This window comes from Mucilaginibacter sp. P19, from assembly GCF_050632265.1.
Classification (GTDB): Bacteria; Bacteroidota; Bacteroidia; order Sphingobacteriales; family Sphingobacteriaceae; genus Mucilaginibacter; species Mucilaginibacter gossypii.
Genome location: NZ_CP192586.1, coordinates 4900074 through 5015416 on the forward strand (window position 1 = coordinate 4900074; position 115343 = coordinate 5015416).

The window sequence follows — 115343 nt, forward strand, 5'->3', positions numbered from 1 at the left end:
CGCCCGGAATGGTGGATATAGCCAATTGGAATAAACATAACCGCCGGGAGCCTGATTTTACCCCAAATATAGGGCATCTTAAACAAGGCTGATCACTTAAAATAACGGGTTACCACGTAGCCGATGGCTTCCTTTATATAGGTCCCCCAACCTGCTAAAGCACCTGCATTAGGTAGGAAATCATCGGCAGATGCCGAAAACCTGCGGCTGGAAAAATTGCAGGGGTATGCAACCACGTCAACTCCCTGTTTTTTAAATATCATCAGGGAACGCCGCATATGAAATGCTGAGGTAACCAGTAAATATGGCGCTTTAAGTTTATGCTGCTGCAATAGCTCTTTTGAAAAAGCAGCATTTTCAATGGTATTGCGGGATTTCGGTTCGCTTAGTACGCAACTGTCCGGAACCTGCATTTCCCTAAGTTGCTCCCTTACCCAATCGGCCTCCCTAAAACCCGATGGCCTCAAAAGCCCGTTTCCTCCTGTGATAAGAAGATGGCTAACTTTACCTGTTTTTTGCAAACGAACACCCTGGATAAACCTATCAGCAGCAGAGTTAAAGAAACCGCCGCCATTGCCATCATCCGAGCTAAAACCACCCAGCACTATAGCACAAGCATACTTTTTATCGGCTGGTACAGCAATATCCCTGATATCCCAGCACCAGCTAACCAGGTTAAGTAACAATGAATTAGAGAAAATATAAAGCACAATAATACCTGCAAGCAAAAATTTCCGTTTACGTTTTACGTTCTTTGAAAAAGAGCGATCAATAAAATTGCGAATACCCATAGAAGCAAATTCATTAAAAACGAAAGAACTTTTGAAAAAATAAAAAACATATGGCGGTTATGGTGTTTAAGTACTTCAAATATAGAAGCTTTTATCAGGTGAAGTAACAAACTGGCATTATCATTGTCATATATCAGAAAAGAAAAATAAATTATGGGCTTTATCAAAACTCTTGCTATAGGTGCTGCAGTTGCTTACGGAATAAATTACGTAACCAAAAAAGGACCCGACGGTAAATCAATTATCGATAACCTGGTTGACAACGCCCCCGAATGGGCAGATCGCGCTAAAAAATACGGCGAACTTACTTTAGAACAAATTGCCGTACGTACTCAAAACTTCAGGGATAACAGCAGGCGTTAATAAAATTTGCTTTATATTTTATCCATAATATATTATTAGTCAGCTTTATCTCCCGCTTTAAAAAACCGTCATAGAATAGAGAAAATATAGCATTGCGAGCGTAGCGTGGGAATCGCATAGAGGTATAGTTGCTCTGTATAGTATGCGATTGCTATGCCATGCTTATAATGATACATTTATAGATCATTGATTATTAAGCATATTTTGGAGATCGGTTTTATAAATATGTACGTATCCTTTAATCCTCCAGTCCTATAAATCAAGGTTCCTTACCAGCCACTGTTCACGATACTGTTTTGGTGTAATTCCCTCAAAACGCTTAAAAAACTTGGTAAAGTTTGATGGATCAAAAGTAAGCCGGTTAGCTATTTCGGCTACACTGACCTTGTTTTCCTGCAGCATGGTTTTGGCAATCCCCATGATTTTTTCCTCGAAAAAGAAACAGGGATGTTTGCCTGTGGTGAGTTTAATAGTATTGCTCAAATGGGTAGGATGGATATGCATTTCATCAGCAAAATCACGGATCTCGTACATGTCCAATACGCGGTTGTTCAGCACATCCTCAAGGTGTTTGTCAATGGCCTTCAGATAGTCGGCGGTAATTTCATGCTGACGGGCCAGTATCTTTTTCGGAACAGTAAACGTTGCTTCCATCATACAAAATTAAGCAAACAGATCGGGCTTAAACAGCGGTGCTACCCGCTTTTTAGATGCCTGCTCATAAGCATATCCCAATTTTATGATGTCGCCCTCTTTATAGGCTGTGCTAAAAAACGATAACCCAACCGGCAGGCCATGGGCCAACCCCATGGGCACTGTAATATGCGGATACCCCGCCATAGCGGCAGGGCCTGAAAAACTGAAACCATTATCATAGTCGCCATTTACCAGGTCGATACATACAGCCGGGCCATTAGTAGTGCCTATGATGGCATCAAGTTTATATTTGGTAAGCATACCATCAATAACTTTACGGGTACCCATATTGGTTTGCTTAACCGCGTCAAGATATTCTTTACTGTTCAAATCGCCTTTGGCCTGAGCCTGCTCCAGTATCTCCTGCTTAAAAAAAGGCATTGCTTTAGTTTCATTCTGCTTGTTGAAAGCAATAACATCTGCCAGCGTTTTTATTTTGCTGTTGGCATTGTTGAAGTATTGGTTAAGGCTATCTTTAAATTCGTAAAGCAGCACTGTAAATTCGTTGCTGTTGATAGTCTTCAGCTCTTTGTTCAGTTCTATCTCAACCACCTCAGCACCTTTACTTTTCAGGGTTTTGATGGCATCCTGTAATAATGCAACAACGTCCGGCTTATCGTCAAACGCTGTTTTTTCAATGCCCAGGCGCTTACCTTGTAAACCATTAACATCTAAAAATTTGGTATAATCCGCCTCAATCCTGCCTTTACTACCAAGCGTTGCCAGGTCGATCGTATCAATACCGGTCAGCGCACCAAGCAGTATGGCGGCGTCCTTAACCGTACGAGCCATCGGCCCGGCAGTATCCTGTGTTTTGGAGATCGGAATAATGCCCGACCGGCTCCATAAGCCCACAGTTGGCTTAATGCCCACCAAACCGTTAACCGATGCCGGCGACACTATCGAGCCATTGGTTTCTGTACCAATGCCAATAACGCAAAGATTGGCTGCTACAGCCGTTCCGGTACCGGCGCTTGAACCGCTGGGGTTCCTATCTAAAATATAAGGGCACTTAGTTTGCCCTCCCCTGCTGCTCCAGGCACTGGTTGAATGTGTGGAGCGAAAGTTTGCCCACTCACTTAAATTGGTTTTGCCCAATATCACAGCACCTGCTTCACGAAGCTTATGCACTATAAAAGCATCCTGCTTGGCAAAATTATCGGCCAAAGCCAATGAGCCCGCCGTGGTGTGCATGTTATCGCCGGTATTAATATTATCCTTTATCAGCACCGGTATACCGTGCAGCGGACCACGCACTTTACCCTTTTCACGTTCCCGGTCCATCGCATCGGCCATGTTCAAGGCATCTTTATTAAGCTCGATAACCGAGTTAAGCATGATGCCTTTTTTATCTATTTGATCAATGCGTTTCAGGTACAGCTCGGTAATCAGCCTTGCAGTAAACTGCTTGCTCTGCATTTTTTGCTGCAGATCGGCAATGGTTATTTCGCTCAATTCAAATATATCGTCCTTACTGATATCGGCAGCGGCAGTTTCATCGGCTTTATTTTCGGCAGATGGCTGATTGCAGGATGCTGCTACTAAAGTGGAGATCGCTAACCCAGCTAATGAACCGGTTTTGAGGAAATTTCTTCTGTGCATAAATGTTTAAAATAAAAGGCATTACAAGTAACAAAATATTTAACTACTTTGAAAGGTGTGGAGTGGGTAGATAGTTAAATGTTACAATGGGGTGGTATATTATCATATACGGAGAAAGCCCCGTCACCCTGAGCTTGTCGAAGGGGCGCGCGCAGAGGCCCCATCCGCCATGCTTCGACAAGCTACCCATGACACCCTATTTTTATTTATTTACCCTTACTTCGATACCATCCCCGAGATCACATTAATACTCAACGCCACAATAGCTGTATTAAATGCGAAAGAAATCAGCCCATGCAGCCAGGCCAGCCTGCGGATAGAGCGGGCAGAGATCTCCACATCAGATACCTGGAAAGTCATCCCTACTACAAACGAAAAATATACAAAATCGAGATAATCCGGCTCCTTTTCATCGCCCGGAAATTCGAGACCGCCAAGGTGCTTCAATTTTTTATCATCATCGGGGTCTGTAGTATAATACATATGGGCATAACGCAGCGTAAATATGGTATGCACCAGCCACCACGAAACAATTACCGAAGCCATGGCCAGTAAAACCCGTGCTGTAACTATCGCATCCGATTGGTTTTTTGCGGATAACAACAGGAACCCTATCGCCAGTAAACTCATCAGCGATGATACTATCACAAACAAAAATATCAGCGTACGACTTGAGTCTTCGATACTGGCTATTTTACGGATCTCGGCGGGGTTAGCCGTTAGGATAATGATCCAATCCATAATAATGATGCATAAACCAAATGCTATCCAGGTTACTAATGCCACCGTTGGCGCAGAAAAATGGGCCCAGGAGAAAAATAATGTTATTGCTGCGGCTCCTAACGAGATTAGGAGGCGGTGATGAGCATCAAGACTAAAAAAGACTTTGGTTTTTGTTTTGGCTTTTTGAGGCATATAATTTAAGCTACACCATAAATATGATAATGTTTGATGTAGATTAAATGAAGATACTAAAAATCGTCTTCCTCAACAATCCAGGCAACACGGCCTACCTGCCCGTCATCCAACTGCACTTTTATTCCGCGCGAATGGTAAGCTGCGCTGGTGAGCAACCGTTTTACAAAGCCGCGGGTTAGCGCACCTGTGCGCTGATCTTTTTTAGGATGATGTCAACCTCAAGGCCCGGGTATATATCGCTTCTGTTTTGTCCATTCATGACCGTTGATTTGTTTGATTAAGTTGATTTTGCTGATTTTATTTTCTTGGTTTTGTCTGATTGATTTGATTTCACCGATTGATTAGATCGACAATAGTCTTATCGAAAAAACCAGGCAAATATCAATTTTTCGCAAGATAATCGGCTATAAAAGTTTTAACACGTTCTTCGTTGCCATTGTCAAAACCATCAATTTTTTTCACTACTATATTTTTATTATTAACCAGGTATACCTGTGGTATGAACCCCAAATTGTACTGTGCCTGTGCTTTAGAAAACACCTGCTGAGGTATGATGAGTTGCTGCCAGGGCATATCTTCAGCTTTCATAACCGGTAACCAGTTCTCTTTCTTTGCATCTATTGATACGCTAACAAATCTGATATCATCTTTATTAAACTGGGCTGCTATCCGCTTTAACGAAGGGATTTCCTGGCGACATGGACTGCACCAGCTTGCCCAGAATATCACCATATTTAACTTTTTTGTATTATCCACCAGGTTCACCGGCTTTTCATCAGCATCATTGAAAACGCTATTAGCAAACTGATTTTTATCTGCAGGTTGTTCCTCTATAAACTGTTTCAGTTTTTTCCCATAGTACGATGCTTTTGCTTCATCGCCAAAAGAGTTGAATAATTCTTTCAATTGGGCGTGATCTACGTAAAATCTAAAACCATGCAACGCAAGTAAACTCCAATAAGAGTCGGGATTCTCACTGATAATTTTTTTATCCTTTCTGCCTGCGCGGTTCTCCTAATACCATCTTTACTTATACGGATATAAGGCGGCGTTATATTCTTCAAAAACGACTCGGATTGTGGCCCACCTTTTAAGATCGCCCCTTCAGTTTTTGAGAGGTCTCCGGTTATTGTGGTCGTTCCCGAACTTATAACAAAAAAAGTATACCTGGAATGATTTTTTGAAGGCTCATACGGATTGGCAACATCTATAAATTGCTGTTTTCCTTTTTCGTCGAGATAATTTAACTGAACAAGATCGGCAAAAAAAGGGGTATCCCGTTTAAATCTAATTTCGAACTTTCCATCAGTAACTTTGGCAGAGTCTGTGGCTTTACTAAAAAATGAATAAGCGGGTTTATAATACACCCATTTACTTTTAAGGCCTTTTATATCGCCTTTAATAATTACGGTATTATCATGTTTACAGGAAAACAGGCTGATAAGCATCAGCAGGATGGTGTAATAAGGTTTTTTCATTGGTTTAGTATCAGGCTGCTAAAATTCCTGATACCATTATAACTATTCAACCAATCCTTTTATTGCCTGCTCTACTTTTCCGAAATCAAAATTATTGATCAGCCCATCAAATGAGGCAGCTATCTGCTCATTACCCAGATTACCGATGCTGCCTTCATGAGTATGGTTCACCGTTTTATAAGGATTAAAATTACCGGCCTCAATAGCTAAACCAACTTGTTTGTAAGCATCGCGAAAGGGTGTGCCGCTTAATGTTAAACGGTTTACTTCTTCAACACTAAACAGGTAAGCATATTTGGCATCGTCCAGAATATCTGTCTTTACCATGATATTTTGCAGCATGAAGGTTGCCATTTGAAGGCAGTGTTTCAAATCGGAAAAAGCCGGGAACAGTAGCTCTTTTAACAATTGCAACTCACGGTGATAGCCCGATGGCAGGTTAGTGGTCATCATTGCCACATCGGTTGGCAGGGCCTGCAGGCGGTTACATTTACCACGCATAATTTCCCAAACATCGGGGTTCTTTTTGTGAGGCATGATGCTGCTGCCGGTAGTCAATGCATCAGGATAGCTTACAAATGAAAAATTCTGGCTCAAATACAGCGTTTGATCCATTGCCATTTTAGCCAGTGTAGCCGCAATGGTTGAGATAGCCTGTGCAATGATACGCTCGGTTTTACCACGGCCCATTTGCGCGTAAACAACATTATAATTCAGGTTATCGAAACCCAAAAGCTGCGTAGTTAAAGTACGGTTAAGCGGGAACGACGAGCCATAACCGGCAGCCGAACCCAGCGGATTTTTATTGGTAATGCGGTAAGCAGCCAAAACCAGTTCAAGATCATCAACCAGGCTTTCGGCATAGGCGCCAAACCATAAGCCAAATGATGAAGGCATGGCCACCTGCAAATGGGTATAACCCGGCAATAAAACATCTTTGTGTTTTTCGCTCAATTCAATAAGCTGGCGGAACAAGGTTTCGGTGCTTTCAACAACTTCCTGCAACTGATGACGAAAGAAAAGCTTAAGGTCGACCAAAACCTGGTCGTTACGTGAACGGCCGCTGTGGATCTTTTTGCCGGCATCGCCAATACGCTGGATAAGCAGCAACTCAACCTGTGAGTGTACATCTTCCACATGCTCGTCAATACGGAAACCGCCTTTGGCAATATCGGCGTAAATATTTTTTAACTCGCGTTGAACAAGCTCAAGGTCGGTGCTGTCCATCAGCCCAACGCTTTGCAGCATGCGGGTATGGGCCAGTGACCCCAAAACATCAAACGCAGCCATTTGCTCATCAAATTCGCGGTCGCGACCAACAGTAAAGTTTTCAACCAGCTCGTTAACGTTGGTAGTTTTTTGCCATAGCTTGCTCATGGTGCAAATGTATAAATTATCTGAACCATGATTTATGGGATTTAAGGATTAGTAGGATTTTTTGTCTGAACCTGGATTAGGGGAATTTGTGGATACAAGCGCAACGCAGATTGTCTGAACTCGAATTTATTGAATTAATGATTTTTTTGAATTTGCTAATCATTCTGTTAATACCTTAATTCAATAAATTCGAGTTCAGACAAAAAATCAGCGAAATCAATGTAATCAAAAAAATCAACGGTCAGAATCCCGGTTCAGACAGTTCAGGATGCCAATCCCAATCTATCCGGTTAATATTGTTGATTGTGACAATATATCATAGTCATTTGCCAATAACGTACAAACCGCTATCTTAACCACATGAAACACCCTTTATGTAAGCCATTGCTTAGCATTGCCTTATCATTTTGCTTTTATTCGGTAACACATGCCCAAACGCCTGGGGCTGCAGGTCTTAAATCGGAATATCTTGTAAACCCGATCGGGATCGACAATGCCCATCCCCGTTTAACCTGGTTGATGAATGATAAAGCCCAGGGGGCAGCTCAGAGTGCCTACCAGCTTTATGTAGGTACTGATTCGGCTGCTGTTTCAGCAAGCAACGGCAGCGCATGGGCTACATCCAAAATTGCTTCATCAAATAATCTTATTATTTATAGTGGTCAACAACTAAAACCTTTTACTAAGTATTTCTGGAAGGTCCAGCTTTGGGACCGGGCAGGTAAAAAACTTGCCCCATCAGCTATAAATAGTTTTGAAACCGGCATGATGGGCATGCAAAACTGGAAAGGCTCATGGATCAGCGATAATAAAGGGATAGCAGTAAACCCTGCCCCTTATTTTCGCAATACGTTTAAGATAATCAAGCAAATCCGCTCGGCAAGGGCTTATATTGCAGTTGCCGGTTTGTATGAACTTTATATCAACGGCAAAAAGATAGGCAATCACAGGCTCGACCCGATGTATACCCGGTTCGACAGGCGTACGCTTTATGTTTCTTATGACGTTACAACTCAATTGCAAAACGGTAAAAATGCAGTTGGTGTGTTACTGGGCAATGGCTGGTATAACCATCAAAGTACGGCTGTTTGGTTTTTTCACCAGGCACCATGGCGCGGTCACCCGACGTTTTGTATGGATTTGCGCATCACGTATACCGATGGTACGGTTGAAACCATAAAATCCGGCACCGACTGGAAAACTTCACTTAGCCCCATCGTTTTCAACAGCATTTATACCGCCGAACACTACGATGGGCGGTTAGAGCAGCCGGGCTGGAACACTGCCAACTTTGACGACAGCAAATGGAAGCCAGTCATTAACCGTTCGGCTCCATCTATGAACATAGTATCTCAGGCTATGCAGCCTATCCGTGCGGTTGATACTATCAGCACCAAAAGCATCACAAAACTCGACAGCGATGTTTGGGTTTTTGATATGGGTCGAAATATTTCGGGCATAAGCCAGATCACTGTTAAAGGTGATTCGGGCACGGTGATCCGTCTTAAACATGCAGAAAGATTGAACAAAAACGGACATGTTGATCAATCAAACATCGATCTGCATTACCGCCCTACTGATGATAAAGATCCATTCCAGACCGATATTTTCATTTTAGGCGGCAAGGGCGAAGAAACATTTTCGCCGCGTTTTAACTACAAAGGGTTTCAATATATCGAAGTAAGTAGCAACAAACCTATCCAAATTGGCAAAGAGAACATCAAAGCATTTTTTATGCACAGCGATGTAGAACCTATCGGTAGCGTTAAAGCATCCAATCAAACTATTAACCAAATCTGGACTGCTACCAACAATAGCTATTTGAGCAACCTTTTCGGCTACCCTACCGATTGCCCTCAGCGCGAAAAGAATGGCTGGACCGGCGATGCCCACATTGCCAGCGAAACCGGCCTCTATAATTTTGACGGCATCACTGTTTACGAAAAATGGCTGGCCGACCACCGCGATGAGCAGCAGCCCAACGGCGTACTCCCTTCAATTATCCCAACCGGCGGCTGGGGCTACGAGTGGGGTAACGGGCCCGACTGGACCAGCACCATCGCCATTATTCCGTACAATATTTATTTGTTCTATGGCGATAGCAAACTCCTCGCCGATAACTATACAGCCATTGAAAAATACGTGAACCATATTGATGAGCTTTATCCAACCGGTCTCACCACCTGGGGCCTGGGCGATTGGGTTCCGGTGAAATCAGTCTCGCCTGTTGAGCTTACCTCGTCTGTTTACTACTATACCGATGCCAGCATATTGGCCAAAGCAGCTAAAATATTAGGCAAACAAGGCGATTACGTAAAATATTCGGCACTGGCCAATAAGATCAAGAACGCTATTAACGCTAAATATTTGGATGCTACAACCGGCATTTACGGCAAAGGCTTACAAACAGAGCTAAGTGTACCGCTTTATTGGGGTGTTGTGCCCGAAAACATGAAAACTAAAGTAGCAGCTAACCTGGCCAAACGTGTTGAGGCAGATAATTTCCATTTAGATGTAGGAATCCTTGGGGCCAAAGCCATTTTAAGCGCTTTGAGCGATAATGGCTACCCGGATGTTGCTTACAAAATAGCATCGCAGGAAACCTTCCCTTCATGGGGCTGGTGGATGGTGAACGGCGCTACTACCCTGTATGAAAACTGGCAGATAGATGCCAAATCCGATATCTCCCTTAACCATATCATGTTTGGCGAAATTGGTGCATGGCTGTACAAAGGCATTGCGGGCCTCCACCCTGATCCTGAGCATCCGGGTTTTAAAAACGTGCTGCTTCAACCACACTTTGTACCAAACCTAAATGAGTTTACGGCTACTCATAAAGGGCCTTTTGGCAACATTGTTTCCTCATGGCAGCGTACTGGTAATGGTGTAACCTATAAAGTTACTGTGCCGGCTAATTCAACTGCTACAATCACCTTCCCTGCGGGTAAAGTTTATCTTGGCGGCAAAACAATTAACAACCCAGCGTTGTACAAGGTAAATGCAGGCAGCTATGTATTCGAGGTGAAATAATAAGCTGGAAATGCCATAGCACTTTCATATTTTAATATCTACGCATATCAAATGACCTTTAATTGACAGGCCGGGGCAACCCCGGCCTGTTTTTGTATATAAATTTGCCTCACCTTATTTACAGTCACTGATTATCATGCGCAGGATATTATCTATCGTATTCTTATTATTTGTTGCCAAGTTTGCCGTAGCTGGCCCGGAAGAGCCATGGTCATTAAGCACCGACAAGGAAGGCATCAGGGTTTACACCCGCCATATTGCAGATTCAAAAATCAAAGCCATAAAAGTTGAATGTACATTTAATGCTTCAGCAGCACAGTTGGTAGCTGTGCTAATGGATATCAAAACCTGCAGCGAGTGGGTTTACCATACCAAATCGGCTACTATTATTAAGCAGGTGTCTCCGTCAGATATTTATTATTACTCGGAGGTAAACATACCATGGCCGGTACACAACCGCGATTTTGTGGCTCATTTAAAAGTTACGCAAGATCCCAAAACCAAAATTGTTACCATCGACGCGCCGGTTATCTCAAATATGGTACCCGCGAAAGATGGCATCGTAAGAGTTGAAAACTCAACCGGCAGGTGGGTTATCACTCCCGTTGATAGCAATCATGTAAGTATCGTTTACACCCTGCACCTTGATCCGGGGGCTCTGTACCTGCCTGGCTTATCAATATGTTTGCCGCACAAGGCCCTACCGAAAGTTTTAAAGGTTTAAAAAAACAATTGCAGAAACCGGCTTATAGGGATGTGAAGCTGGCATATGTGCAGTAGCCCCCCAGCCCCCTAAAGGGGGAGCGTTTAGCAACGAATTTATAATTGAAAACAAATTTCGCGTTAAGGATTGCAGCGGATACCCGCCTGTGACTAAAGCCTGCGCAGTATGAGCGGAAAGCCTGGCCGAATGCAACGCCCTAAATTCTGAACCGGGATTTTTAGGATTAAGAGATTTATTGGATTTTAATTGCGCCCTTTCAATTCACTCCACATTCAAAAATCCTGTCTTCCAAAAAATCCCCCAAATCCAGGTTCAGACAACTTGCAAATAAACGTCAGCATTTTGCAAATAAAATTGAAAACTCGTATCACACTTAGCTGTACTTTCGATGTTAGTATATAACCGTTTAATTTGCCGGCAGGATACCAAAGGATAGTTGTGCAAATTATAAACGTTAATATTGCTTTAACCAATAAAGTAAACGTGTAAACGATGAGAGTTGCCTTGTTTGTTCCTTGCTATGTTGACCAGTTTTACCCCAAAGCGGCTATTGCCACGCTGGAGTTACTGGAGAAACTTGGCTGTGAAGTCCACTACCCTAAAAATCAAACCTGCTGCGGACAGCCTATGGCCAATTCGGGCTATGAGCATTTAACCAGTGGCTGCAATAATTTATTTGTCGATAATTTTTCGGGATACGATTATATCGTTTGCCCTTCGGGGAGTTGCACCCTGCATATCAAAGAGCATTTATATGCCGATGGGAAAGAAGAACAGGCTACCGAGATCCGCAAAAAAGTTTATGAGCTTACTGAGTTTTTGGTTGATGTTTTAAAAGTAAAACAACTTTCGGCCAGTTTCCCTTACAAGGTTGGTTTACACCAGAGCTGCCATGGTTTGCGTGGTTTACGCATAGCCCAAATGAGTGAGCTTGTTGCCGAACCATTCAGCAAACCGGCCCAGTTACTGGATCTGGTGAATGGACTGGAACTGGTACCACTTAGCCGCCAGGATGATTGCTGCGGTTTTGGAGGAACGTTTTGTGTAGTCGAGGAGGCAGTGTCGGCCAAAATGGGGAAAGACCGTGTGGCCGATCACATATCGCACGGGGCACAGTACATCACCTCGGCCGATCTTTCGTGCCTGATGCACCTCGAAGGCATCCTGCGCCGTCAAAACAGCGATGTTAAAGTAATTCACGTAGCCGAAATTTTAAACCACAGCATGTAATGAGCACCGCAACTACCAAAGATCACCCGCATTTAGCTGCCGAATTTAACCGCGACGAGCCACGTGTAAACTGGCACGACGAAACCCTGTGGTGGGTACGTGCCAAACGGGACATTGCCGCTCATAAACTCCCCGAATGGGAACTGCTGCGCGAAACGGCATCACAAATAAAATTTAACGTACTCTCAAACCTGAGCACCTACCTGGAACAGTTTGAGGCTAACGCCATTAAAAATGGCATCATAGTACACTGGGCTGCAGACGCGGCTGAACATAACCAGATTGTACACAACCTGCTCGAGCAAAGGGGCATTACTAAAATGGTTAAAAGCAAGTCGATGCTTACCGAGGAATGCCATTTAAATGAATACCTGAAAGAACAGGGCATCGACGTAATTGACTCCGATCTCGGAGAGCGCATCGTACAGTTGGCCAATGAACCGCCAAGTCATATCGTACTGCCATGTATCCATAAAAAGAAAGAAGAAATAGGCGATATTTTCCACGAGCATTTAGGTTCGGCCAAAGGTGAATCAGACCCTAAAATATTGACTGAAACTGCCCGTCAACATTTACGCGAGGTGTTTTTAACCCGTCGCGCGGCGCTTACGGGGGTTAATTTTGCCGTGGCAGAAACCGGCGAGTTTGTGATTTGTACCAACGAGGGTAACGCCGACATGGGGGCGCACCTGGCTGAGATCCATATTGCGTCGATGGGTATTGAAAAGATCATCCCCGAAAGGAAGCATCTTGGTGTGTTTCTGCGCCTGCTTACCCGCAGCGCTACCGGCCAGCCAATTACTACTTACTCAAGCCATTTCAGCAAACCACAGGATGGTACCGAAATTCATATTGTTATTGTTGATAACGGGCGCAGCATTCAGTTGGGTCGCGAGGAGTTTCGCAATTCATTAAAATGTATCCGGTGCGGGGCTTGTATGAACACTTGTCCCGTTTACCGCAAAAGCGGCGGGCACAGCTACCATACTGCTGTCGCAGGGCCGATAGGCTCAATCCTCGCCCCTAACCTCGACATGAAAAAATATGCCGACCTGCCCTTTGCTTCTACTCTTTGCGGTTCGTGCAGCAATGTGTGCCCGGTTAAAATAGATATTCATGACCAGCTGTATAAATGGCGGCAGGTAATTGTTAAGGAAGGCTATTCGCCCAAAGCCAAAACTATGGCTATGAAGGCTATGGCTTTAACATTGGCCTCACCAACTTTATACCGTATGGGGGAAAAACCGGTCGACTGGTGTTTAAATATGCCCCATTTGCGGTAAATAATAAATTAAATCCCTGGTACAACCAACGCGAAATGCCAAAAGCACCCGATGAATCGTTTGGCGAATGGTATGCCAAAAGGAAAGGAGCAAAAAACTAATGAGTCGCGAAAAGATATTAGCCGCTGTAAAATTTAATCAGCCGGCAGCAAACCCGCTGCCTGATATGGAAGTGCTGAATACCTTAACCGATGTTAGAACAGACCTTGTGTCAAAATACAAAACCATAGCTACAGCAGGCGGCAGCTTTGTTTATGAGGTTAGCGGCTTTGATGAGATCAAAACCATCATCAACAATGAATTTAAACCCGGTGTAAAAATCATATCTGCCCTTAACGAACTGAGCGATTACATTTATGCAGAAAACGTGAAACACGAAGACGGCCACAACTTTGCCGATGTGGAGCTAACCGTACTTAGTACTAAACTTGGTGTTGCCGAAAACGGGGCCCTCTGGCTTACTGAAAAGGATATGGGTAGCCGGGTGTTGCCATTTATTGCCCAGCATCTGGCGGTAGTGATCGGTAAAGATGATTTTGTACCTACCATGGCGCAAGCTTACAAGGTAATTGTCGATGCTGATTATGGCTATGGCTCGTTTATCTCCGGCCCTTCAAAAACAGCGGATATTGAGCAGTCATTAGTGATTGGTGCGCATGGGCCAAGGAGTTTATCGGTTTTTATACTTTCGTAAAAACCACTTAAAAGTTCATGCCATTGCGAGCGCAGCGCGGCAATCGCACGAAAGCATATCCGCCCTGTATAGCATGCGATTGCTTCGTCGTTCCTCCTCGCTATGACATTTTTTCTGCTCGTTACAAATGAGTGCAAATTTCTTCTATTCCTAAAAATCAACAATTTACAACAATGACAAATGAATGATACAAAAATATACCGATTGGTATATTTTTGTACTGTCAAAACTAAATGACACTCAACAACATGAAAATTTCACAAAATACAGTATTGATAACCGGCGGCAGCGCCGGAATAGGTTTTGAAATAGCTAAACAACTATCAGCTAAAAATAACCACGTAATTATTATAGGCCGCAACCAGGATCGCTTGGACAAAGCAGCCGCCCAATTACAAAATGTAACCGCTATTAAGGCCGATATCTCAAATGCAGATGATGTAGAGGCACTAACCGCAAAAGTGAAAAAAGATTTCCCTCAGCTAAATGTGGTGATCAATAACGCCGGTGCAGCTTCAATTAACGATCTGCTTACTACGCCCAACGTTTTTGAAAACGCACAAACTGAAATGTTTACCAACTATATTTCAGTAATCCGCCTTAACGAAAAACTGCTTCCGGTTTTACAGCAGCAAAGCGAAGCGGCTATCGTAAACGTATCATCAATAGTTGCCTTTTTGCCTGGCAAACAAACTGCTACCTACTCAGCAACTAAAGCCGCTCTGCACTCTTACACCATTTCATTGAGAGCTGCTTTAGAAGACACTAACATTAAAGTATTTGAGCTAATGCCTCCATTGGTCGATACCGAATTTTCGGCAGAAATTGGCGGACATAACGGTATCCCGGCGTCGCAGGTTGCTGATGAATTTGTAGCAGGCTTTGAAACCGACAACTTTGAGATCCGCGTTGGTGGTACCGAACCATTCTACCGTCTGTTCCTGTCAAACCCAGCCGAAGCTTTAAAAGCTCTGCACCAGAGATAATTTCTGGTTTAGTTTTTTTGTCATAAAAAATACCGATTGGTATTTTTTATGACAATTATTAGTTTCTAACTCATACTTCAATGAAAAAAGCATCCTAATCATTACCGTTATAGCAGCCGCTATTATGGAACTGATAGATACCTCAATAGTAAATGTTGCCCTTTCGCATATGAGCGGTAACCTTGGCGCCACGCTCGAAGATACTTCCTGGGTGATAACCGCCTACGCTATAGCGAATATCATCGTAATCCCGATGACCAGCTTTTTAACCACCAAGCTTGGCCGTCGTAATTATTATATCGGTTCAATCATCGCGTTTACTTTCTTTTCGGCCATGTGTGGACTATCGTCAAACATATGGACACTGGTTGCTTTTCGCTTTTTACAGGGCATTGGCGGTGGCGCGCTGTTATCAGTATCTCAAGCCATTGTGTTTGAAGTTTATGGTAAAGACCGCGTAGGTATAGCCAGCGCGCTATTTGGCGTAGGTGTATTTCTAGGTCCAACCATCGGCCCTACCCTGGGTGGGTTCATTACCGAAAATTATAGCTGGCCATGGATCTTTTACATCAACATCCCAATCGGTATTGCTGTAACCATATCAAGTTTATTGCTGGTTACCGAACCGGAGATCAAAGCCAAAGTAAAAAGTGTGGACTGGTGGGGCATCCTTCTGCTGATTATAGGCATCGGCTCGCTTCAAACTGTATTAGAACGCGGTGAAACTGACGACTGGTTTGCCGCCGGTTACATTATAGTGCTTACTATAATAGCCATTATAAGTCTTAGTACTTTCATTTGGTGGGAGCTTACAACCCCTAACCCGGTTATTGATCTACGGGTACTGAGAAGCAAGTCGCTCGCTGTAGCGGCTATACTGACATTTGTAACCGGGTTTGGCTTGTTTACGTCTGTATTCCTCACACCTGTGCTTGCCCAAAGAGTGCTCCTGTTCCCGCCAACTATTACGGGGCTTATTCTGTTGCCAGGCGCGGTACTGGCCATTGTGGGCTTGTTATTTTCGGCCACATTGTTAAAAAAAGGTGTATCTCCGTTGATCATCATTACTGCGGGGTTCGTTATCTTCATCAGCTTTACCTGGCAAATGTCGCACATGAATCTGGAGGCAGCGCCTGGTGATTTGGTTGGCCCACTAATTTACCGTGCCATGGGTATTGCCTTATTAACCGTACCCCTTACCGCTTTAGCAGTATCGGGGCTCGAACCTAAAGACATTCCACAGGGAACTGCTTTAAATAATATGATGCGGCAGTTAGGTGGTTCATTTGGTATCGCCGTAATTAATACATATGTAGCCCAACGTTTCGGATTACACCGCAATGACCTGTTATCCAATATCAATATTTTCAATGATCAAACTACAGCAAGGATCGCCAAGCTTAGCAACTATTTCAGCAGCCGGGGTTTTTCATCATTTGACGCTCATAAAAAGGCCATTGCGGTTATTGATAATACCATTAACAGGCAATCATTTTTATTAAGTTACCTGGATGCCTACCTACTTTCGGGTTTGATATTTTTACTGGCTATGCCGCTCTTATTCCTTGTTATCAACCGTAAAAAACAAGCCCGGGCTGTTGTTATCATAAATGACCACTAATTAAATACCAATTGGTATATTTGTAATATGGAAAACGAATTGTCAAAAGCCGAACGTACACGTCAATTCATTATTGAGCGTACCTCACCCGTGTTCAATAAAAGGGGGTATGCCGGCACATCCCTTTCCGACCTTACCGAAGCTACCGGACTAACCAAAGGCAGTATTTACGGTAATTTTAAAAACAAGGAAGAAGTAGCTGCCGAAGTATTTGAATACAACTCGGGCAAGGTGCGCAAGCAGATCCAGGAACGGATTCAGCGGGCCACCAGCTATCATGATAAATTATTGGTTTATGCCCAGGTATACCACAGTTTTACCCGGGGTGATTTTATTCCCGGTGGTTGCCCTATCCTGAATACCGCTGTTGATGCCGACGATACTAACCCATTATTGAAAGATAAAGCTGCCAGGGCAGTGATCCGCTGGAAAACGGGTATTGAAAACCTCATTAAGGCAGGCATTGAAGCAGGGGAACTGAAGCCTGATATTAATACTACAGAAACGGCCTTAAGCATGATAGCGCTTATTGAGGGCGGTATCATGATCTCAAAAGTGACAGATTCTCCTGCAAATTTGGATATCATTTTGGCATCTGTTCATAACCTCGTAGATAACCTGAAGCTGTAAATAATAACTATATCTTAGAGCTACAGGTTGTTACTTGATTGTTACAATAATTGGATATAACTTTGAAAACAAAAGAAACGCTCCCCGTGTTATCTTCTTTACCAATTATTAATTATGTCGAAAAAGATCTTGATCCTTGATGATAGCGAGGATATTTTGGAAGTGATGAAAGATGCTCTGGAAATGGAGCACTATGAAGTTGAGGTACTGAATTATACTGATGACATATGCAAGGCGGCGCTATCAGCCAATGCCGACCTTGTGATTTTGGATTACATTTTATTCGGTATAAACGGTGGTGAACTTTGCCATATGCTAAAAACCAACCCTGCGACTGCGCACATCCCGGTGGTGATGGTATCGGCTTATCCGCGTGTGCTGGAATCCTTAGGCAATTATGGCTCCGATGCTTTTATTGCCAAGCCTTTTAACCTGAGCGACGTTATTGACACGGTTAACCATTGCTTTTTAACGGCCGGCGATGATGTGGCTCATATGGCCTGAGATTTTCTGCTTGAGGATTTTAAACTTACGAAGTTTTGAAAACTTCGTAAGTTTTCCTCTCCGCTCTATTTCATACTTTATCTAAACAAATCAAAACTATACTGCGCTACGCTCCAAAACTCATCAAGCGCAATGATGCGGGGTTTAAAAAAGAAATCAATGCAGGCCAGTCTTCCTGCTTAAATACGCTTACATGGGGTAGGGTTTTAATAACGCGGCTCACTGTTTTACCATACTCATCGGTAGTATGCAAATCCCAGTCCCATTCCTCCTCAAGCTGGCTGCTCAGGACATTCTTTAGCTCAACAAACTGATCAAACATCAATTGCTGGATATCAGCATCGGGATGGTTCATTTCAATGGCTATAAAAGCAGATTTTTTATCAGCCTCCATTTTAAAATACAGATACTTGATACCTGTTTTATAGTTAACCCAGTTAGTGCGCAGGCCATCGGCCGAAAGCTGGGGCTTGAGGTATTGCCCAAACGCTGTCCAGAACGCCTGTTTTAGTTGAGTTGCCTGTTCTTTTGAGTACAATTTACCGGGATTGGTGAGGGGCAAAAGTAAGGTTTTTAAAATAAACCGTCATCCTGAGTTTGAAACAGGGTGAACGTTGAAGGCGATATAACAAAGGAAGGGCTGTCAGTCTGAGCCTGTCGAAGACTCGTGCGCAGAGGCCTTGCCCACCATGCTTCGACAGGCTACCCATGACACCCAATTTTAATCTTTTCGCATGTGACCTTCGAAAGACGCACGCTGACACCCCAAGCATAACGCTTTTAATGACTTTCTTCTAACCTTCTTATTACTTATTAAACCCTATCTTTACCCATACCACACTAATATTTTATGGCAAGCTACCAGGTAAACTGTATTGACAAACCCAAAGCATCAAGCACACACGAGCAAATAACCCACATCGGTTATTATGAATCATTAGACCGGCCAAGGGTAGTGATTTCCGTTGCCGAAGCCATAGCCCGTATCGAAGTCAACAGCCAGGCTTTTTATGTAAGCACCGAAAGAGGCAAAACCTATCTTACCGTAGTAAAACCCGAAAACGGTGGCAAAAAACATCTCCAATCTCTAATTGACAGGGCCGGTATCGATAACCTGCTGACGCTCGAAGAAGTTTAGATAGCAACGGTTAAAACCTTTCTCCTTTAACCTTTTCCCTTTCGCCTCAAAAAAATCTATTCCTTTTTATCAACAATGTACGAAGTAACCCTTTTCACCTTATCATTTTCCAGCTCATAAAAATCGGCATAGTACATAGCCATGTCTTTGCCATCTTTGTCTTTGCATTGAACAAGACCGTCAACAGCAGCTGTATTACCCTCTACTACAATATGATCTTTGGTTGATGAAACCATTTTTACATCTTCCATTCCGCCTAAAAATTGCTCCACTTCATTCTTCCCGTTCATAATAGTTACGGATGAGCCTTTCATAGTCCATTTTACGTCATCGGCAAAAAAACTTAGGATCTTTTCAACGTCATTATTATCAAACGCGTCGATAACATGCTGTACAATTTCTTTAGTTGCCATGATAGTTTGATTTTGTTTAAGATAAAGTTAAGCCTAATATGGCCTGGCGAAGAGGGGCAAAAATGCCATTATCGGGGTGCTATATGACTTATATGATTCAAAAAGTACAATTCTTCAATTGATATTATTCCATTGCAAATAACCTTCAAATCATTTCTATTATTTATATTGCCTCAAGATAACCAACCTTAACATGATCAATAAACAGCCGGTAGTTCAAAGCCCCAATACCTTCCTGAAAACTATATCAATAATCCACCTCGCTCTGATAGCCGGACAAATTATGTTTGCCGCAGTAACTTTCATGATAACTAACAAAACCACTACTGGGCAGCGCGATAACGTGTTTATTTATGTTGTACCCATAATGGCCTTTACTGGTCTTGCCGTAAGCAACATATTATTTAAAACAATGGTGAGCAAAATTGACGGCCAAAGTCCGTTGAAGACTAAACTCGCTGCTTATCAATCTGCATTGATCGTGAGGTTTGCTTTATTAGAGGGGCCTTCCCTTTTTGCTATTGTGAGCTTCATGCTAACCGGCAACCTGATTTTTTTGGGCATATCCGGAGCTATCATAGCCTACTTTATTTATCTGCGCCCGACAAAGCAAAAAATTGAAGATGATTTAAATTTAGGGTATGAGGAAAAGGCAGAACTTGATGGTACAGGTAAAGTTTATTGATGATGTATTAGACAAATGAGATCCAAGTTCAAATTTTGGCCTAAATTCCTTATACTGATGTGCCTGTTTTTGAGCTGCCTGATGTTTATTTATGTTTTCATTAATTTCGATATTCTTTTTGCTCACGGTAAGCCCCTTCATTTCCTAATATTTCCTTATATGATATTTAACTGGACTATCTGTAGTTTGATAGGGCATCAACTAAATCATAAAGCACATAAAATCATTATTAATGGTGACACGGTAATCAGGGTCCGCAACTTTGGATTTGGTTTGAAGAAAGTTTATAAAACAAGTGATATTGAAGGATTTTTGACCTATTCGATATCTGGCAAGAAAAATGCGAACGAATATCTATACCTGATTGCAGGCGATGAAAAGGTAGCGAAACTATCAACCTATTACCACCAAAACTATCAAGAACTAAAGCTGTCTATAGTTCAGCATCAGATCGAAAATTTGGCGAACGAACGTTGGACGATTTGGAAACATCTCACTGCATAATCAATTGGGGCTTTAATATAAATAACATTTATTTTGCCGGAGATATAACTCTAATTGGCCAATTCAATCTAATTCGAGAGATTTGTGTCGATCAACTCAAGCCTGATATATGTATCCCGAACTCATCAACCACATTAAAAGATACGTCCAGTTATCTGAGGCCGATGAGACAACCATTTGCCGGCATTTTGAGCCTAAGAACTTTAAAAAGAAGGAATTCATCTTAGAACCCGGCAAACTTTGTGCTGGTAACTATTTTGTAACCAAAGGCCTGGTGAGGCAATACTTTGTTAATAACAAGCTCAATGAGCAGATCATCCAGTTCGGTTTGGAAAACTGGTGGATAGCCGATCAAGACAGTCTTCTTAATCACCAGCCCGCCACAACCTATATCCAAGCCATTGAGGCTTCAGAAATGCTGTTGCTTACCGAAAAGAACCGTATAGCATTATTTGAAGCGGTTCCACAGATGGAAAGCTATTTCCGCGTCATGATGCAAAAAGCCTTTGTTGCATCGCAACGGCGTATTGGATACATTTTTAATCAAAACGACGAGGAGCGTTACCGGCATTTCACCAGCCTTTTTCCGGCCTTTGTACAGCGGGTACCCCAATATATGCTTGCTTCCTATTTAGGCTTCACCCCACAATTTTTGAGCAGGTTAAGGGCTAAAAAATCTGATTTTCTTAAACTCAGTTCATTTTTTTAGGGCGTGTTTATCCCCAACTTTGTATTAACAAAAAAGAAAAAACATGAACCGCTTAAAAATAAACACCGCCGAACCAGCTGGATACAGGGCCATGATTGCCCTTGAAAAATACATTGAAAGCACCGAGTTAACCACCCGTCATAAAGACCTGATCAAGATCCGCGCTTCACAAATTAATGGCTGTGCTTACTGCGTGGATATGCACACTACAGATGCACGCAAAGCCGGCGAAACCGAACGCCGCATCTATAACATCAACGTTTGGCACGAATCACCTTTTTTGATGAGCAGGAACGCGCTATCCTGGCCCTTACCGAAGAAGTAACACTGATCACTGGCCGCGTATCTGACGAAACCTATAAAAAAGCTGTTGAGTTGTTTGACGAAAAATATTTAGCGCAAGTAATTATGGCTATCATCACCATTAATGCCTGGAACCGCATTGGTGTAACTACCCAACTTCAGCCACCGCTTAATTAATCCTTTTAATTTTGTTGTTTTGATTTTAAGTCGCCTGCGTAGTACCGGGCGGCTTTGTTGTTAAATTAATAACTAATCTGCGCCCGAGGCCATCATTAACGCCACTTCATAAGTGCCTAAAACATTGGCCGGGTCGTTAGCTATAATTTCGCCGACCTGGGCTTCTGTCATCAACAGCCAAAATCCCGAGACCATAAACGCCTTTCGGATCGAAAACCGGGCCAAAGATAAGCACCAGGCCTTCTTTCATTTTCCCTTTCAGATATTCGGAATGAGCTTGCATAATAACGCGTTCTGTCATCGGTCATATCGTTAGGAAACGTTGGGCGGTTACCCACCAGCTTTATTACGAAATGCTTTTTCATCCTAATAAATTTAATAATTATTACTGAATGATGCAGCTGCGGGTGGTATCATGTGGTTGATAGTAAGATAAACTCCATCAGGGTAATATTTGATCCGAGGCCATTGTTATAACTGACAGAGCGGTTGAAGACTTACGAAGCTTTAAAAGCTTCGTAAGTCTGGATTTTAGAAGATGGTTACGTTGTATTATGTTAATTACTTCCTTTCCCAATTATCCGTACGGAAAGGCGAAGCTGGTAATCCAACGCCATTGTACAACGTACTTACCGGGTTATTGGCCCAGGCGTACCTTACGGCAACGGGGTTTGTAACATCCGGGCTGCCCACAATAACCTTATCACCTTTTATAACTGCGGTAGCCCAATGAAACTTCATATCCTCACCGGCTATGGCAAAACCCTGCATATTGTCGCCTCCCTGCGCTTTTAAACCGCCATCGGTATAATTAAAGCTTAATTCAATTTTATCACCATCAATTTTTTGTGATTTGTACATCGGCCCGGAATAGGGCTGTTTTTTATGATAGGTTTTATCAAGCGCGACCAATGCCAGCCTGCGGCCCACTTCCTGCTTATTTTTAGGATGGATATTATCGGCCTCACCAAGATCAATAGCTACGACCATGCCGGTGTTAGGCAGTTCAAGTGTTTGGGTTTGAGCTTCTCGTAATTCGGCCCAGCCGGAAGGAACAGGTTCGGTATCACGTTTTTGCCAGTTAGCTAATTGTACAAAGTAAAACGGAAAATTGCCTTCGTTCCAAATGTTACGCCAGCCGTTTATCATGCCCTCAAACAATTCTTTATACTGGCCCGACCTGCCTGTATTGGCTTCGCCCTGGTACCAGATAGCGCCACGGATAGCCATAGGTGTAAGCGGATTAATCATCGCATTATACAACACAGCCAAACGGTTCGGGTTATTGGCAACAGGCATTGGCGGCAGGCTTTTTATATTAAAACCTACTTTATAATCCCAGTTACCGGCTAAGGAGATCTTTTCGCCCGATGCTGATACCAACTGCATTCTGTCGGCGCCATACAGGCCGCCACCACCACCGCTGTCAAAAACCCGCACGGTGATCACCGACTCCCCGGCCTTAACCTTTGGAGCAGGAATAATGTAATTACGCGACTGTGTGTAACCATCCGTAGCGCCTATCTTTTCACCGTTAAAAAATGTTATTTCATTATCATCTATCTTACCCAGGCTAATCTTTACATCCTGCCCGGCCCAGGCTGCAGGAATGGTGATCTTTTTCGGAACCAAACAACGCCATCGAAATCTCCTAAAGCGCCTTTTTCAAAAAACTGGGGCAGCAGCATGCTCCGCCAGCCGGCGGTATCAGGATTAAACGCATTATTATTGGTATACCCCAAATCGGCAGCGGCGGCAAGTTTGTTCCAAGCATCCATTTTTTGTGCAAAGGTTAATGGCGTTTCTGTTTTAGCAGATTCCTGCTGCTGCTTGATCTGTGCGCTGAAAACCGGGTTATTAGTAAGCGTGTTTTCATCGCTCCAGGCTTCGATCATAGTACCACCCCAATTTGAACTGATGAGGCCGATAGGAATTTTAACCCGTTTATTGATCTCCCTGGCAAAAAAATATGCTACCGACGAAAATTCGCCGATAGTTTGAGGCGAGCATACCATCCAGCCGTTATTGGCAACTTTTATATTAGTTTGCTGGGTAAGGCTCGTTGCCTGCGATACCTGTAACAAACGGATCTCCGGATAATTTGCGTTGGCTATTTCTTCTTTATAATTATTTACCTGGCCCCAACCGGCCACGGGCATTTCCATGTTCGACTGGCCGGAGCAAATCCACACCTCCCCTATCAATACATTATTTAAAACTACGGGCTCGCTACCATCAGTTATAGTAACCTGGTACGGCCCTCCGTACGACGGCGTCTTGATCTTCGTTTTCCAGTTACCATCAGCATCGGCAATGGTTGTGTAGGTTTTGTTGTTCCATGACGAGGTAATGGATACCGTTTTACCGGCATCGGCCGTGCCCCATATACCAGCCATGGTTTTTTGCTGCAAAACCATGTTATCACTAAAAACACCCGGCATGATCACTTTGGCAAATGCACCGGCATTAAGCAATAAGCTTCCGATTAGTATGGATAAACACTTTTTGAGGTTCATTAATTTAGATTTAATACTATAGTTTTTGATGAATTGACTGGCCCTAAAGTTAAGTGCTGTAATTGACAAATTAAAAACCGTCCTGGCAACATTTAACAAACAATTCAATTCTGTAAGGCTATGAACGCAGCATATAAAATACCTAAAAAGCGATTTGCATTTATAAGTTTCGAAGAATAATGTGAGAAAGCGCCTGGATAAAATAAGTTGGCCCGGAAGGGGAATAAACAATGTGCTATCCCTGGCTAACACATTGTTTTTTAACTAAAACTGTATTTTACAATGAAAATACCCATTAAAGAACTATCGGGAATATCGTTAGGCAGCATTAAACGCTGCCTGCTATGTTTAAATTATACCGTAAATTTTTCAGCAAAAAACATCGTTAAACCAATCAACCGGACACAGCCGTTAACATCTTCATATTTCAAGAAGACGAATTTGATAGGGTTATTGTTACAGGATGGGATATTTTTTTCAATACTGATAAGTTTAGGGTTGATGCAAAACTAAACATTTCGTTAATAAAAAGATTAAGAAGGATGTAAAAAAGGTGTTTTTTACCTATTAATTAATATAAAGGTTATAAATTACTGTTACCGGCCCATGCAATTTGGCGGATATAACCGCATCTTTTTACCTCTTTAAAAGCCCGGCCATCATTAACCACGTTATAGCTTTTAGCTATCCGCTTATAGAATTAATTGATTGTGATTGTTGCTATTAACATCCTACTTTTATAAAACTTAATACCCAACGACGGTTTAAGCAGTCTATTCAATTTATAACTATAATTATGGAAAACGGATCAAATGACATCAGTAAATGCCCGTTTCACAACGGTACAATGAAGCACAACGTTGGCGGCGGCGGTACACGCAACCAAAATTGGTGGCCTAATCAGTTAAAGCTTAATATCCTTCGGCAGAATTCTTCATTATCAAACCCTATGGATGAAGATTTCAATTATGCTGAAGCCTTTAAAAGCCTCGGCCTTGAAGCTGTAAAAAAAGACCTACACGCGCTTATGACCGATTCGCAGGATTGGTGGCCGGCAGATTTTGGCCATTATGGCGGCTTGTTTATCCGCATGGCCTGGCACAGTGCCGGCACCTATCGCGTAGGTGATGGCCGCGGAGGTGCCGGAGCAGGTTTACAACGTTTTGCCCCGCTCAACAGCTGGCCCGATAATGTGAGCCTTGATAAAGCCCGCAGGCTGCTTTGGCCCATTAAACAAAAATATGGCCGCAAAATTTCGTGGGCCGATCTGATGATCCTTGCCGGAAATATAGCGCTTGAATCAATGGGGTTTAAAACTTTTGGCTTTGCCGGTGGCCGTGAAGATGCCTGGGAAGCAGATGAATCTGTTTACTGGGGTTCAGAAACTACCTGGCTTGGCGGCGATGTGCGTTATGCACATGGCTCACCGGGTGTGAAGGAAGGTGATGGTGTACTGGTATCAGACGATGATGCTGATGGCGATGTTCATACACGGAACCTCGAAAAACCGCTTGCAGCCGTGCAAATGGGCCTAATTTATGTAAACCCCGAAGGCCCCGATGGCAATCCCGATCCTATCATGGCAGCTAAAGATATCCGGGATACCTTCGGCCGGATGGCGATGAATGACGAAGAAACCGTTGCGCTAATTGCAGGCGGCCACACTTTTGGCAAAACCCATGGTGCTGCATCTGCAGATAACGTAGGTAAAGAGCCTGAAGCTTCTGACATTGAATCGCAGGGCTTTGGCTGGCAGAATCGTTACGGCTCTGGGAAAGGAGCAGATACTATTACCAGTGGCCTGGAAGTAATCTGGACCACAACCCCTACCAAATGGAGCAATAACTTTTTCGAAAACCTGTTTGGCTTTGAGTGGGAACTAACTAAAAGCCCTGCAGGTGCTCACCAATGGGTAGCTAAAAACGCAGAAGCTATCATCCCCGATGCTTATGATGCTTCGAAAAAGCATTTACCAACCATGCTCACCACCGATCTTTCTTTAAGATTTGATCCTGCATATGAAAAGATATCAAGGCGATTCCTGGAAAACCCCGATCAGTTTGCTGATGCTTTTGCACGCGCATGGTATAAATTAACACACCGCGATATGGGCCCAAGAGCGCGTTACCTTGGTGCCGATGTGCCTGAAGAGGTACTACTTTGGCAAGACCCTATCCCCGCTGCTGATTATGCACCGATAGTTGAAAGTGACATTGTTGCTTTAAAGGGAAAGATCTTGGCATCAGGCTTAAGTGTACCTGAGTTGGTTTCAACAGCATGGGCTTCTGCTTCTACCTTCCGCGGTACTGATAAACGCGGTGGTATAAACGGTGGCCGCATTCGGCTGGCCCCGCAAAGGTACTGGCAGGTAAACAACCCTACCCAGTTGCAAAAAGTATTGAGCGTGCTTGAAGGCATCCAAAAAGAGTTTAACGGTGCTCAAACCGATGGTAAGAAAGTCTCACTGGCCGATCTGATTGCGCTGGCAGGAAGTGCTGCCGTTGAAAAAGCAGCGAAAGATGGGGGTCATAACATCACCGTTCCGTTCACTCCGGGCCGAACCGATGCTTCGCAGGAAGAAACCGATGTAGAATCATTTGGCTATCTTGAACCGGCAGCCGATGGCTTCCGCAACTACCGCAGGTCAAAATTTGCCGTATCAACCGAAGAATTGCTGATTGATAAAGCGCACCTACTCACCCTGACCGCTCCTGAGTTAACCGTATTGTTAGGTGGTCTGCGTGTATTGAACATTAATTTTGACGGATCGAAACATGGTGTATTCACCGCGCGCGAAGGTGTGCTTAGCAACGATTTTTTTGTAAACCTACTTGATATGGGCACTGCATGGAAAGCTACGGCTGCCGATAGAGAACTTTACGAAGGCAGCGACCGTACTACCGGTACAGTAAAATGGACAGCAACCCGTGCCGATCTGGTGCTGGGCTCCAACGCTGAATTAAGAGCTATTGCCGAAGTATACGGAAGTGCCGACGGACAAGACAAATTTGTAAAAGATTTTGTAGCTGCCTGGACCAAGGTGATGAACCTTGACAGGTTTGATCTGGCTTAATATCAAAGTGATGCTGTAAACAAATACAGTGTTGGAAAAAAATGGGTGTCATGTTAAGCCTGTCGAAGCATGGCGGGTAGGGCCTCTGCGCACGTCCTTCGACAAGCTCAGGATGGCAGTCCCTCTACACCTAATGTCATTTATGAATACACTGTTGGGCTATTATTCACATGTAATACATGTAAATAATAGCCCACAGTTTTTTAATTAAAAATCCGGGTAAACTTAAATAGCGCCCCCGGTTTGTCTTTAAATCAATTTATCGCTTTTAGCGTTGTGCTTTCTGCTTTGAGCTTCATTATATTAATTCCATATAACTATAGTCAACATTGGTTGTAATTGGCGAAAAGCGTCTCATCATCTCTTCTGCTTTAGTCACCATATTTTTTGAGCCGATGAAGATGCCTGTACGCTGATGCAGCTCGGTAACATCAAGATCTAAAATGCGTTGATACCCGTTACTGGCTTTTCCCCCAGCTTGTTCAATGATGAAAGCCATAGGGTTGCACTCATAAATTAAACGCAGTTTCCCTTTTGGATCGCTTGCATTTGCCGGGTAAATAAAAATCCCGCCTTTTATCATATTCCGGTGCAGGTCGGCCACCATCGATCCGATATACCTTGCCTTAAACGGCCTGTTTGTTGTTACATCCTCTACCTGGCAGTATTTGATATACTTTTTTACTCCGTCAGGGAAATGAGAATAATAGCCTTCATTTATAGAGTAAATTACCCCATCATCAGGGATTTGCATTTTGGGATGCGAGAGGCAAAATTCACCGAGTGAGGGGTCTAAGGTGAAACCATTCACCCCTTTCCCGGTAGTGTAAACCAACATGGTTGATGAACCATAGATTACGTACCCCGCTGCCACCTGCTCCGAGCCCCTTTGCAAAATATCCTTAATCGACGCCCGCCCGTCTGCTGTTTTTCTGCGGTAAATGGAAAAAATAGTGCCTACGCTCACATTTACATCAATGTTAGACGAGCCATCCAGGGGATCTATCGCAACGATATATTTAGCATTTTTTGAGATCTCACTGTCGATATCAATATATTCATCACTTTCTTCGGATACTACCACACAACATTCACCGCCGTGCTGTAGGGCCGAAATAAACTGTTCATTGGCAAAAACATCCAGCTTTTTCTGGCTTTCTCCCTGTATATTTACCGAACCGTTATCATGGGTCAGGTCAGCTAATCCAGCCCTGTTAACTTCCCTGTTAACAATTTTTGCCGCAATACCTATATCTCTCAGCAGCCTGGAAAGTTCGCCTTTGGCGTATGGAAATTCTGCTTGTTTTTCGATGATAAATTGGCCTAAAGTTTTTACCGCTTTCATATAAATAAAGTTTTAAGATTAGTACCGCTACCCGGATTGAGTAGCGGCTTTAGCGTTAGTTAATAAATCGTTCGTATCAGGCAGATAGGCACAGCCGTTTCGCCTCTTCAATTTCATCTTCTATCTTCTTGATAGCCATCACGGTTTTAAAAAACGAATCGGGAGTAACGGAGATGCTGTCAATCCCTTCTTCTACCAGGAACTGGGCAAAATCAGGATAATCGGATGGCCCCTGCCCGCAGATTCCCACTTTCACGCCTTTTTCTTTGCAGTTTTTATTAACGATGAGATCATGAACTTTACCGCATCATTACGCTCGTTGTATAAGCCCGCCACTAAAGACGAATCACGGTCGAGCCCCAGTACAAGCTGGGTTAGGTCGTTAGAGCCAATTGAAAAACCATCTACATGATCGGCAAATTGTTCGGCCAGGATCACGTTCGACGGAACTTCGGCCATCAGATAAACTTCAAGCCCGTTTTCACCGCGTTTCAGGCCATACTCGTTCATGGTTTCGTATACCAATGAAAGTTCATTCACTGTGCGGCAAAAAGGGATCATCACCACCACATTATCAAGGCCCATCATTTCGCGTACCTTCTTAATAGCTTTACATTCCATCCCAAAAGCATCTTTATATACTTTAGAATAGTACCTGGATGCTCCCCTCCAACCGATCATTGGATTTTCCTCATTCGGTTCGAAATACTTACCGCCGGGCATATTATAGTATTCATTGGTTTTAAAATCCGAGAAACGTACAATTACTTTATTGGGATAAAATGCAGCGGCTATCTTAGCTATTCCGTAGGATAACTTTTCAATAAAATAAGCTTCTTCACTCTCATAACCCAGCATAGCTTCCTCAATATGAGCGGTCAACGAAGCATCATTCAGGTTTCGGTGTTCGAGCAGGGCCAACGGGTGAATTTTTATATAATTATTGATAATAAATTCCTCCCTGGCAAGGCCTACACCCTTTCCTGGATAATGCGCATAATTAAATGCTATTTCAGGCGATCCGATATTCATCATCAGCGGGGTTTCAATTTCAGGCAGGTCATTAAGATCATGTTCCCGCTTAGTAAATGCTACTATGCCGCTGTAAATAATTCCGGCATCTCCTTCGGCGCATGAAGCGGTTATTTCATCACCGGTTTTTAGGATAGTGGTAGCGCATTCGCAGCCAACTATAGCCGGAACGCCTAACTCCCGGGCAACAATGGCAGCATGGCAGGTTCGCCCTCCTTTATTGGTGATGATAGCTGATGCTTTTTTCATTACCGGTTCCCAGTCAGGGTCGGTCATGTCGGTTACCATGATATCGCCGGGTAAAAAGTTGATTTCGTGGATATTTTGCTTCCCGATACCGGTGAGATTATGCACTTTACCTGTCGCTATTTTATCGCCAACAGCAATACCTTTCAGCAAGATCCTATCCGTTCTGTCCGGGTCATTAATACGAAATTCGGTAAGCAGGTTTACCTGCTTGCGTGAGTGAATAGTTTCGGGCCTTGCCTGCACTATAAACAGCCGGCCGGTGATCCCGTCTACAGCCCATTCAATGTCCATCGGGCACCATTTACCCTTCAATTTAGTGTAATAGGCCTCAATGATAATTACCCAATTACTCAATTGGATGATCTGATCGTCCGACAGGCAAAATCTTGAGCTTTCATCAACAGGAGTATCAACGACTCTTACAGCCTCTTCTACGGAATTGCCGTAAATCATCTTTATGTGCTTTTTGCCTAATTTCTTTTCAAGGATGGGCCTGAAACCGCTTTCAAGCAGCGGCTTATAAACGATAAACTCATCGGGATTAACCGATCCCTGTACCAGCATTTCGCCTAAGCCGTACGATCCGTTAATGATTACGGCATCTTTGAAACCACTTTCTGTATCTAACGAAAATGCAACCCCCGAAACGCCTTTATCTGAGCGCACCATTTTTTGAACACAAACAGAAAGGCCGACATTAAAGTGATCATAATTAAATGATTCCCGGTAGCTGATTGCCCTGTCGGTAAATAATGAGGCGAAACAATTTTTTATCGCTGTTAATAAGCTCTCTTCCCCTCTTATGTTTAAATAGGTATCCTGCTGGCCGGCAAATGATGCATCGGGCAGGTCTTCAGCAGTAGCCGATGAGCGGACTGCAACGTCGGCTGCGTTATCTGCATATTGGATCAGCAGATCCTTATAAGCTTCAAGGATCTCATTCTCCATAACAACAGAAAACCGGCCGTTTTGGATAAGCTTTCGTATTTTACTGCCACAGGATAACAGAACCTGCAAGTTGGACAGGTCTTTATCCTCAAGGATATCCCTGATCATTTTATCAAGCTGATTGTCTGCAATGAACTGGTAATAAGCCTTACTTGTTATGATAAATCCATCAGGAATATCAATACCAAACTGCGATATGTTCTGCATCATTTCTCCAAGCGATGCATTTTTACCTCCTACTAACTCAATGTCACTTATCGAAGCTTCAATAAGTTTCATAGTAAACTTCTTTTCCTTCATGGCTTAAATTTTATAAAACGAAGTTAGGCGCTTAACAAACTGCCCAATGCCTAAATATTCACAACAAGTAATACTATATTCATAACATATTGACTATTTTTAGCTTTTTATATCACTATAGTATAAAAATGAAAGATTTCTTTGAGCAGGTCCTGAAAGTCGACAATTCAGCTTTTACAATAGCCGAAGCAAAAACCTACCATGCTATCAATAACTTCCACAACCATCCCGAGCTGGAACTTATTTATATTATAAGTGGTGAAGGCACTTTTTCGATAGGAAATACTTCAAAAAGAATTTCAGGGGATACCATGATCATCATAGGCTGTAACGTGCCCCATATGTTTAAGTTTGAAACTAACCGCTACTATGATTACTCCATGAAAAGCGGTAAAATACCCAAACCGCTACAGTTGCTTACCCTTCATTTTGATCCCAATAAATTGGGAAGTACTTTCATGACGCTGCCAGAAAACAACCTGATAAACAATCTTTTAAATGGCACCAAGAATGGATTACTGATCAATGAAAATTCTAAAGCTGTTGCGGTCGACTTTATCCACCGAATAGAAAATTCGGCCAGGTATGAACAGCTTCCGTTATTGCTTCAACTGTTAAATAAAATTGCCGAGGGGGAACAGGTCTCAAACCTTGCCGGTGAAACGGAGAAGAAGATCTTTAACAGGATAGATGAAGTGCGGCTAACGAAGATCTATCTGTATACCATGGACAATTTTTACAAAGACATTAAGCTTAAGGAAATAGCAAACATCATACACATGGTACCGAAAGCATTTTGCCATTATTTTAAATTGCGTACCGGCCAAACCTATTTTGATTTTTTACTGACCGTAAGAATAGAAAACTCGTGTAAACTGATCAGGGAGACCAATGAAAATATAAATTCAATCAGCCGCGATTCGGGGTTTAACAACCTTTCAAACTTTAACAGGTATTTTAAATTAGCTACCGGGAGCACACCAATGGAATACCGGAGAAAATTCAGGGAGTTTTAGGATCATTAAAGCCCTTCTAAAAAACAAATGCAGGCTTTTTAGGGCCTGCGTTTGTTAAATAAATAATAGAACTAAATTAATAACCCGGATTTTGTACCAGTTTCGGGTTCAACTGCATTTCCGGTCTTGGGATCGGGAAAATGCGTTTATTAGGATCGGCATCTGTTTTTATACCCCATTTTTTCTCAAACTGACCAAAGCGGATCAGGTCATTACGACGCCACGTTTCCATAGAAAATTCGCGGCCCCGTTCATCTAAAATATCAGACAGTGTTACCGAAGTTAAAGGCGAAGCTTTTGCACGCGCCCTCACCTGGTTAACCAATGATAAAGGCGAATCGCCATTGGTTGCTGATGCGCCGCGTAAAATAGCCTCGGCTTTTTCAAGCAAAATATCAGCATACCTGAACATAGGCACATCATTGCCCTGGTTACGGTCATTACTTAAGCTATCCGGATAAAACTTATTGTTCCTGTAACCTTCTTCATTAGCAAGCTCATCATTACCGATGTCAAAAGTTGCCGGGTTTTTCCACACAATATCAGGTGTAAACTCTAACTGGTGGATCACTATATCATTTGGCTTAGGGCCGGAATAACTTGCATCCAGTCCGATATTAGTTGTTGTAATTAATATTGGAGAGCCATCATTGTTGTACTGCTTGCCAACTAAAAATTGTTTTTTACGGATATCGTTCGCGTCATTGAACAAGGCATAGTATTCTTTGTAAGTGTACACCGGCCCATCTGGCGTGTACGGCATTTTATACTTACTTTTCAGGTTAGGGTTCAGCGTCCAGCGTGCGTAGTACTGCCCCTGTGCCAAAATGCCGTCATAAGGTATGGCAAAAATAAAGTCTTTAACACCCGGGCCGTTATTAGGCTTAAACATGCCTAAATAATCTGCATCTAAACCATATTGACCGCTTTTTATAACGTTATCGCACATAGTAACAGCATCCTGATATCTTGGAGTGCCGATATAGTACTGCGCGTTCAAATACATTTTGGCAAGTATTGCATAAGCCAAACCTTTGGTCGGCCTGCCATAAGTAGTTACCCCTGCTGTCCCGCTCAGATCAGGAATTTGGGCAAGCAATTCACTTTCAATAAATGCAAACACTGCCGCCCTTGGCTGGGTGCCCAGGTTGGTGGTATCGCCAAAGGTTTTGCTGATAGGCACGTTACCAAACAGGTCCATCAGGTAAAAATATGACAGGGCGCGCATGGTTTTAATTTCGGCAATGGTTTGTTTTTTTGAATCGCTTTCGGGCGTAGGTGCCAATAACGACAATACCTGGTTACATAAACTGATGGTTCCGTAACCTCCCGACCAGCAAGTTTCGGTCATGCCGTTATCAGGCGTAACAGTGTGCAGGTTTACGGTTGAATAGGTACCGCCGTCAAGCCAGTTACCACCACGTGCAACAAGTACGCATTCATCGGTACTTAAATTTTGCAACAACCAGTATTGCCTGCCCGGCGCCCCGCGAAACGAGGTATAGATAGGCCCGGTAGCAGCTACATACTGCGCTGGTGTAGTAGGAAAGTTAGCCGTTGTAAGCGCCGATTTTGGCGTGATATCCAATTTAGTACAACCTGAAAGGTAAATTGCTCCTATAAACATGGCAATGAGGCCAGGTTTTATATATCTTTTTAAATTATTCATGTCTGTTAGGTTAAAATCTATTATAAATCAACTTGTACGCCGGCAAGGAAACTCCTTGTTTTTGGATAAAAATTATTGCTGTCTACCCCGATAAACTGGCCGCTTGCCTGGTTATCGATGTTTAAGTTCAATTCAGGGTCCACGCCTTTGTATTTGGTGATGATGAATAAATTGGTACCGGTAACATACAACCGGATGCCATGTACATAATTACCCGCAACATTTATTTTATAAGCCAGTGTAGCATTACTTAACCTGATAAATGCACCGCTTTCGAGATAACGTGTTGAATAATAATAGGCATTAACATCGGTACCCGGCTCGCTTAATGTTAAAGCAGGTACCCCATGTACCGAAGCCTGGGTAGGCTGGTTAAAGCTGGCTAATGATGCATTCATGATCTTGTTCCCACCCTGTCCCCTGAAAAAGAAGTTAAGGCTGAAGTTTTTATAGGTAAGATCATTACCAAAACCAAATGTGTATGTAGGTTGGGCATTGCCTGCATAAGTTTGATCGGTACTTTGAGGTGTTGTTGTTGGCTGGCCATTAGCACCCATGAAGGTAGATACACCATTGGTGCGACCAAGGTATTTCAGGGTGTAAAATTCGCCAAGCGGATAACCGGCCTCAATGATTGATGTTTTGATACCGCTTTGTCCGGGACCTTCCGGATCGCCTGCATATATTTTTGAAAGGTTTGGCGCCAGTGCAGTGATCTTATTTTTATTAAATGAGATATTGCCATAGCTGCTCCAGGTAAAATCTTTTGTTTTTATTGGCGTTCCGTTAAGGGCTATCTCAACACCTTTATTGGTCATACTACCTACGTTTTCAACTTTTGTATTTACAAAGTTGTTAATAAGCGACACCGGTACCGTGGTGATCATATCGGTTGTTTTTTTATTGTAGATATCAACCGAGCCGCCCAAACGTCCTTTAAATAAGGAAAAATCAACGCCGCCGTTTAACGTAGCCGTACTTTCCCATTTCAAATCAGGGTTTGGGTTTTGAGTTACACCAATTGCACCAATATAAGCGTTATTGTAATAAAAGCTACCGGTAGTGCCATAAAGCGTGAGGGGCGTATAAGGCGAGAAGCCTAATGAGTTACCGGTTTTACCATAGCCAACGCGCAATTTCAAATCATCAAATAAGGATTGAGATTTCATAAAGCCCTCGTCGATAACCCGCCATGCGGCCGAAGCAGCCGGGAAATACCCCCAGCGTTTATTAGTACCAAAGGCGTTTGAACCGTCACGTCGTAAAGATGCCTGTAAAAGGTATTTACCCCTGTAGCTATAATTAAGACGAGAGTAAAAGGATATCAAACGTAAAGTTTCGACGTTAACGTTACCATAATCAACCCGGTAGTTCCCGGAAGGCGTACCTAAACTAAGATTGTCTGAACCCGTAGCATCCGAAATAAATCCTTGATTGGTTGATTGAAAGCCATTCCCGGTGGTAGTTTGATCTATTGAATAGCCAAACAGGGCTTTAAAATCATGTTTATCGCCCCATTTATGAGCATAGGTCAAATAGTTTTCAAACAACTTTTTGTTATCCTCATAAGTTGAACGGATGGCTTTGCCGTTGAGGCCAGGTGCCAGCTCTGATGCAGAGTTGTAATAAGTATTATTGTCGGTATTTGTTTCCTGGTAAGCTAAGTTAAAATTGTAAAGCAGGCCGGCAGGCAGTATCAACTCACCGCGTATATTACCCAGCAACAAGTTAACTTTTTGTTTGTAGCTATCGTTAGTAATAAGCCCTACCGGGTTATAACCTAATTTTAAAGTAGGATCGTTGTAAAAAGTACCATCAGGATTATAAATAGTACGTGTTGGTAAATATTGAACTATTGATTTAAACAAGCCGGGGCTTTGTCCGTTTGCAGATGACAGCGGGATATCATTAACTAACAAATTGGCGTTAGTTACCGAATTGCTTAATGAAAAGTCCAGTTTCAGTTTATCATTCAACGCTTTTTGGGTGATATTAAGCCTACCTATAACACGCTTCATATCGCTGCTTTTAACGATACCCTGATTTTGCAGGTAGTTTATGCTTCCGTTATAAGTAGTTTTATCGGTACCGCCGCCAAAAGACAGGTTATGGTTTTGAGAGAAACCTGTACCACGTTCAACAGCTTTTTGCCAGTCGGTATTGCCACCGTTGTCATTCGCAGGGGTAAAACTTTGTCCGTTAGCTTTTACATAGGCCCTTAACTGGTCGGCGCTGGCAACTTTAAACTGGTTAGATACTTTCTCAAATGATCCGTATCCGTTATAAGTCATCCTTAACTGACCTGCTTTTGCCCTTTTGGTAGTAACGATAATTACACCATTGGTAGCCCTGGTTCCGTAAATTGCCGCTGCCGAAGCATCCTTCAACACATCTATCGAAGCAATATCTGATGGAGCCAATAGGTTAAAATCGGCGCCGGGCACGCCGTCAATTACATAAAAAGGCACAGACGCTGCGCCAGCCCTTATTGAAGATGGACCGCGCAGTGTTACCGAAGCTTTACCATTAGGGTTACCATCGTTGGTGATATTTAAACCGGCTACTTTACCTTCTAACAGATCAGCAGGAGTTGCAACAACACCGGCATTAAATTGCTCGGCTTTTACAGTTGCAATAGCGCTGGTCAATTCCTTTTTGGTAGTAGTACCATAACCAATTACTACAACGGTAGATAACGAGTTTGCCGAAGGCAGTAAAATTACTTTTATAGATGTTTGTTTGCCTACGGCTATTTTTTGAGTTTCAAAGCCTATGTAAGAAAACACCAGTACAGCTTTTTCGTTGGCAACCTGCACCCTGAATTTACCATCTATATCGGTTACCGCACCTGTTGCAAGGCCTTCTATTTTAACAGAAACACCTATTAAGGGCTGGCCTTTATCATCTACTACAGATCCGGTAACAATAACAGGCGGCGGGAGCTCGATCTTCTTCTCTACCGGTGGCTTTGGGGCGGGTTTAACCAGCAAACTTCCTTCAACTTCGGTATAAGTAAACTGGTTATCTAATAAAACTTTTTTCAAAACAGCCTCCAGCTTTTCGTTATGAGCTGTAAGGGTTACTTTAACATCGCTTTCAATGTTATTCCCGGTGTACATGATCCGTACGCCGGTACTGGCTGAAATCCGCTCCAGTGCATCAGCAAGAGGGGTATTTTTTAATTTAACGGTAACTGGCTTTTCCAGCACGCTTTGTCCGTATGAATTATCAGCCATGGCAATGGTTGACAGGGAACAGACTACTAATAAAATGATCGCATTAATTTTCATAACAAATGTTATGGCTCGAAAGACTCTTTCGGGTATGTTTATTTTCATATTTTTGCTATATTAAAGTGTTATAGGTCAAGCTGGAACGTGCTGCGGTTGTGAGAGGCCCTGTGCATGGTCCATTAAAAAATCTTTACATTTTATTCCTCCAAAACTGGCCCGGCCATTTTGGAGGATCATTTCTCTTTTTCCTTGGTTCAACTCATAGCAATTTCATTTTTTTAGGTTGTCAAACATTTATTTGTTTTTATAATTGGTATATCAGGTACATTAATTACAGCCTTTGCCCTTTAACGTATAAGCATCGCCTGCCTTTTTAAAATGGGCATTTATAAGGGCCTCGGTCAGCTTCAATACTTTTTCTAATGGCATATTGTTAAAATCGGCGTATAACGTACAGTTCAATAAATTTTTGTCGGCTCTGATTGTTACATTATATTTTCGCTGCACATCGGCCAAAACATCAAACAGGGGGTATTATGGTATTGCAGCTTACCCTGCTGCCAGCTGACCACCGACGAGGCATCATTTATTTTTTCGGTAAGCACTGTTTGGCTGGTTTTGTTATAAACCATTTGCATATTCGCTGTGAGTAATACAGCAGGATGTTTTGAGGCCGTTGGAACAACTCCTACTTTTCCGCTTACCACGGTGATCTTAACCGATTTATCTTCGGTATAAGCTTTAACATTAAAGCTGGTACCTAAAACAGTGGTTTTAATTTTACCCGAGTGAATAACAAACGGTTTACTGCTATCGTGCGCCACTTTAAAGAAAGCCTCGCCTGTAAGTGTAACCTCCCGCGTTTTCTCTTTAAACTTATCCGGGTACTTTAAACTACTGCCGGCATTAAGGCAAATGCTCGTACCATCAGGTAAAGTGATCAGTTTAATTTCGCCGTTTAGTGCCACCGTTTCCTGGTAAGTAACAGGGTTCAACCAGTTGTCCAACTGTTTTCTGAAGATATAGCCGGCACTAAAAATAGCGGTTACAGAGGCGGCAACGGCCAGCTTTACCAGCAAACGCCAAAGAGGAAACACCTTTCTGGGCGGAGGCTTAATTATACGCTGATGGATATTGTTAAGTATCTGATCAGATGCCTCTCCACTCAGAGAGATCTTCTTTTCCAGAGCATCCTTACTGAAACCTTCAAGCGCTATAAGATATAATTCTGAAACATCTCCTTGCAGGTATTCGGCAAGCCAGCGCCTGTCCTCAGGAGTTAAATTCTCGGTATTATAAAGCCTTTCTAAGCGTTTGACTATAGTTTCCACAAGCTATTTTTATATAAATACGCCGGGAGCTTTAAAACGGGGGGATGGGTTTACAATTATTTTTAAGAAAAATAAAAACTCATAAAATTGAGCTGCATTTAATTTTTTTCACAGCCACATTATTGTCATCAATGTACTGCAGCCCTTGTGTTAACTTACTTAAATACTACCTTTATCATCAATAAATAGCTAAATAATTACCTCTGTATGAAAAATGCCTGGACAGAAAAATGGGACCAACGATATGCCGAAGAAGAATTTGCCTATGGTGAACAGCCTAATAATTTTCTACAACAACAACTGTCACTTTTAAAACCCGGCAAAATTCTTTTCCCTGCAGAAGGCGAAGGGCGCAATGCTGTTTTTGCCGCCGGGCTTGGCTGGGCAGTTTCTGCATTCGATATAAGTGTTGAGGGACAAAAGAAAGCCCTGAAACTTGCAGAACAAAAACAGGTAGCTATTGATTATCAGGTTGGAGAGTTGCAGGAGCTCAACTATACAGCGGGGCAATTTGACGTGATCGCCTTGATTTATGCGCACTTTCCTCCCAACATCAAATCACTTGTACATCAAAGCCTTAATAAATATTTAAACGTCGGAGGGCTTATCATTTTTGAGGCTTTTAGTAAAAGTCACCTTGACTACCTTGCAAAAGATGAAAAAATGGGCGGTCCGAGAGATATCGAATCACTATTTTCTTTAGAGGAAATTAAAACAGATTTTAATAATTACGAGATTTTAGAACTTCTGGAAACGGCGATCCATTTAAATGAAGGGCCTTATCACAGCGGACAAGGCTCGGTTATCAGGTTTGTAGGAAGAAAGAAATTAGTTGGAGCAATTGTTTAAAATAAATCCCCATCATCAATTTGTTCCAATCCAATAACAAACCATTATAACTCCTGCGGTTTTCCATTCGGCCTGGTGTTCTTTTATGTGGTTTTTAACTGCCACAACCGCATGTCCGAGGTATTCCTTAACAGTATGTTTAGAAAGGTTCAATTTCTCGGCAGCTTCTTCATAGGTTTTCCCTTCCAATTTGCAAAGGGTAAATACCTTTTTCGCTGCGGCGATAATTGGTTAATAGCTTGTTGTAATAAATAATATTGCTCATCCATTAACTGTACGTCGCCGTTATCGGTTTCCATTTCAGCAAAAGGCATGGTGTTAACAACAGCCGTTTCGCGTACTTTTTTGCGGAGATAGGAGATGGATTTATTGAAGCTCAATACAAATAACCAGCCGCTTACCGATTGATCGGGGTTAATATCAGCCCGTTTTTCCCATAGGGCAACAAAAATATCCTGCAAAATATCCCGGGCGATATCATCGTCCTTAGTGAGTTTGAATATGTTACGATAAATAGCCTGATGATACTTTTGATAAAGCATATCAAATGCACCGATGTCATCATCGTGTAAGCGAAACACTAAATCTTTATCTCCATTTGAATCCATAAAAAACTGATAATTATTTATTTATTCTTTAATCAACAGGCAGGAATTATTGTTAAAAGTACAACTATTTTTCAATCAACGAAGCCACGCCATGGCAGCGCCATTAATTATTTATTTAGTAACAGGCAGGAGGTTTATGGCCTTTTGTAAAGTTTGACCCAGACTATAAACTTATTTTTTATAGCCTGGGCTAAACAGGTAACTGGAATGACCAATATATAAAAACGGGACTAAAACTACAGCCCGTTAAATTACAATTTAACTGTTGCAGGCAGATATTTGGCAATCAGATCCTCATAATAAGGTTTTAACTCGGATACTACTGGCGGTTTCGGGCTTTTAGAGTACAGATCGTACGGATTAAATTTATCAACCCATTTAAACATCTCCTGGTCATGCGCATTCAACAAATGGTCATACGCTTTTTCGCGGTGCTGTGAGTAAAATGAGTGATAGCGGATCATGTACAAAGCTTCTTCGGGCAGGTAATCTTTGGTGATATGGTACAGGTACTCATCATGTCCCCATGACATATGCACATTTTCGAGCCCGCATTGATGAGTATAAACGCCATATTTGGTATTGTAACGCTCATCGTAGCTATCAGGATTTGCGGCAAAAAATTCCGGGTAAACTATCTTATCCGAAAATTTACAGCCCACCGGGAACGTGTCGCCCACTACATTCCATTGCGGTTCGCCAAAAAGGCAAAGTACCTTGCCTAAATCATGTATAAAGCCTGTTAATACAAACCAATCCGGGTGTCCATCGGCGCGGATAGCCTCAGATGTTTGCAGTAAATGCTGCAGCTGATCAAGCGAGATATCCGGATCCGATTCATCAACCAGTGTGTTCAGGTATTCCATTGCCGACCACCATGGCATCTCCTTTTTATCAAACTGTAAAAAGTTGGCCTTTTTGGCCAATACATTGCCATAGGTTTGATAAGTATGGTTAAGCCTGTAAAATTCCCGCACCGGGTTATTTTCATCGTCGTTATAAACCCTGAACTCCTCTTTGGCCTTTTCGGTACCTGGTTCCGGGTACCTGCTCAATACATCATCTTCCCATACGTCAAGACTCGGCAATGGCGATATCTCTTTTTCAGTTAACTTTTCCATACTGTAAAGCTTTTATTAAATATTAAGCACCTTGATATTTATTGCGCTCCCAAACCAAATACCACAGAAAAATCCAATTAATTATTGCGGCTTTACGTTTTACTGGAGCTGCAATTCAATGCTCCGTTTAGTTTTATAATGATTAAATTTTGATAAAAAAACGGTCCTTTTATATTAAATGCAATATTTATTTACGTAAACGATTAAGTTACACTAACGTTAAAAGCCGCACGCACGACCTTAAAAGCCCTTAAATTGATTTAGCAAGGCTGATTCCTGATGTGAAATGAAATTACCTCTTAACGATCTTATTTTTACTCGTTCCGGGAATCTGAATGCCTTTAACCGAAGATTTGCTTACCCCGTTAAATACAACCACCGGCAACGATTTAACCTGCGGTATTTTTAGGCCATTAATAGTCAACCTATCCACATCATCAAACACACCGGCAGCCCTGAAATCATTCCCCAGGCAGCTAAGAGTTACATTTTTAAACGTTACCCCTTCTGCATGCCGTGCGTAAAAACCCCAGGCCGGCAATTCTCCAAACATGGAAAACTCGGGATAATCACGCGGGTTTTCCGGGATCTTTGTCAATGAATCGAGGCTAACGTTCGCCACAGCTTTGCTGGCATCACCATGATACACTATCTTAATATTTTCAAGCGTTACATTTTTAACCGGGTGACCAGGCAAGCCCGCAATTGACGAAGGAAAGGTATTATGGTTTCCTTTAACTAAAGGCCCTTCCATCGGGTAACCTTTATCGGGTTTTCCTTTAGGTACATCTACAGTTACATTACTGATGCGGATACCATTGATGCGGCTCACTACAGTATCCTTATTACGATGGCCGAGACGAGATAAAAATGGCGTTGCCAGTATTTACCGCATTGATATTACTGATATCAATATCTTCCATCACGCCACCATCAACACACTCCAAAGCAATGGCTGACCGGTAGGTATCGTAAATTTTCACATTCTTTATCGTTATCTTTTTAAAACCTCCACGCGAAGCCGTGCCAAATTTGATGCCGCTTGCGCTTGACCTGGTGGTACAGTTTGCTACATAAATATTTTCACAGCAGCTGTTCCTGTCGCTTGATTTTAGGCAGATGCCATCATCATCGGCATTAAAAAAGCTATTGGTAAGCTTTACATTTTGGCAGTCGACCAAATCAATACCGTCGTTATTCCAATAAGTATTGCTTTCTACTTTTATACTGTCAATAACCAGATCGCGGCATTTGGTGTAATCCTGTACCCATACCAAACCGTTTTTCATGGTTACACCTTTTATCTGCACATCGGTGCAATTGGAAAAATGGATCAGCTTAGGGCGGTTAGGTTCCTCGGGCTGGGTTTGCCCCCAGGGGTTTTGTTTTTGCCATAACGAATCTCTTAATTTCCCTGCCTTCAGCATCGCGAAAAGGTCTTTCAGTAATTCTTCACCGTTTCCGTCAATGGTGCCTTTACCTGTTATGGCAATATGCTGCAGGTTATTGGCGGCTATCAATGGCGCTGCATGGCCTTCGCCATAATCAATTCTTTTTGCGCTGCCCAGCAATACAGCATTTTTGGCAAGGTTAAGAGTAACATTTGATTTTAGGCTGATAGCAGCCGTTAAGAACTTTCCGGCAGGCACGTATACAGTACCGCCTCCCTGTGCGCTTGCATTATCAATAGCTTTTTGAATGCTGATTGTATTGTTGGTCATACCATCGGCCTTGGCACCATAATCGGTAATGTTAAATACTTTTTGCTGCGCAAAACAGGCAAATGGCGTTATAAGCAGCATTAAAAAATGAAGGATTTTCATTATTAGTTATAATTAAAAGAAAAATTCAAGCAGGTTTATCGCTTATTGAGTTTACGAACAATGAAGCGTTTAATTGTATATTAAACACCTAAACTATTAAACTTTCAATTTAATTAACGGTGGCGGTGTACTTTTATTTACGTAAACGTTTACGTAAAAGCAGTAATATTGACAATAACCCTTATTAAACTTACGCTTTATTACTACACGTTAATATATCAAACAATGCTTTTGGTTTAAATCAATTTTATATCTTTGCCCCTGTCTGCTCCCGTAGTTCAATGGATAGAATTATGGTTTCCGGTACCATCGATATGAGTTCGAATCTCGTCGGGAGCACAAAAGAGACTTGCAAGTTGCAAGTCTCTTTTTGTGTCATCTATTCATCTCCCCATATCTCTTCCTATACGCCGTAGGGTTCTCTCCTTTATATTTTTTAAAAATACGGTTCAGGTGACTTTCATCTGTAAAACCAAACTCATAGGCTATTTCGCTCATGCGTTTATCGGTGTATTGCAGGCGGGTTTCAATCAGTTTCAGTTTATAGCTTGTGATATACTGCTGCAAGCTTTCGCCGGTGGTTTTCTTAAAATATTCGCTGATGTAGTTGGGCGAAAAATTAAATGAGGAGGCTATACACTCGGCTTTCAGGCGGTCGGGCTGGTAAATATATTCGTGGATATAGTTAAGCAGCGGCAACGTAGTTGTTGAAGGTTGTTTTAAAACATTGGCATGCTGCTGTAGCGTGATATTGCGGGCGGCAATAGTTATAATAGTATTCATCAATTGCTCAACTACCTCATTATGCTGTGGAAAATCATTTGAAGTTTCCCGTTGTAGTGCTTCTATCAGAGCCCTTACCAGCGGCTTATCGGTAACTGTTTTAAGGATGCAACCGGGCAAATGGTTATGGTTATGAAAAATGTATTCCATTTTTTTAACCCACTTTTCGCTTTGTGTTTTCAGGTAGCTATCAGTAAAGCGGATGAAGTAAAAGCGGGTTAGCTCGTGCACCTCAAAGCCGTGGTGATCTTCCGGAAAAATCAAAAAGAATTTATTAGAAGCATAAGGCAGTTCATGCCCGTTAATGATCTGGATCCCCTTGCCTTCCAGCGTAAATACCATTTCAAAAAAGTATTGCGGTGCGGTTTAGCTGTGTACTGGCTTGTTTCAAGCAACTCCAGTTCATAAGGCCTGTACAGGTTCTTGGTTTCCATACCCGTAAAGTTACAGATCATCCCACTGAATGTACAAGATCAAGGCACTGATTATACAGAACTTTGACTTATCAAAACAAAACGAAATGAACACTACATCTTTTTTGCTTTTAAGACTGGCTATTGGGGCCAGCATGTTTGGTCACGGATTGGTTCGCTTACCTAAATTGAGTGGTTTTAGCCAGTGGATGGTTGGCACATTTGAAAAATCAATGCTGCCTAAAGCTATGGTAACACCTTTTAGTTACCTGTTACCAATTGCCGAATTTACCATAGGTATACTGCTCTTATCAGGCCTGTTTACCAAACCCGCTTTAATTGGCGGTGGCCTGGTAATGATCATATTAATATTAGGCAGCTGTTTGATCGAGAATTGGGAGATCCTTCCTTCACAACTGATCCATGCTGCTTTCTTCGCCGTACTTCTTCAGTTTGCGGCTAGCAATACCTATTCATTAGATAACCTTTTCTTCAATAAATAATATCATGAGCTCAAGAAGAGATTTTGTAAAACAAGGCGGGCTTTTAGGGTTGGCCGGCCTTGTGGGCAGTAATTTAACATCAGCTAAACAAAGCACACCTTTAAACAACTTTAACACCTCAAAATGGGCCGATGGTTCAAAACTGGTGGTTTCAGTATCCATGCAGTTTGAAGCAGGCGGTCAGCCGGATAACGCCGAAAGCCCGTTTCCGCAAAACATGCAAAAAGGCTTTATTGATTTGCCCGGTGCAACCTGGTTTCAATATGGTTATAAAGAAGGGATCCCCCGCATGCTGGATAACTGGGACAAGCTGGGCATAAAAGTAACATCGCACATGGTTGGTTCGGCTGTGCTCAAGAACCCGGGATTAGCCAAAGAAATTGTTGACCGTGGGCACGAAGCAGCAGCGCATGGTATGAACTGGGCAACGCAGTACACCATGCCTTATGAACAGGAAAAGCAGTTTATAAAAGATGGCGCCGATGCCATTAAAAAAGTAACCGGCTTTACTCCCGTAGGCTACAATGCCAACTGGCTGCGCCGCGGCGAAAACACGCTGAAAATATTACAGGAACTTGGTTTCGTATACCATATTGACGATTTGAGCCGCGATGAGCCTTTCATCATCCCGGTAAATCAAAAAGACTTCGTGGTGGTGCCTTATACCATCCGTAACAACGATATCGTGCTGATTGAAGGCAAAAATTTCTCGGCAGACCAATTTCTCACACAGGTAAAAATGGAATTCGACCAGCTTTATGCCGAGGCTGAGTTTAAACGCCGCCAAATGTCAATCAGTTTCCACGATCGCATTGGCGGTACCCCGCAAATGGTTAAAGCCGCCAATGATCTGATCAAATACATACAACAGCACAAAGGCGTAAGCTTTAAACGCAAAGATGAGATCGCTAAAATGGCTTTGGAGGATAAAACGACGATAAAAGAAAGTTAATCCTCTGACTAAAGCAGGCCTGTCAGTCTGAGCTTGTCGAAGACTCGCGCGTAGAGCCCCGCCCACTATGCCTCGACGGGCCCAGCATTACGCCTATTTTAAATAAACAGGTTATGTTGAACTTGTTTCAACACCCCACATAACAAGTAGCCGATTTGCTTAGCACGGTTGCTTAACTATTGGGATGTTGAAACAAGTTCAACATGACTTTTATTTTTATTTTCATTCCTAATTCTCCTTCATACCCGGATATTGGTCAAAAAGAGCTTTTAACTTTTGGGCCATTTCAGGGTATTCTTTTATTACGTTAGTACGCTCACTAGGGTCATAAGCCAGGTTAAACAGTTCGGTTTTTGCAGGTAGCGGTGAACCTGCTACGCCACCAACGTTGTTATTTGCCTTTACTTCACGATACTTCCAGTCGCCAAGGCGTACGGCTTCGCAAACGCTGTTGTTGTAATAATAAATAGGTTTGTGTTCCGGGTGTTTAGGTGCTTTGCCGGTCAGCACATCAGCTATCGACTGCCCATCCAGTGTACGGCCTTTCGGCAGCGGGGCACCAGTCCAATTGGCAAGGGTAGGCAATACATCGAGGTTGCTCATCATACTGGTAATGCTTGCGCCAACCGGGGTATGGTTTTCCAGTAAACGATGAATGGCTCGCGTACACCGCCCTCATAAGATAAGCCTTTGCTGCCGCGAAAAACTCCGGCTGTGCCCGCATCCCAATGTTTGGTGGCGCTATCGCCCAGCATCCGGTCAGGGAAATCTATCCACGGACCATTATCGCTCGAAAACATAAATATCGTATTATCAGCCAGTCCCTGTTTTTCCAGCTCGTTCCAAACCTGGCCAAGGCTTTCATCAAGCTGCTCAACCACATCGCCTAAATGACCGCCATCGCTTCTGTTTTTATTTTTTGCTGATGATGCAAAGGCTACCGGCAAATGCGGCATATTGTGAGCGAGATATAAGAAAAACGGCTTATCACCCTTTTTCTGCTCCTTAATAAAGCGGATAGCTTCGCGCTTGTATAACTCAATCAATGATGAATCGGCAGGTCTTAGAACTTCGGGCTTATGATTGCGGAATACTTTAATAGTTGTATCTGTTTTAACATAAGGCGAACGGTAGTCATGACTGTACAGCAAACCATAGTATGAATCAAAACCCTGCGCCATGGGATGGTTGTAAGCTGCATGATCGCCAAGATGCCATTTGCCTATCATGGCTGTTTTATAGCCAATTTGTTTCAGCATTTCGGCAATGGTAACTTCCTGATCAGGAATCCCAAGCGATGAACCGGGCCCTATAGGGTAAGGCAAATTCATCCTTGATGCATAACGCCCGGTTAGTAATGAAGCCCTTGATGGTGTACAGGTTGGGCTGCTTACCACGTAATTAGTTGCCCTCACACCTTTTTGCGCCATCTTATCTAAAAATGGCGTACGGATCACCGGGTTACCATAGCAACTTAAATCGGAGTACCCCATATCATCGGCCAAAACAAAAATGATATTAGGTAATTGCTTTTTTTGTGCCGAAGCAGGTACAATTAAAAATATGAAAGCCAAAAGGAAAAGGCCTTTGCAGGTTAATTTGGTGAGACGTTTCATTACCCGGTGAAAATAGTTTTTTATAACGGATGACCGTTAAAGATAACTTAACTTTTACAATGGGGAATGGAATAACTATTTGAATAATGTTTTTCAAATCCCCTCTTGAGAGTAATAGCCCATGAAAAGGCAGGAATAATTTGTATATTTATGATAATGAATATCATAGAGACGATTAAGCGTTTTCCAGATCAGTCCAGTTGCATAGACTATCTTGAAGGATTAAGATGGCAAGGATTGCCAGAATGCCCGTATTGCAACAGCAAACGGAGCAGCAAGCGCCAGGAAAGCCAACGGCATATTTGCAATAGCTGTAACCGCAGCTATAGCGTTTTGGTCGGCACTGTTTTCGAGGGCACCAAACTTCCTTTGCCGCAATGGTTTTTGGCTATTTCATTAATGCTGAATGCGAAAAAGGGGTTATCTGCACGTCAGTTAAGCAGGGATCTGGGATGCAATCGTAAGACAGGCTGGTATTTGCAGATGCGGATACGGGAAGCCATGCGGGACGGCGGGGATGGCGGTTTGTTTAAGGGTATTGTTGAGGTAGATGAGACTTATTTAGGTGGTAAAAAAGCCAATCACTCAAAGAAAAAGCGGCAGGAAAGGCGCGATAATAATTTGCAGGTCACCGGCATGCAGGATAAACAGCCCGTGATTGGGTTATTGGAGCGGGATGGCCGTCTAAAGCTTCAGGTCATAGATAAGGCACATGGGAAAACGCTCAAACCCATTGTTGAACAATCAGTGAGCACAGATGCTACTATTGTAACGGACGGCTTTGGTGGATATGCCGGTTTAAATAAAATATTCCGTGAACATCAGGTATTAAACAAGGAAAAAGAAGAGTATGCCCGGGGAGAGTATCACACCAATACGATTGAGGGCTTTTGGACATTGTTAAAACGGGGGATATATGGTCAATACCATAAAGTATCGCTCAGACATTTGCAATCATACCTGAATGAGTTCACATTTAAATATAACAATAGAGGCAATAACCAGGTGTTTAACTTTTTAATTAACAAAATGGCTACTGCCTCTTGATGGGCTATTACTCTCTTGAGAGGGGGCGCGATGGAGTGAGTGATAGCAGGGGTGTGTTTCTGCGGCATGTTTATCAAAAGCTGAGACACACCCCTCCGCCCCTCTCAAGAGGGGAATCGCGCTTTTCCCGCTTTTATAAATACTACTATTTATCAGCCTTGCGCAGCATCTCCCTGTGCTCCTTGCCCCATTTTATCATTTCTAAAATAATGCCGCCAAAACTCCGGCAATACTCTGTAGATTCATACTCAATTAAAACCGGCGAAGTTGGCGTTACAGTACGTTTAACAAGCTTATTCCTTTCCATAGTTTTCAGCTCGCGCGATAACATACGCGTGGTGATGCCGGGAATGCTCCGCTCAATTTCTCTGAAACGTTTGTTTCCATTGCAAATGGAATTAATGATTGGCAGTGTCCATTTACCGCCAATAACATACATGGTATCTTGTAAAGCCTGCCGCTCATCGGCATGATTACGTTGGTGTGACGTTATTTCCTCTTCCATACTGGTATACTCTGTGTAACTGATTACAAAATTATATCAATTCCAGTATACTTTTGCATAAAAAATAAAATACCATGTCAAAAACAGTTTTTATAACCGGAACCAGCAGCGGACTGGGCAAATTAACCGCTAAACATTTTGCACAACAAGGCTGGAATGTAGCCGCTACCATGCGTACCCCCGAAAAGGAAACCGAACTAACACAATATCCCAATATCAAAATATTTAAGTTAGATGTAACCAACCTTGATCAGGTAAAAACGGCAACTGAACAAGCGATAGCCGCTTTCGGTAAAATTGATGTTGTGGTAAACAATGCAGGTATGGGTACGTACGGCGCATTGGAGCTTGCTAAAGAAGAAGACATCGACTGGCAGTTTGCGGTAAATGCCCGCGGCCCTATCAACGTGATCCGTGCGTTCCTGCCCCATTTCAGGCAAAACAATGGGGGCATGTTCATCAACATCAGCTCCTTTATGGGTATTACTACCGCTGTACCGCTTGGCTCATTATACAACATGTCGAAATTTGCGCTGGAGGGCCTTACCGAAGGGCTCTATTACGAACTAAAACCGCTTAATATTCATTTAAGGCTGATAGAGCAAGGCGGATCCAAAGGCAACAACTTTGTTGAAAGCGTGGTTTGGAACCAAAACCCGGATATAACCGCGTACATTGAACTTAACAGCAAACTGCAAAACCTGATGGGCTCACGCGATGAATCACAACTTGATGATCCGATGCTTATTGTTAACGCTATTGATGATCTTGCTACCGGCAAAAGCGACAAGTTCCGCACCGTTATAGGCGATATGGGTAACATGCTGATGAATATGCGCAGTACTATGCCTATTGAGGAATATATGGAGAAAATGAGCAGCTTCTTTTAATGAACCTTGATTTGTAGGATTTTAGGATTGCCTTGATAAACCGAGCCTAATGAACCAGCTCGTATATTGGGGCAATTATTATTATCAGCATTAAGGGCTTACAGTTTACCGATCGGTTTCTTGTAACAGACTTATACAATCATCATATAATTCGTAAGTTGCATTGGGTGCCCTATCTTTTACTACCTGGCATGCTATAAATTCTATTATCTGATGCCTGTTATTAATAGGTATCCCTGTTTTTTCAAACCAACTTTCCGCTGTCGGAATATATATCAATGCAACGTACCTGCCGGCAGCTAACTCGTACAGAAACTTCAACTTAATATCTCCATCCCTATAAATAACGTACCCTTCACGACCGTTATCAATATATTCTAACTGCTTAGATACCATATCATTTATTATTCTTTCTCTATCTACTAATATAGCTTCTTTATCTAATATGGCTTCTTTATCCGATACCTAACGATCAAAACCTGTAGACCGACCTTTTCAACAAAGCAACTTGAGCTTTTCAACAAAACGCCGCGCCACCTGCCAGCTTAACTTTGTGTTATCAAAATAAAGATAACACTATGAAAAAAGTATGGTTTATAACAGGCAGCGCCCGCGGATTAGGCCGCAGCCTTACAGAAGCAGTTTTAGCAGCAGGTGATAATGTTGCCGCTACAGCACGTAACCCAGAGCAATTAAAAGATCTGGCTGATAAATATCCCGGGCAGGTATATCCGATAAAATTAGATGTTACCGATTACCCGGCAGTACATAAAGCCGTTGCCGATGCGGTAGCCCACTTTGGCAAAATTGATGTATTGGTAAATAACGCCGGTTTTGGTATCATTGGCGCAGCCGAAGCATTTATTGATGAGCAGGTACGCAGTCAGCTGGAAACAAACCTTTATGCACCCATCGAAATCACCCGCGCGGTATTGCCTTATATGCGCAAACAACGTTCGGGCCGTATTTTACAGATCAGCTCGGTTGGTGGTCGCGTTGGTAATGCAGGTTTAAGCATGTACCAGGCAGCTAAGTTTGGTTTGAGCGGCTTCACCGAAGCTTTAGCTAAAGAAGTAAAGCCACTTGGCATACTGGTTACCAGCGTTGAGCCTGGAGGCTTCCGTACCGATTGGGCCGGCGACTCGATGAGCTATGCACCAAAGGTAGAAGGCTATGAACAAACTGTTGACGCGCGTGCCGATTATTTATCGAGCGGCAAATTTATTCCTGTAGGTGACCCCAAAAAAGCAGCGAAGGTAATGGTTGATCTTGTTGAACATCCGGAGCCTCCTGTACACCTTATATTGGGCAGCGAAGCCGCCGGCTTATTAAAAGCTGCCGATGAAGCACGCAAAGCCGAATTTGAAAAATGGCTTCCAATTACAACTTCAACTGATCATGCCGAAGCAGAGGATTTTCTGAATACAGAATTTGGGAAATCAATAACAGCTCAAAAAGCATAATATAATTTCGGTTGTGGGGACTGTTCCCGGGGATATACCAGACTTACGAAACTTTCAAAACTTCGTAAGTCTTTCTTTATTATTAAATTTGAACAACATGCCTGTGTCAAATACAAAAACGTCGCCGCGGATACTTTATTCCTGCTACTCGCAAGTGAGCAGGGCCGGCGAGCAATTTATTGCCGACCATGTATTCGGCTATATCCTCTCCGGCGATTCGGAGCTTTATGTAAACGGTAAAAACTATTATTTTAAACAGGGCGATTACCGCTTTTTGAAACGGAACGAACTGGCAAAATTTGTAAAGCATCCACCCGCAGGCGGTGAGTTCAAAACCATCACGATCGGCATGGATCAAACTACCCTGCAAAGCATGAGCGCCGAACTTGATTTGCAAGCAGATGGCCAGTATTCAGGCGAAAGCGCTTTGTTTCTGAGACCAAACGAGCTTTTCAACAATTACATTGCATCGTTAAGTCCTTATATGGATAAAACCGGCGACGAAATCAGCCCGGCCCTTACCCTGCACAAGGTAAAGGAAGCTGTGATGATATTGCTTGAAACCAATCCGGAGCTAAAAAATATCCTCTTTGATTTCAGCGAACCCGGCAAAATTGACCTCGCGGCATTCATGGCTCAAAACTATCGCTTCAATGTCGATTTAAACCGCTTTGCCTATTTAACCGGTCGCAGCCTGGCAACGTTTAAGCGCGATTTTGAACGGATCTTTAATATATCACCCAACCGGTGGATCCAACAGCAACGATTGAAGGACGCTTATTTCCTGATCAAAGAAAAGAAGCACAAGGTATCTGATGTTTATATCAATGTGGGCTTTAAAGATCTCTCCCACTTTTCCTTCGCCTTTAAAAAAGCTTATGGGGTAGCGCCGTCGGCGGTGTAACCGCTGAGGTAGAGTCAAGAAATCAAGAATCAGGAAACAAGAAGTCAGGACTTAAGAATCAGGACGAGAAAAGGAGTCAAGCAATCATGAGTCAAGAGCTAAGACATAAAAAAGCCAGGAATGGATTAGATCTCATTTCCTGGCTCTTGTATCTTATTGTCTTGACTCTAAATTCTTAATTCTTGACTCTTGCCGTCTTGGGTCTATTCCCTAAACGTTAAACCTGAAGTGCATAATATCGCCATCCTGCACAATGTAGGTTTTACCTTCAACACCCAGCTTGCCGTTTTCTTTGATCACAGCTTCAGAACCGTTGAATTTCACAAAATCTTCGTATTTAATTACTTCGGCACGGATAAAGCCTTTTTCAAAATCGGTATGGATCACACCTGCTGCCTGTGGCGCGGTGAAACCCTGGGTAATAGTCCAGGCACGAACTTCCTGCACACCGGCAGTAAAGTAAGTAGCCAGATTTAATAACCTGTATGCCGCTTTGATCAGCTTGTTAACACCCGATTCGGTAAGACCAAGGTCATCCAAAAACATCTGGCGTTCTTCATAGGTTTCCAGTTGTGAAATTTCAGATTCAATTTGGGCTGAAATGATCAGCACTTCGGCATTTTCATCTTTAACGGCTGCTTTTACTTTTTCAACGTAAGCATTACCGGTACTTACCGAACCTTCATCAACATTACAAACATATAATACCGGTTTGGCGGTAAGCAGCCAAAGGTCGGCTACATATTCTTTATCTTCTTCCTCAACAGGTGCAGTACGGGCCGACTTACCTTCCAGCAGGTGATTTTTATAAACGGTTAAAACATCGAAGGTTTTTTTGGCCTCTTTGTCGCCACCGGTTTTAGCCATCTTTTCAACCTTCTGGATCTTTTTCTCGATAGATTCAAGGTCCTTTAGCTGCAGTTCAGTATCAATGATCTCTTTATCGCGGATAGGATCAACCGAGCCATCAACATGGATCACATTATCGTTATCAAAGCAACGTAATACGTGGATGATAGCATTGGTAGCGCGAATATTCGCCAAAAACTGGTTACCTAAACCTTCGCCTTTGCTGGCCCCTTTAACCAGGCCGGCAATATCAACTATCTCTATAACGTTTGGTACAATTGATTTTGGCTGTACTATTTCGGTAAGCTTTGTTAAGCGCTCATCCGGCACTGTAATTACACCCACGTTTGGCTCGATGGTACAAAACGGAAAATTAGCCGCCTGTGCCTTAGCGTTTGATAAGCAATTAAAAAGTGTCGATTTGCCCACATTCGGCAAACCTACTATACCACATTGTAAACCCATTTTTGTGTTTTTAGTTGATTGAGTGAATGGTTGATTGGGTTGATTAAGTTTTGATTTTGGTAAACTAATCAACCATTTAACCTAATAAACCACTCACTTTAAAAAGCGCAAAGATAACAGAAAATTTTGCCTTATAATTTGAAAAAATAAACGACTTTTGCGCTCGGAAAAAAGAAGCAAAATATTAATACACCGATGTAAAAAAGGAGGGCCTATATATGGAAGAAATGGTTGAGCAAGTAGAATTGTTACTGGAAAAACAAGACGATACCCAATTACAGGAATATTTGAACAACCTTAACATATCGGATGTTGAAGAACTGATTGGTGAACTTCCTGAACATGGCCCAAAATTCATCGAAACCCTTTCGCTTAACCGCGCGGTTAACGTGTTCCGCATCCTTGAATTCCCTGTGCAAGAGCGGATCATCAAAAAACTTTCGGGTCAAAAGCTTGAAGATCTGATCAACGAACTCCCTCCTGACGACCGTACGTCACTTTTCAGCGAATTGCATGGTGACGCCGTTCAAAAACTTATCCAAAAACTTTCACGCGAAAACCGCGAGGAGGCTTTAAAACTTTTAGGTTACGAAGAAGAAAGCGTTGGCCGCTTAATGACACCCGACTATATTGCCGTTAAACGCACCTGGGACGTAAGCCGTGTGCTTTCGCACATTCGCCGGTATGGTAAAAACTCAGAGACCATCGATGTTATTTATGTAATTGATGAGCACGGTGTTTTACTTGATGACATCCGGATCCGTGAGATCTTATTGGTAAAGCCCGAAACCAAGGTGAGTGAGCTAATGGATGGTCGTTTGATTTCGCTTAGTGCCAGTGATCCGCAGGAAGAAGCAATCAACGTTTTCAGGATGAATAACCGCACCGCCCTACCTGTTGTTGATAATAATGACGTATTGCTTGGCATTGTAACAGTTGACGACATCCTTTGGATAGCTAACGAAGAATATACCGAAGATATCCAAAAAATAGGTGGTACGGAAGCGCTGGATGAACCATATCTTGATATCAACCTTTTTAAACTTGTAAAAAAACGCGTAGGCTGGCTCATCATTTTATTTTTAGGTGAGATGCTTACCGCTACCGCTATGGGTTATTTTGGCGATGAGATCTCCAAAGTAGTTGTACTGGCTTATTTTATTCCATTAATTATTTCGAGCGGTGGTAACAGTGGTTCGCAGGCTTCAACCCTCATTATCCAGGCCATGGCCCTTGGTGAAGTTACCGTTGCCGACTGGTGGCGGGTAATGCGGCGGGAAATCCTTTCGGGTTTAATGCTTGGTGTTTGTTTAGGTTTGATAGGCTTTTTACGTATAGCGGCCTGGAGCATGTTCAGCAATATTTACGGCCCGCACTGGATGCTGGTAGGTTTTACAGTAGGCGCATCCCTTATCGGCATTGTTTTATGGGGGTCTTTGTCAGGTTCGATGCTACCGCTCTTGTTGAAGAAACTTGGTGCCGACCCTGCTACCTCGTCGGCTCCGTTTGTAGCCACCCTGGTAGATGTTACCGGTTTGATTATTTACTTTACTATAGCCGTAATATTTATGCGGGGTATATTATTGTAATCCTCGTTTTCAAATATAACACACGAAAAAAGCCCTGTTTCTTAATAAGAAGCAGGGCTTTAATTATTTTAGTTTAGTGTTGTTCTGTAGTAATTAGATCTCAAACGAAAAATCTTCATCGGCAGATGCCCTGGCAATTTCAGGGTTTTCGCTGTACTCATAGCGTTTCTCAACTACCTCCTGGTTTGATTTGATGTAGTCGATGGTATCTTTCAAACCTTCGGCAAATTTTTCAAAGTCTTCTTTATATAAAAAGATCTTGTGTTTTACAAACACCCCATCTTCCAAACGTTTTTTGCTTTCAGTAATAGTAACATAATAATCGTTTGAACGGGTTGCTTTTACATCAAAAAAATAGGTCCGCTTCCCGGCTCTCACCTTCTTCGAATAAACCTCTTCACGCTCTCTATTGTCAAAATCTCCCATATATATTTACCTGTAATTAGTTTTGGTTGGCATAAATATAAATAAATTTTCAAAGTGCAAGTATTTTATTCGTTATTATTGAGTTTTTTGAAACAAAAGTGTCATTTTTTTGTGTGGATGACCAATTACAGGTGAGCTGTGAAAAGAGAGCGCATACCAGTTCATCTCCCTACTGGCACAAGTGTTGTGCGGAGGTTGCGGGAATGCTCACTTGTACCCATTCGTTATGCGTTTTGCTCTTCTTCCAGTAATTGTTTTTCGTAAAGCTCAAAGTAGGTGCCTTTAAGCTGCATGAGGTACGCATGGTTACCCTGCTCAACAATTTCGCCGTTATCCATTACCAGGATCTTGTCGGCATTTTTTATGGTGGAAATGCGGTGGGCTATGATGATGCTTGTTTTATCCTGCATTACCCGGCCAAGGTTATTCAAGATCTCCTCTTCCGTGCGGGTATCAACTGCCGAAAGACAATCGTCAAAGATCAAAACCTGCGGATGCTTAAATATGGCGCGTGCAATGGATACGCGTTGCTTTTGCCCGCCCGATAAGGTAACGCCGCGTTCGCCGATGAGTGTTGTAAAACCCTCTTCCAACTCAATGATATTATTGTATACCGCGGCATCTTTGGCGGCCTGCTCAACAACCGGCATATTTAGTACATCGGCGCTAAAAGCAATGTTATTGGCTATGGTATCCGAAAACAGGAAAACCTCCTGCGGTACAAAACCTATTTGCGAGCGATAGTTTTCGAGGCCAAGTGATTTTATCGGCCGACCGTCAATGGTGATCTCCCCGCCTGTAGTATCATACATACGCATTACCAGGTTGGCAATGGTTGATTTACCCGAACCTGTCCGACCTATAATTGCCAGCATCTGCCCCGGCTCTACGGTAAACGAAACATTCTTTAAGGCCTGGATGCCGGTATCGGGATAAATGAATGACACATCATCAAACTTAATCAATCCCTCAACATGGTGTTTGTCTGCAAGCGGCGAAATGATCTCGGGCTTTTCATGCAAAAATTCGTTAATGCGTTTTTGCGAGGCGGCGGCGCGTTGCACCAGTGAGGTTACCCAGCCCAGCGAAATAACCGGGAACGACAGCATATTGAGGTACACAATAAACTCGGCAATATTGCCCGGGGTAATGTTACCTTTTATTACTTCCACCCCGCCAACGTACATGGTTATTACGTTACTGAGGCCTACCAGTAATAACATGATCGGGAAAAACAGGGCTTGTACTTTAGCCAGTTCCATAGAGTGCACTTTATAGTCTTCACTCTCCTTGGCAAAGTTTTCGCGCACAAAGCCTTCGCGCACGTACGATTTGATCACCCTGATACCCGAAAAGTTTTCCTGCACAAAGCTGGATAAGCCCGACAGCCTTTCCTGGATCATCTCGCTGCGGTGATTGATAATATTGTTTACATAGTAAATAACACCGGCCAAAATAGGCAATGGCAATACCGAAAAAATGGCCAGTTGTACGTTTACTGTAAGCATGGCATATATTACCATAACAAACAATACTACGGTATTGATGGAGTACATAATCCCCGGCCCAAGGTACATGCGCACACGGCTAACATCCTCCGTTACCCGGTTCATTAAATCTCCGGTATTGTGGCGGCGATAAAAGGCGAGAGAAAGTTCCTGGTAGTGGTTGTAGATCTCGTTTTTTAAATCGTACTCGATATGGCGCGACATGAGGATGATGGTTTGCCTCATAAAAAACAGGAACAGGCCCCGCAGCAAGGCCAGCACCAATACCAGTGTACCAAACAGGAATAAGCTGGTACCGAAAATATCGTAAATAAAACTCTGCCTGTCGAAACCCGAGAAAAGCTGGTAGGCCCCTATGTTTTCGGTAACCAGGTCAAAAGCTACGCGGATAACCTGTGCCGGCAGCACACCAAAAACATTGGATATAATTACAAACAACACACCCGGGATAAGCCGCCAGCGGTATTTGTAAAAAAACTTATTAAGGTATGCGAGGTCTTTCATTTATTATTATAGTCCGGAAGTCGGGAATGTCCGAAAGTCGGAAAGCCCTGACATAATAATCAAAAGTATTAAAATTTGGGGAGAGTGATGGAATGGAAAAGTCGGGAGGATGTAAGAATGTTACATTGATACACCCGTAATAATCCTGGAAGTGTTCAATTTTTAAAAGTGTGAACACTTGCATATTTTTCTAAAATAAACACCATTGATAATCAATGCATTACAAACAACACAAACGCCCTTAAAAGTCCAATTGAACACACACATCCTAATAATCAATCAGTTACAAAATCAAGAAGTAAAAAGTTGAACACCCGTTTTTTAAAAGTTGAACACTGACAGGATCATGCCAGTATGATTGCGCTTTGTTAATTAATCGTTTATCAAAAGTAAGGGGCTACACGTCATCAATTTTTAACAAGCGGAGCGCCAGGCCGCATGAGGCTTGTCAATAAATTTTAAGCTAACAGGCTTTTAATATTACTGTTTTAAATACCAGGCTCCGTAAAATCAAACACAATGGCCGGTGTTTCCTGCAATAACAGTACCTTCGCCGCGTTTACAAAACGGAAGCGGGTAATATTGATCTGCTTCTATAATTTATAATTAAACTTAACCTTTGACCAAAATATCTCTCTCGCTCCTGATGACTGCCAAATTACGTACACTCCCTTTATACTTATTACTTATATGTTTCTTTGCAACCGGATGTAAAAAGACCGATAGTCCACCAAAGCCAACTACAACAATAGCTATTAATCCTTCATCGTTAAATGTAGTTAAAAACCCGATCTATTCTTACCGGTTAGAAGCAACGGTTAGCAATGGCTCGGGATCTGAGCAAATAACCTGGAGCTCCGAAAACACCAGGATAGCAACAGTTACTGCCAATGGCTTGGTTTCGTGCTTAGCGGCAGGGCAAACCAATATTGTTGCTACCCTTACAGATGGAAAAACCTTTGCTAAATGTAAAGTGACCATTACCGACGAAAACGATTACAAATATAGGCTCATACTTAAAGACAAGGGCACATCTGCTTATTCGATAAATAAACCATCCGAATTTTTATCGGCGCGAGCAATTGAGCGCCGCCGGAAACGTAATATCCCAATTGATGGAACAGACCTCCCGATCTCTCCCGATTATATTAAAGCGATAAAACAGGTAGGCGGTGTGATAGTAGCACAAAGCAAATGGCTTAACACGGTTAGTGTAAACACATCCGATCAGTTTTTGGTAGATAAATATAAAGCGCTGCCATTTGTAAAAGATGTGATATTGGTGTGGGAAGGGCCAAGACTTAGCACCCCACCTGCCAAATACAACGATATACCACAGCCTGGTTCAAACCAAACCGCGAATACGCCGCTTGATTATGGCGCGGCAACAGCAAATATCAGCACATCCAACGGGCAGGTCCTGCACAACAAGGGTTTTAAAGGCGCCGGGATTGATATTGCCGTTATTGACGCAGGCTTTATCAACCTGAAAACCAACCCGGCTTTTAACAACATTAGCATCAAGGGCGCAAAATCATTTGTTTATGAAAGTCCCGATCCATATGCTATTGATAACCACGGCGTATGGGTTACATCATGCATGGCGGTGAATAAACCCGGAACCTATGTAGGCACAGCCCCCGAAGCAAATTACTGGTTATTCCATACTGAGGATGCATCTACAGAGTATCCTATTGAAGAAGATTACTGGGTTAACGCCATTGAGTACGCCGATAGCGTTGGGGTAGATATCGTTAATTCGTCGCTTACTTATACAAATGGTTATTACCTGACCGAGGCCCGGTATAAATTTGAGGATATGGACGGAAAAACGGCAATGGCCACGAGGGCAGCCAATGTTGCATTTAACAAAGGCATTTTTATTGTATGCTGTGCAGGTAACGAACAGCAATGGGTAGGTACTCCTGCCGATTCGCCTGATGTGCTAACGGTAGGTGCAGTTAACTATACAGGTATTATTGTCCCTATCTCGTCGTTTGGAATAACAGTTGATGGCCGTGTTAAACCCGATATTGTAGCGGTGGGCATAGGAGCCGGTGTGATTAACCCGATGGGGGTTTCGGAAGAACGAATGGGCACATCCTATTCCAGCCCTATTATGTGCGGCCTGGCTGCCTGTTTATGGCAGGCTTATCCCAAACTAACTAATAGAGATCTGCTTGTGGTGCTCAGAAAATCAGCTAACAAATATAATAACCCGGTTATGCCTTACGGTTATGGCCTTGCCGATATGCAAAAAGCTATGGATTTTGCTAAAACTATATCTGATGCTAAATAATATGAATATGATATATATCCGTTACTGCAAGGCCATACTTTGCGGTAAATGCGCTCATTTATAATAAGCCACAAATTTAAACCCGAAAATTCCCTCAAAATCAAATTTGTTTTCATAATCCAATTATAATCATCAAGCCTTTAATATCTAACTAAAGGTTGTTGATACATATTTAATGGCGTTTTCATACATACTGCAACTTAATATCTTTGCCAGTATTAAAAAAACCTCTACTTTTGTGCGCTTAAAGACATTTACTTATAGTACTAATGCCTGAACAACATCCACCGGAATCCATATTTAACCAGCTTGACGCTTTCGGGCATAAGAAAGTTGTTTTTTGTACCGATCCTGATACCCATCTGAAAGCTATTATTGCAATCCACAATACAACGCTTGGCCCTGCTTTTGGCGGCGTACGTATGTGGGCCTATAAAACCGAAGGTGATGCCCTTAATGATGTATTGCGATTAGCAAAAAGCATGACCTACAAGGCAGCGATAGCCGGCCTTAACCTTGGCGGCGGCTATTCGGTGATCATCGGCGATTCGCGCCAGGACAAGAACGAAGCTTTACTGCGTAAATTTGGCCGGTTCATTAAAAACCTTAACGGCGAATTTATCGCTGCCGAAGACGTAGGCACCAGTCCGCGCGATATGGAGTACATTAAAATGGAAACCAACCATGTTACCGGCGCTCCTGAAAACATCGGCGGCAGCGGTGACCCATCGCCAATAACAGCGCTGGGCGTTTTGATGGGCATTAAGGCTTGTGTTAGGGAAATGTACGGCAGCGACAGCTTAACAGGCAAATCGGTTATTGTACAGGGCATTGGCCATGTGGGCGAAAACCTGGTACGCCTGCTTAGGGACGAAAATGTAAAAGTTTACGCCAGCGATATTAATGAGGAACGCGTAAGCCAGATCTCCAAAAAATATGGCGCGCAGCCGGTATCAAATAATAATATTTTTGATATCGATGCCGATATTTACGCTCCCTGCGCTATGGGCGGTACCGTAAATGATCAAACCATTGCTAAATTAAAATGCGGCATTATTGCGGGTTCGGCCAATAACCAACTGCTTGACGAGAGTGTGCACGGGCAAATGCTGCTTGATAAAGGGGTTCTCTTTGCCCCCGATTATGTGATCAACGCGGGTGGTATTATTACCGGTTATTCGGAGTTGATGAATTTCAATAAAAAGCGTACCTTACAGCTTACAGAAAATATTTATGAGGCTACGCGCAATGTGTTAAAGCTGTCAAAGGCCGAAAACATTCCAACCATTAGCGCGGCCAATAAAATAGCCGAAAAACGCATTGAAGACATCAGAAAAGTAAAATCATCCTATTAAAACAATTAATTTTTATATAAACCGTTTGCATAAGCAAACCAAATCGTTCTTACAAAAATGTTAAACAGAAGGCACCTCCGGGTAAAGGTATTACAGGCACTGTACGCGTATCATCAATCAGACACGAAAGATGTTAAGCTATTCGAGAAAAACATGTTGAGCAGCATTGACCAGGTTTACGAAATGTATATCTGGATGCTATCATTAATTAATGAAGTAGTAAGTTTTGCCGCGAATGACGCACAGGAACGCGCCAACAAACACCTCCCTACCGCCGATGACTTAAATGCAAACCTAAAGATCCTCACCAACAGGTTTATCCTGAGCCTGAATGATAATAAGGAATACATTACAGCCTGGAAAAAGTACAAAGTTGACTGGACCTTTGAGCCCGAACTTGCAAAATCACTTTTCATTATCCTTAAAAACTCGCCCGAGTATGCCGAGTATCTTGCCAAAACAGACGATACACTGCAAACAGACAAGGATATCATCAAATTCATTTTCAAAAAGGTTATCCTTAAATCATCATTAGCCGAGCAGGTTTTTGAAGACAGGTTTATTTTTTGGCCTGTTGATAAAGACGTGCTCCAGGCGCTGATTGCCAAAACGTTCAAAAACTTTTCGCATGATGATTACAAGCTTAACCAGCTTGCCGAAATTACCGGCAACTGGGTTGAGGACCGTGATTTTGTGGTAAACCTGTTTCAGCAAAGCATCAGGTACAATGAGGCCTACCATGAGCTGATAGCCGCTAAAACACAAAACTGGGAGCCCGAGCGTATTGCCATGATGGATACCCTGTTAATGAAAATGGCTATAACTGAGTTTATTAACTTTAATTCTATCCCGGTTAAGGTTACTATAAACGAGTATCTTGAAATATCAAAAGAGTTTAGCACGCCTAAGAGTAATTCATTTATAAACGGTATCTTGGACAAGATTTTAATAGAGCTTAAAGCCGAAAACAAAATCAAAAAGATAGGCCGTGGCTTAATAGAATAATATTAAAAAATGAAAAAACTATTTTTAAGCTTAGTAGCAGCAGGCATGTTATTATCGGCCTGCAACAGCAGCAACGGCAACACAGCCGATAACGCTTCAAAAGCTAATGCCGATAGCGCCGCAACCGCGGCTAACGCGCCGGTAGCTAAATTTGAAAAGGAAAGCCACGATTTCGGCAAGATCAAAGAAGGCGACAAGGTATCATACGATTTCAAGTTCACCAATACCGGTAAATCGCCGTTAATTATTACCAACGCGCGTGCTACCTGCGGCTGTACTACCCCTACCTGGCCAAAAGCGCCAGTTAAACCCGGCGAAAGCGGCGTGATCAGCGTTACTTTTAACAGTGCCGGTAAAAGCGGTTTACAGGATAAACAAATAACCGTTACGGCAAACACCCAGCCTGCCGAAACTATGGTACATTTAATTGGCGAGGTTTTAAAAAAATAACAATTAATTTAAACAAATGATAGCTACTATTTTATTACAGGCTTCAAGCGGCGGCTTAGGCAGCTACGGTTCATTAGTACCAATGGTACTGATTATCGTGGTGTTTTACTTCTTTATGATCCGCCCGCAGGTTAAAAAGCAAAAAGATCAAAAAAATACGTTGAAGAACTTAAAAAAGGCGACAGGGTTATAACTACAGCCGGCATCCACGGCCGTATCGTTGATTTAAACGAAACCACATTTTTGGTTGAGGTTGAAAACGGCAAGATCCGTTTTGATAAATCGGCCATATCGCTTGAGGCATCAAAAGCTTTGAACACACCGGTGGTTGAAAAGAAAGCGTAATTGAGCTTAAAGCATAAAGCTAAAGGCCAAAAGCCAAAACAACCTTAGTTTAAACTAAAGCGAAACGCTTAAAGCCGAAAGCAAAATATACTTATAAATAAAACAGCAAAAGCTGAAGGTTAAGAAATGAGCAATACATTTTTCGGCTTTCAGCTTTTAGCATTAAGCCCTCAGCTTAAAATATGGCAATAGTAAAATTATCGGCAACAGAACGCAGGCGGCTCTCGGTATTTTTTACCTGTTTGTCGCTGGCTATCATTGCCTGGATTTTTACTACCCTTTCCGATCCGCTTCCGTATAAGGTTAAAAAAGTTTTAACTTTTAAAAACGCTCCGCAAAGGCGGGCTTTTCATTCGCTGCAGCCCGATACTGTTGATGCTACCATACAGGGTACCGGCTGGCAAATGCTGTTCTCCAGGCTCAACAGCGATAATAGGCCACTAACTGTTGACCTCCGCTCGCTCGAAACCCGCAATTATGTGGTTATCGACAGCACGCAGCTTAAGCAGATGAATATGGGGAAAGATCCGGCTAACCGCGTTTCATCTATTGACCCGGATACGCTTTATTTTGATTTCAGTAACCGCCTTATCAAAAAGGTACCCGTTCAGCTTACCATGGGCGTTAGCTATCAAAAGCAATTTGCCGTATCTGGTAACATAACGGTGAGGCCTGCTTATGTTACCGTGAGCGGCCCTATTGAACGCCTGAAGCAAATCACCTCGTGGAAAACAGACTCGCTTAAATTCAGTAATGTTAATGAAACCATTAATACCCGGGTTAACTTAAAGCCCAGCAATGAAGGCAACCTGAATGTTTATCCACGCTCGGTACAGGCCATTGTCCCGGTTGATGAATTTACCGAAAAAACGCTGGAGATCCCCGTGAAGTTGATCAATAACAATAACTATTACACCGTAAAAGTATTTCCGCAAAAAATTAAAGTAACTTTTACTACGTCTTTAAACCGGTATGCCGATATTGATGAAGACCTGTTTGAGGCTGTTGCCGATCTTAATCTTTGGCGCGATAAGGGTTATACAGCCCTGCCGGTAAAACTTATCCATATGCCTCCCTTTTGTAAAATAGTAAAGATTGCCCCTGCCAATATTGACTTCTACATAAAAAAATAATGCTTAAAATAGGTTTAACCGGTAACATAGGCAGCGGCAAAACTACCGTAGCCCAGGTATTTGAATTGCTTGGCATCCCTGTTTTTTATGCCGATGACGAAGCCAAAAAAGTAATGGTTACCGACCGGCTTCTTATTGAAGGTATTAAACAAACATTTGGTCGGCAGGCTTATTTTGATGATGGCAGCCTGAACCGCAAATATATATCGGGGATAGTTTTTAACAATAAAGCCGAACTTGAAAAGCTTAACGCCCTGGTACATCCTGCCGTGTTCAGGGCTTTTGATAGTTTTGACCAACTGCACAAGGATGCTCCCTACGTGATCCGGGAAGCGGCCATTTTGTTTGAAAGCGGCTCATACAAAATCTGCGACAGGGCCATTATGATCACCGCTCCGCTTGAAGTTCGCATTGCCCGCGTAATACAGCGCGACGGCATTAGCCGGGCCGATGTTGAAAGCCGCGAGGCCCGCCAGCTATCGCAGGAGGAAAAACTGAAACTGGCCAATGATGTAATTATTAACGATGGTAAACAATTGGTTATACCGCAGGTAATAGCCCTGCATGAACTTTATTTATCGCTCGCTCAGCATTAATGATACTTGACGATTTTGTTTCTTTTGACGAAAAAGGGCTGTACTGCAAATACGGCGACTTTTATATCGATCCGCAACTGCCGGTAAAAACGGCTGTAATATCCCATGCCCATGCCGATCATGCCATAAGTGGTAACAACAACGTTTACTGCACACGTGCCACAGCAAGCATTATGCAGCTTAGGTATGACCGTACCGCCGCCAAAGTTTTTAACATAGCTGCATTTAACCAGTCGTTTGAAGTAGACAGGGTTACGGTAACACTGATCCCGGCGGGGCATATGCTTGGTTCTGCACAAATACTGATGGAGTATGAAGGCGCAAGGTATTTATACACCGGCGACTACAAGCTACAGCCCGATGCTACCTGCGAACCTATTGAATGGGTTACCACCGACGTGCTGATCACCGAGAGTACTTTTGCCAATCCGGCTGTTATCCATCCCGATCCGGTGACTGAGATCCGTAAGATTAACGATATTAAAAGCAATATTTTACTTGGTGCGTATGCGCTGGGTAAAAGCCAGCGGTTGATCAACCTCATTACCGAACATTCCCCGCAAAAAAAGATCCTGGTACATCATAAAATAATGCCCATCAATGCCATTTATGAAAAGATGGGCTTCCATCCCGGTAAGTACCAAATTTACGGCCGCAAACTGATGAAGGTGCAGGATGAGTTTGTTTACATTGTACCGCCCTTTACTTTCGACAGTTACATCAGGGCCACGGGAGTAAAACGCCTTTTTGCATCGGGATGGAAAAACCTGCAGGTTAATAACCAGGATACCCTCTTTATATCCGACCATGTGGACTGGAACGATATCCTGCAAACCATCGCCAACACCAAACCCAAACAGGTGTGGACACTTCACGGTAAAGGCGAGCACCTGAAAGCTTATTTTAAAGATGATATCTTTGTAAAAATTCTGAACTGATGTTGCAGGAAGGCATTGATTATTATATCAACGAAGATGGCAATTTTGTTTTTACCGAAGCCTACCATTTAAAGCGGGGCTATTGCTGTAAAAACAAGTGCCTGCACTGCCCCTGGGGTTATGGCAAGGTAAAATTATTTGGAAATGACACTGAATCAGACGGTAGCGATAAATAAATCAATGTTAAATTAAAAACAATTAAACATATTTGCATCCAATTCATTACTATTACTATGCGAATAGAAGACGAAATACAAAGTACCAATTTTGAAGACAACTACCACAAAGTGGCCATTAACGTGGCATACACGCAAGGTTGGCTGGCTAACTATTTTCGTTGTCATTTTGAAAAACATAATATTACCCAGCAGCAGTTCAATATACTGCGAATCCTGCGCGGCCAATACCCCAAACCGGCTACCATAAATTTATTGAAGGAAAGGATGATCGATAAAATGTCGGATGCATCGCGGATTGTTGACCGCCTTGTTCAAAAAGGACTGGTATCACGCTGCACCAATAATAAAGACAGGCGCGCTGTAGATATCCGCATCAGCGAAGAAGGCCTTGCAACTCTTTCAAAAATGGACGCCGAGTTTAAAACCAAAGAAATCCTAAGCAATAACCTCACCGAAGATGAAGCCGCGACCCTAAGCGATCTATTGGACAAAATGCGGGGATGATTTTTTAGGTGAAAGGGAAAAGGCGAAAGGTTTATTGCCTTTAAATTCAAAATAAAAACATGTCATTGCGAGCGTAGCGCGGCAATCTCGTAGCCAACGCATGTACGATCTGCATCGGCTACGAGATTGCTTCGTCGTTCCTCCTCGCAATGACATATCATGTATAAACTTTAATTGGTTACGAAGCCTTAAATACAGCCACTTCATCCTTCAGTATAGCAAGCACTTCCGGCCCTACGTTACCAAAGAAAGAAACGCCCATTGCGCCGTTTTTAAGCGCCACCTTAATACCGGTGCGGATCTCATCATCACTCTTAAAATCTGAAAGATACAGACCTGCATATAGCGGAAACCTTCCGGCCAAAAAATGCACACCTTCCGCTACTGCGTTACCTATCCAGCTCACGCCTTCTTTGTAAAAACCGTGGTAAATCATGGGGCAAATGCCATCCATGTTCCAGTTTGTCCAGTCCTGCCTTACGTTGCGGCGGGCAACTTCGGGTGTTGGGAATACGGCCGCTGTTATCTGTTTTTTATGCTGGTGGGCTACAGTCGAAATACCGTTTACTACGCGGGTTATGTTATTATACCTGAACAAGCGCCATGAAAGGCTTGCTTCAGGATATTGGATCTGATCGAGATCTTGGTTGTATTCTTCCTTGAATTTGGCTTTGCAAACATCGCAGTAGCAAAAATCATATTCGGGCAGCTCTTTGGTTTGATCGATCTTGTAATGGTCCCAAAGGTTTACAGGCAATATCACATCGCAATAACGCACATAATCCAGGTGGATACCATCGATATAATCTTTAGCCAAAATATCATCGACAGTTTTGGTTAAATACTCCTGCACTTCGGGGCGCGACGGGCACAGCCAGCGATAATACTGCACATAAGGCGGATGATCTGCACATGATTCGCCTTTGCGGTTTTTGCTGTACCATTCGGGCTTTTCGGTTACCAGTTCGGCACGGTTAAAAGTCCAGATCCAGCGGTGGGCCTCCAGGCCTTTAGCTTTAGCGGCACGGAAATGGCGCTCACTGTCGTTCTCGAAAAATATACCCGTTATCCCCGATGCTTTGTAGGAAGCGTAGCGGGTGGCCAGCTCATCATCTGTATCTTTGGGGTTAGGGTTGATCCATACCCAGTTTTTCATGGCTTTTTTCTTGCTGCTTTTGGCAGCTTCAACAGCGGCATTGCTTGCTAAGGGCAACTGGGCAGCCACGCCGGCCAATAAACCGGCCTTTAAAAATTCGCGCTTATTCATGGAGTTTTAGGGATTATCTGTGCTGTACCAGGCCATCCTGGTCAATGGTATAGGTTGTTTGGTTTTTGCTATCGATAATATAAGCTATAAACTGATGGGCAGTTGCTTCCAGCTTAAGTTCGTTAGCATGGCCCGTTACGGTTACCTTATTTTCAACACCCAGGTTGTTTAATGAGGTGCAGTATTCGTGATGATCTTTAAACCACTGCTTTTGCTTGTAATAAACCAGCCACAGGTATTTCTTTTGCTCTTCGGCGCAAGGCATTTTAAACGTCGCGTCATCAGCCTCATGATCGCTGAAAAGGAGGTAGCCCCAGCGTTCGGGGTAATGCATATTGATAAGTCCCTGGTTGCTCCAAACCCAGTTATGCTCGGGCAAATTATGCCCGGCATTATCCTGCAGCTTTACATATTTGCCATTCTGCACTTTAATATCGTACTGCACCCGCGAAAAATTGATGCGCCATAAAGTACCATCCTTTATCACAGCGCGGTTAAAGCCACCGGCTATGGCTTTAAATGGGATAGCCATTTCAACCGTCCAGCCTTTATCAGTATCCGTAGGATCATTCAGCGTACCCTCAACTTTTACCGCCGAGCGCAGGCCATGCGTATCCCAACCGGTTACCGCGGCGCCGTCATTTCGGTAAGGCCTGGTCAAAAACAAATCGAAAATGGTATTGAGGGCATTCACCTCAATTTCAAAATATTTATGTGTGCTGTTTGTGGGATCGATAAACAGCTCAAAATCATTATCCTTGTAAACAATATCATCATGATGGCTAAGCGTAGCCCAAACATGGGAATCTCTGATCCGGGCTGCTACATACAGGCAGCTATCGTCCCAAAGCATTTTAACGTTGGTTTGCAGCGGAGGCTGCGGTTTAAGGCGACCCTCAATATCCTGGAAGTCCCGGGTCCATTTGGCCTGCTGCCATACAGCATCTTCCACATCGCCGTCAATTACCGGCGCTTGCTTTACGTGTTTCGCAACATAGCCGTAAGGGGTGGTAAACAGATCAGGGAATTCTTTAAAAGCGTCCTGTGCTTTTACAAATCCCGGGAGTATAAATAAAGCGGCTGTAAGGCCCGGCTTAATAAAACAATTGTCAAAGATGTTGCTCAGTTTCATTTACTGCCCAGCGCTAAGATGTAATCAAACTCTTCGCGCTTTACCCCCATTACCGATAAACGCCCCTGTCTTACCAGGCCAATGTCCTGTAATTTAGGGTCGGCTTTGATCTGCTCAAGGGTTACCGGGGTTTTCAGGGCTTCAACTGGGGCAAGGTCAACCACTACCCAATTGGTATCATCGGTTGTGGGGTCCTGGTAAGCTTCCTTAACAACTTTGGCTATGCCTACAATCTCTTTTCCTTCGTTGCTGTGGTAAAATAACACCAGGTCGCCCTCCTTCATTTCCCTCAGGTTATTGCGTGCCTGGTAATTGCGCACACCATCCCAAAAGGTACGACCATCCTTATTGAATTTTTCCCAGCTATATTTAAAGGGCTCACTTTTTACTAACCAATGTTGCATTTGTACGGTATAATTTTTTGTAACGTAAAAATGTAAAAAAGGGAGCGTAAACTAAAATGCGCTACAGGCAATACAGGGTATTGTTACAATGAAATTACGGGGTGGAGTGGTGATGTAGGGGTGGGGAACATGATTCTTACCGCCTTGTGGCCGACCTTTCAGGTTACCTGACTCCCCCGGTTTAAATGATGCTTCGTTTTTCGCCATCCTCCTGTATAATTCGATTCGGGTAACAGATATATACTGCAGAAAAGGGAGCGTGATTGATTACTTTTCTCTATTTTCACAAAATGGATATAGAAGCGAAAATTGGAGACTTTGTTGATTTTTATGCAGATTCCGAATCTATGGACGTCAAAAGGGGATTGATTTATTCAATAAATGAGAAAGAAGATTTATACGAAATAATTGCAGATTATGAAGATGGTGGAACCGAATTAATATTTATTAATGAGGTAGATATTTTTGAATTATATAAAAGTTATAAAGTCGACAAAATAGATACTATAAAAAATTTATATAATGACTCAAAAATAATTGCCATTCTTATTCCATTACACCGAACAATTTTAAAATCTCCAAATTCTTTCAAATACTATGAAGAATATTCATTAACTGAAAAAGAGATATTTCTCTTTCCTGAAAATTCAGATGAAGGAAATTATATTATGAATAACCAAAGTCAAAATAAAACTATTGCAGCCTCGAAATACTGTTATGAACACGTTAAGTTAGGAAATGAAGACCACATAGTATGTAGTTATATCAACCCATAGCGATATAATCCGGTGTTCTAAAAATTTCACTTTGTTAGTCACTAAGTTAATCGTAATATATAGTGAGGGTACTAAACAGCCCAACTGAACACCAATGAAAAATCCAACAATAACTTTTATAACCAACCTAACAGGAAGTCTAATTTTAAGTGATAGCGCAAAGAACACTGTTAGAACTGCAACTTTTGAAGTAGCTTAAGCCTCAATGACAAAAATCGTATTTGGGTACATTTCAAAAATGAAATTTGCCCAGAATTTTGGGTTGAAATAAAAATATATAACCCCGACAATCTTAAAGCCGATATCAAAAGATTTTTAGAACGTCAATACAAATAATTTTCCTATATCGAGGCGTTCTTCAAAAGTCTGGACTATTTATCTGAAATAGATAAATGGCAAAGCTTTCAAAACAAAAAATAAAAGAACACAACAAAGGAAGCCCATCATTCATTACTCGTTAACAACTGGGTCAGCCTTTTAGCATTTTGTGCGTTGATAGTGTTTGTTAAAGGAACAGAAGTAAAAACAGCAATTCCCTGGTCATCATCGGGGTGATAGCTCAACAATAGTTTTACCGTGCGCGAATCCCACAGATAAACGTCCTGGTAATCATTTGGCTTTGCGGTGAAGGTACCGTACCAGTGCAAAAATTTACTGAGCATTTTATAGCCCTGGTTACGGTTAAAGAAAACATAAATATTTACTATTTTATTTTGCCATGTACGTACACAAATATGAGTTGCGGTTAGCCCCTCTTCCAGTTCCAGCTGCTTATCCGGATGATATTCATAGGTAACACAGCTATCAGCATCGGGCTTGCTGCCTTCACCATCAATGTAAGTTAAAGCCTGCTCCTGCTCGCCGGTTAATAAGCCGCCCAGGTTAAACCCGCCAATTCCGTTGCGTGCCCTTAAATATGCCAGCGACCCAATTTTCCCTGCCTGTGAAAAACCCGGCGAATGTAAACACATGATGATCAAAAGCCCCATAACTACTCTGTAGGGCAAGTAGCAAAAAAGCTTAGCTTTCATATCCTCCTCCTTCGTTTTACAACGGCTAAATCAGCACCGTAACAAGGGGTACTTAAGCCATTGAGTAAAACGAATTTGGAGAAATAATCAACTGATTATCAAACCGTAATAACGATTGTATCACAAATTGAGCTACCTTTACACTTTATTGCACAGATACTTGTTTACTTCTTTCGCAACAATGTATAATAAACCGCAAAAAACTTTTGATACTAATCAGTCAGCATATATTCTTTAAGCTCGGCCTGTAGTTTTATGGCCTGCGTAATGAGGGTCTTATCGTTGATATATTGTTCAAAAGCGACATGGGGCCGATCAGGTTTTCCTTAAAAATATCCTTAAATCTGGAGTATTTTAATGCCAGGTTCCACTTGTCTTTCAGATACTCAAAAACCTGTTCATCCGCGTCTTTCAGCATCGAATAATTAACAACTACAAAAGCATACCGGGGCAGTGTTTCAATACATTTCAAAATATCCTGGTTGTAGGCTATCCAAACTTTCAGGTATTCGGTGGCATGATCATTATAAAACTGCACCATGCGGCGGCCGCGGCGAAATTTTGTCCATACCAGCCTTGAAAAATATTTACGCGCCATGTACCTGTTTTCCACCCACTTAAATTCACGCCGTAAAAGTGAACTAACTACCGACTGATAATCGCGCAGGATAACCAGGTAACAGGCATCGGGCAGCAGTTCTTTATATACATCCAGAAACAGACAGGTCCGCGGGTCTTTCCAGCCCCATTGGTCGTATAACTGTTGTTTAACTTTAATAATGCTTTTAAGCTTTTCCCTTTCGTACAAGGTAAACTGGGCCACATGCTCAACCGTAAGCCCGGTTTTGGGCAGGTTATGGCCGGCCAGGATCTCTTCGTGCATTTTTAAAAATTCAATATCTTCAAAATGCCCTTCCACATTGCCATGGCCGCCGGGTACCAGTTTTTCGCCTGTTTGCAGACCGCATTTGCTCAACCACTGGGTAATAAGCGAGGTTCCGGAACGGTGCATTCCGGTAATGATCAGTACTCTTTTTTGCATAAATCTGTTATGGGCGTCCTCTTTATCAGGAGTAGCTTGGTATCTTATTCGTCTGCTTAACAGGATGCAGGTTATTTATAATATAATAGAGCAGTGATGAGGTACTTTGTTGTATGGTATAATTGCAGGTATCAATGTATAGGCCGGGCTTAACAGGCACATCAAACCTATCATTAATACCTGTCAGGTTGGGTAGTTTATCAGGATGCCCATCCGGCAGCAACGCCCTTTTGTACAAACCTTTAGTGTCGCGGCTTATCAGCTTGTTCACCGGGCAATCTACGTGGATAATACTTACATGATCATATTTTTCGGCAAGTTCCTGCCTGACATCGTCATATGGATTTATAGCACTCACTATGGTAACAATACCCTGAGCGCTGAAACGACTGGCTACAAAGCCCAGGCGGCGGATATTCTCGTTCCGGTCTTCCTTACTAAAGCCCAGATCACGACAAAGTGCCGCGCGGTATTCATCACCGTCAATGATCTCAATTTTAATGCCCAGGCTTGTTAATTCGGCGGCCACACTTTTTGCCAAAGTAGTTTTTCCCGCACCTGATAATCCGCAAAATAAAAGTATCATGCCTTAATTTTTTTATTTAGTATGCTTTATTGATCAGCTTAACATATTGCTTAGGATGAGTGAACTTAGGAAATTAATTGGCTGATGAATTTTGTTACATTGTAAATAATCAATTACACGCAACACTGAACAACGGAAAGTCAGGAGAAAAAAACAGCCAATACCGGCTAAAAATGAAGATTTAACGAATAAATGGATGTATACGGTCAAACACTAACCAACGCTACACTTAACAAAAATGTTACGTTATTTAATTTATTAGAAATGATTTTTGAGATTATTTGAGGACCCGTTTTTATGATATATTTACTGTGGGCTAAAGAACCTATCACAATAAACATGAACGAATTTTTACTTAACGGGGGTGCCTATGTTGGCAATACCAAAGTCTCCAAACCTTTTGCAGCTTTGAAAGCTGATACTTCTGTACTCAAGATTAACCTTGGTTTGTTAGGCCAGTTATTTTTTAACGCCGATGATATTGTTCAAATCGAATATGCATCCTCAATTGCCGGCAGCGGCATCAAGATAATACACAACGTATCGTCATACCCTAAAAAAGTTATGTTTACAGCAAACATGCCTTACAATGACATAATTGAAAACATAAAAGCAACAGGATTCTTTAATAAAACCGCCAATAACCAGGTACAATATTACCAGGTTAAGAAAATGCAGGGGCAGGGCAGAATACCATTTAAAACTGCAGCATTAATTGTGTTTTTAGCGGGCTGGAATATCCCTCTTTTTGCCGGTTTTATAAAAGAAGGGGTTGGCCGTGCTGCAAATTATTCGCTCGTGTCACTCCTGTTCGTTTTTTTTATGATCGCACTGACACTTTTTTCACCGGCTTTCAGGGCATTAGTATTGAAAGAGGATAGAGAAATAAATGACCTGAAAAAGTCTTTATATTTCTTATGGTTTATTGTTACAATTGGCGGCCTCATGTATGCTATCATAAGCCGGGTACCTTTTAACAAATAATCATTAAAAAACTATTCAGCATCCTCGGCAACCGGCTTTTCTTTACCCGGCATAAAAAGTAAAACAAGCGCCCCTATTTGTAACAGGTCAATTATAACAGCGATGCAGCCTGCATAAAAGTTTGCCTTAAAAGTTGCGGGCAGATTTATAGCGTCAGGCGTTATAGTTAAGATTAATAAGCCTAATAGCAGCCATTTTGCCCATTTATAACCCCGCCTGATAAATAAAGCCAGTAAAAGTAAAATGCCCAGCGCTATGCACGTTGCTAAAGCGATTTGAAAAGAAGCCGACCTTCCGCCGTTCAAATAATAATAAACCAGGTACAAAACCGCCGATACGCGGATCATGCCGGATGCTATATTAACTTTTGATTGCGAGGATAGGGTCATAACTGTTAAATCGAAATCGGCATCAATGCAGGATTTTAAACATCAACTCCTTCATCAACTCACCGTGCGGCGCGTTTGATTCAACGCCTTTGCTTTTCAAATCATATTCGCGCAGGTAGCTGATCACCTGGAAAATTTCACCAAGTGGGTAGTTACGGGCGGCCTGCTCATAATCTTTAATAAAGTATGGGTTAACGCCCATTTCGCGGGCAAGGTTTTGCGGGGTTTTATCTTTTACGTAATGGTACACCAGCACCTTGCTGAAAAAGTTATTCAGGTTGCCGAGCACCAAAACAATGGGATTTGATTTGGGATTGGCTTCAAAGTAATTGATGATCTGGTTTACCTTGTAAGCATCTTTTTTGGTGAGGGCCGTTTGCAGCTCAAATACATTGTACTCCTTACTGATACCAATATTATCCTGGATATGCTTCAGGGTAATCTCCTGCCCGGCACTAACATTCAGCATCAGTTTTTCGAGTTCGTTGGCAATTTTAGCCAGGTCGTTACCCAGGTACTCGGCAATCATGGCCGATCCCTGCTGGTTCATTTTGTAGCCCTTCTCGCTTACATACCCTTCAACCCAGGCCGGCACCTTATTATCATATAAAGTGGCCGACTCAAAAATAAGCCCGTTCTTTTCAATGGCTTTGTATGTTTTCTTGCGCTTATCAAACTTACCGTATTTGTAGCAAAAAACAAGAATAGTACTGGGCAGCGGGTTTTCGAGATAGCTCAATACCGGGTCGATGCTTTTTTTATTGTCATCGTCCTTGCCCCATTTCATGTCCTGGGCTTCTTTTACCAGTACCACCTGGTAATCGGCCATCATGGGGTAACGCTTGGCGGCATTGAGCACAGTCATGATATCAGTATCCTTGCCGTACACTACGGTTTGGTTAAAGCCGCGTTCGTGTTCTGGCAGCAGATTGTGCTCAACGTAATTGCTTACCAGGTCGATAAAATAAGGTTCCTCCCCATGCAGCAGGTACAGCGGTTTAAACTTACGGTTCTTAAGGTCCTTTAATATCTCGGCAGCAGTCATATTTCAGATTCAAAAGTACTAAGTCGAAAGTCAAAAGTGGAATGTATTTTTATTTAGCCAATGCCCAATGATATATTTATTAATTTTGATGCCCAACTTAGGGCTCATAACTTTATACTTCAGACTTTTCAAAAATGCTCCAACCGCTTAATCTGCCACCCTACCCTTTTAAAATAAGCGACGATAACGGAACATTAACGCTTTTTGACGAGATCCGTAAGAAAACCATCATCATTACACCCGAAGAGTGGGTACGCCAGCATTTTGTACAATACCTTATCAAACAAAAAAACTACCCCCGCTCATTAATTAAGCTGGAAGGCGGCCTTAAGCTCAACACGCTTCAAAAGCGTACCGACATTGTGGTATTTAACCCGTCCGGACAACGCATTTTAATGGTTGAATGCAAAGCACCATCAGTAACTATCGACCAAAAGACCTTCGATCAGATTGCCCGGTACAACATGGTGCATAAGGTGTCATTACTTGCAGTAAGCAATGGCCTGCAACACTATTATTGTACTATTGATCATGAAAACTGTACTTACCAGTTTATTGAAGAACTGCCTGGGTATGTTAAGGGCTGAAGCTGTCTGAACTCGAATTAAACGAATTTGAAGAATTTATGGAATGTGTATAGCATTTTCTGCCCTCACTGGCGCAAGTCTTGAGTGCAGGGCAGCGCTATGGCTGACTTGTAACTTCTCCAATTACCAATCAATCATTCCTCCTAAACAAATACTGCGGGTTGATTTTTATAGTCACAAGTGATCCACCCTTCTAACAGCCGCACAACACTTGCGCCATGGGGAAACGAATTTGAAGAATTCATGGAATGTGTATAGCATTTTCTGCTCGTTCCCTAAATTCAATAAATTCGGGTTCAGACAACATCCTATTTCCCAATAAAATGTTATGATAACAGTTATCAATTCCCTATTTTGGCGTTCATAACCTCATCAATTATAACATTACCTTATGAACGCCTATCTCAAAGCGAAAGCCCTGCTTTTGGCCGCAGTATTATACGGATGCACCGCCTTTGCCCAGGAAGCCAAACTTCCAACTCAATGGACCAATGCCGCCATGCAAGCCGAAATACCTTTATCAGAATATCCCCGTCCCCAGCTACAGCGTAATGACTGGCTGTGCTTAAATGGTAAATGGGATTACCAGGGTGGTAAAAACGCCCCCAACGCACTAAATCCTGAAACGCCCGCATCATTTGAGGGTAAGCGCGACAAGATCCTGGTACCTTATTGTCCCGAATCGGTGCTTTCAGGTATACAACGCAACCAGGAAATAAATATGTGGTACCACCGGAGCTTTGAGGTCCCGTCAAAATGGCAAAACAAACAGGTTATTGTTCACTTTGGCGCTGTCGATCATGACGCTACTGTTTTTATAAACGGAAAGAAAGCAGGCTCACACTCGGGTGGGTACGATTCATTTAGTTTTAATATTACTCCATATCTCGCCAAAGGCAGCAATACCCTTATTGTTGCTGCTCATGACCCCAATGACGGTAAAACACCATCGGGCAAGAGCGGTCCCCGCGGCGATTATACTTTTTCCTCGGGCATCTGGCAAACCGTTTGGCTGGAGCCTGTAAATGAATCATATATTAAAAACATCCGCCTGCTGCCAGACGTGGAAGGTAAACGTTTAAAAGTGTTTGTTAATACTACAGGTGCAGGTAAACTCAAAGCAGTTGCCTTAAACAATGGCAAAGAAGTTTCACAGGTTGATGCAACCGGAGGAGCATATTTTTACCTGCCGATAGATAACCCGGTTTTATGGACACCAAATTTTCCGTTTTTGTATGATCTGAAGCTTACCCTATACAATACTGATGGCAGCGAAGCCGACGAGGTTAAAAGCTATTTTGGCATGCGTGATATTAAATTGGGTAAGCTTAACGGCGTGATCCGTCCGCTTATTAATGGCAAATTCATCATGCAGCTTGGCTTGCTTGACCAGGGGTACTGGCCCGACGGTGTTTTAACCGCACCTACGGAAGAAGCCCTTAAATTTGATATAGAATACACCAAAAAAGCGGGCTATAACCTGATCCGTAAGCACATGAAGACCGAGCCGCAGCGTTTTTATTATTGGGCCGATAAAATGGGCTTATTGGTTTGGCAGGACATGCCCGCTATATGGTATCAGAATGAAGACACCACCAAAAACAGGACGGTTTACCGGAAAGAATTAAAAGCCATCATCGACGATCATTATAACTCGCCCTCCATTATTACATGGGTGCCTTTCAATGAAAACTGGGGTGCTTTTGATGTAAAAAACATAACCAATTGGGTTAAACAATATGATCCGTCGCGATTAGTTAATGGCAATTCGGGCTTTAACAATAATCCCAGTTACCAAAAACCTTACGGCGATCCGGGCAATGGCGATTACGTGGATACACATATTTATGTTGGCCCGTATGGTGCTTCCGTTCCTGATAGCCGCCGGGCGGCCTCGCTGGGCGAATTTGGCGGCGTTGGCCTGTTTGTTCGCGGTCATATGTGGCCGGTGCATAACGATGCCTATGATTATGAGCCAACCAAAGCCAGACTTACCGACCGTTATGTTTTTTTGCTTGATGAGGTAGAGCAATTAATGAAATATAAAGGATTGAGCGTTGCCATATATACCCAAACCACCGACGTTGAACACGAAGTAAACGGCGTTTTAACCTACGACAGGGCCGTTGAAAAAATGGAGTTCGAAAGAGTAAAGGAAGTAAACCAGGCGGTGATTAAGGAGGGGGATAAGTTGAATAGATAGGGCATTAGGTGAGCGCTGGCCGTTGTTGGTGTTGTCACCAACAACTCTACTCCACGCAGTTATAGCATTAAATAAGCAACCGGGAGCTTAACTGGCAATATGAAATAACGTGATTAAAAGAGCATTAGGAATTGTTGGTGACAACACCAACAATGGCATAGCCCTCCCTTCCGGGGAGGGTTTGGGTGGGGCTCAACCCACCTTGTTCAATGTATAATTATTAAGTTTTTCCAGCAGTTCATCCGGTTTAAATGGCTTGGATACATAATCGTTCATGCCGGCTTCGTATACCTGTTCTTTGATATCAAAAAGTGCAGAAGCAGTAAGCGCGATGATCGGTATGCTTGATTTTTTAGGATCGGCCATTTTACGGATCTCTTTAGCTGCATCAAAACCGTTCATTACCGGCATCTGGAGGTCCATTAATATAATATCAAAATTGCCGTACTGCATAAACTCAACTGCCCGTTCGCCGTTTTCGGCAATGGTTGGGTTAATGCTCCACTTGCTCATCAGTTTCTTCATCAGCATCACATTAACCATATTATCTTCGGCAATAAGCACGCGTAAACAGGCCAGCGGGTTTTCTGAAATTTGTTTAGCTTCAGGAGCGGTGGCTACTGCAACCGGCAATACTTCTGTAGATACAGGAAATTCCATATGAAAAGAAAACTCTGATCCGCGCCCGATCGTACTGTTAACGGTCATTTGCAGTTCCTGCAGCTCAAGCAAACGCTTAACTATGGCCAGGCCAAGCCCTGTGCCGCCATACTCGCGGGTAGTAGCTAATGATTCCTGCGTAAACGGTTCAAATATAGTTTCAAGGTTTTCTTTTTCGATACCGATGCCGGTGTCCCTTACCGAAAAGTTAACGGTAACGGTGTTATGCCGGTCTTCCACACAAGTAACCCTTACCCATATGTTTCCCTGCGGCGTAAATTTTATAGCGTTGCTAACCAGGTTAAAAATGATCTGGGTTATGCGGGTAGGATCGCCAAAAAGCACCTTATCTTTCAATGAGCTATCAACATCAAGCTTAAAAAGCAAGCCTTTCTCTTCGGCCTTCAGTATCTGCCCGCCGCAAATATTGTTCATCAGCTCAACAAGGTTGAAGCGGATATTTTCAAATACTACCTTCCCCGATTCAATCTTGCTGAAATCAAGCACGTCATTAACAATGGCTAACAGGTTATTGGCCGAAAACTTAAGAATTTCGATGTTCTCCCGCTGGTCGGGCCGCGGATTGCTCATCATCAGCAAATTACTCATCCCGATCACCGCATTTAACGGCGTACGGATTTCATGCGACATGGTTGACAGGAACTCTGATTTGGCCTGGGCCGATTTCTCTGCCTTTTCAATGGCCGTTTCCATCTTACTGTAAAGCCGGGCCTGCTCCCTGCTACTATTTTTAAGGTGCCTGATGTTTTTTAAGAAAGCAGTGTAAAAATGGCTATGGATAAAAATAAGCAATATAAAATTGGCAAACAGGCTGATGATAATGGTAGACTGATCAACTTTGTTAGGCTTTATACTAATAATGTAACCGCTGTTATATTCAATGATCATAAATACCAAAACCGGTACTGTATTGAGCAACGAGTACATGAGCCCCCATTGCTGGCCGAGCATATAATAGCTGAATACGATCACGATTATAATTACCTGCACGGTAATGATATTTACCGTTTGCATAGAGGCATAAACCAGGCTGGTATTAACAAGTGTACCCACAATAAGCAGGGCATGTGCTGCGCTGCGCCAGTCGGGCCGCCAGGTTAAATACTTAAATAACACCACTACCGCTCCCATCAAAAACAGGGCGGTATCAGCAAGCATTTTTTGGTTTTGGAAATAAACGTTCAGGTAAAGTGCCCCAAGGGCAACAAAAATAAGGAAGAACCCATAATACAATAAACGAATCCGGGCCTGGTCAAGGAACGATTGCTCCTTCGACAAAATCTTATAAATTGATAAGTTAAAAAAACTTACTTTATTACTCATATTCAGAACTTAACATTGGCCTTGCAATTGGGCAGGCCACCGTACAGCCATCAAAATACTGTACGGTAGCTTGTTACGCAAAGCCGGTAAGTTCTGCAATTAGCAAGCCAAAGCTGCTAAGTTTTCTTCAATGATGGTTAATTTGGCTTCGGCATCGGCCTTTTTCTTTTGCTCCACCTCAATAATCTCGGGTTTTGCATTGGCCATAAACCGTTCGTTACCCAATTTTGCATTAACCGATTTCAGGAAACCTAACAGGTATTCCTGCTCTTTTTTCAGTTTTGCACACTCGGCAACCGGGTCAATTTCTTCGCTGAACGGAATATAAAACTCATCTGTTGAGGCTAAGAAATTAATAGCCCCTTCAACTTTATCGGCTACCGATTCAAACTTGCTGATATTGGCAAGCCTTGCAATGATAGCTTCATACTGGTCGTAATTGATCCCCGAATTTGATTTAACAAATAACTCAAGCGGCTCTTTGTCAGAAATTTGTTTTGTTTTGCGGGTGTTCCTGATGGTGGTTACCACATCTTTAACAAGCTCTGTTTCATTTAATAGACGTGAATTAATTTCCCCAATAGCGGGCAATTGCGCTACAATACAGCAGTCTAATTCAGTACGGTCGCCAAACAGCTCATCATGCCATAATTCTTCGGTAAGGAACGGCATAAAAGGGTGCAATACCTTTAAAATATTTTCGAAGAATTGAATAGTAGCCGTATATGTAGCCTTATCAATAGGATGCTGATAAGCCGGCTTGATCATCTCCAGATACCACGCGCAAAAATCATCCCATACCAATTTATAGGTATCCATTAAGGCCTCTGATAAACGGTATTGGGCAAAGTTAGCTTCAATTTCGGTTAGCGCCTGGTTAAACCTGTTGGCAAACCATTCAATGGCTACGCCGTTAGGGTTGGCAAGGCTTTCATTAACTTCCCAGCCTTTTACCAGTTTAAAGGCGTTCCATATTTTGTTGGCAAAGCCGCTGCCTTGTTTACAGTAGCTTTCGTCAAACATCAAATCGTTACCTGCAGGCGAGCATAGCAGCATGCCTACACGTACGCCGTCGGCGCCGTATGTTTCAATCAGGTCGAGCGGATCGGGTGAATTGCCTAATGATTTCGACATTTTACGCCCCTGCTTATCCCTTACTATACCGGTAAGGTATACGTTCCTGAACGGTACTTCGCCCCTAAACTCATGGCCGGCCATGATCATCCTGGCAACCCAGAAAAACAGGATCTCCGGCGCGGTAACCAAATCATTGGTTGGATAGTAATAATTGATATCAGCATTGTTCGGATCCTTAAAACCGTCAAATACCGAGATGGGCCATAACCAAGATGAAAACCAGGTATCAACTACGTCTTCGTCCTGGGTAAGGTCGGCAGCGGTAAGTGCGGGATTTTTAAGTTGCGCTTCCTTCAATGCTTCTCCAGCGTTTTTGGCAATTACAAATTCGCCTGTAGGTAAATACCATGCCGGAATCTGTTGTCCCCACCACAGCTGGCGGCTGATGTTCCAGTCGCGTACATTCTCCATCCAATGGCGGTAAGTGTTCACAAACTTTTCGGGGATCAGTTTTATTTCGCCGTTCAATACATAATCCAAAGCAGGCTTAGCCATCTCCCCCATCTTGCAAAACCATTGCATTGATAGTTTTGGCTCAATAACCGCGTTGGTACGTTCACTGAAACCAACCTGAGATTTGTATTCTTCAACTTTTTCCAGTACGCCGGCTTCTTCCAGCAGTACGGCTATTTTTTTCGGGCTGCAAAGCGGTCTTCTCCAACCAGTATCTGCGCCTTTTCGTTCAGGGTGCCGTCGTCATTCAGGATATCAATGACCGGCAGGTTATGACGCTGGCCCAGTTCGTAGTCATTTAAATCGTGTGCAGGGGTAACCTTCAAACAGCCGGTACCAAAATCCATAGTCACATAATCATCCAAAATCACCGGGATCTCACGGTTGATCAGCGGGATGTAAACCTTTTTACCGTGCAGGTGCATGTAACGCTCGTCATTAGGATTGATACAGATAGCTGCATCAGCCATAATGGTTTCAGGTCGGGTAGTAGCGATGGTTAGGAAGTCTGAAGTGGCTTCTTGACTTTCAACTTCCGACTTCAGATTTACGACTTTGTACTTAATATAAAAGAGCTTCTGATTAACCTCTTTACGGATTACTTCCTCATCACTTACCGCGGTTTTGCCTTGCGGGTCCCAGTTGATCATGCGGATACCGCGATAGATCAAACCTTTTTTATACAGGTGGATAAACGTATCAATAACCGCTTCCGAAAGGTTCTCGTCCATGGTAAATTTGGTGCGGTCCCAATCGCAGGAGGCACCTAATTTTTTAAGCTGCTCCAGGATAATGCCGCCGTATTTTTCCTTCCACTCCCAGGCGTAGGTTAAAAACTCTTCGCGGGTAAGGTCTTTTTTGCTGATACCGCGCTCTTTAAGCATGGCAACAACTTTGGCCTCGGTAGCAATACTGGCGTGGTCGGTACCGGGAACCCAGCAGGCATTTTTGCCTTTCATACGGGCACGGCGAATCAGCACATCCTGTATGGTATTATTAAGCATGTGGCCCATGTGCAAAACCCCGGTAACGTTTGGCGGCGGAATCACTATGGTATAAGGCTCGCGCTCATCAGGCACCGACTTAAAAAAGCCGTGCTGCAACCAGTAACTGTACCATTTTTCTTCGGTTTCCTTTGGGATATATGTTTTAGCAATACTCATAACGCGCAAAAATACGATAGTTAACGGTTCATAGCCAAAGGTTGAGGGATTTTTTGGGAATATAGTCCATGGTTCATAGATGATGGTTTTAAACTGATAGTTTTTGATCGGTCAAGAGCGCAGGCAGCATTAGGGACGGTAGCGGATACCGGCCAATGAGCGTAATGCCCTCAGGCGTATGAGCGTACAGCCCGGGCCGCAGGTAATGCCCGGAAAAAGAGATTAGAGAATTGAGATTAGCGTTTAGTTGTTTTTACGTATTGTTTAGTTTTTTTCACCGTACCAACCTATCCCATCGAGTTTATTTGAGTTAAAAAATTTTTATAAAATCCCATTAATCCCAAAAAATCCACCCAAATCCCGGTTCAGAATAATGGCGTTGCCTGCGGCCCGGGCTGTACGCTCATACTGCACAAGGCCTTAGCCACTTGGCCGGTATCCGCTACCATCCCTAACGCAAACCAGTACATTGTAAAATGATTATCACTACAACATGCAATCATGATCAATCATCTATAAACCATGAACCATGATCTATCAACCATGAACAACCCCACTCCCACAATATTTTTACAATTAACAAGTTATTATATATGTAACATTCAAATTGTCATGAAAACATTACCCTTACACCGTTTCTGGCTTGATATTTTGAAAAAAACAAAACTCGAGGCCATCATTAACTGGTTCAATCACTAAAGGCCTGCCCCCGGCCACTTGTGTTTAATACCTGCTATTTATTAACTTTAATTTTTAAGTATTGACATGAAATTAAAGTTTAACTGTTTATTACTGGCTGCCTGCCTTGGCATGTCGGTAAATGTGTTTGCCGTAGATGGCCCAAAACCCGCAAAATCCAGGCACAAAACCTCCGCCCCTCCTAAAAAATTTATCGATCCCGCCAACATGGACCTGAGCGTAAAACCCGGCGATGATTTTTTTGAATATGCCAATGGCGGCTGGCTAAAACAAAACGGCATCCCTGCTAAAGAAACCCGCTGGGGTAGTTTCCATATTTTGCGCCAGGAAAATACAGATAGGCTCATTGGTTTGCTGAATGAAGTAAGCCAGACATCAGCATCACAACCCAAAGGCGGCCTGAAACAACTTGTGGGAGATTTGTACGCCAGTGGTATGGATAGCCTAACCATCGAAAAAAACGGTTATGCCCCCATCAAACCCGACCTGGAGCGCATTAACCGGTTAAAAACCCTTGACAACTTTATTAATGAGCTGATTTATGAGCGCGTTAACGGAATAAGTGCGCCGATTTTCAGGTTTGGGGTTGAACAGGATGAAAAGAATGTAAACAAATATGTGATAAGCCTTGGTCAGGGAGGCACTACCCTGCCCGACAGAGATTATTACCTCAAAAACGATCCGCGTTCAAAAAAAGCACAGGACGCCTTAAAAAAGCTGATCACAACTTTGTTCACCCTTAGCGGAAGCAGTGCTGATGAAGCAGCCAAAAACACTGCTATAGTTTACGGCCTTGAATATACCTGGGCTAAGGCGCAATTGAGCCGTGTAGCCATGCGCGATCCGCATGTAACCTACAACAAGTTCCTGATTGCAGATTTTGAAAAACAAACCCCACATTTAAAATGGTCAAAAATACTTCCTGCCCTTAATGCAGGCGGACAGGACAGCATTCTTGTTGGCCAGCCTTCGTTTTTCAGAGCTACCGACTCGCTGTTTGCAGCTACCCCGATCGCTAACTGGAGAATATACCTGCGATGGAATATTTTAAGAGGAACAGCCAGTTATTTAAGCTCCGACTTTGCTAACGCAAGCTTTGCTTACAACAGCACGCTAACCGGTCAAAAAGTACAGACACCACGCGTTGAGCGTATGAGTGCCCTTGTTGATAGCTACCTTGGCGAATTACTGGGCCAGCTTTTTGTTGAAAAATACTTTACCCCGGCCGCCAAACAATACATGGTTGATTTAGTAAACAATCTTAAAGAAACTCTTGGCGACAGGATTAAGCGCCTTGACTGGATGAGCCCCGCAACCAAAGAACATGCACTTAAAAAACTTAATGCTTTCACCGTAAAAATCGGCTATCCGGACAACTGGGAAAAATACGATGGCATGGTGATTAACCGTAACGATTACTTCAGTAACCTGCATGCAATAGTCAAATGGCGCTATAATTTTAACGTTAGCCGTTTAGGCAAACCTGTTGATAAAACCCGATGGGGAATGACACCGCCAACCGTTAACGCTTATTATAACCCAACTAATAACGAAATTGTGTTCCCTGCCGGGATCCTTCAATTCCCGTTCTTTGATTTTAAGGCTGATGACGCCGTTAACTACGGAGGTATTGGAGCGGTAATTGGCCATGAAATGACCCACGGCTTTGACGACCAGGGCCGCCAGTACGACGCCGATGGTACACTGCGCGATTGGTGGACCAAAGAAGATGCCGATAAATTTAAATCGCGCGCCGACCAGGTGGTTAAACAATACAATGCCTTTACCGTTCTTGATACCCTGCACGTAAACGGCAAACTTACCCTTGGCGAAAACCTTGCCGACCTTGGTGGTTTGAACATTGCTTACGAGGCATTCAGCAAAACCAAACAAGGCCAGTCGGCTAATACCATTGACGGTTTTACACCCGATCAGCGGTTCTTTTTGTCGTGGGCACAGGTATGGCGTTCATCACAAACTCCGGAGTCGGCGGCGCAACGGATCCTGACCGACCCACACTCGCCCGAGCAGTTCCGTACCAATGCGCCTGTAACCAATATCAACGCCTGGTACAAAGCATTTGATGTAAAACCCGGCGATAAAATGTATAAAAAACCTGAAGACAGGACAAAGATCTGGTAAGCAAGAGTTTTGTTTTTTATAACAGGCCCGGTTATGAAACCGGGCCTGTTTGGTTTACAAGTTACTTTACTGGCGTAAACCCTCCCTGTTTATGGCTCAAAAACCCCTGTGCTTGTTTTGTAATTTCGCAGTAGCTTTATCTTATAAACCTTTTAAAACAATGAAAACAATATTTGATAAAGAAACCCGCGATGGCCTCATAACCCGCATCAATTTAATTAACGAAAACAGCCAGCCACAATGGGGTAAAATGAATGTTTATCAAATGCTGAAACATTGCACCCTTTCGGACAGAAATGTACCTGGGCATAACAGTCTATAAACGCTCGTTCATCGGTCGCCTGTTTGGTAAGGTAGCTTTGAAAAGCATGATAAAGGATGATAGCCCCGTAGCAAAAAATAGCCCTACTGTTCCACAATGTAAAGTAACTGAAACAGGAGGCGATGTAGAAGCACAAAAAAAACGATGGATTAAACTGGTTGAGGAATATGGCAAAACTTCAAAAACTGATTTTGAGCATACTTTTTTTGGCGAAATGACCAGGGAACAAATGGGTCAGTTAGCTTATAAACATGTTGACCATCATTTGAGGCAATTTAGTAATTAAGGGCAGATAGGAGGAAATATTCACGACACGACTAAGAAACCATACTGTTTTATTTATACCATAAAACCATTTCATCATTTAAGTCGCCCCAATCATACCGCCCTAAACTTGTTTCATGGATATCCAGCCTATTGTGAAATAAGCCGAAAGCCATCGCATTTATAAAATGTTTTTGTCCGCTTTCATTTTCCAATAAAAACACTTTATAGTTATGATTTACTACAAAACCATGATCTTCAATTAATTTTATGTTTTGATTTTCATCGGTTAATGATATTTCCAATCCTTCAAAAACCGAATCAATAATCAGTGTTCTCACCCCTTTAAAAATGATATCGATGTTATATTCTCTTTCACGGCTTCTCATGCTCCTGATTAATAATTGGCTATGAGATACAAGATAATCCAACATTTTAAATTCGCTTGAAAAATCGGAGAATATCATAGTTTTTATATTAAAAGTGCTATATCAAACTTAATTATTTTATATAGATAATATTCTTCACAGATTTACACAAAGCGATCAATATTTACACCACCCAAACATTGCACAAATAAAACATTCCGCCTAACCATTATCTTTGCAGGCAAAATATGATCATTCAACAATTTTACGATAAAGGCCTGGCGCATGGTTCATATGCCGTGATCCGTACGGGCAAAATGATAGTTATTGACCCGGCCCGTAACCCGCAGCCTTATTATGATTTCGCGGCCCAGCACGATGCCGATATTGTAGGTGTTATCGAAACCCACCCGCATGCGGATTTTGTAAGTTCGCACCTCGAAATTCATGAAACCACAGGCGCTGTAATTTATTGCAGCAAGTTAACCGGCGCAACATATCCGCACGAAACTTTTGATGACGGCGACGTTATCCAGCTTAACGATATTAAACTAAAAGCCATCAATACTCCCGGTCACTCGCCCGATTCTATCTGTATTTTACTGGTAGATGAAGAAGGCCGCGAAACCGCCGTCTTTACCGGCGATACACTATTTGTTGGGGATGTAGGCCGACCGGACCTGCGGGAAAATGTAGGTAACATTACTGCAAAAAAGAGGAACTTGCCCGCCAGATGTTTCAAAGCACCCGGCAAAAACTCATGACCCTTCCCAAAAACGTAGTGGTTTACCCGGCGCACGGCCCGGGCTCGTTATGCGGTAAAAACATGAGCCCCGAGCTGGAAAGCACCATTGGCCGCGAACTGCGCGAAAATTATGCCTTACAACTGATGGATGAGCTGGAATTTGTTAAAACGCTTACCACCGATCAGCCTTTTATGCCCAAATACTTCGGTCGTGATGTGCTGTTGAATAAAAACGGGGTACCGGGCTTTGAAGACAGCATTACTGCTGTACCCCGTATGGAGGAAGGCAGCGCGTTGGAAGCTGACATTTTAATAGTTGATGGCCGTCCCAAAGCACAGTTCAGGAGCGGTCACCTGCATGGCGCTATTAACCTGCAGGATGGTGAAAAATTTGAAACATGGCTGGGTTCCATTATCGGCCCTGATGAGCAGTTTTACCTCATTGCCGAAAATGATGATAAGCTTGATATCCTGATTAAAAAAGCAGCCAAAATAGGTTACGAACAAAATATCAAAGGCGCATTGTTGGTTCCTGTAAACGCCAATGAAGTATCCCCCGATCTTGATTTAGACGCCTTCAGGGCAAATGAAAATGATTACACGATAGTTGATGTACGCAATCAGGCAGAAGTTGCGGCAGGCAAGGTCTTTAAAAATGCCGTTAGTATACCTTTGCCCGAACTGCGCGAACGCGTTAGTGAGATCCCTGCCGATAAACCTGTCATAGTGCATTGCGCTGCAGGCTATCGTTCGGCTGCCGGTGTGAGCATTGTTTCGGCTGCAATAAATGCCGTACCGGTTTATGACCTGGGTGAGGTGGTAACGGAGATGATGAAAGAGGTTCATGGCTAATGGTGATGGATGATAGTTCATGGATCATGGCCAATAAGGTCTTGGAAACTATGAACTATGAACTATCATCCATAAACCATGAACTAAGTATACTACCCAAAACTATGAACTATCATCCATGAACCATGAACTAACCATAGTCCCCACAGCCGATGGCTCAAATACAATTTACAATGCCGAAGTAGGTGAGCATTACCACTCGCGCCACGGGGCTTTGCAGGAGAGCTTGCATGTATTTGTTAAATCAGGCTTACAATATTTCCTGGAGCGGAATAACACCAGCGGGGTTAGTATCCTCGAAGTTGGTTTCGGCACCGGACTCAACTTTCTGTTAACGGCCGATGCTTGTACCGGCACGCAAATAAAACTTGATTACACCGGTATCGAAGCTTACCCCGTAAGCGCCGAAATGATGGCGCAAACCGGCTACCAGCAATACATCCCGGGGCTGCTTTGGGAACAATTCAACAATAATTATTCTGCTGCATTAACAGGTAAAGTTCAAATCGATGCCACAAACCAGCTATGTATCGCTCACAGCAAGCTGCTTGATTTTAACACAGACGAGCAGTTTGATATTATCTATTTCGACGCCTTTGCCGCAGCCCATCAACCCGAAATGTGGGATGAAGAGGCCATCAGTCATACTGTTAGCTTTTTAAAACCGGGTGGTGTGTTTGTTACCTATGCTATTACCGGCAACCTGAAACGCATGCTCAAAAGCCAGGGCTTTAAAATAGAGAAAGCACCCGGAGCACCCGGCAAACGCGAAATGCTCAGGGCAGTAAAACTTTAATCTTCCTGTTATAAAAACCGGAAGCCTACATTGAATTTCAGTGTGAAACCATTGGTAGTCGGCAATTCGCGATAAGCAAACTGGCCCTGGGTTGCCGCGCTGCGGGTAGCGTAAATAATGGGGCCGCCGCAAAGTGAAAACGCCAGCCGCGAATTTACAGGAGCGTAATTAAGCGACGGACCGATCAATAAACGGGCACCGCCTTCGGCTTCATCGGCTTCCCAAAAACCTTCCAGGTCCTGCCCTACCGCTTCAAAACCGCCGAAAAGCTGGCCCGAGATATGACGGTGCACACCAACGCTGGTTATCAAATCCAAACCATCGCGGTGAGTTGAAAACGCTTTTTCAAAGCGAAGATTAGCGCCAAGCTTCCATTTTGATACCTCATATGCCGCGGTTATACGGCTGAACGCTACAGCATCACTGTTAAACTCCCTTCTGAAGCCCAGGCTCGCCCCCGCCCTGAAACCCATAGGCTGAGTGCCGCCAATAAAATCACGCAGTACCTCGGCTTGCTGCAGGGTACGCACACCACCATTGTTACTAAAGCCTGTACCCAACATGGCCATTAAGGTAAACTTATTGCCCAGGTACCCCCTGGCCGAAAAATTTTGATCAACACCATCAAAACCCAGGGGTGTAACGGTGTGCTCACCATATCCGCCCGAATAATTTAAACTCCAGTTGCGCCCTTGCGGATTAAGTGTGCTTATAGTAAACAAAAAAGGCTGCGGTTGGCTGAAGGTGCTATTGGCCACATCGCCGGCAGGCTGCTGTTGAGCATAGCTTGCTTTAATTATCGAAACAAAAAGAAGGATAAACAGGTAAGTTTTTTTCATGGTAAAATGTGCTTATGGGTAGCATTAACAATTGGCTAATAAAATTAATTAATGTTAGTTTAAAATTAATGATACAGTAAGTTTTCATTAAAGATGTTATCATACCTTTGCAGCATAAGTATTCATTATAAATAATTTATGCCTCTAAAAGCCCCTGAAACTGCCCCTACCGCCTCCATCGCGTTCGACAGGTTACTCATAATAATGGACGACCTGCGGGCCAATTGCCCATGGGATAAAAAGCAAACGCTGGAAAGCCTGCGCCACCTTACCATTGAAGAAACCTACGAGCTAAGCGATGCCATTTTAGGCGGCGATATGCCCGAAATAAAAAAAGAGATTGGCGATATTATGCTGCACCTGGTTTTTTATGCCAAAATAGCTTCCGAAACCAACGACTTTACTATTACCGATGTTTTGAACAGCGTTTGCGACAAACTCATCAACCGCCACCCGCATATTTATGGCGACATTGAGGTGCAAAACGAAGAAGATGTAAAACGTAACTGGGAGCAGATCAAACTTAAAGAAGGCAACAAATCTGTTTTAGGCGGCGTACCCTCTTCATTGCCGGCACTGGTAAAAGCATCGCGCATACAGGAAAAGGCGCGTGGCGTTGGGTTTGACTGGGAGGAGAAAAGCCAGGTTTGGGCAAAAGTTGAGGAAGAGATGCGGGAGTTTAAAAACGAATTTAATGCCGAAGATGAAAGCACTATCGACCATGAAAGGGCCGAAGCCGAATTTGGCGACCTGCTGTTTTCACTGATCAATTATGCCCGTTTTATTAATATCAACCCGGAAAACGCCCTCGAAAAAACCAATAAAAAATTCATTAGGCGCTTTCAATACCTGGAGCTTAAAGCGCAGGAAAACGGCAAACAGCTGCATGACATGAGCCTTGCTGAGATGGATATTTTTTGGGACGAGGCAAAAAAACTGTAAATAATACAGCCCGGCTGTAGCGTTTAGTTAAAAACGTGCGTAATGGTTAAAAATTGATAACGAGATAAGATTATATGAAACGTAATTTATTTTACCTGCTTCCATTACTGTTAACATTAGGCGTAGCCTGCTCGCCCAAAAATGAGGTTGTTCCGGTTGCTCAGCCACAAGGTAATTTTACAGGCGTATTTGGCGCGCTTGTTAAAAAAACAACTGGTACCGGTTATGATACCATTCGGGATACCATAGCTTTAAAACTTACTGCAACTTCATTTAAAGTAGCTGCCGATACCAGGAAACACGTAGCAAGCTACGGCTCATTTGCTTACAACGGATATTATATTCAGTTTAACGATTCATCAGCAGTAGTACCGGGTGTTAATAAATTTCACCTTAAAAGTGTTTACCAGTATTACTATGATGGCACTATACTTCAAATGCAGCGTAACAGCAACGGCGATACGTTAACTGTTCAATACAATTTGAAGAAAACTAATTAACTACTTTTTATTGTTTTATTACGTTGCCGGTGCCACATTGAGGGTACCGGCTTTTTTGATTACTACAGCAAATAATCCGGGCAATTTTTTTTATTTTGTATCATTTAACTCTTTTGCTGCGTAAAGGCTTTAAAACAACATTTAGCGGAACTAAGTACATTTAATGCATCCACCCCCTCGCATTACCGAAGAAGAGATCGTAAGGCAATGCAAAAAAGGCAGCTTAAAACATCAGGAATTGCTGTATAAGCAGTTCTATGGCTATGCTATGGGTATAAGTTTGCGTTACAGTTTAAACCGCGATGATGCCCTTGAAGCTGTAAATGACGCTTTTATAAAAGTGTTTAACGCTATTGGCGGCTACAATATCGATAAGCCGTTTAAAGCCTGGCTCCGCACCATTTTGGTTAACACAGCCATCGACCGCCGGCGCAAAGACCTTAAATTCCAGCTTAATGTTGAATTGGAAAATGCCGCCCCTATCAGGAGTAATATGGGGCCAGTTGATAATTTAAACGTACAGGATATTTTAAAATTGATGGTTGAACTCCCGGCTATACAACGAACTATTTTTAACATGTATGAGATAGACGGCTATGACCATGACGAGAATAGCCACAACGCTCGGCATCCCGGTAAGCTCATCACGCGTTTACCTGAGCAGGGCGAAAGAAAGATTAAGAAGTATATTAAGAAAAGAAGCACAAAACCATGGATGACCAGTTGGATAACGACTTAAGAGACCGCATCAGGGAAGTGTTTGATAATTACGAAGACACTACCGCTGATGAAGGCTGGCTGCTGCTCAGGGAGAGATTCCCTGTTCAGGAAAAACAGCGCCGCCCGGTTTACCTATGGTGGGCAAGCGCCGCTGCTGTCCTGTTATTGTTTTTGAGTATAGGCTTATGGATAGCATCGAACAAAAATAATGTTAATAATGATGGCCAAACATTTTCGGCTAAACCGGTAAAACCTGCGCTGCCGCAAAGCAACACAGCAGATAGCAATGTTCAAAACGTTACCCCGGCACAGCCTCCTGTAACAACTAAGCAATCACCTGCAACAAACCTTGCGGGCAACAATAACACCCAATCCTCAGCAACAAAACTGAATCCGGCAGGCAACACCCCGGCAAATAAATCAAACGTACTTGCAAACAATAGCGCTTTAAATAAACCGGCGGGCAACGCAATCGTAAATCAACCGGCAGCAACCGTACCATCGTTTACACCTGTGCCGGCAAATCCTGTAACTGCAAACCCAGTTAACGGTATTGCCAAAACCAACGTGCCCCCTACAGTTCAACCGGCTAATAACAGTGTAATCAACGTAACTCCGGCTAAAAAAGCTGATAGTGTAAAATCTGTATTGCAGCAAACCAACACGCAGCAATACGCTAATAACCCTGCTGTACAGCCTCCGGCAAATACCAAACCTGTTACTGCAAACCCGCCTGCTGTTCCATCAGTAGTAAAAGTAAAACCAAAGATCAACTCTATGGAATCTTTACTTGCCAGCGATCAGGATCAGCCTAAAAAACCTGATATGGACATGAACGAACGCAGGGTAAAATTCAGTGTTTACGCGGCTACATTCTTTAACTACGCTAAGGGCAGCCAAAACCAGGTAAATGCCGGCGCCGGCTTTACATCTGATATTAAGCTAAGCAAAAACCTCAAACTTTCTACCGGTTTAGCTTTGGCCCAAAACACGCTTAATTACAATAAAAACCAACCCTCAAATGTTGCGGCTGCGGTGTCATTTTCGCCATCATTAAGCACAGCCTATAACACCCTGGCCGATTTTAGTAAAGTATCGTCTACACCTTCATTTAAAAACTACAGTGCTAACCTGATCGGCCTGGATATTCCTGTTAACCTTAAATATGAATTTAACCCGCAAAAAAATGACACTTATATTTCTGCAGGTTTAAGTTCGGGCACATTTATAAATGAAGCCTACACGGCAAGTTACAGTTACCCGGGGTTGGCACAGGCTGCAGGTGTACAACCGCAAACATCCGATGAAACAACGCACAAAAGCTTCAATAGCTTTTATTTTGCCAAAACCCTGAACGTAGCATTTGGTGTTGGCTATCCGCTTGGCAAAAGCAACAGGATAATTATTGAACCATTTTTGAAATACCCGCTTGACGGCCTTGGCTCGCAGCAGATAAAATTTGGGGCAGGCGGCTTAAACCTGAAACTGAACTTTACAACACATAAAAAATGAAAAAGTACATCCTTATCCTTGCCCCATTGTTGATTAGTGGGTTGCAGCTCCGTGCTCAAAAGTTAGAAGTTACTGTACAGGCCAACACCGGTTTATTTCATTTTGCGGGTAAATCATCATCGGCTACCACCCAGGTATTACAAGGCTCAATCACCGGAGATCCGATGAACCGTGCCAATAACCCATACGGCAGCAAAAATGGCTTTAGCTATGGTGGTAGTATCCAGGTTCAAACCGTGTCAAAAGGCGGGTTTATAGTCGGGCTGCAGGGGGGATATGAATTACTACGAAGTAAAGTTAATATCGATAAATACTCACCGATTACAACTGTCTTGTACGGTGACTATTTACCTATAACAGCAAATGATCCCAGGTTTGCAGTAACCGGTCATGTTGCTTTCCAAAACCAGAGTATTAACATTAACCCGTATATAGGTTATCGGTTTCAGCTTAATAAAGTTAAGCTTGATATTTTACCGGGGATGGATATTGGTCTGATACTGGATAGCAGGGACAAAGGTGAAGTAAAAGATAAAGACGGTAAAATTTATAAAATTGATTTTAAAAGAAGCAAAGCACCAACCGATGTTAGATTACGCCTTGGTGCTGTAGCCAGTTACGGGCGCTATGGGTTAAATGCAAGCTTTGCCCATGGCCTGACCAATTATATGAAAGACATGGTAGGCGATGCCTCCTTTAATGCGCATAGTGAATATTTTAGACTGGGATTAAGTTACCGGTTGCTTTAAACTTATTTAAACTGGATAGCCTTTACAGGCGAGATCCGGCTTACCAGCGTTGAAGGTATAATAAGTACAAGGAGGCAAATGATCAGCGTACCAATATTGAGGACAACAATATCAAAAATATTAAACTCAACCGGCACAAAGGTCATGTAATAGGAAGCCTGGTCCAGTTGGAAAAAATGAGTGTACATCTGGAAATAGCCGAGGCCTATACCCAGTAAATTGCCCAATAGCAGCCCAAATCCTATCAGGTAACTGGCATTGATCAGGAATATTTTGCGGATGGCCCAGTTAGATGCCCCCATGGCTTTGAGCATCCCGATCATAGCGGTTCGTTCAAGGATCATGATCAGCAGGGCCGATATCATATTAATAACAGCGACGGCCACCATCAATACCAGCATCACTACCGAATTTACATCCAAAAGGTTGAGCCACTCAAATATGGTAGGGTAATCTTCTTCAATGGTATACTCTTTCAATTTTACCGGCAAAACAGTCTCGAGCGCATAGGCGGCTTCATTAATATGATCAAAATCGGCTACGCGTAGTTCGTATTGGCCTATCTCGTTCGGCTTCCAGTTGTTAAGGCGGTTAATGAGCGATAAGGCACCTATCACAAAGGTTTTATCAACCTCTTCAACCCCGATATTGAAAATACCTTTGATCTTAAACTGGCGCCTGCGCAGATCATCTTCCACAAAATACATCAGCAGCTTATCCCCTACTTTCAGTTTAAGCCTGTCGGCCGTTGTTTGCGAAATCATGATCTCCTTTTGCGCCTCAACCGAATCGGCAAAGCTGATCACCTCGCCGGCTACCATCATTTTTTTAAAGTAGCTCCAGTCGTAATTTTTGTCAACGCCTTTAAGTACCACTCCTTCAATTTCATTATTAGCCTTAACAATGCCCGGTTTGGTGGCCACCGGCATTACGTGGGTAATAAACGGACTTTTAAGCGCGCGCTTAACAAATTCACTATCAGCAGGAAATGAGGAACTTTGGTAAGAGTTATTCAGGTCGAACTTAACCACACGGATGTCGCCGGCAAAGCCCCGAACTTTATTGCGGATTTCGTGTTTAAACCCTTTAACGATAGCAAGTGACAGTATCATTACACCAAGGCCCAGCATAATGCCTATTATTGCAATACGCACTATCAGTTTTGAAAATGTGCGTTTTGATTTAAATGTTATACGGGCTGATATAAAGGAGGCGAAACTCAATGGCAGACTGATTTTTTGTACCTTCGCAAATATGCGGTTTTGCTGTTAAACCTGCTACTTTTAAAATTGTTTCAACTCAAAATTTTATGAATAAGATTTGTGCTTTTTTACGATTTGCCCTGATAACAGTTTTACTTGCAAACACGGCCTGCAGCCAGGCAACCAATTATAAAAGCTGCAAGACGGCATCCATCTCAAAAAACAAAAAAAACAGCCCTATTATTCCCGGAGCTGATCAGATTCCGCTGTATATTAACTATCTTAAGGGAAAAAATATAGGCATGGTGATTAATCAAACTTCGGTTATTGGTAAAAATTTAACTGCCAGTGTAGATAGTTTGGTGCATTTAGGAGTAAACGTAAAAAAGATTTTTGGCCCCGAGCATGGTTTTAGGGGTAATGCCAGTAATGGCGCTACTGTTGGCGACACTCAAGACCCTAAAACCGGTTTACCTGTGATCTCGCTGTACGGTAACAAACATTATAAACCAACCCCGGCCGATTTGAAGGGTATCGACCTCATGATATTTGATATACAGGATGTTGGCGTACGCTTTTACACTTATATTTCAACCCTGCATTACTTAATGGAGGCCTGTGCCGAAAACAATGTAGAGCTCATGATATTTGATCGCCCAAACCCTAACGGTTATTTAATTGATGGCCCTGTTCTGGATACGGCTAACCGTTCATTTGTGGGCATGCACCCCATCCCCATCGCCCACGGTATGACTATTGGCGAATATGCCCAAATGATAAACGGCGAAGGCTGGTTAAAAAATGGGGTTAAATGTAAACTGAAGATCATTAAAGTGGCTAATTACAAGCATAATTTGCCTTATACCTTACCCGTAAACCCTTCGCCCAACTTAAATACGCCTATATCAATTTTATTATATCCGAGTACCTGCTTATTTGAAGGTACAACATTTAGTTTGGGCAGGGGTACGCTCTTCCCCTTTGCCGTACTGGGGCACCCGGCGTTGAAAGGTAAATACAGTTTTTCGTTTACGCCCAAAAGTATCCCGGGTATGAGCGAGAACCCGCCGCAGAAAGACCAGGAATGTTTTGGCATTAATCTGCAAAATATTCCGCCAACTGATATCACGGGTACAGGTGTTATTAATTTGAAATGGCTCCTGGAGTTATATAACGCATTTCCGGATAAGGACCATTTCTTTAATGCCTATTTTATAAAGCTTACGGGTACAGCCGAACTAAGGAAACAAATTGAAACCGGCAAAACCGAAGATGAGATCCGTGCTGGCTGGCAACCCGGACTAACTAAGTTTAAAGCTATACGCAAAAAATACTTACTATACGAATAACAGAATAAAGCACATCTAATACCTAAACATACTATGAGAATTATATTTATGGGTACCCCTCAGTTTGCCGTTGCCTCGTTAGACGCTTTAATTAAAGCCGGCAGTGATATCGTTGCTGTTGTTACAGCGCCCGATAAACCGGCCGGAAGGGGACAAAAAGTTAGTGAGTCGGCTGTTAAACAATATGCCGTAGCTAACGGCCTAAAAGTGCTGCAACCCGAAAAACTTAAGAATGAGAATTTTATTGCCGAATTGAAAGCATTGAAAGCCGATCTGCAGGTTGTTGTAGCCTTCAGGATGCTGCCCGAAGCAGTTTGGAACATGCCTGCCAAAGGTACCATAAATTTACACGCCTCATTATTGCCTCAATACCGCGGCGCCGCCCCCATTAACTGGGCGCTGATTAACGGCGAAAAAGAAAGCGGCGTAACCACCTTCTTTTTAAAACACGATATTGATACCGGTAACATCCTGTTCACCGAAAAAATAACCCTTACCGGCCATGAAGATGCCGGCGAATTACATGACCGCCTCATGAACAAAGGTGCAGGGCTGCTGGTTAAAACAGTTAAAGCGGTTGAGAGCGGACGTTACAACGAACACCCGCAATCGCAATTAGCCGAGGGGACAGAATTGAAACACGCGCCAAAGATTTTTAAGGATGATTGCCGGATTGACTGGATACAACCAGCTTTGTCGATCTATAACAAAATTCGCGGGCTGAGCCCTGTACCCACCGCATACACCGAGCTTAACGGCAAAAGCCTAAAAGTTTATGCATCTGAATATCAATTATCAGAACCGGCCATACAACCCGGCGGCTTTTTAACCGACAATAAAACCTATTTGAAATTTGCGGCTAAGGATGGTTTTGTGTTGCTAAAAGATATTCAGTTAGAAGGCAAGAAACGCATGGGTATTGAGGACTTTTTAAGGGGTGTGAAGTTGTAAGAACATTTCGTTGAGCATCAGGGCTCTATGCGATAGACCCTGATGGGACGGGAAGTTAATATCTACGATTGTCATTTCGACGAACAGTGAAAAGGTATTGCAGGGCTTGAGGAGAAATCTTATAAGCCCTGTAACAAGGCAGGGCGTATAAGATTTCTCTTTCGCTCCTGCGCTTATTCCCCCGCTCGCTCTATCGAAATGACATTTTTGTTTATATGAGTTGATTTTTAATTTTTTACTTCATAACCATTATTGCTCCTATCCACATCCGGGTAGATCTTTTCAGGATCGATAACTACTTTGGCGACAGCTGCTTTTTTATCACCGGTAAAGGAATAAACGCTGCTATACTCCCAAATCTCAGCCGGGAATTCACGATGCTCTTTTGAGCCATCAGCATAAGTTATTTCAACAACCAAAGGCATGGCTGCTTTGTTCATATTTTCGACTGTAATAATAGGCTGGGAACCCGCCTTACTTTCTACTTTAACAATTTTTTGATCGAGGCGATAGTTTTCGAGGAACATCGATTTCCAAAACCAGGTTAGGTCTTCGCCGGCCGAACTATCCATACTCCTAAAAAAGTCCCATGGGGTTGGGTGTTTATAGGCCCAATCACGGATATATTTTCTGAAAGCACGATCAAAACGCTCCGTGCCTAAAATTTGGTTACGCAAAAGTGCTAACGAATAAGCCACTTTTTGATATTGCAACGGATATACCTGGTTGCCGGGTAAAGCATCAGGACGGGTAACAATAGGCAATAGCTTTTCCGCAAACAGGGAATCAAGCGGACTATCGATCTCTACATAACCTATAAACTCACCTTTATTGAAAGCTTTGGTAGCAATTTTGTCAATGAACATATTAAACCCTTCGTCCATCCATGCGTATTTACGTTCATTGCTGCCCACTACCATCGGGAACCAGGTATGGCCCAGCTCATGGTTTACTACTGCAAAATACATATTGCCGGTATCTTTTGCCGAGCAAAAAACCATGCCGGGGTACTCCATACCATCCAGGTTTGAAGCAACGTTAACCGCTTTGTTATAAGGGTATGGGAACCATTTTTCGGAAAAATGCTGCAAGGTAAATTTGATATACTCCGACGAGCGTTTCCAGCTACCTTGTTTCTCTGATTCTACCGGGTATACCGAGCTACCCATTACCCGCCTGCCATCGGCAAGTTTAAAACTCAAGCCTTCCCAAACAAATGAGCGCGAGGCCGTCCACGCGAAATCCCTTGCATTATCCAGTTTAAATTTCCACGTACAGGTAGCTTTTGCAGGCCTTGATGAAGGGTCGGTTACTTCTTTTGCTGTACGAATCTGCACCGGCACATCACTTTGTTTGGCAGCCTGCCAGCGCTTGAGTGCGGTTGGTGTTAGTACTTCTTCAGGATTGAGCAGATCTCCAGAGCTTTCCACAATAAGTCCCGATGGCACTGTGATATTAACCCTGAAATTACCATACTCCAGGTAAAACTCACCGTTACCTAAGTACGGCAGCGTGTTCCATCCTTCTACATCATCCAAAACACACATCCTGGGGTACCATTGTGCTACAGCATAAATATTGCCATTTTTTGTTGGAAGGATATCGGTGCGGTTAACCAGGAAATCAGCATTTTTATAATTGACCGGGAAGTTGTACCTGTACCGGATACTAAAGGTTATGGCCTGCCCGCTTAACAGCGGCTGTGCCAGCTCAAGCTGCATCCGGGTATCATAAATATGATATTTAATGTTTCCAACTTTGTTTCCGGCAAGCTGCACGCCTTCTACCTGGTATCCGCCATCAGGAGTAGTTTTTTCAGGATCCTGGTAAAGAAATAGCTTGGATTGAATCCCCCGCGAATCTTTTTTGAACACATTTTGTTCCAGTTGCAACCACAGTGCCGAAAGGGCTTTGGGGCTATTATTGGTATAAGTAATTGTAGCTGTACCGGTTATGACGTTGGTTTTATCATCAAGCGCTACATCAATTACATAATCGGCCTTGTTTTGCCAGTAGGCAGGGCCAGGTTCACCGGCAGCGGTACGATATGAGTTGCCCGGAGGTAATAAGGGTTGTGCCGGGAATAAATCTGAAGGACGATACTTAGTTTGGGCTGAAGAGATATCGGTTGCTAATAAACACAGGGAAACGATAATTAGCTTTATGTTTTGTAGGGGTCTTAACATATTAATAATTTAATAAACGGAGATTTGAAATTTTTACAGCTCAATATAATAAAAGTTGATGATCTGTAAAACGTGTTTTGTAGAGGCACATCACATGCGGCTCCCATAGGACAAACAGTATCAGGACAAGTCACGGAGAAAACTGCTACTACTCTACAGGCACAAGTGAGCATGTACACTGGCCATCGCTCAACACTTGCGCCAATAATGAACTACTTATTTTCATTTTTCTGGATTTTTCACTCCCCGCCCAAAACTTCCATAACCGCCTGCGCCTTCAACAAACATTCTTCATATTCATTTTCGGCGATAGCGTGATAAGTTATAGCTCCACCTGCGTGAAACGAAAGGTATTTATTGGAGGAATTATAAAGCAATGAACGGATCACTACGTTAAAATCAAAATCATCATCCGGACTGAAATAGCCTATTGCACCTGAGTATACGCCACGCTTACTGCGCTCATATCGCTCCATTAACTGCATACAGCTAACTTTCGGGGCACCTGTCATGCTGCCCATCGGGAAAGTGTTTTTGATGGCCTGTACGTTTAAAAGGCTGTCCTTTATTTCACAAACCACCGTAGAGATCATCTGGTGCACCTGCTTAAAGCTGTAGATACCAAAAAGTTCTTCGGTTTTAACCGTGCCGGGTTTAGCCGATCTGGTTAAATCATTTCTTACCAGGTCAACAACCATTACGTTTTCCTGCAGTTCTTTGGGATGGCTGCGCAGGCTCTGTTTAGCCTGTTCATCGGCTTCAATATCATCCATCCTTTTAGCCGTACCTTTTATGGGTTGCGAAATGAGTTTACTTCCCCGTTTAGCCAAAAATCGTTCGGGCGAGGCGCCGAGAATATAATTCCCATTCCATTTAAAAAAAGTGGAGAACGGATTGGGCGAAACTTCGTTCAGTCTCGTAAAAATCTCCAGCGGATCAAGAAGTACATCCTCTGCAAAAAATTCCTGGCAAAAGTTAGTGACATAAATATCGCCCTGGGTAATGTGCTCTTTTATTTTGTTTACCGTGTCAATGTATTCCTGCCTGCTGAAGCGTGGGGATAGGTTGATATTAGCCTGCTGTACAGGTTCAATTAAACCCTGCTCAATGATTGATCTTACGACAAGTTCGGGATTATCTGAAATAATTTCAGCCTCCTCCCCCTTATCAAAATCAGATGCTGAGGAACAAAGAAATACAGGTCTGGAAATTCTAAACCATCGGGATTGGTGGATGTAAGCGCTTCAATTTCATTTTTGAGGTCATAGCCCAGGAAACCCGTCATCCATCCGGGGTTACTTTTCCTGAACTCATCAAGCTTATCAAAAGCATTACCGGCGTTAGCATTCAGAGAGGTACGGGAGCCGACCGCTATCAGCGTATCAAATTTGGAATAGGGATCATTAAATCCGTTCGAATCAAGATAACACAGTGTGTCAAAAGTTGCAGCCCATTGCAACGCCTTTATTCTGAATCCCGGCAGATCATTAACCTGTACTATCACCCTGCAAAAATAACCAAGTAAATGAAAAAGGCCGGGATGCCCGGCCTTTTATTCTTATTATTAACCCTAATTAATATAGGGGATAACCTATTAATGTAATGTTAAAGTCTGCTTCCTGTCCGGACCTACAGATAAATATTTCACTGGTACGCCAAGTTCGGCCTCAAGATAATCAATGTATGATTGCAGCTTAGCCGGGATCTCAGACAGTTCGGTAATACCAGTCAAGTCTTCGTTCCAGCCATTAATTTCCTTGTAAACCGGCTCTGGTTTAACTGAGCAAATATCGTAAGGCATATAATCAATCTGCTCGCCCAGGTAGTTATAATGAGTAGCAGCATAAATTTTATCGAAACCGCTTAATACATCAGCCTTGGTCATTACCAGTTGAGTAACGCCATTAAGCATAATAGCGTATTTTAAAGCAGGAAGATCGATCCAGCCGGTACGACGTGGCCTGCCTGTAGTAGCACCAAACTCATGGCCTACTTTGCGTAGTTCCTCACCTGTTTCGTTTTCCAGTTCGGTTGGGAACGGACCGCCACCTACACGGGTGCAATAAGCTTTGAAAATACCTATTACTTCGCCAATTTGCTGTGGGGCAATACCTAAACCTGTGCAAGCGCCGGCAGCGGTAGTATTTGATGAAGTTACAAACGGATATGAACCAAAATCAATATCAAGCATAGCGCCCTGAGCACCTTCTGCTAAAACTTTTTTGCCTTCTTTAATATAGTTGTTAACCAAATGTTCAGAATCAACAAGCGGGAATTGGCGTAAAACATCGAGAGCTTCAAAAAACAATGTTTCGCGTTCTGAAAAATCTGCTACCTCGCCGTAAAGCTGCTGCAGCATTGATACGTGTTTATCAACCAGCTTCTGATAACGCTCCTTAAAATCGGGCAGGGTGATATCACCAATACGTAAACCGTTACGACCGGTTTTATCCATATAAGTTGGACCAATACCTTTTAAAGTTGAACCAATTTTGCCTTCACCCATCTTTTTTCATTAGCGGCATCAAGCAACTGGTGAGTTGGTAATATCAGGTGTGCTTTTTTAGCAATTAAAAGATTCTTTTTGGCCAACAGGTCATGCCCCGCATCTTTTAATTTATCCAGTTCTTTTTTCAGGGTGATAGGATCAATCACCACACCATTACCAATAAGGTTCATGGTGTTTTCAAAAAATATACCTGAAGGAATGGTGTTTAAAACAAACTTTTTACCGTCAAACTCTAAAGTATGACCTGCATTTGGTCCGCCCTGGAAACGTGCAATCAGGTCGTAACCTGCGCTAAGCACATCAACAATTTTTCCTTTTCCTTCATCGCCCCACTGGAGGCCTAATAATACGTCAACAGCCATTAATTTATCGTAAGTTCAAGAATATGTGTTATGAAAGGGGGCAAAGTTAAATTTTTCTGTCACAAAAACCCTCTCTTAATTTGGCACAATTATGTCAAATTTTAATATATCGCCCATCATACTCTGGATCTGCTGGATGCGCGGATCGCAAAACTCAACCACTTTACCACAGTCGATGCAAATGATATGGTCGTGCTGTTTGTAGCCGTATGATTTTTCGAACTGGGCCATGTTTTTACCAAACTGGTGTTTAGTGACCAGATCGCACGAAACCAACAGCTCAAGCGTATTGTAAACCGTTGCACGGCTTACACGATATTTTTTATTTTTCATGTGGATGTACAACGACTCCACATCAAAGTGATCTGTACGGGAATATATCTCTTCGAGTATAGCAAAACGTTCAGGGGTTTTCCTGAGGTTTTTATTTTCGAGGTAGGCCTCAAAAATTTTTTTAACCATTGGTATGGTATCCTGCTGTGACATAATGATGTATTAACGGGGCAAAGTTATTAATAAATTATGGATTAGAGAGACAAGAGGTCAAGAGTCAAGAATCAAGATTGGTGAATTCTGTCTTGCCTCATAATTCTTAATTTCCTGCTTCTTTCTTGCTTCTTGACTCTTGACTTCCTGCTTCTATCCTCACGATGCTTTTTCAATTGCCGAATCAAAACGGTTAACCGCGGTTACGCCTTTTACTTGTTTTAGGTTTTTAATCAGGGTATCAAGGTGACTGGTGTCATTCACATACAACATCAGCGAGCCTTCAAATATACCATTATCACTATCAACAGTGATAGATCTGATGTTTATTTTAAAATCATTTGATATTACGGTGGTAAGCTTATTGATCAGCCCTACCTCATCAATACCGGTAATACGCAAACCGGTAAGAAAAGCAAGCTCCTGCTGATTTGTCCAGCGGGCTTTTACTATCCTATAGCCGTAGTTGGCCATGAGCTTAGCCGCATTGGGGCAATTGGTACGGTGGATCTTGATACCGTCGCTTACGGTAACAAAACCAAAAACATCATCGCCGGGGATAGGGTTACAACAATTGGCCAGCTTATAATCTATTTTTTGCATATCCTCGCCAATAAGCAGGATATCGCTGTCTTTAGCCTTGATATTTTTGATGAGGTTTTGAACCTGCTCCTGGTCAATTTTATCCTGCGGCTTATTATCAATCACTTTTTCGGATGCCTGGTACTCTTTCAGGTCCTTCATATCAATAATGCCCTTGGCAACATTGTAAAAAAGATCCTGAGTGGCCTGCAGCTTGAAAAAGTAGCTGATCTTTTGCAGATTTTCGGAATTGTAAGTGATCTTAAGCGATTTCATTTTACGCTCCAGGATCTCTTTACCATCCTCGGCAATTTTGCGTTTCTCTTCTTTTAAAGCCGATTTGATCTTGGCCTTTGCCTTTGCAGTAACCACAAAATTAAGCCAGTCTTCCTTAGGGGTTTGCTTGCCTGAGGTAATGATCTCTACCTGGTCGCCGTTCTGGAGCTTGTAGCTTAGCGGCACCAACTTATGGTTTACCTTGGCACCGATACAGCTTGCGCCCACATCGGTATGGATCTCGAAGGCAAAATCAAGCGCTGTAGCATTTAAAGGCAACTGGATCAGCGCTCCTTTTGGCGTAAAAATGAAGATCTCATCGCTGAAGAGGTTCATCTTAAAATCATCGATGAAGTCGAGCGCGTTGGTATCGGGATTTTTGAGCATCTCGCGCACTTTGTGTACCCATTGGTCAAGGCCGCTGTCGGTGCTGGCTTCCTTGTATTTCCAATGCGCGGCAAAACCTTTTTCGGCAATCTCGTTCATGCGCTTGGTACGGATCTGCACTTCAACCCACTGCCCGCGCGGGCCCATTACCGTGGTATGCAATGATTCATAACCATTAGCCTTGGGCGATGAAATCCAGTCGCGTAGCCTGTCCGGGTTTGGGCGGTACTGGTCGGTTACTATAGAATAGGCTTTCCAGCAGTCGGCCTTTTCATGTTCAGGGGCGCTATCCAATATGATCCGGATGGCGAAAAGATCATATACCTCTTCAAAAGGTATCGACTTCTTTTTCATCTTATTCCAGATGGAGTGGATAGATTTCGGTCGCCCGAATATATCGGCCTCAAGCCCCTGGCTTTGTAATGATTTATTTATTGGCTCGATAAAATCGCGGATAAAACGCTCGCGTTCGGCCTTTTTCTCGTTCAGTTTATTTTTGATGAACTGGTAGGTTTCACGCTCCATATATTTCATGGAGAGGTCTTCCAACTCAGATTTTATGGCATATAAACCCAGGCGGTGTGCCAGGGGCGCATACAGGTAAACCGTTTCTGATGATAACTTAAGCTGCTTATCCCTAGGCATAAACTCCATGGTTCGCATGTTATGCAGCCTGTCGGCAAGCTTAATCAGTATCACCCTTACGTCGTCGGCAAGGGTAAGCAGCATTTTACGGAAGTTTTCGGCTTGCAATGAGCTGTTGGTATCAAATACACCTGATATTTTGGTAAGGCCGTCAATAATTTTGGCTACCTTTTTACCAAATTCCATCTCAATTTCATCAAGCGTCATGTTGGTATCTTCAACCACATCATGCAGCAGGGCGCACACTATTGAGGTGGTACCCAGGCCAATTTCTTCGGCAGCTATTTGGGCAACGGCAATAGGGTGGTATATATAAGGTTCGCCGCTTTTACGGCGCATATCCTTATGGCTTTCAAGGGCCATATCAAATGCCTTGCGTATCATGCGTTTATCGCCCTTTTGCAGGGTTGATTTACAGGCACGCAACAAAGCACGGTATCTTTTTAGTATCTCGTTCTTCTCGGCTTCCAGGTCTATCACTAAGTCTTTCATGTACGGGGTATTAGCGGTATTCAATCATAAACATGCAGCAAATAAATATTATTGCAGGTATTAGTAAAATACCAAAAAAAATTACATTATTTTTGTATTAAGTAAAAATATGAAATTTATTGGTTTTACGCTGCTGTTATGTTGCTTAATGGGTGCTGCAAAGGCCCAAACAGCTACGCCTGCACCCGTAACTCTTGGCAAAAATGATACCATCAGAACAGCCATGACCAACCTTGACGGCGAGCTTGTACCATGGATAGTTGAGCCGGAGGTTAGAATTGTAGATACCCGTATTTTTGCGAGCGAGGCCGATAGGCTAAACTACCGCCGTTTGCGTTATAATGTAATGAAAGTATTGCCTTACGCACGTTTTGCGGGGCAAAGGTACCGCCAGTTACAACGCGACCTTGCCGTTACCGCCGACAGGAAAAAACAAAAAGAATTGGTTAGCACCTGCGAGGGTGAAATAAAAAACCTGTTCAATAAAGAGATCAAGAACCTGACAATTAGTCAGGGCGAAGTTTTAATTAAGCTTATTGACCGCGAAACCGGGCAAACCAGCTTTGCTATGGTTAAAGAATTAAAAGGCGGCTTTAAGGCTTTCATGTTCCAGTCGGTAGCAAGCATATTTGGTCATAACCTCAAAGAAACCTACGACCCTGAAGAACAGAAGGATATCGAGGCCATATTAAATCAGGCCGGATATAATTCATACAGCAATTAGTTTAATGGATAACAAAAGCATTTACCGGTTTAACGTTAAAAAGTTAAACGGTGAAGAGATCAGTCTTTCAAAATATAAAAACAAAGTTCTTTTAATTGTAAACACGGCATCACAGTGCGGTTTTACACCTCAGCTAAAAGAATTGGCAGCTTTAAAAACTGAGCTTGCCGGCAAGGACTTTGAAATTCTTGCATTCCCTTCAAATGATTTTGGCGGCCAGGAACCTTTAGACGGTGAGGCTATTGCCGTTTTTTGTGAAGCCAATGGAGCAAATTATCCCATATTTGAAAAAATAAGGGTACGCGGCCCCTATGCCGACCCTTTGTATCAATTTTTTGCCGATAAAAAGGAGAATGGCAATGTGCGGTCGGTTCCGCGCTGGAATTTTCATAAATTTTTGATTGATAAGAATGGGCATGTAGTTGATTTTTACTACCCTTTCACCAAACCAAACTCCTCAAAAATCAGGCGAAAGATTGACCGCCTGCTGACAGCGGCGTCTAACCAATGAATTACTTTTGCGCATGCTTAAATTAGATATATTAGTTTTATCGGTACATCCTGATGATGCTGAATTAGGTTGCTCAGGTACAATTTTAAAACATATAGCCCTTGGCTACAAAGTTGGTATTGTTGACCTTACCCGTGGCGAACTGGGCACCCGCGGCTCGGCCGAGATCCGTAAACAGGAAGCTGCCGCCGCCGCCGAAATATTAGGTTTAGCCGTACGTGAAAACCTTGGCCTGCCCGATGCCTTTTTTGAAAATACCCGCGAACACCAGGTAAAGGTTATTGAAGCCATCCGCAAATTTCGCCCCTCCATCGTAATAACCAATGCTTACCATGACCGCCATCCCGATCATGGCCGGGCAAATGAACTTGTTGAAGCCTCGGCATTTTTAGCGGGCCTTCGCAAAATAGAAACATTTGATATTGATGGCTCACCACAAGAGGCCTGGCGGCCAGACATGGTGCTGCATTTTATACAGGATAACTATATTACTCCTGATATATTAATTGATGTAACCGAACATTGGGATAAAAAGATAGAGAGTATTAATGCTTACGGATCGCAATTTTATAACCCAAGCTGGGAAGAAGAACCTCAAACCTATATTTCAACATCCAATTTTATTGAAATAGTAACCGGCCGGGCACGCGAGTTTGGTAAAAGCATCCAGGTTAAATACGCTGAGGGCTTTACGAGCAGAAAAATTTTAGGAGTAGATAATTTATTTAACCTTAAATAATACTTATACTTAACTATAAGTTATATATAATAAATTCCACTTTAAATAAACAGGGAGCCTGAAAATCAGGCTCCCTGTTTATTTAAGCAAGTATGATGATATTTATGCTTTAATATATTCAAAGCGATTATTTTCATTGCTCCTCTCCCTTCTGAGCTTATTTTCATTAGCTAATTTTAAGAGGATCCCTGAAAGTTCAGATGTTTTAAAGTCAGAGTCATACTGTTCTTTACAGTAATTGGCAATTGATGAAATAGAACGCTGACTATCAAAGAAATCTGTATTCAGCAATTGATTAAGTATTTTGGTAGCACCAGGCTTTTTACGCCCTGAAACACCTCCGCCTTCATCTGCAATGCGTAATTTCCTTACTTTTTTACCAAACATTTCAACACCCTCGGCATCTACTTTCTCCGATTCGATCATAACCTCCAGTAAACGGTCAATTATACGAACCTGCACGGCTTCAGATTTGAATGAGTTTACAACCTCGGCAACTTCAACCAGTTGTTTCTTTAATTTCTCTATGTGTTTGCTCATGGTGCTTGAAATAGAACTACGTTACTTTAATAGGGTTGCAACAAATCTAATCGGAATAATAACAAAAAATATAGCGGATTTTGGAAAAAAAGTAGCGTATATTAATATCTTTCTATTTTTGCAAATAATAGATGCCGATTTTACCTTATTAAATATTAGTTAATTTCATCCGTTTCATGAGCGGATTTGGCTGTAGCCGGAATTAATTTTCTTTATTTACTGTGTTATAAAGTGACCGAAAGCTGTTCAAGCATGTCAAGGCCTATGTCAATGTGGCTTTTTTCGATGATCAGCGCGGGGCGGAAACGCACACTCCTTTCGCCGCAGCCAAGGTACATAATATTATTATCAAAACCTTTTTTAATAAAGCTGTCCCTTATTGCTTTGTCCGGAAAATCAAAGGCAGTAAGCAACCCTTTCCCCCGCACATTACTTACAACCGGGTGCCGTTCGGCAATTTCACTCAAACCATTTTGTAGGTACTCTCCCATTACTGCCGCATTATCGCAAAGCTTATCCTCCTCAATAATCTCCATTATTTTTGACGAGCGTACCATATCAACCAAACTGCCCCCCAGGTTGAGTTTATGCGCGATGATACTTTAAATACATTATCTTCAACCTCGTCAATGCGCCGGCCAGCCAATATGCCGCAAACCTGCATTTTTTTACCAAAGGCAATGATATCAGGGCGCGCCTTTTCTCCAAAGTGTTCATGGCACCAGAATTTGCCTGTTAAACCAACTCCCGTTTGCACCTCATCGTAAACCAGCAATGCCTCGTACTCATCAGCAAGTTCACGCAGCTTCTCTAAAAACTCTTTGCGTACATGGTTATCACCGCCTTCTGATTGTACAGGCTCAATTATTATGGCGCATATATCATCCTTATTATCTTCAAATGCTTTCCTGATTTGTGCCACCGATAATTGCTCTCTCTTTAACAGGTCTTCATGATTGGCATCGCTGTAAGGGAAATTCATATAAGGCACAGATACCCGCGGCCAGTCAAACTTGGCAAACCACTTGGTTTTATTAGGCAAGGTATTGGTAAGGCTCAGGGTATAACCCGAGCGGCCGTGAAAAGCATGCTCAAAGTGCAATACTTTAAAACCCTTTTCCTTAGTATAGCCCCTGGCAAAGTTTTTCTGCACTTTCCAGTCCATAGCTACTTTCAGCGCATTTTCGATAGCCAGCGCACCACCGGAAATGAAAAAAGCATGCGGTAAATATTCGGGGATCCCTATCCTGTCAAATGTTTCAACAAACTGGGCGTATTGCGTAGTGTAGATATCTGAATTTGACGGGTTAGTTAATGCCGCAAGCATGAGGTTTTTCTTAAACTCTTCATCATTCAGCATTTTGGGATGGTTATAGCCCAAAGGCACCGAAGCAAAGCAGGTAAAAAAGTCAAGCAGTGTGCGGTTATATTTTGCGTCATAAATATAAACACCCTTACTTTTTTCCATATCAAAAGTGAGGTCGAATCCATCGGCCAGTACATGCTTTTGAAGCGATGCCTGGACATCCTGCGGAGAAACAAGTAGGTTGTACATATTAATTTGGTTTATTACAAATTTAGTAAAAACCGCCTAAAATCAAAATTTAAGGGGTTTTTGAACCGATTGGCAAAAAAGTAACTTTAAATTGTTTAAAGTTACTTTTTGTACCAAACTCAAAACCGGTACACCTGCTTCAACCACAGTATTCATAAAAAAATGCAGCCGAAATTTACATTTTCTGCCCGGTTAACATCAAATTCCTCCTCCTGCGAACCTGAATTGTACCGGGGTAGCTTGATAAAATTTTCATTTTAATTAATTTGACATAGGTTGATTATTTTAATACTAAATTAGTGGCAGATACAACCAAAAGGGATATTTATAACTATGGGAGAAGAACCATTATCTGCCAGCAACTCAAAACCGGTCCCAAAATTAACATTTACCAATAGTACCGACTGGGATTTACTTGAAGACCTGCCCGTTGCAGTTTACACCTGCGATAAAGAGGGCTACATAACCTCATTTAACAAAGCGGCGGTAACGCTTTGGGGCAAAACGCCTCACATTAATAAAGACAAGTGGTATGTAAACTGGGAGATATTTACATCCGATGGTATACTGTTAACTCCCGATGAAACACCAACGGGCAAAGTATTAAAATATGGCAAGGCTGTAAAGCAGCAGGAAATGCTTATTAAACGTCCTAATGGAAGTGTAAGCTATATATTATCCAACCCTAAACCCCGTTTTAATGAAAATGGCGAACTGGCAGGCGCCGCCAATACCCTGATAGATATTACAGAACAAAAAAATACCGAATCAAAGCAATGGATGCTGGCCTCTATCATTGAATCATCAGAAGATGCCATTGTAAGTAAAAACCTTGATGGTGTAATTACCAGCTGGAACGGCGCGGCCCAACGTTTATTTGGTTATACAGAAGATGAGATCATAGGCAAACATATCACGGTTTTGATACCGGAAGACCGTTATAATGAAGAAGAAATGATCATTAATAAAATACGGGACAACGAACGGATAGAACATTTTGAAACCATACGTAAAACAAAAAGCGGCGAGGAAATACAAATTTCGCTTACCATATCTCCCATAAGAAACAACAGCAATAAGGTAATAGGGGCTTCAAAAATAATCCGCGATATAGGCCGGCAAAAAAATCAGAAGAAAGATTACAACAATATGCCGAACGCCTGGAGATCTTAAACTCCATAGGACAGGTTATTTCGGCCGAGTTGGATATTCAAAATATCCTGCAAAAAGTTACCGATGCCACTACCCAGCTTTGCGGCGCGCAGTTTGGCGCTTTTTTCACAACCAGGTTAATGAGCAGGGCGAATCATATATGCTGTTCACGCTTTCGGGCGCGCCGCGTGAGGCATTTGAAAAATTTGGTATGCCGCGTAATACGGCAGTCTTTCACCCAACTTTCAGTGGCGAGGGAACGGTAAGGGTTGATGATATAACCAAAGACCCGCGTTACGGAAAAAATGCACCACATTTTGGCCAGCCTAAAGGGCACCTCCCGGTAGTAAGCTACCTCGCGGTTCCGGTAAGGGGCAAATCGGGCGAGGTGATTGGCGGGTTATTTTTTGGGCACGAACAACCGGCCAGGTTTACCAGGGAGCACGAGCAACTTGTTTTGGCTGTTGCCGCCCAGGCCGCGGTAGCACTTGATAACGCCAAGCTTTATGAAAATATTAAAGAGCTTAATGAAAAAAAGGATGAATTTATAGGGCTTGCAAGCCATGAGTTAAAAACACCGGTCACCAGTTTAAAGGGTTACCTGCAAATCATTGCCCGTAACCTCCCGCCGGATGATAAAAGCAAAGTACTGGCCAACAGGGCATTGGAGCAAGTAGGCAAATTAACCATCCTGATATCGGATTTGCTTGATGTTACCAAAATCCAGACCGGTAAATTGCCTTTTACTTATACCGATTTCGATGTGATCAAACTGCTTATCGAATTGAGGGAGATCCTGCAACAAACCGGCCCCTCCCATCAGCTCCTTTTAAATTTACCTGCCGGGGAACTAATTATCCATGCCGATAGCCAGCGTATTGAACAGGTTGTCATTAACCTGGTAACCAACGCCGTTAAATATTCGCCAAAGGCAGATAAAGTGATCATCGAAGCCCTTGTTATCAACAACAAGTTCAGGGTATCGGTGCAGGATTTTGGCATCGGGATCCAGCCCGATCAACTGGATCGGGTGTTTTCACGTTTTTACCGCGTTGAGAACCTCGCCTCTCACATGTCGGGGTTAGGAATTGGCCTGTACATTTGCCAGGAAATTGTTAACCGCCACCAGGGCAGACTTTGGGTTGAAAGCACTTACGGCGAAGGCTCAACCTTCCATTTTGAGATCCCAATAAACACGAATTGAAATTTATGCACGAATGCTTAGCGTATTATTGAGCAATTAGAACGAATTACACGAATTAGTTGGTTCGTGTAAATTCGGACGCATTTGTGAAATTAGTGCTATTTAATTCCAATTCGCGAAAATTCGACCTCATTCGTGTAATTAGTGTTGATTAATTAGTGTTGATTAAACTTTTCTTTCATCCCCAATAATCCCCAAATCCCCCCGCTGTGAATAGCCAGGATTTTACTGCCGGGTTTAAAATGCCCTTTGCTTATTAAATCATACAGTGCATACATCATTTTACCGGTGTATACAGGTTCTATCAATATCCCTGTTGTTGCTACAAATTGTTTAATGAAACTGATAAGCTCGTCATTCGCTTTGCCATAGCCTCCAAAGTGGTAATCGGTATGTATGTTATAATCTGCCCGGGCAGTTAAGAACCGGTCTACCTCCTCTTTAATAAAACCACCGTTTTTAAATACCGGAACCGCGTTGAACTTTGTTTTAAGCTGATGACCATTTAATCCGTTAATGACACCTGCCGCTGTTGTACCTGTACCGCAGGCGCAAAAGATATAGTCATAGCTTTCTGTTAACTCGTTAACCAGTTCGCTGCAGCCTTTGGCACCTTCGGCAGATGCCCCCCTTCGTCAATAAAAAAAGCCTGTTCATCATTACCAAAATATTGATTGAACAGTGCAAGTTTATCACGATAGCTGTTACGATCGGTAAACTGCAGTTCCATACCATGCAGGCGGCATAAAAACAAGGTATCGTTATCAACCTCCTCACCCCGCACTATGCCTGTAGCTTTAAAGCCAAACTTTGCGGCAGCCGCGGCTGTGGCCATCAGGTGGTTGGAGTAAGCGCCGCCAAAGGTTACGAGGTGTGTTTTGCCTTCGGCTTGAGCCTGTTTAAGCACATATTTAAGCTTGCGCCATTTATTGCCCGATATCATTGGATGGATGAGATCATCGCGCTTGATGAAAACTTTAACGCCGTGGTCATCAAACAGGGGGTTACCGATTTGCTGTACCGGGCTAAAAATTTCAAGCTCAATGTTCATAAAATAATACGGCGTTAATGCTATTGCAATATTACATTTAACCTACCATAAAAAACGATTACTTTTGCGCCTCAAATGGCACACGAACCCGAACTTATTGAGCAGGAAGAACAGGACTTGTACGAACACTTACGCGTAGTGGTTGACAAGGGCCAGTCGCTTTTGCGGATTGATAAATTTTTGATGCACCGCGTGGAGAATGCTTCGCGCAACCGTATTCAAAATGCTATTGAGCTGGGCAATGTGCTGGTGAACGATAAACCTATCAAATCGAGCTATAAGGTAAAGCCGCTTGATGTGATCTCGGTAGTGCTGCCACACCCTCCGCGCGATACAGAAGTATATCCCGAAAACATCCCCATCAATATTATTTATGAAGATGATGATGTATTGGTGGTTGACAAAGAAGCTGGTATGGTAGTACATCCCGGTTATAACAATTATACGGGTACACTGGTTAATGCGCTGGTTTACCATTTTCAGCAATTGCCAACCTTGCCGGGCAACGATGGCAGGCCGGGGCTGGTACACCGCATTGACAAGGATACTTCAGGCCTGCTGCTTATCAGCAAAAATGAGCGTGCCATGAACTGGTTGGCTAAGCAGTTTTTTGAGCATACCATCACCCGCAAATATATAGCACTTGCCTGGGGCGATATACCGGAAGACGGCACGGTTACCGGCTATATTGGCCGTAGTGTTGCCGACAGGCGGGTAATGTCGATATATGATGACCCCGAAAAAGGAAAATGGTCTGTAACGCACTATAAAGTTTTAGAGCGAATGGGTTACGTTACCCTGATTGAATGCCAGCTGGAAACCGGCCGTACCCATCAAATCAGGGCGCATATGAAGCATATCGGTCACCCCTTGTTTAGCGACGCCACTTACGGCGGTGATAAAATTTTAAAGGGCACCATGTTCAGCAAGTACAAACAGTTTGTTGAAAATTGTTTTGAGCTGATGCCACGGCAAGCCCTGCATGCAAAAACACTGGGCTTTTTACATCCTACATTAAAAAAGCAGGTGCATTTTGAATCGCCGCTGCCGGCTGATTTTGAGGCCGTACTTACAAAATGGCGAAAGTACAGCGATACAGATACGAAATAACAGACGTTAGATAGAAGAGTAACAATACCCGGTAATTATTAACAACACGATCAAATTATAATATCTATCCGTCCTATGATGCCCGTATTCATCAATTTTAACGGCGAATATCTCCCCCAAAACACCCCATTGCTTACCATTGGCAACAGGGGCTTTAAATATGGCGATGGCCTGTTTGAAAGCATGCGACTAATGAAAGGGAAACTGAAATTTGCCGAACTGCATGCCGACCGTCTACAGCGGGGCATGAAAGCCCTTAAAATTGATGGTTATTCGCAAATGGATACCTGGTTCCTGAACGAAATAGTTAGTGAGCTTGCCCGCCGAAATAAAGTTAAACACGGCAGGTTACGCCTTACCGTCTACCGCGATGCCGAAGGCTTGTATACCCCTACTCAAAATAAAATGGGCTATTGCCTGGAGCTAACCCCATCCGAAGAGCCCCGGTATTTTTTGAATGAGAAGGGCCTGATCATGGATGTGTTTACGGAACTGCCCAAACCGTCCAACTATCTGTCGAACATTAAAACATGCAACTCGCTTATTTATGTAATGGCTGGTTTGTACAAAACTCAAAACAAGCTGGATGATGTTTTTCTGTTGAACCAAAGCGGAAACTTATGCGAAGCCAGCAGTTCCAATATTTTCATCAATTATCAAAACCACTTATATACCCCGGCGCTAAGCGAGGGCTGCGTTGAAGGTGTAATGCGCCAGGTAGTGATCAAATTGGCAAAGGAAAATAACATTGATATCACCGAAGCCCAGATCAATCCTGATATTTTATACGAGGCCGATGAAGTATTTTTAACCAACGCCACCCGCGGTATCCAAACCGTTATGGGTTTTGGGGTAAGGCGCTATTTTAATCAGTACAGCAAGGTACTGATGGATGAGTTGAATAAATTGTAATTTTTAATAAGAGCGTCGTTTCAACGAACAGCGAGGGGCAAAGCGCCGGATTGAGGAGAAAATCCTATAGCCCATGTAACCGAAGGTTGGGCTTTCAGCTTTAGGCATTCAGCTTTTTTATGCCCCTATTGCCTTCCTGTAATTTCGAAGTGCCCTGATGATTGTCATTACAATTTCGTGCTGCCCTTCGTCCGAATTAAGGTACTCCTCCTCTTCGGGGTTATTAATGAAACCGGTTTCTATCAATACAGCAGGCATAGCGCTATGGGCCAGCACCAATACCCCCTGTTCTTTCACACCATTACTTTCGCGGCCATCTACCCCGGTAAACTCATCGTCAAGCAAATCACCAAAACGGATACTTTGCTTACGGTATTTCTGAATATAAGCATTCAGTACGATCAGGTTTGAAGGATCGCTTTCATCATAGCTTTCATAGTTCTGTTTGTAATCCTTTTCCTGAAAAATAGAAGCATTTTCGCGTACGGCCTCTTCCTGCTCCTTAAGGCGGTGGAAACCGTATACCAGCATCAGCACACCTTTTTGCTTGTGTGCACGTGCGGCAGTGCCCTCGG

Annotated in this window: 111 protein-coding genes, 1 tRNA gene and 6 pseudogenes (2 of these 118 cut by a window edge); 62 read left to right on the forward strand and 56 right to left on the reverse strand. The window is 42.8% G+C overall.

Annotation, left to right across the window (positions count from 1 at the left end; translation table 11 throughout):
- Nucleotides 1-92 carry the final stretch of a hypothetical protein gene (locus ACQ86K_RS23785; RefSeq protein ID WP_091175051.1) on the forward strand. 136 nt of this gene lie to the left of the window's left edge, so only the last 92 of its 228 coding nucleotides appear in the window; its start codon lies beyond the left edge, outside the window; its stop codon occupies nucleotides 90-92.
- Here the strand turns inward: ACQ86K_RS23785 and ACQ86K_RS23790 are convergent, their stop codons facing one another.
- Nucleotides 93-791, reverse strand: coding sequence for a YdcF family protein (locus ACQ86K_RS23790; RefSeq protein ID WP_431198934.1), 699 nt, complete (start codon nucleotides 789-791; stop codon nucleotides 93-95).
- A gap of 153 nt (nucleotides 792-944) precedes the next feature.
- Here ACQ86K_RS23790 and ACQ86K_RS23795 point away from each other — a divergent pair, with 153 nt between their 5' ends.
- Complete coding sequence (locus tag ACQ86K_RS23795; RefSeq protein ID WP_091175047.1) at nucleotides 945-1154, forward strand: hypothetical protein; 210 nt, start codon at nucleotides 945-947, stop codon at nucleotides 1152-1154.
- Nucleotides 1155-1406: 252 nt separating this feature from the next.
- On the opposite strand, the gene ACQ86K_RS23800 is transcribed toward ACQ86K_RS23795, so the two are convergent.
- From ACQ86K_RS23800 to argH, 7 genes and pseudogenes are all read right to left on the reverse strand, one after another.
- On the reverse strand, nucleotides 1407-1811 hold the full coding sequence (locus ACQ86K_RS23800) for a helix-turn-helix domain-containing protein (RefSeq protein WP_256337551.1): 405 nt from the start codon (nucleotides 1809-1811) through the stop codon (nucleotides 1407-1409).
- A gap of 6 nt (nucleotides 1812-1817) precedes the next feature.
- Complete coding sequence (locus ACQ86K_RS23805; RefSeq protein WP_091175042.1) at nucleotides 1818-3452, reverse strand: amidase; 1635 nt, start codon at nucleotides 3450-3452, stop codon at nucleotides 1818-1820.
- 216 nt (nucleotides 3453-3668) lie between these two features.
- The gene (locus ACQ86K_RS23810; RefSeq protein ID WP_243771482.1) at nucleotides 3669-4193 is read right to left on the reverse strand and encodes a DUF1345 domain-containing protein; all 525 of its coding nucleotides are present in this window, start codon (nucleotides 4191-4193) and stop codon (nucleotides 3669-3671) included.
- Nucleotides 4194-4423: 230 nt separating this feature from the next.
- Nucleotides 4424-4629 (reverse strand): annotated as a pseudogene (locus ACQ86K_RS23815) (YwbE family protein).
- 122 nt (nucleotides 4630-4751) lie between these two features.
- Nucleotides 4752-5276, reverse strand: a complete 525-nt coding sequence (locus ACQ86K_RS23820) for a TlpA family protein disulfide reductase (RefSeq protein ID WP_431198935.1) — start codon at nucleotides 5274-5276, stop codon at nucleotides 4752-4754.
- 11 nt (nucleotides 5277-5287) lie between these two features.
- Nucleotides 5288-5848, reverse strand: coding sequence for a DUF4369 domain-containing protein (locus ACQ86K_RS23825; RefSeq protein WP_431198936.1), 561 nt, complete (start codon nucleotides 5846-5848; stop codon nucleotides 5288-5290).
- A gap of 42 nt (nucleotides 5849-5890) precedes the next feature.
- Nucleotides 5891-7225, reverse strand: coding sequence for an argininosuccinate lyase (argH, locus tag ACQ86K_RS23830; RefSeq protein ID WP_091175030.1), 1335 nt, complete (start codon nucleotides 7223-7225; stop codon nucleotides 5891-5893).
- A gap of 360 nt (nucleotides 7226-7585) precedes the next feature.
- On the opposite strand from argH, the gene ACQ86K_RS23835 reads away from it, so the two are divergent.
- From ACQ86K_RS23835 to ACQ86K_RS23875, 9 genes and pseudogenes are all read left to right on the forward strand, one after another.
- Complete coding sequence (locus ACQ86K_RS23835; RefSeq protein ID WP_091175028.1) at nucleotides 7586-10255, forward strand: alpha-L-rhamnosidase; 2670 nt, start codon at nucleotides 7586-7588, stop codon at nucleotides 10253-10255.
- Nucleotides 10256-10391: 136 nt separating this feature from the next.
- Nucleotides 10392-10979 (forward strand): START domain-containing protein, encoded by a 588-nt coding sequence (locus ACQ86K_RS23840; RefSeq protein WP_431198937.1) that lies wholly within the window; start codon nucleotides 10392-10394, stop codon nucleotides 10977-10979.
- A 492-nt stretch (nucleotides 10980-11471) separates the two neighbouring features.
- On the forward strand, nucleotides 11472-12209 hold the full coding sequence (locus tag ACQ86K_RS23845) for a (Fe-S)-binding protein (RefSeq protein WP_091175024.1): 738 nt from the start codon (nucleotides 11472-11474) through the stop codon (nucleotides 12207-12209).
- Nucleotides 12209-13593 (forward strand): annotated as a pseudogene (locus tag ACQ86K_RS23850) (lactate utilization protein B). The gene ACQ86K_RS23845 and the pseudogene ACQ86K_RS23850 overlap by 1 nt, the downstream one beginning before the upstream one ends.
- Nucleotides 13593-14186, forward strand: a complete 594-nt coding sequence (locus tag ACQ86K_RS23855) for a LutC/YkgG family protein (RefSeq protein ID WP_256337550.1) — start codon at nucleotides 13593-13595, stop codon at nucleotides 14184-14186. Before ACQ86K_RS23850 ends, ACQ86K_RS23855 begins: the two are co-directional and overlap by 1 nt.
- A 248-nt stretch (nucleotides 14187-14434) precedes the next feature.
- Nucleotides 14435-15172, forward strand: coding sequence for an SDR family oxidoreductase (locus tag ACQ86K_RS23860; RefSeq protein WP_091175018.1), 738 nt, complete (start codon nucleotides 14435-14437; stop codon nucleotides 15170-15172).
- 100 nt (nucleotides 15173-15272) lie between these two features.
- A complete protein-coding gene (locus ACQ86K_RS23865; protein WP_431200921.1) occupies nucleotides 15273-16793 on the forward strand; it encodes an MDR family MFS transporter in 1521 nt (506 codons plus the stop codon).
- Between the two features lie 27 nt (nucleotides 16794-16820).
- On the forward strand, nucleotides 16821-17423 hold the full coding sequence (locus ACQ86K_RS23870) for a TetR/AcrR family transcriptional regulator (protein ID WP_091175013.1): 603 nt from the start codon (nucleotides 16821-16823) through the stop codon (nucleotides 17421-17423).
- Nucleotides 17424-17537: 114 nt separating this feature from the next.
- On the forward strand, nucleotides 17538-17927 hold the full coding sequence (locus ACQ86K_RS23875) for a response regulator (RefSeq protein ID WP_091175012.1): 390 nt from the start codon (nucleotides 17538-17540) through the stop codon (nucleotides 17925-17927).
- A 106-nt stretch (nucleotides 17928-18033) separates the two neighbouring features.
- Here the strand turns inward: ACQ86K_RS23875 and ACQ86K_RS23880 are convergent, their stop codons facing one another.
- Entirely contained in the window at nucleotides 18034-18489 is a 456-nt protein-coding gene (locus ACQ86K_RS23880; protein WP_431198938.1) for a DUF4268 domain-containing protein, read from the reverse strand.
- 288 nt (nucleotides 18490-18777) lie between these two features.
- On the opposite strand from ACQ86K_RS23880, the gene ACQ86K_RS23885 reads away from it, so the two are divergent.
- Nucleotides 18778-19065, forward strand: a complete 288-nt coding sequence (locus tag ACQ86K_RS23885) for a DUF3892 domain-containing protein (RefSeq protein ID WP_091175009.1) — start codon at nucleotides 18778-18780, stop codon at nucleotides 19063-19065.
- Between the two features lie 56 nt (nucleotides 19066-19121).
- On the opposite strand, the gene ACQ86K_RS23890 is transcribed toward ACQ86K_RS23885, so the two are convergent.
- Nucleotides 19122-19478 carry a nuclear transport factor 2 family protein gene (locus ACQ86K_RS23890; RefSeq protein WP_091175007.1) on the reverse strand — a complete coding sequence of 119 codons (357 nt, stop codon included), beginning with the start codon at nucleotides 19476-19478 and terminating at the stop codon, nucleotides 19122-19124.
- 193 nt (nucleotides 19479-19671) lie between these two features.
- Between ACQ86K_RS23890 and ACQ86K_RS23895 the strand changes: the two genes are divergently transcribed.
- From ACQ86K_RS23895 to ACQ86K_RS23915, 5 genes are all read left to right on the forward strand, one after another.
- A complete protein-coding gene (locus ACQ86K_RS23895; RefSeq protein WP_091175004.1) occupies nucleotides 19672-20163 on the forward strand; it encodes a hypothetical protein in 492 nt (163 codons plus the stop codon).
- A 57-nt stretch (nucleotides 20164-20220) separates the two neighbouring features.
- Entirely contained in the window at nucleotides 20221-20667 is a 447-nt protein-coding gene (locus ACQ86K_RS23900; RefSeq protein ID WP_431198939.1) for a hypothetical protein, read from the forward strand.
- A gap of 109 nt (nucleotides 20668-20776) precedes the next feature.
- Entirely contained in the window at nucleotides 20777-21376 is a 600-nt protein-coding gene (locus tag ACQ86K_RS23905) for a Crp/Fnr family transcriptional regulator (protein WP_431198940.1), read from the forward strand.
- Between the two features lie 43 nt (nucleotides 21377-21419).
- Nucleotides 21420-21701, forward strand: a complete 282-nt coding sequence (locus tag ACQ86K_RS23910; protein ID WP_431198941.1) for a carboxymuconolactone decarboxylase family protein — start codon at nucleotides 21420-21422, stop codon at nucleotides 21699-21701.
- Complete coding sequence (locus tag ACQ86K_RS23915; RefSeq protein WP_431198942.1) at nucleotides 21638-21856, forward strand: carboxymuconolactone decarboxylase family protein; 219 nt, start codon at nucleotides 21638-21640, stop codon at nucleotides 21854-21856. The genes ACQ86K_RS23910 and ACQ86K_RS23915 overlap by 64 nt, the downstream gene beginning before the upstream one ends.
- Nucleotides 21857-21928: 72 nt before the next feature.
- Here the strand turns inward: ACQ86K_RS23915 and ACQ86K_RS23920 are convergent, their stop codons facing one another.
- The 3 genes from ACQ86K_RS23920 to ACQ86K_RS23930 all read right to left on the reverse strand — a co-directional run bounded on the left by ACQ86K_RS23920 (nucleotide 21929) and on the right by ACQ86K_RS23930 (nucleotide 24372).
- Nucleotides 21929-22051, reverse strand: coding sequence for a hypothetical protein (locus ACQ86K_RS23920; protein WP_431198943.1), 123 nt, complete (start codon nucleotides 22049-22051; stop codon nucleotides 21929-21931).
- A gap of 366 nt (nucleotides 22052-22417) precedes the next feature.
- Nucleotides 22418-23488, reverse strand: coding sequence for a sialate O-acetylesterase (locus ACQ86K_RS23925; protein ID WP_431198944.1), 1071 nt, complete (start codon nucleotides 23486-23488; stop codon nucleotides 22418-22420).
- On the reverse strand, nucleotides 23437-24372 hold the full coding sequence (locus tag ACQ86K_RS23930; protein ID WP_431198945.1) for a sialate O-acetylesterase: 936 nt from the start codon (nucleotides 24370-24372) through the stop codon (nucleotides 23437-23439). Before ACQ86K_RS23930 ends, ACQ86K_RS23925 begins: the two co-directional genes overlap by 52 nt.
- A gap of 796 nt (nucleotides 24373-25168) precedes the next feature.
- Here ACQ86K_RS23930 and katG point away from each other — a divergent pair.
- Nucleotides 25169-27445 carry a catalase/peroxidase HPI gene (katG, locus tag ACQ86K_RS23935; protein WP_431198946.1) on the forward strand — a complete coding sequence of 759 codons (2277 nt, stop codon included), beginning with the start codon at nucleotides 25169-25171 and terminating at the stop codon, nucleotides 27443-27445.
- A gap of 298 nt (nucleotides 27446-27743) precedes the next feature.
- On the opposite strand, the gene fbp is transcribed toward katG, so the two are convergent.
- Both fbp and ppsA read right to left on the reverse strand, forming a co-directional pair.
- Entirely contained in the window at nucleotides 27744-28790 is a 1047-nt protein-coding gene (fbp, locus tag ACQ86K_RS23940) for a class 1 fructose-bisphosphatase (protein WP_091174985.1), read from the reverse strand.
- Between the two features lie 76 nt (nucleotides 28791-28866).
- A pseudogene (ppsA, locus tag ACQ86K_RS23945) lies at nucleotides 28867-31319 on the reverse strand (phosphoenolpyruvate synthase).
- A 128-nt stretch (nucleotides 31320-31447) separates the two neighbouring features.
- Between ppsA and ACQ86K_RS23950 the strand changes: the two are divergent.
- The gene (locus ACQ86K_RS23950) at nucleotides 31448-32335 is read left to right on the forward strand and encodes an AraC family transcriptional regulator (RefSeq protein ID WP_091174981.1); all 888 of its coding nucleotides are present in this window, start codon (nucleotides 31448-31450) and stop codon (nucleotides 32333-32335) included.
- Between the two features lie 76 nt (nucleotides 32336-32411).
- Here the strand turns inward: ACQ86K_RS23950 and ACQ86K_RS23955 are convergent, their stop codons facing one another.
- From ACQ86K_RS23955 to ACQ86K_RS23970, 4 genes are all read right to left on the reverse strand, one after another.
- Nucleotides 32412-34004, reverse strand: a complete 1593-nt coding sequence (locus ACQ86K_RS23955) for a RagB/SusD family nutrient uptake outer membrane protein (protein WP_090527961.1) — start codon at nucleotides 34002-34004, stop codon at nucleotides 32412-32414.
- A gap of 20 nt (nucleotides 34005-34024) precedes the next feature.
- Nucleotides 34025-37294, reverse strand: a complete 3270-nt coding sequence (locus ACQ86K_RS23960) for a SusC/RagA family TonB-linked outer membrane protein (RefSeq protein WP_176844574.1) — start codon at nucleotides 37292-37294, stop codon at nucleotides 34025-34027.
- A gap of 270 nt (nucleotides 37295-37564) precedes the next feature.
- On the reverse strand, nucleotides 37565-37744 hold the full coding sequence (locus ACQ86K_RS23965; RefSeq protein ID WP_431198947.1) for a DUF4974 domain-containing protein: 180 nt from the start codon (nucleotides 37742-37744) through the stop codon (nucleotides 37565-37567).
- Entirely contained in the window at nucleotides 37723-38568 is an 846-nt protein-coding gene (locus ACQ86K_RS23970; RefSeq protein WP_431198948.1) for a FecR family protein, read from the reverse strand. The genes ACQ86K_RS23965 and ACQ86K_RS23970 overlap by 22 nt, the downstream gene beginning before the upstream one ends.
- Before the next feature lie 207 nt (nucleotides 38569-38775).
- On the opposite strand from ACQ86K_RS23970, the gene ACQ86K_RS23975 reads away from it, so the two are divergent.
- Nucleotides 38776-39417 (forward strand): class I SAM-dependent methyltransferase, encoded by a 642-nt coding sequence (locus ACQ86K_RS23975; RefSeq protein WP_091174974.1) that lies wholly within the window; start codon nucleotides 38776-38778, stop codon nucleotides 39415-39417.
- A 15-nt stretch (nucleotides 39418-39432) separates the two neighbouring features.
- On the opposite strand, the gene ACQ86K_RS23980 is transcribed toward ACQ86K_RS23975, so the two are convergent.
- The 5 genes from ACQ86K_RS23980 to ACQ86K_RS24000 form a co-directional block, all read right to left on the reverse strand.
- A complete protein-coding gene (locus ACQ86K_RS23980; RefSeq protein WP_431198949.1) occupies nucleotides 39433-39606 on the reverse strand; it encodes an RNA polymerase sigma factor in 174 nt (57 codons plus the stop codon).
- Complete coding sequence (locus ACQ86K_RS23985) at nucleotides 39567-40025, reverse strand: RNA polymerase sigma factor (protein WP_431198950.1); 459 nt, start codon at nucleotides 40023-40025, stop codon at nucleotides 39567-39569. The genes ACQ86K_RS23980 and ACQ86K_RS23985 overlap by 40 nt, the downstream gene beginning before the upstream one ends.
- A gap of 251 nt (nucleotides 40026-40276) precedes the next feature.
- Nucleotides 40277-41146: an inositol oxygenase family protein gene (locus ACQ86K_RS23990; RefSeq protein ID WP_090527975.1), complete on the reverse strand. Its 870-nt coding sequence runs from the start codon at nucleotides 41144-41146 to the stop codon at nucleotides 40277-40279.
- A 292-nt stretch (nucleotides 41147-41438) separates the two neighbouring features.
- The gene (locus ACQ86K_RS23995; protein WP_431198951.1) at nucleotides 41439-41978 is read right to left on the reverse strand and encodes a hypothetical protein; all 540 of its coding nucleotides are present in this window, start codon (nucleotides 41976-41978) and stop codon (nucleotides 41439-41441) included.
- A 13-nt stretch (nucleotides 41979-41991) separates the two neighbouring features.
- Complete coding sequence (locus tag ACQ86K_RS24000) at nucleotides 41992-42969, reverse strand: glycoside hydrolase family 28 protein (RefSeq protein ID WP_431198952.1); 978 nt, start codon at nucleotides 42967-42969, stop codon at nucleotides 41992-41994.
- A 267-nt stretch (nucleotides 42970-43236) separates the two neighbouring features.
- Between ACQ86K_RS24000 and ACQ86K_RS24005 the strand changes: the two genes are divergently transcribed.
- Nucleotides 43237-43308, forward strand: a tRNA-Arg gene (locus tag ACQ86K_RS24005).
- 36 nt (nucleotides 43309-43344) lie between these two features.
- Here ACQ86K_RS24005 and ACQ86K_RS24010 read toward each other — a convergent pair.
- Complete coding sequence (locus ACQ86K_RS24010) at nucleotides 43345-44094, reverse strand: helix-turn-helix domain-containing protein (RefSeq protein ID WP_431198953.1); 750 nt, start codon at nucleotides 44092-44094, stop codon at nucleotides 43345-43347.
- 178 nt (nucleotides 44095-44272) lie between these two features.
- On the opposite strand from ACQ86K_RS24010, the gene ACQ86K_RS24015 reads away from it, so the two are divergent.
- Both ACQ86K_RS24015 and ACQ86K_RS24020 read left to right on the forward strand, forming a co-directional pair.
- Nucleotides 44273-44668 (forward strand): DoxX family protein, encoded by a 396-nt coding sequence (locus tag ACQ86K_RS24015; protein ID WP_091175176.1) that lies wholly within the window; start codon nucleotides 44273-44275, stop codon nucleotides 44666-44668.
- A gap of 4 nt (nucleotides 44669-44672) precedes the next feature.
- Nucleotides 44673-45620 (forward strand): polysaccharide deacetylase family protein, encoded by a 948-nt coding sequence (locus ACQ86K_RS24020; RefSeq protein WP_091174961.1) that lies wholly within the window; start codon nucleotides 44673-44675, stop codon nucleotides 45618-45620.
- Nucleotides 45621-45848: 228 nt separating this feature from the next.
- On the opposite strand, the gene ACQ86K_RS24025 is transcribed toward ACQ86K_RS24020, so the two are convergent.
- Nucleotides 45849-46226 carry a hypothetical protein gene (locus ACQ86K_RS24025; RefSeq protein ID WP_256337547.1) on the reverse strand — a complete coding sequence of 126 codons (378 nt, stop codon included), beginning with the start codon at nucleotides 46224-46226 and terminating at the stop codon, nucleotides 45849-45851.
- Nucleotides 46223-47236, reverse strand: a complete 1014-nt coding sequence (locus ACQ86K_RS24030) for a sulfatase-like hydrolase/transferase (RefSeq protein ID WP_256337546.1) — start codon at nucleotides 47234-47236, stop codon at nucleotides 46223-46225. Before ACQ86K_RS24030 ends, ACQ86K_RS24025 begins: the two co-directional genes overlap by 4 nt.
- Before the next feature lie 156 nt (nucleotides 47237-47392).
- Between ACQ86K_RS24030 and ACQ86K_RS24035 the strand changes: the two genes are divergently transcribed.
- Entirely contained in the window at nucleotides 47393-48283 is an 891-nt protein-coding gene (locus tag ACQ86K_RS24035; protein WP_189549506.1) for an IS1595 family transposase, read from the forward strand.
- A 145-nt stretch (nucleotides 48284-48428) separates the two neighbouring features.
- Here ACQ86K_RS24035 and ACQ86K_RS24040 read toward each other — a convergent pair whose 3' ends face one another.
- Nucleotides 48429-48788, reverse strand: a complete 360-nt coding sequence (locus tag ACQ86K_RS24040) for a winged helix-turn-helix transcriptional regulator (RefSeq protein ID WP_091175184.1) — start codon at nucleotides 48786-48788, stop codon at nucleotides 48429-48431.
- Between the two features lie 74 nt (nucleotides 48789-48862).
- Here ACQ86K_RS24040 and ACQ86K_RS24045 point away from each other — a divergent pair, with 74 nt between their 5' ends.
- From ACQ86K_RS24045 to ACQ86K_RS24055, 3 genes are all read left to right on the forward strand, one after another.
- Nucleotides 48863-49678, forward strand: coding sequence for an SDR family oxidoreductase (locus tag ACQ86K_RS24045; protein ID WP_091175186.1), 816 nt, complete (start codon nucleotides 48863-48865; stop codon nucleotides 49676-49678).
- Between the two features lie 578 nt (nucleotides 49679-50256).
- Nucleotides 50257-51141, forward strand: coding sequence for an oxidoreductase (locus ACQ86K_RS24050; protein ID WP_091175191.1), 885 nt, complete (start codon nucleotides 50257-50259; stop codon nucleotides 51139-51141).
- 97 nt (nucleotides 51142-51238) lie between these two features.
- On the forward strand, nucleotides 51239-52045 hold the full coding sequence (locus tag ACQ86K_RS24055) for a helix-turn-helix domain-containing protein (RefSeq protein WP_091175194.1): 807 nt from the start codon (nucleotides 51239-51241) through the stop codon (nucleotides 52043-52045).
- A 210-nt stretch (nucleotides 52046-52255) separates the two neighbouring features.
- Here the strand turns inward: ACQ86K_RS24055 and ychF are convergent, their stop codons facing one another.
- Nucleotides 52256-53359, reverse strand: a complete 1104-nt coding sequence (gene ychF, locus ACQ86K_RS24060) for a redox-regulated ATPase YchF (RefSeq protein ID WP_091175336.1) — start codon at nucleotides 53357-53359, stop codon at nucleotides 52256-52258.
- Between the two features lie 218 nt (nucleotides 53360-53577).
- Here ychF and mgtE point away from each other — a divergent pair, with 218 nt between their 5' ends.
- Nucleotides 53578-54948: a magnesium transporter gene (gene mgtE / locus ACQ86K_RS24065; RefSeq protein WP_090528011.1), complete on the forward strand. Its 1371-nt coding sequence runs from the start codon at nucleotides 53578-53580 to the stop codon at nucleotides 54946-54948.
- A gap of 93 nt (nucleotides 54949-55041) precedes the next feature.
- Here the strand turns inward: mgtE and ACQ86K_RS24070 are convergent, their stop codons facing one another.
- On the reverse strand, nucleotides 55042-55374 hold the full coding sequence (locus tag ACQ86K_RS24070) for a DUF3276 family protein (RefSeq protein WP_090528014.1): 333 nt from the start codon (nucleotides 55372-55374) through the stop codon (nucleotides 55042-55044).
- Between the two features lie 224 nt (nucleotides 55375-55598).
- Complete coding sequence (locus tag ACQ86K_RS24075) at nucleotides 55599-57386, reverse strand: ABC transporter ATP-binding protein (protein WP_091175198.1); 1788 nt, start codon at nucleotides 57384-57386, stop codon at nucleotides 55599-55601.
- 619 nt (nucleotides 57387-58005) lie between these two features.
- Between ACQ86K_RS24075 and ACQ86K_RS24080 the strand changes: the two genes are divergently transcribed.
- The 10 genes and pseudogenes from ACQ86K_RS24080 (at nucleotide 58006) to ACQ86K_RS24125 (ending at nucleotide 66190) form a co-directional block, all read left to right on the forward strand.
- Nucleotides 58006-59685 carry a S8 family serine peptidase gene (locus ACQ86K_RS24080; protein ID WP_143020890.1) on the forward strand — a complete coding sequence of 560 codons (1680 nt, stop codon included), beginning with the start codon at nucleotides 58006-58008 and terminating at the stop codon, nucleotides 59683-59685.
- A gap of 269 nt (nucleotides 59686-59954) precedes the next feature.
- Nucleotides 59955-61040, forward strand: a complete 1086-nt coding sequence (locus ACQ86K_RS24085; protein ID WP_091175201.1) for a Glu/Leu/Phe/Val family dehydrogenase — start codon at nucleotides 59955-59957, stop codon at nucleotides 61038-61040.
- Nucleotides 61041-61097: 57 nt separating this feature from the next.
- Entirely contained in the window at nucleotides 61098-62045 is a 948-nt protein-coding gene (gene nusB / locus ACQ86K_RS24090; RefSeq protein ID WP_091175203.1) for a transcription antitermination factor NusB, read from the forward strand.
- A gap of 9 nt (nucleotides 62046-62054) precedes the next feature.
- Nucleotides 62055-62495, forward strand: a complete 441-nt coding sequence (locus ACQ86K_RS24095; RefSeq protein ID WP_091175205.1) for a DUF1573 domain-containing protein — start codon at nucleotides 62055-62057, stop codon at nucleotides 62493-62495.
- A gap of 16 nt (nucleotides 62496-62511) precedes the next feature.
- Nucleotides 62512-62840 (forward strand): annotated as a pseudogene (gene yajC, locus ACQ86K_RS24100) (preprotein translocase subunit YajC).
- Nucleotides 62841-63022: 182 nt separating this feature from the next.
- Nucleotides 63023-63973 carry a CdaR family protein gene (locus ACQ86K_RS24105; RefSeq protein ID WP_091175210.1) on the forward strand — a complete coding sequence of 317 codons (951 nt, stop codon included), beginning with the start codon at nucleotides 63023-63025 and terminating at the stop codon, nucleotides 63971-63973.
- Nucleotides 63973-64569, forward strand: a complete 597-nt coding sequence (coaE, locus tag ACQ86K_RS24110; protein ID WP_091175212.1) for a dephospho-CoA kinase — start codon at nucleotides 63973-63975, stop codon at nucleotides 64567-64569. The genes ACQ86K_RS24105 and coaE overlap by 1 nt, the downstream gene beginning before the upstream one ends.
- Nucleotides 64569-65507 (forward strand): MBL fold metallo-hydrolase, encoded by a 939-nt coding sequence (locus ACQ86K_RS24115; RefSeq protein ID WP_091175214.1) that lies wholly within the window; start codon nucleotides 64569-64571, stop codon nucleotides 65505-65507. The genes coaE and ACQ86K_RS24115 overlap by 1 nt, the downstream gene beginning before the upstream one ends.
- Nucleotides 65507-65683: a DUF5522 domain-containing protein gene (locus ACQ86K_RS24120; RefSeq protein WP_175489998.1), complete on the forward strand. Its 177-nt coding sequence runs from the start codon at nucleotides 65507-65509 to the stop codon at nucleotides 65681-65683. Before ACQ86K_RS24115 ends, ACQ86K_RS24120 begins: the two co-directional genes overlap by 1 nt.
- A gap of 57 nt (nucleotides 65684-65740) precedes the next feature.
- The gene (locus tag ACQ86K_RS24125; protein WP_091175216.1) at nucleotides 65741-66190 is read left to right on the forward strand and encodes a MarR family winged helix-turn-helix transcriptional regulator; all 450 of its coding nucleotides are present in this window, start codon (nucleotides 65741-65743) and stop codon (nucleotides 66188-66190) included.
- A gap of 178 nt (nucleotides 66191-66368) precedes the next feature.
- Here ACQ86K_RS24125 and ACQ86K_RS24130 read toward each other — a convergent pair whose 3' ends face one another.
- Genes ACQ86K_RS24130 through ACQ86K_RS24140 form a run of 3 tightly spaced genes read right to left on the reverse strand, consistent with a single transcriptional unit; the run spans nucleotide 66369 to nucleotide 68993 of the window.
- Nucleotides 66369-67457, reverse strand: a complete 1089-nt coding sequence (locus ACQ86K_RS24130; RefSeq protein WP_091175218.1) for a family 10 glycosylhydrolase — start codon at nucleotides 67455-67457, stop codon at nucleotides 66369-66371.
- Between the two features lie 13 nt (nucleotides 67458-67470).
- Nucleotides 67471-68589 carry a carbohydrate-binding family 9-like protein gene (locus tag ACQ86K_RS24135; RefSeq protein ID WP_091175221.1) on the reverse strand — a complete coding sequence of 373 codons (1119 nt, stop codon included), beginning with the start codon at nucleotides 68587-68589 and terminating at the stop codon, nucleotides 67471-67473.
- Nucleotides 68586-68993, reverse strand: a complete 408-nt coding sequence (locus tag ACQ86K_RS24140; RefSeq protein ID WP_090528071.1) for an EVE domain-containing protein — start codon at nucleotides 68991-68993, stop codon at nucleotides 68586-68588. Before ACQ86K_RS24140 ends, ACQ86K_RS24135 begins: the two co-directional genes overlap by 4 nt.
- Before the next feature lie 290 nt (nucleotides 68994-69283).
- On the opposite strand from ACQ86K_RS24140, the gene ACQ86K_RS24145 reads away from it, so the two are divergent.
- Nucleotides 69284-69769 carry a hypothetical protein gene (locus ACQ86K_RS24145; RefSeq protein ID WP_091175224.1) on the forward strand — a complete coding sequence of 162 codons (486 nt, stop codon included), beginning with the start codon at nucleotides 69284-69286 and terminating at the stop codon, nucleotides 69767-69769.
- Between the two features lie 443 nt (nucleotides 69770-70212).
- Here the strand turns inward: ACQ86K_RS24145 and ACQ86K_RS24150 are convergent, their stop codons facing one another.
- The 3 genes from ACQ86K_RS24150 to cysC form a co-directional block, all read right to left on the reverse strand.
- A complete protein-coding gene (locus tag ACQ86K_RS24150; protein WP_143020891.1) occupies nucleotides 70213-70800 on the reverse strand; it encodes a hypothetical protein in 588 nt (195 codons plus the stop codon).
- Between the two features lie 253 nt (nucleotides 70801-71053).
- Nucleotides 71054-71842, reverse strand: a complete 789-nt coding sequence (locus ACQ86K_RS24155; RefSeq protein WP_091175228.1) for a sulfotransferase — start codon at nucleotides 71840-71842, stop codon at nucleotides 71054-71056.
- A gap of 25 nt (nucleotides 71843-71867) precedes the next feature.
- Nucleotides 71868-72428, reverse strand: a complete 561-nt coding sequence (gene cysC / locus ACQ86K_RS24160; RefSeq protein WP_091175231.1) for an adenylyl-sulfate kinase — start codon at nucleotides 72426-72428, stop codon at nucleotides 71868-71870.
- A gap of 339 nt (nucleotides 72429-72767) precedes the next feature.
- Here cysC and ACQ86K_RS24165 point away from each other — a divergent pair, with 339 nt between their 5' ends.
- Nucleotides 72768-73412, forward strand: a complete 645-nt coding sequence (locus ACQ86K_RS24165; protein WP_143020892.1) for a hypothetical protein — start codon at nucleotides 72768-72770, stop codon at nucleotides 73410-73412.
- 11 nt (nucleotides 73413-73423) lie between these two features.
- Here the strand turns inward: ACQ86K_RS24165 and ACQ86K_RS24170 are convergent, their stop codons facing one another.
- Nucleotides 73424-73801 (reverse strand): hypothetical protein, encoded by a 378-nt coding sequence (locus tag ACQ86K_RS24170; RefSeq protein ID WP_091175236.1) that lies wholly within the window; start codon nucleotides 73799-73801, stop codon nucleotides 73424-73426.
- Nucleotides 73802-73823: 22 nt separating this feature from the next.
- Nucleotides 73824-74846 carry a DNA polymerase III subunit delta gene (holA, locus tag ACQ86K_RS24175; RefSeq protein ID WP_091175238.1) on the reverse strand — a complete coding sequence of 341 codons (1023 nt, stop codon included), beginning with the start codon at nucleotides 74844-74846 and terminating at the stop codon, nucleotides 73824-73826.
- 134 nt (nucleotides 74847-74980) lie between these two features.
- Between holA and ACQ86K_RS24180 the strand changes: the two genes are divergently transcribed.
- Together ACQ86K_RS24180 and ACQ86K_RS24185 are read left to right on the forward strand one after the other, a co-directional pair.
- Nucleotides 74981-75433 (forward strand): type I restriction enzyme HsdR N-terminal domain-containing protein, encoded by a 453-nt coding sequence (locus tag ACQ86K_RS24180; RefSeq protein ID WP_091175240.1) that lies wholly within the window; start codon nucleotides 74981-74983, stop codon nucleotides 75431-75433.
- Between the two features lie 391 nt (nucleotides 75434-75824).
- The gene (locus ACQ86K_RS24185; protein ID WP_091175242.1) at nucleotides 75825-77636 is read left to right on the forward strand and encodes a glycoside hydrolase family 2 protein; all 1812 of its coding nucleotides are present in this window, start codon (nucleotides 75825-75827) and stop codon (nucleotides 77634-77636) included.
- A gap of 192 nt (nucleotides 77637-77828) precedes the next feature.
- Here the strand turns inward: ACQ86K_RS24185 and ACQ86K_RS24190 are convergent, their stop codons facing one another.
- Nucleotides 77829-79595 carry an ATP-binding protein gene (locus ACQ86K_RS24190; RefSeq protein WP_431198954.1) on the reverse strand — a complete coding sequence of 589 codons (1767 nt, stop codon included), beginning with the start codon at nucleotides 79593-79595 and terminating at the stop codon, nucleotides 77829-77831.
- Nucleotides 79596-79739: 144 nt separating this feature from the next.
- Nucleotides 79740-82393: pseudogene (locus ACQ86K_RS24195) on the reverse strand (valine--tRNA ligase).
- 765 nt (nucleotides 82394-83158) lie between these two features.
- Here ACQ86K_RS24195 and ACQ86K_RS24200 point away from each other — a divergent pair.
- From ACQ86K_RS24200 to ACQ86K_RS24210, 3 genes are all read left to right on the forward strand, one after another.
- Nucleotides 83159-85234, forward strand: a complete 2076-nt coding sequence (locus tag ACQ86K_RS24200; protein WP_218134515.1) for a M13 family metallopeptidase — start codon at nucleotides 83159-83161, stop codon at nucleotides 85232-85234.
- A 160-nt stretch (nucleotides 85235-85394) separates the two neighbouring features.
- Nucleotides 85395-85556 carry a hypothetical protein gene (locus tag ACQ86K_RS24205; protein WP_431198955.1) on the forward strand — a complete coding sequence of 54 codons (162 nt, stop codon included), beginning with the start codon at nucleotides 85395-85397 and terminating at the stop codon, nucleotides 85554-85556.
- A complete protein-coding gene (locus ACQ86K_RS24210) occupies nucleotides 85531-85842 on the forward strand; it encodes a DUF1569 domain-containing protein (protein WP_431198956.1) in 312 nt (103 codons plus the stop codon). The genes ACQ86K_RS24205 and ACQ86K_RS24210 overlap by 26 nt, the downstream gene beginning before the upstream one ends.
- A 49-nt stretch (nucleotides 85843-85891) precedes the next feature.
- Here the strand turns inward: ACQ86K_RS24210 and ACQ86K_RS24215 are convergent, their stop codons facing one another.
- Nucleotides 85892-86287 (reverse strand): hypothetical protein, encoded by a 396-nt coding sequence (locus tag ACQ86K_RS24215; RefSeq protein ID WP_091175246.1) that lies wholly within the window; start codon nucleotides 86285-86287, stop codon nucleotides 85892-85894.
- Between the two features lie 149 nt (nucleotides 86288-86436).
- Between ACQ86K_RS24215 and ACQ86K_RS24220 the strand changes: the two genes are divergently transcribed.
- The 3 genes from ACQ86K_RS24220 to mnmD all read left to right on the forward strand — a co-directional run bounded on the left by ACQ86K_RS24220 (nucleotide 86437) and on the right by mnmD (nucleotide 88581).
- Nucleotides 86437-86952, forward strand: a complete 516-nt coding sequence (locus ACQ86K_RS24220) for an MBL fold metallo-hydrolase (protein WP_431198957.1) — start codon at nucleotides 86437-86439, stop codon at nucleotides 86950-86952.
- Nucleotides 86949-87785 carry a rhodanese-like domain-containing protein gene (locus ACQ86K_RS24225; RefSeq protein ID WP_431198958.1) on the forward strand — a complete coding sequence of 279 codons (837 nt, stop codon included), beginning with the start codon at nucleotides 86949-86951 and terminating at the stop codon, nucleotides 87783-87785. The genes ACQ86K_RS24220 and ACQ86K_RS24225 overlap by 4 nt, the downstream gene beginning before the upstream one ends.
- Nucleotides 87786-87903: 118 nt before the next feature.
- Nucleotides 87904-88581, forward strand: a complete 678-nt coding sequence (gene mnmD / locus ACQ86K_RS24230; RefSeq protein ID WP_091175252.1) for a tRNA (5-methylaminomethyl-2-thiouridine)(34)-methyltransferase MnmD — start codon at nucleotides 87904-87906, stop codon at nucleotides 88579-88581.
- 8 nt (nucleotides 88582-88589) lie between these two features.
- On the opposite strand, the gene ACQ86K_RS24235 is transcribed toward mnmD, so the two are convergent.
- Nucleotides 88590-89420 carry a hypothetical protein gene (locus tag ACQ86K_RS24235; RefSeq protein ID WP_091175255.1) on the reverse strand — a complete coding sequence of 277 codons (831 nt, stop codon included), beginning with the start codon at nucleotides 89418-89420 and terminating at the stop codon, nucleotides 88590-88592.
- 138 nt (nucleotides 89421-89558) lie between these two features.
- Here ACQ86K_RS24235 and mazG point away from each other — a divergent pair, with 138 nt between their 5' ends.
- The 5 genes from mazG to ACQ86K_RS24260 all read left to right on the forward strand — a co-directional run bounded on the left by mazG (nucleotide 89559) and on the right by ACQ86K_RS24260 (nucleotide 93843).
- Entirely contained in the window at nucleotides 89559-90362 is an 804-nt protein-coding gene (gene mazG / locus ACQ86K_RS24240) for a nucleoside triphosphate pyrophosphohydrolase (RefSeq protein ID WP_091175259.1), read from the forward strand.
- A 74-nt stretch (nucleotides 90363-90436) separates the two neighbouring features.
- Nucleotides 90437-90862, forward strand: a complete 426-nt coding sequence (locus ACQ86K_RS24245; RefSeq protein WP_091175261.1) for a hypothetical protein — start codon at nucleotides 90437-90439, stop codon at nucleotides 90860-90862.
- A 163-nt stretch (nucleotides 90863-91025) separates the two neighbouring features.
- Nucleotides 91026-91601, forward strand: coding sequence for an RNA polymerase sigma factor (locus ACQ86K_RS24250; RefSeq protein WP_431198959.1), 576 nt, complete (start codon nucleotides 91026-91028; stop codon nucleotides 91599-91601).
- Entirely contained in the window at nucleotides 91574-93094 is a 1521-nt protein-coding gene (locus ACQ86K_RS24255) for a hypothetical protein (RefSeq protein ID WP_091175265.1), read from the forward strand. Before ACQ86K_RS24250 ends, ACQ86K_RS24255 begins: the two co-directional genes overlap by 28 nt.
- Nucleotides 93091-93843 carry an outer membrane beta-barrel protein gene (locus ACQ86K_RS24260; RefSeq protein WP_091175268.1) on the forward strand — a complete coding sequence of 251 codons (753 nt, stop codon included), beginning with the start codon at nucleotides 93091-93093 and terminating at the stop codon, nucleotides 93841-93843. Before ACQ86K_RS24255 ends, ACQ86K_RS24260 begins: the two co-directional genes overlap by 4 nt.
- A gap of 2 nt (nucleotides 93844-93845) precedes the next feature.
- On the opposite strand, the gene ACQ86K_RS24265 is transcribed toward ACQ86K_RS24260, so the two are convergent.
- Complete coding sequence (locus ACQ86K_RS24265; RefSeq protein ID WP_311085185.1) at nucleotides 93846-94997, reverse strand: ABC transporter permease; 1152 nt, start codon at nucleotides 94995-94997, stop codon at nucleotides 93846-93848.
- A 155-nt stretch (nucleotides 94998-95152) separates the two neighbouring features.
- On the opposite strand from ACQ86K_RS24265, the gene ACQ86K_RS24270 reads away from it, so the two are divergent.
- Both ACQ86K_RS24270 and fmt read left to right on the forward strand, forming a co-directional pair.
- Nucleotides 95153-96394 (forward strand): exo-beta-N-acetylmuramidase NamZ family protein, encoded by a 1242-nt coding sequence (locus ACQ86K_RS24270; RefSeq protein ID WP_091175274.1) that lies wholly within the window; start codon nucleotides 95153-95155, stop codon nucleotides 96392-96394.
- Nucleotides 96395-96427: 33 nt separating this feature from the next.
- Entirely contained in the window at nucleotides 96428-97345 is a 918-nt protein-coding gene (gene fmt / locus ACQ86K_RS24275; protein WP_176844577.1) for a methionyl-tRNA formyltransferase, read from the forward strand.
- Between the two features lie 227 nt (nucleotides 97346-97572).
- On the opposite strand, the gene ACQ86K_RS24280 is transcribed toward fmt, so the two are convergent.
- The 6 genes and pseudogenes from ACQ86K_RS24280 to ACQ86K_RS24305 all read right to left on the reverse strand — a co-directional run bounded on the left by ACQ86K_RS24280 (nucleotide 97573) and on the right by ACQ86K_RS24305 (nucleotide 105270).
- Nucleotides 97573-99531: a M1 family metallopeptidase gene (locus ACQ86K_RS24280; protein WP_091175278.1), complete on the reverse strand. Its 1959-nt coding sequence runs from the start codon at nucleotides 99529-99531 to the stop codon at nucleotides 97573-97575.
- Between the two features lie 239 nt (nucleotides 99532-99770).
- Nucleotides 99771-100766, reverse strand: coding sequence for an anthranilate synthase component I family protein (locus ACQ86K_RS24285; protein ID WP_431200922.1), 996 nt, complete (start codon nucleotides 100764-100766; stop codon nucleotides 99771-99773).
- On the reverse strand, nucleotides 100649-101035 hold the full coding sequence (locus ACQ86K_RS24290; protein WP_431198960.1) for a hypothetical protein: 387 nt from the start codon (nucleotides 101033-101035) through the stop codon (nucleotides 100649-100651). Before ACQ86K_RS24290 ends, ACQ86K_RS24285 begins: the two co-directional genes overlap by 118 nt.
- Nucleotides 101036-101125: 90 nt before the next feature.
- Nucleotides 101126-102402: pseudogene (locus tag ACQ86K_RS24295) on the reverse strand (adenylosuccinate synthase).
- Between the two features lie 75 nt (nucleotides 102403-102477).
- Nucleotides 102478-102888, reverse strand: coding sequence for a Fur family transcriptional regulator (locus ACQ86K_RS24300; protein ID WP_431198961.1), 411 nt, complete (start codon nucleotides 102886-102888; stop codon nucleotides 102478-102480).
- 159 nt (nucleotides 102889-103047) lie between these two features.
- Nucleotides 103048-105270 (reverse strand): RelA/SpoT family protein, encoded by a 2223-nt coding sequence (locus tag ACQ86K_RS24305; protein ID WP_090529622.1) that lies wholly within the window; start codon nucleotides 105268-105270, stop codon nucleotides 103048-103050.
- Nucleotides 105271-105379: 109 nt separating this feature from the next.
- On the opposite strand from ACQ86K_RS24305, the gene ACQ86K_RS24310 reads away from it, so the two are divergent.
- Genes ACQ86K_RS24310 through bshB1 form a run of 3 tightly spaced genes read left to right on the forward strand, consistent with a single transcriptional unit; the run spans nucleotide 105380 to nucleotide 107244 of the window.
- Nucleotides 105380-105994, forward strand: a complete 615-nt coding sequence (locus ACQ86K_RS24310) for a DUF4294 domain-containing protein (RefSeq protein WP_274987065.1) — start codon at nucleotides 105380-105382, stop codon at nucleotides 105992-105994.
- Between the two features lie 4 nt (nucleotides 105995-105998).
- Nucleotides 105999-106505, forward strand: a complete 507-nt coding sequence (locus ACQ86K_RS24315; protein WP_431198962.1) for a glutathione peroxidase — start codon at nucleotides 105999-106001, stop codon at nucleotides 106503-106505.
- A 13-nt stretch (nucleotides 106506-106518) separates the two neighbouring features.
- A complete protein-coding gene (gene bshB1, locus ACQ86K_RS24320) occupies nucleotides 106519-107244 on the forward strand; it encodes a bacillithiol biosynthesis deacetylase BshB1 (protein WP_431198963.1) in 726 nt (241 codons plus the stop codon).
- Nucleotides 107245-107346: 102 nt separating this feature from the next.
- Here bshB1 and ACQ86K_RS24325 read toward each other — a convergent pair whose 3' ends face one another.
- From ACQ86K_RS24325 to ACQ86K_RS24335, 3 genes are all read right to left on the reverse strand, one after another.
- A complete protein-coding gene (locus ACQ86K_RS24325) occupies nucleotides 107347-107784 on the reverse strand; it encodes a hypothetical protein (protein ID WP_431198964.1) in 438 nt (145 codons plus the stop codon).
- A gap of 224 nt (nucleotides 107785-108008) precedes the next feature.
- Nucleotides 108009-108320, reverse strand: coding sequence for an aminotransferase class III-fold pyridoxal phosphate-dependent enzyme (locus tag ACQ86K_RS24330; RefSeq protein ID WP_431198965.1), 312 nt, complete (start codon nucleotides 108318-108320; stop codon nucleotides 108009-108011).
- A complete protein-coding gene (locus ACQ86K_RS24335; protein ID WP_431198966.1) occupies nucleotides 108320-109339 on the reverse strand; it encodes an aminotransferase class III-fold pyridoxal phosphate-dependent enzyme in 1020 nt (339 codons plus the stop codon). The genes ACQ86K_RS24330 and ACQ86K_RS24335 overlap by 1 nt, the downstream gene beginning before the upstream one ends.
- A gap of 333 nt (nucleotides 109340-109672) precedes the next feature.
- Between ACQ86K_RS24335 and ACQ86K_RS24340 the strand changes: the two genes are divergently transcribed.
- Nucleotides 109673-110512 (forward strand): PAS domain-containing protein, encoded by an 840-nt coding sequence (locus ACQ86K_RS24340; RefSeq protein ID WP_431198967.1) that lies wholly within the window; start codon nucleotides 109673-109675, stop codon nucleotides 110510-110512.
- Nucleotides 110513-110591: 79 nt separating this feature from the next.
- Nucleotides 110592-111695 carry an ATP-binding protein gene (locus tag ACQ86K_RS24345; protein ID WP_431198968.1) on the forward strand — a complete coding sequence of 368 codons (1104 nt, stop codon included), beginning with the start codon at nucleotides 110592-110594 and terminating at the stop codon, nucleotides 111693-111695.
- 155 nt (nucleotides 111696-111850) lie between these two features.
- Here ACQ86K_RS24345 and ACQ86K_RS24350 read toward each other — a convergent pair whose 3' ends face one another.
- Together ACQ86K_RS24350 and ACQ86K_RS24355 are read right to left on the reverse strand one after the other, a co-directional pair.
- Nucleotides 111851-112288: a 1-aminocyclopropane-1-carboxylate deaminase/D-cysteine desulfhydrase gene (locus ACQ86K_RS24350; protein WP_431200923.1), complete on the reverse strand. Its 438-nt coding sequence runs from the start codon at nucleotides 112286-112288 to the stop codon at nucleotides 111851-111853.
- On the reverse strand, nucleotides 112273-112746 hold the full coding sequence (locus ACQ86K_RS24355; protein WP_431198969.1) for a pyridoxal-phosphate dependent enzyme: 474 nt from the start codon (nucleotides 112744-112746) through the stop codon (nucleotides 112273-112275). Before ACQ86K_RS24355 ends, ACQ86K_RS24350 begins: the two co-directional genes overlap by 16 nt.
- 75 nt (nucleotides 112747-112821) lie before the next feature.
- Between ACQ86K_RS24355 and ACQ86K_RS24360 the strand changes: the two genes are divergently transcribed.
- Nucleotides 112822-113856 (forward strand): RluA family pseudouridine synthase, encoded by a 1035-nt coding sequence (locus ACQ86K_RS24360; protein WP_431198970.1) that lies wholly within the window; start codon nucleotides 112822-112824, stop codon nucleotides 113854-113856.
- 75 nt (nucleotides 113857-113931) lie between these two features.
- Nucleotides 113932-114768, forward strand: coding sequence for an aminotransferase class IV (locus ACQ86K_RS24365; RefSeq protein ID WP_129571377.1), 837 nt, complete (start codon nucleotides 113932-113934; stop codon nucleotides 114766-114768).
- Nucleotides 114769-114885: 117 nt separating this feature from the next.
- Here ACQ86K_RS24365 and ACQ86K_RS24370 read toward each other — a convergent pair whose 3' ends face one another.
- Nucleotides 114886-115343, reverse strand: the 3' portion of a protein-coding gene (locus tag ACQ86K_RS24370) for an N-acetylmuramoyl-L-alanine amidase family protein (RefSeq protein WP_091175307.1). The gene runs 352 nt beyond the window's last position; the window shows 458 of its 810 coding nt (coding positions 353-810); the start codon falls outside the window, past its right edge — the gene reads right to left on this strand; its stop codon occupies nucleotides 114886-114888.

Bases quoted from the DNA above. Each gene is read 5' to 3' on its own strand.
- ACQ86K_RS24105 (WP_091175210.1), top strand. From the start codon at position 63,023: ATGGCAATAGTAAAATTATCGGCAACAGAACGCAGGCGGCTCTCGGTA.
- ACQ86K_RS24130 (WP_091175218.1), bottom strand. From the start codon at position 67,457: ATGAATAAGCGCGAATTTTTAAAGGCCGGTTTATTGGCCGGCGTGGCT.
- ACQ86K_RS23790 (WP_431198934.1), bottom strand. From the start codon at position 791: ATGGGTATTCGCAATTTTATTGATCGCTCTTTTTCAAAGAACGTAAAA.
- ACQ86K_RS23900 (WP_431198939.1), top strand. From the start codon at position 20,221: ATGTGCCTGTTTTTGAGCTGCCTGATGTTTATTTATGTTTTCATTAAT.
- katG (WP_431198946.1), top strand. From the start codon at position 25,169: ATGGAAAACGGATCAAATGACATCAGTAAATGCCCGTTTCACAACGGT.
- ACQ86K_RS24000 (WP_431198952.1), bottom strand. From the start codon at position 42,969: ATGAAAATCCTTCATTTTTTAATGCTGCTTATAACGCCATTTGCCTGT.
- ACQ86K_RS24095 (WP_091175205.1), top strand. From the start codon at position 62,055: ATGAAAAAACTATTTTTAAGCTTAGTAGCAGCAGGCATGTTATTATCG.
- ACQ86K_RS24125 (WP_091175216.1), top strand. From the start codon at position 65,741: ATGCGAATAGAAGACGAAATACAAAGTACCAATTTTGAAGACAACTAC.
- ACQ86K_RS24025 (WP_256337547.1), bottom strand. From the start codon at position 46,226: ATGATGAGCAACCTCGATGTATTGCCTACCCTTGCCAATTGGACTGGT.
- ACQ86K_RS24235 (WP_091175255.1), bottom strand. From the start codon at position 89,420: ATGAAAAAAACTTACCTGTTTATCCTTCTTTTTGTTTCGATAATTAAA.
- ACQ86K_RS24135 (WP_091175221.1), bottom strand. From the start codon at position 68,589: ATGAAACTGAGCAACATCTTTGACAATTGTTTTATTAAGCCGGGCCTT.
- ACQ86K_RS23990 (WP_090527975.1), bottom strand. From the start codon at position 41,146: ATGGAAAAGTTAACTGAAAAAGAGATATCGCCATTGCCGAGTCTTGAC.
- ACQ86K_RS24015 (WP_091175176.1), top strand. From the start codon at position 44,273: ATGAACACTACATCTTTTTTGCTTTTAAGACTGGCTATTGGGGCCAGC.
- ACQ86K_RS24220 (WP_431198957.1), top strand. From the start codon at position 86,437: ATGATCATTCAACAATTTTACGATAAAGGCCTGGCGCATGGTTCATAT.
- ACQ86K_RS24305 (WP_090529622.1), bottom strand. From the start codon at position 105,270: ATGAAAGACTTAGTGATAGACCTGGAAGCCGAGAAGAACGAGATACTA.
- ACQ86K_RS23845 (WP_091175024.1), top strand. From the start codon at position 11,472: ATGAGAGTTGCCTTGTTTGTTCCTTGCTATGTTGACCAGTTTTACCCC.
- fbp (WP_091174985.1), bottom strand. From the start codon at position 28,790: ATGAAAGCGGTAAAAACTTTAGGCCAATTTATCATCGAAAAACAAGCA.
- ACQ86K_RS24115 (WP_091175214.1), top strand. From the start codon at position 64,569: ATGATACTTGACGATTTTGTTTCTTTTGACGAAAAAGGGCTGTACTGC.
- ACQ86K_RS23890 (WP_091175007.1), bottom strand. From the start codon at position 19,478: ATGGCAACTAAAGAAATTGTACAGCATGTTATCGACGCGTTTGATAAT.
- ACQ86K_RS24075 (WP_091175198.1), bottom strand. From the start codon at position 57,386: ATGAAAGACCTCGCATACCTTAATAAGTTTTTTTACAAATACCGCTGG.
- ACQ86K_RS24085 (WP_091175201.1), top strand. From the start codon at position 59,955: ATGCCTGAACAACATCCACCGGAATCCATATTTAACCAGCTTGACGCT.
- ACQ86K_RS24245 (WP_091175261.1), top strand. From the start codon at position 90,437: ATGAAACGTAATTTATTTTACCTGCTTCCATTACTGTTAACATTAGGC.
- ACQ86K_RS24260 (WP_091175268.1), top strand. From the start codon at position 93,091: ATGAAAAAGTACATCCTTATCCTTGCCCCATTGTTGATTAGTGGGTTG.
- ACQ86K_RS23985 (WP_431198950.1), bottom strand. From the start codon at position 40,025: ATGGATTCAAATGGAGATAAAGATTTAGTGTTTCGCTTACACGATGAT.
- ACQ86K_RS24300 (WP_431198961.1), bottom strand. From the start codon at position 102,888: ATGTCACAGCAGGATACCATACCAATGGTTAAAAAAATTTTTGAGGCC.
- fmt (WP_176844577.1), top strand. From the start codon at position 96,428: ATGAGAATTATATTTATGGGTACCCCTCAGTTTGCCGTTGCCTCGTTA.
- ACQ86K_RS24200 (WP_218134515.1), top strand. From the start codon at position 83,159: ATGAAATTAAAGTTTAACTGTTTATTACTGGCTGCCTGCCTTGGCATG.
- ACQ86K_RS24280 (WP_091175278.1), bottom strand. From the start codon at position 99,531: ATGTTAAGACCCCTACAAAACATAAAGCTAATTATCGTTTCCCTGTGT.
- ACQ86K_RS23955 (WP_090527961.1), bottom strand. From the start codon at position 34,004: ATGAATAATTTAAAAAGATATATAAAACCTGGCCTCATTGCCATGTTT.
- ACQ86K_RS24365 (WP_129571377.1), top strand. From the start codon at position 113,932: ATGATGCCCGTATTCATCAATTTTAACGGCGAATATCTCCCCCAAAAC.
- ACQ86K_RS24145 (WP_091175224.1), top strand. From the start codon at position 69,284: ATGGATATAGAAGCGAAAATTGGAGACTTTGTTGATTTTTATGCAGAT.
- mazG (WP_091175259.1), top strand. From the start codon at position 89,559: ATGCCTCTAAAAGCCCCTGAAACTGCCCCTACCGCCTCCATCGCGTTC.
- ACQ86K_RS24315 (WP_431198962.1), top strand. From the start codon at position 105,999: ATGGATAACAAAAGCATTTACCGGTTTAACGTTAAAAAGTTAAACGGT.
- ACQ86K_RS23840 (WP_431198937.1), top strand. From the start codon at position 10,392: ATGCGCAGGATATTATCTATCGTATTCTTATTATTTGTTGCCAAGTTT.
- coaE (WP_091175212.1), top strand. From the start codon at position 63,973: ATGCTTAAAATAGGTTTAACCGGTAACATAGGCAGCGGCAAAACTACC.
- ACQ86K_RS24170 (WP_091175236.1), bottom strand. From the start codon at position 73,801: ATGACCCTATCCTCGCAATCAAAAGTTAATATAGCATCCGGCATGATC.
- ACQ86K_RS24205 (WP_431198955.1), top strand. From the start codon at position 85,395: ATGAAAACAATATTTGATAAAGAAACCCGCGATGGCCTCATAACCCGC.
- ACQ86K_RS24070 (WP_090528014.1), bottom strand. From the start codon at position 55,374: ATGGGAGATTTTGACAATAGAGAGCGTGAAGAGGTTTATTCGAAGAAG.
- ACQ86K_RS24270 (WP_091175274.1), top strand. From the start codon at position 95,153: ATGAATAAGATTTGTGCTTTTTTACGATTTGCCCTGATAACAGTTTTA.
- ACQ86K_RS23835 (WP_091175028.1), top strand. From the start codon at position 7,586: ATGAAACACCCTTTATGTAAGCCATTGCTTAGCATTGCCTTATCATTT.
- ACQ86K_RS23875 (WP_091175012.1), top strand. From the start codon at position 17,538: ATGTCGAAAAAGATCTTGATCCTTGATGATAGCGAGGATATTTTGGAA.
- ACQ86K_RS24225 (WP_431198958.1), top strand. From the start codon at position 86,949: ATGACCCTTCCCAAAAACGTAGTGGTTTACCCGGCGCACGGCCCGGGC.
- bshB1 (WP_431198963.1), top strand. From the start codon at position 106,519: ATGCTTAAATTAGATATATTAGTTTTATCGGTACATCCTGATGATGCT.
- ACQ86K_RS24215 (WP_091175246.1), bottom strand. From the start codon at position 86,287: ATGATATTCTCCGATTTTTCAAGCGAATTTAAAATGTTGGATTATCTT.
- mgtE (WP_090528011.1), top strand. From the start codon at position 53,578: ATGGAAGAAATGGTTGAGCAAGTAGAATTGTTACTGGAAAAACAAGAC.
- ACQ86K_RS24325 (WP_431198964.1), bottom strand. From the start codon at position 107,784: ATGAGCAAACACATAGAGAAATTAAAGAAACAACTGGTTGAAGTTGCC.
- ACQ86K_RS24210 (WP_431198956.1), top strand. From the start codon at position 85,531: ATGTACCTGGGCATAACAGTCTATAAACGCTCGTTCATCGGTCGCCTG.
- ACQ86K_RS23920 (WP_431198943.1), bottom strand. From the start codon at position 22,051: ATGGTCTCGGGATTTTGGCTGTTGATGACAGAAGCCCAGGTCGGCGAA.
- mnmD (WP_091175252.1), top strand. From the start codon at position 87,904: ATGAACCATGAACTAACCATAGTCCCCACAGCCGATGGCTCAAATACA.
- cysC (WP_091175231.1), bottom strand. From the start codon at position 72,428: ATGATACTTTTATTTTGCGGATTATCAGGTGCGGGAAAAACTACTTTG.
- argH (WP_091175030.1), bottom strand. From the start codon at position 7,225: ATGAGCAAGCTATGGCAAAAAACTACCAACGTTAACGAGCTGGTTGAA.
- ACQ86K_RS23805 (WP_091175042.1), bottom strand. From the start codon at position 3,452: ATGCACAGAAGAAATTTCCTCAAAACCGGTTCATTAGCTGGGTTAGCG.
- ACQ86K_RS23975 (WP_091174974.1), top strand. From the start codon at position 38,776: ATGAAAAATGCCTGGACAGAAAAATGGGACCAACGATATGCCGAAGAA.
- ACQ86K_RS24330 (WP_431198965.1), bottom strand. From the start codon at position 108,320: ATGGAGATTATTGAGGAGGATAAGCTTTGCGATAATGCGGCAGTAATG.
- ACQ86K_RS23885 (WP_091175009.1), top strand. From the start codon at position 18,778: ATGGCAAGCTACCAGGTAAACTGTATTGACAAACCCAAAGCATCAAGC.
- ACQ86K_RS24120 (WP_175489998.1), top strand. From the start codon at position 65,507: ATGTTGCAGGAAGGCATTGATTATTATATCAACGAAGATGGCAATTTT.
- ACQ86K_RS24010 (WP_431198953.1), bottom strand. From the start codon at position 44,094: ATGGTATTTACGCTGGAAGGCAAGGGGATCCAGATCATTAACGGGCAT.
- ACQ86K_RS23905 (WP_431198940.1), top strand. From the start codon at position 20,777: ATGTATCCCGAACTCATCAACCACATTAAAAGATACGTCCAGTTATCT.
- ACQ86K_RS24360 (WP_431198970.1), top strand. From the start codon at position 112,822: ATGGCACACGAACCCGAACTTATTGAGCAGGAAGAACAGGACTTGTAC.
- ACQ86K_RS23870 (WP_091175013.1), top strand. From the start codon at position 16,821: ATGGAAAACGAATTGTCAAAAGCCGAACGTACACGTCAATTCATTATT.
- ACQ86K_RS23860 (WP_091175018.1), top strand. From the start codon at position 14,435: ATGAAAATTTCACAAAATACAGTATTGATAACCGGCGGCAGCGCCGGA.
- ACQ86K_RS24165 (WP_143020892.1), top strand. From the start codon at position 72,768: ATGAACGAATTTTTACTTAACGGGGGTGCCTATGTTGGCAATACCAAA.
- ACQ86K_RS23910 (WP_431198941.1), top strand. From the start codon at position 21,420: ATGAACCGCTTAAAAATAAACACCGCCGAACCAGCTGGATACAGGGCC.
- ACQ86K_RS24340 (WP_431198967.1), top strand. From the start codon at position 109,673: ATGGGAGAAGAACCATTATCTGCCAGCAACTCAAAACCGGTCCCAAAA.
- ACQ86K_RS24020 (WP_091174961.1), top strand. From the start codon at position 44,673: ATGAGCTCAAGAAGAGATTTTGTAAAACAAGGCGGGCTTTTAGGGTTG.
- ACQ86K_RS24310 (WP_274987065.1), top strand. From the start codon at position 105,380: ATGAAATTTATTGGTTTTACGCTGCTGTTATGTTGCTTAATGGGTGCT.
- ACQ86K_RS23960 (WP_176844574.1), bottom strand. From the start codon at position 37,294: ATGAAAATTAATGCGATCATTTTATTAGTAGTCTGTTCCCTGTCAACC.
- ACQ86K_RS23930 (WP_431198945.1), bottom strand. From the start codon at position 24,372: ATGAACCTCAAAAAGTGTTTATCCATACTAATCGGAAGCTTATTGCTT.
- nusB (WP_091175203.1), top strand. From the start codon at position 61,098: ATGTTAAACAGAAGGCACCTCCGGGTAAAGGTATTACAGGCACTGTAC.
- ACQ86K_RS23825 (WP_431198936.1), bottom strand. From the start codon at position 5,848: ATGAAAAAACCTTATTACACCATCCTGCTGATGCTTATCAGCCTGTTT.
- ychF (WP_091175336.1), bottom strand. From the start codon at position 53,359: ATGGGTTTACAATGTGGTATAGTAGGTTTGCCGAATGTGGGCAAATCG.
- ACQ86K_RS24035 (WP_189549506.1), top strand. From the start codon at position 47,393: ATGAATATCATAGAGACGATTAAGCGTTTTCCAGATCAGTCCAGTTGC.
- ACQ86K_RS24140 (WP_090528071.1), bottom strand. From the start codon at position 68,993: ATGCAACATTGGTTAGTAAAAAGTGAGCCCTTTAAATATAGCTGGGAA.
- ACQ86K_RS24155 (WP_091175228.1), bottom strand. From the start codon at position 71,842: ATGCAAAAAAGAGTACTGATCATTACCGGAATGCACCGTTCCGGAACC.
- ACQ86K_RS24040 (WP_091175184.1), bottom strand. From the start codon at position 48,788: ATGGAAGAGGAAATAACGTCACACCAACGTAATCATGCCGATGAGCGG.
- holA (WP_091175238.1), bottom strand. From the start codon at position 74,846: ATGACTGCTGCCGAGATATTAAAGGACCTTAAGAACCGTAAGTTTAAA.
- ACQ86K_RS23795 (WP_091175047.1), top strand. From the start codon at position 945: ATGGGCTTTATCAAAACTCTTGCTATAGGTGCTGCAGTTGCTTACGGA.
- ACQ86K_RS24180 (WP_091175240.1), top strand. From the start codon at position 74,981: ATGCTCCAACCGCTTAATCTGCCACCCTACCCTTTTAAAATAAGCGAC.
- ACQ86K_RS24335 (WP_431198966.1), bottom strand. From the start codon at position 109,339: ATGTACAACCTACTTGTTTCTCCGCAGGATGTCCAGGCATCGCTTCAA.
- ACQ86K_RS24185 (WP_091175242.1), top strand. From the start codon at position 75,825: ATGAACGCCTATCTCAAAGCGAAAGCCCTGCTTTTGGCCGCAGTATTA.
- ACQ86K_RS23855 (WP_256337550.1), top strand. From the start codon at position 13,593: ATGAGTCGCGAAAAGATATTAGCCGCTGTAAAATTTAATCAGCCGGCA.
- ACQ86K_RS23895 (WP_091175004.1), top strand. From the start codon at position 19,672: ATGATCAATAAACAGCCGGTAGTTCAAAGCCCCAATACCTTCCTGAAA.
- ACQ86K_RS24050 (WP_091175191.1), top strand. From the start codon at position 50,257: ATGAAAAAAGTATGGTTTATAACAGGCAGCGCCCGCGGATTAGGCCGC.
- ACQ86K_RS24355 (WP_431198969.1), bottom strand. From the start codon at position 112,746: ATGAACATTGAGCTTGAAATTTTTAGCCCGGTACAGCAAATCGGTAAC.
- ACQ86K_RS24045 (WP_091175186.1), top strand. From the start codon at position 48,863: ATGTCAAAAACAGTTTTTATAACCGGAACCAGCAGCGGACTGGGCAAA.
- ACQ86K_RS24150 (WP_143020891.1), bottom strand. From the start codon at position 70,800: ATGAAAGCTAAGCTTTTTTGCTACTTGCCCTACAGAGTAGTTATGGGG.
- ACQ86K_RS24055 (WP_091175194.1), top strand. From the start codon at position 51,239: ATGCCTGTGTCAAATACAAAAACGTCGCCGCGGATACTTTATTCCTGC.
- ACQ86K_RS23810 (WP_243771482.1), bottom strand. From the start codon at position 4,193: ATGGATTGGATCATTATCCTAACGGCTAACCCCGCCGAGATCCGTAAA.
- ACQ86K_RS24030 (WP_256337546.1), bottom strand. From the start codon at position 47,236: ATGAAACGTCTCACCAAATTAACCTGCAAAGGCCTTTTCCTTTTGGCT.
- ACQ86K_RS24250 (WP_431198959.1), top strand. From the start codon at position 91,026: ATGCATCCACCCCCTCGCATTACCGAAGAAGAGATCGTAAGGCAATGC.
- ACQ86K_RS23950 (WP_091174981.1), top strand. From the start codon at position 31,448: ATGAAAGATTTCTTTGAGCAGGTCCTGAAAGTCGACAATTCAGCTTTT.
- ACQ86K_RS24255 (WP_091175265.1), top strand. From the start codon at position 91,574: ATGGATGACCAGTTGGATAACGACTTAAGAGACCGCATCAGGGAAGTG.
- ACQ86K_RS23800 (WP_256337551.1), bottom strand. From the start codon at position 1,811: ATGATGGAAGCAACGTTTACTGTTCCGAAAAAGATACTGGCCCGTCAG.